Origin of the sequence: Lentisphaera araneosa HTCC2155, from assembly GCF_000170755.1 — a bacterium.
In the GTDB taxonomy this organism is placed as follows: Bacteria; Verrucomicrobiota; Lentisphaeria; order Lentisphaerales; family Lentisphaeraceae; genus Lentisphaera; species Lentisphaera araneosa.
The window spans coordinates 57,672-164,689 of sequence record NZ_ABCK01000014.1 but is presented as its reverse complement, the minus strand read 5'-3'; the positions used below and the strand labels follow the sequence as shown (position 1 = coordinate 164,689).

At 41.5% G+C, this 107,018-nt stretch carries 88 protein-coding genes and 1 tRNA gene (1 of these 89 only partly in view); 42 read left to right on the top strand and 47 right to left on the bottom strand.

Going from position 1 to position 107,018, the window contains the following annotated elements:
* Positions 1–380 precede the first annotated feature (380 nt).
* Positions 381–1,658 carry an integron integrase gene (locus LNTAR_RS14955; RefSeq protein WP_007279566.1) on the top strand — a complete coding sequence of 426 codons (1,278 nt, stop codon included), beginning with the start codon at positions 381–383 and terminating at the stop codon, positions 1,656–1,658.
* Positions 1,659–2,122: 464 nt separating this feature from the next.
* On the opposite strand, the gene LNTAR_RS14950 is transcribed toward LNTAR_RS14955, so the two are convergent.
* The 4 genes from LNTAR_RS14950 to LNTAR_RS27235 form a co-directional block, all read right to left on the bottom strand.
* Positions 2,123–2,196, bottom strand: a tRNA-Pro gene (locus LNTAR_RS14950).
* 242 nt (positions 2,197–2,438) lie between these two features.
* On the bottom strand, positions 2,439–3,524 hold the full coding sequence (locus LNTAR_RS14945; protein ID WP_007279564.1) for a glycoside hydrolase family protein: 1,086 nt from the start codon (positions 3,522–3,524) through the stop codon (positions 2,439–2,441).
* Between the two features lie 318 nt (positions 3,525–3,842).
* Positions 3,843–4,010 carry a hypothetical protein gene (locus LNTAR_RS27240; RefSeq protein WP_007279563.1) on the bottom strand — a complete coding sequence of 56 codons (168 nt, stop codon included), beginning with the start codon at positions 4,008–4,010 and terminating at the stop codon, positions 3,843–3,845.
* Positions 4,011–4,041: 31 nt separating this feature from the next.
* Positions 4,042–4,200 (bottom strand): hypothetical protein, encoded by a 159-nt coding sequence (locus LNTAR_RS27235; RefSeq protein WP_007279562.1) that lies wholly within the window; start codon positions 4,198–4,200, stop codon positions 4,042–4,044.
* A gap of 263 nt (positions 4,201–4,463) precedes the next feature.
* Here LNTAR_RS27235 and LNTAR_RS14940 point away from each other — a divergent pair, with 263 nt between their 5' ends.
* The 3 genes from LNTAR_RS14940 to LNTAR_RS14930 are packed head-to-tail and all read left to right on the top strand — an operon-like array spanning position 4,464 to position 6,008.
* The gene (locus tag LNTAR_RS14940) at positions 4,464–5,051 is read left to right on the top strand and encodes an IMPACT family protein (RefSeq protein WP_007279561.1); all 588 of its coding nucleotides are present in this window, start codon (positions 4,464–4,466) and stop codon (positions 5,049–5,051) included.
* Complete coding sequence (locus LNTAR_RS14935) at positions 5,048–5,713, top strand: Mpv17/PMP22 family protein (protein WP_007279560.1); 666 nt, start codon at positions 5,048–5,050, stop codon at positions 5,711–5,713. The genes LNTAR_RS14940 and LNTAR_RS14935 overlap by 4 nt, the downstream gene beginning before the upstream one ends.
* Positions 5,679–6,008 (top strand): hypothetical protein, encoded by a 330-nt coding sequence (locus LNTAR_RS14930; RefSeq protein ID WP_157473609.1) that lies wholly within the window; start codon positions 5,679–5,681, stop codon positions 6,006–6,008. Before LNTAR_RS14935 ends, LNTAR_RS14930 begins: the two co-directional genes overlap by 35 nt.
* Before the next feature lie 146 nt (positions 6,009–6,154).
* Here the strand turns inward: LNTAR_RS14930 and LNTAR_RS14925 are convergent, their stop codons facing one another.
* The 11 genes from LNTAR_RS14925 to LNTAR_RS25860 form a co-directional block, all read right to left on the bottom strand.
* Positions 6,155–6,502, bottom strand: coding sequence for a four helix bundle protein (locus LNTAR_RS14925; RefSeq protein ID WP_007279558.1), 348 nt, complete (start codon positions 6,500–6,502; stop codon positions 6,155–6,157).
* 78 nt (positions 6,503–6,580) lie between these two features.
* Positions 6,581–7,438 (bottom strand): DUF1670 domain-containing protein, encoded by an 858-nt coding sequence (locus tag LNTAR_RS14920; RefSeq protein WP_007276583.1) that lies wholly within the window; start codon positions 7,436–7,438, stop codon positions 6,581–6,583.
* The gene (locus LNTAR_RS14915; protein ID WP_007276582.1) at positions 7,435–8,313 is read right to left on the bottom strand and encodes a DUF1670 domain-containing protein; all 879 of its coding nucleotides are present in this window, start codon (positions 8,311–8,313) and stop codon (positions 7,435–7,437) included. The genes LNTAR_RS14920 and LNTAR_RS14915 overlap by 4 nt, the downstream gene beginning before the upstream one ends.
* Positions 8,314–8,632: 319 nt before the next feature.
* Positions 8,633–10,348 carry a SulP family inorganic anion transporter gene (locus LNTAR_RS14910; RefSeq protein ID WP_007279557.1) on the bottom strand — a complete coding sequence of 572 codons (1,716 nt, stop codon included), beginning with the start codon at positions 10,346–10,348 and terminating at the stop codon, positions 8,633–8,635.
* A gap of 138 nt (positions 10,349–10,486) precedes the next feature.
* Positions 10,487–12,187, bottom strand: a complete 1,701-nt coding sequence (locus tag LNTAR_RS14905) for a WD40 domain-containing protein (RefSeq protein WP_007279556.1) — start codon at positions 12,185–12,187, stop codon at positions 10,487–10,489.
* The gene (locus LNTAR_RS14900) at positions 12,177–14,582 is read right to left on the bottom strand and encodes a DUF1549 domain-containing protein (protein WP_007279555.1); all 2,406 of its coding nucleotides are present in this window, start codon (positions 14,580–14,582) and stop codon (positions 12,177–12,179) included. Before LNTAR_RS14900 ends, LNTAR_RS14905 begins: the two co-directional genes overlap by 11 nt.
* Positions 14,579–16,846 carry a hypothetical protein gene (locus LNTAR_RS14895; protein ID WP_007279554.1) on the bottom strand — a complete coding sequence of 756 codons (2,268 nt, stop codon included), beginning with the start codon at positions 16,844–16,846 and terminating at the stop codon, positions 14,579–14,581. The genes LNTAR_RS14900 and LNTAR_RS14895 overlap by 4 nt, the downstream gene beginning before the upstream one ends.
* The gene (locus tag LNTAR_RS14890; RefSeq protein WP_007279553.1) at positions 16,830–18,086 is read right to left on the bottom strand and encodes a DUF1501 domain-containing protein; all 1,257 of its coding nucleotides are present in this window, start codon (positions 18,084–18,086) and stop codon (positions 16,830–16,832) included. The genes LNTAR_RS14895 and LNTAR_RS14890 overlap by 17 nt, the downstream gene beginning before the upstream one ends.
* A gap of 108 nt (positions 18,087–18,194) precedes the next feature.
* Positions 18,195–19,904 (bottom strand): arylsulfatase, encoded by a 1,710-nt coding sequence (locus tag LNTAR_RS14885; protein WP_007279552.1) that lies wholly within the window; start codon positions 19,902–19,904, stop codon positions 18,195–18,197.
* Between the two features lie 118 nt (positions 19,905–20,022).
* Entirely contained in the window at positions 20,023–21,387 is a 1,365-nt protein-coding gene (locus LNTAR_RS14880) for a DUF1501 domain-containing protein (RefSeq protein ID WP_007279551.1), read from the bottom strand.
* Between the two features lie 9 nt (positions 21,388–21,396).
* Positions 21,397–24,258: a PSD1 and planctomycete cytochrome C domain-containing protein gene (locus tag LNTAR_RS25860; protein ID WP_007279550.1), complete on the bottom strand. Its 2,862-nt coding sequence runs from the start codon at positions 24,256–24,258 to the stop codon at positions 21,397–21,399.
* Positions 24,259–24,426: 168 nt separating this feature from the next.
* Between LNTAR_RS25860 and LNTAR_RS14865 the strand changes: the two genes are divergently transcribed.
* From LNTAR_RS14865 to LNTAR_RS14855, 3 genes are all read left to right on the top strand, one after another.
* A complete protein-coding gene (locus LNTAR_RS14865; RefSeq protein WP_007279549.1) occupies positions 24,427–24,939 on the top strand; it encodes a sigma-70 family RNA polymerase sigma factor in 513 nt (170 codons plus the stop codon).
* Positions 24,936–26,363: a FecR domain-containing protein gene (locus tag LNTAR_RS14860; RefSeq protein WP_007279548.1), complete on the top strand. Its 1,428-nt coding sequence runs from the start codon at positions 24,936–24,938 to the stop codon at positions 26,361–26,363. The genes LNTAR_RS14865 and LNTAR_RS14860 overlap by 4 nt, the downstream gene beginning before the upstream one ends.
* Positions 26,364–26,554: 191 nt before the next feature.
* Positions 26,555–26,764 (top strand): LamG-like jellyroll fold domain-containing protein, encoded by a 210-nt coding sequence (locus tag LNTAR_RS14855; RefSeq protein ID WP_007279547.1) that lies wholly within the window; start codon positions 26,555–26,557, stop codon positions 26,762–26,764.
* Between the two features lie 515 nt (positions 26,765–27,279).
* Here LNTAR_RS14855 and LNTAR_RS14845 read toward each other — a convergent pair.
* Positions 27,280–28,800: a hypothetical protein gene (locus LNTAR_RS14845; protein WP_007279546.1), complete on the bottom strand. Its 1,521-nt coding sequence runs from the start codon at positions 28,798–28,800 to the stop codon at positions 27,280–27,282.
* A 175-nt stretch (positions 28,801–28,975) separates the two neighbouring features.
* Between LNTAR_RS14845 and LNTAR_RS14840 the strand changes: the two genes are divergently transcribed.
* Both LNTAR_RS14840 and LNTAR_RS14835 read left to right on the top strand, forming a co-directional pair.
* The gene (locus LNTAR_RS14840) at positions 28,976–29,398 is read left to right on the top strand and encodes a helix-turn-helix domain-containing protein (RefSeq protein WP_007279545.1); all 423 of its coding nucleotides are present in this window, start codon (positions 28,976–28,978) and stop codon (positions 29,396–29,398) included.
* A gap of 324 nt (positions 29,399–29,722) precedes the next feature.
* A complete protein-coding gene (locus LNTAR_RS14835) occupies positions 29,723–30,790 on the top strand; it encodes a tetratricopeptide repeat protein (protein WP_007279544.1) in 1,068 nt (355 codons plus the stop codon).
* Positions 30,791–31,554: 764 nt separating this feature from the next.
* On the opposite strand, the gene LNTAR_RS14830 is transcribed toward LNTAR_RS14835, so the two are convergent.
* The 6 genes from LNTAR_RS14830 to LNTAR_RS25845 form a co-directional block, all read right to left on the bottom strand.
* Positions 31,555–33,120: an outer membrane protein assembly factor BamB family protein gene (locus tag LNTAR_RS14830; protein ID WP_007279543.1), complete on the bottom strand. Its 1,566-nt coding sequence runs from the start codon at positions 33,118–33,120 to the stop codon at positions 31,555–31,557.
* Between the two features lie 91 nt (positions 33,121–33,211).
* Positions 33,212–34,540, bottom strand: a complete 1,329-nt coding sequence (locus LNTAR_RS14825) for a DUF1552 domain-containing protein (protein WP_007279542.1) — start codon at positions 34,538–34,540, stop codon at positions 33,212–33,214.
* Positions 34,541–34,552: 12 nt separating this feature from the next.
* Positions 34,553–38,002, bottom strand: a complete 3,450-nt coding sequence (locus LNTAR_RS25855; protein ID WP_007279541.1) for a DUF1592 domain-containing protein — start codon at positions 38,000–38,002, stop codon at positions 34,553–34,555.
* An 81-nt stretch (positions 38,003–38,083) separates the two neighbouring features.
* The gene (locus tag LNTAR_RS25850) at positions 38,084–40,153 is read right to left on the bottom strand and encodes a serine/threonine-protein kinase (RefSeq protein ID WP_007279540.1); all 2,070 of its coding nucleotides are present in this window, start codon (positions 40,151–40,153) and stop codon (positions 38,084–38,086) included.
* Complete coding sequence (locus LNTAR_RS14810) at positions 40,150–40,737, bottom strand: RNA polymerase sigma factor (protein ID WP_007279539.1); 588 nt, start codon at positions 40,735–40,737, stop codon at positions 40,150–40,152. The genes LNTAR_RS25850 and LNTAR_RS14810 overlap by 4 nt, the downstream gene beginning before the upstream one ends.
* Before the next feature lie 113 nt (positions 40,738–40,850).
* Positions 40,851–41,525 (bottom strand): DUF2314 domain-containing protein, encoded by a 675-nt coding sequence (locus LNTAR_RS25845; RefSeq protein WP_007279538.1) that lies wholly within the window; start codon positions 41,523–41,525, stop codon positions 40,851–40,853.
* A 323-nt stretch (positions 41,526–41,848) separates the two neighbouring features.
* On the opposite strand from LNTAR_RS25845, the gene map reads away from it, so the two are divergent.
* The 9 genes from map (at position 41,849) to LNTAR_RS14760 (ending at position 50,650) form a co-directional block, all read left to right on the top strand.
* On the top strand, positions 41,849–42,619 hold the full coding sequence (gene map, locus LNTAR_RS14800) for a type I methionyl aminopeptidase (protein ID WP_007279536.1): 771 nt from the start codon (positions 41,849–41,851) through the stop codon (positions 42,617–42,619).
* 20 nt (positions 42,620–42,639) lie between these two features.
* A complete protein-coding gene (gene ffh, locus LNTAR_RS14795; RefSeq protein ID WP_007279535.1) occupies positions 42,640–44,049 on the top strand; it encodes a signal recognition particle protein in 1,410 nt (469 codons plus the stop codon).
* 2 nt (positions 44,050–44,051) lie between these two features.
* Positions 44,052–44,735, top strand: a complete 684-nt coding sequence (locus LNTAR_RS14790; RefSeq protein ID WP_007279534.1) for a cell division cycle protein 123 family protein — start codon at positions 44,052–44,054, stop codon at positions 44,733–44,735.
* Entirely contained in the window at positions 44,735–46,423 is a 1,689-nt protein-coding gene (locus tag LNTAR_RS14785) for an AMP-dependent synthetase/ligase (protein ID WP_007279533.1), read from the top strand. Before LNTAR_RS14790 ends, LNTAR_RS14785 begins: the two co-directional genes overlap by 1 nt.
* A 12-nt stretch (positions 46,424–46,435) precedes the next feature.
* Positions 46,436–47,152: a pyridoxine 5'-phosphate synthase gene (locus tag LNTAR_RS14780; RefSeq protein ID WP_007279532.1), complete on the top strand. Its 717-nt coding sequence runs from the start codon at positions 46,436–46,438 to the stop codon at positions 47,150–47,152.
* Between the two features lie 17 nt (positions 47,153–47,169).
* Positions 47,170–47,604, top strand: a complete 435-nt coding sequence (locus tag LNTAR_RS14775; RefSeq protein WP_007279531.1) for a hypothetical protein — start codon at positions 47,170–47,172, stop codon at positions 47,602–47,604.
* Positions 47,605–47,677: 73 nt separating this feature from the next.
* Positions 47,678–48,331 carry a TFIIB-type zinc ribbon-containing protein gene (locus tag LNTAR_RS14770; RefSeq protein ID WP_007279530.1) on the top strand — a complete coding sequence of 218 codons (654 nt, stop codon included), beginning with the start codon at positions 47,678–47,680 and terminating at the stop codon, positions 48,329–48,331.
* 61 nt (positions 48,332–48,392) lie between these two features.
* Positions 48,393–49,661 (top strand): DUF2851 family protein, encoded by a 1,269-nt coding sequence (locus LNTAR_RS14765; protein WP_007279529.1) that lies wholly within the window; start codon positions 48,393–48,395, stop codon positions 49,659–49,661.
* A 77-nt stretch (positions 49,662–49,738) separates the two neighbouring features.
* Positions 49,739–50,650: a bifunctional methionine sulfoxide reductase B/A protein gene (locus LNTAR_RS14760; protein ID WP_083800048.1), complete on the top strand. Its 912-nt coding sequence runs from the start codon at positions 49,739–49,741 to the stop codon at positions 50,648–50,650.
* Between the two features lie 13 nt (positions 50,651–50,663).
* On the opposite strand, the gene LNTAR_RS14755 is transcribed toward LNTAR_RS14760, so the two are convergent.
* From LNTAR_RS14755 to LNTAR_RS14745, 3 genes are read right to left on the bottom strand one after another with little or no spacing between them, the layout of a single operon-like run.
* Complete coding sequence (locus tag LNTAR_RS14755) at positions 50,664–51,305, bottom strand: MBL fold metallo-hydrolase (protein ID WP_007279526.1); 642 nt, start codon at positions 51,303–51,305, stop codon at positions 50,664–50,666.
* 1 nt (position 51,306) lies between these two features.
* Positions 51,307–52,176, bottom strand: coding sequence for an LD-carboxypeptidase (locus tag LNTAR_RS14750; protein WP_007279525.1), 870 nt, complete (start codon positions 52,174–52,176; stop codon positions 51,307–51,309).
* On the bottom strand, positions 52,173–52,541 hold the full coding sequence (locus LNTAR_RS14745; protein ID WP_007279524.1) for a DUF2237 family protein: 369 nt from the start codon (positions 52,539–52,541) through the stop codon (positions 52,173–52,175). The genes LNTAR_RS14750 and LNTAR_RS14745 overlap by 4 nt, the downstream gene beginning before the upstream one ends.
* A gap of 258 nt (positions 52,542–52,799) precedes the next feature.
* Between LNTAR_RS14745 and LNTAR_RS14735 the strand changes: the two genes are divergently transcribed.
* From LNTAR_RS14735 to LNTAR_RS14725, 3 genes are read left to right on the top strand one after another with little or no spacing between them, the layout of a single operon-like run.
* The gene (locus LNTAR_RS14735) at positions 52,800–53,333 is read left to right on the top strand and encodes a shikimate kinase (protein ID WP_007279522.1); all 534 of its coding nucleotides are present in this window, start codon (positions 52,800–52,802) and stop codon (positions 53,331–53,333) included.
* 40 nt (positions 53,334–53,373) lie between these two features.
* Positions 53,374–54,249: a hypothetical protein gene (locus LNTAR_RS14730; protein WP_007279521.1), complete on the top strand. Its 876-nt coding sequence runs from the start codon at positions 53,374–53,376 to the stop codon at positions 54,247–54,249.
* Between the two features lie 10 nt (positions 54,250–54,259).
* The gene (locus tag LNTAR_RS14725) at positions 54,260–54,556 is read left to right on the top strand and encodes a hypothetical protein (RefSeq protein WP_007279520.1); all 297 of its coding nucleotides are present in this window, start codon (positions 54,260–54,262) and stop codon (positions 54,554–54,556) included.
* A gap of 784 nt (positions 54,557–55,340) precedes the next feature.
* Here LNTAR_RS14725 and LNTAR_RS14720 read toward each other — a convergent pair.
* The 3 genes from LNTAR_RS14720 to LNTAR_RS14710 form a co-directional block, all read right to left on the bottom strand.
* Positions 55,341–56,294 carry a transposase gene (locus LNTAR_RS14720; protein ID WP_007279519.1) on the bottom strand — a complete coding sequence of 318 codons (954 nt, stop codon included), beginning with the start codon at positions 56,292–56,294 and terminating at the stop codon, positions 55,341–55,343.
* A 146-nt stretch (positions 56,295–56,440) separates the two neighbouring features.
* Positions 56,441–57,229, bottom strand: coding sequence for a DUF2071 domain-containing protein (locus LNTAR_RS14715; protein ID WP_007279518.1), 789 nt, complete (start codon positions 57,227–57,229; stop codon positions 56,441–56,443).
* A 9-nt stretch (positions 57,230–57,238) separates the two neighbouring features.
* Complete coding sequence (locus tag LNTAR_RS14710; protein WP_007279517.1) at positions 57,239–57,778, bottom strand: hypothetical protein; 540 nt, start codon at positions 57,776–57,778, stop codon at positions 57,239–57,241.
* A gap of 153 nt (positions 57,779–57,931) precedes the next feature.
* Here LNTAR_RS14710 and LNTAR_RS14705 point away from each other — a divergent pair, with 153 nt between their 5' ends.
* From LNTAR_RS14705 to LNTAR_RS27660, 4 genes are all read left to right on the top strand, one after another.
* Positions 57,932–59,746, top strand: coding sequence for a UbiD family decarboxylase (locus LNTAR_RS14705; protein ID WP_007279516.1), 1,815 nt, complete (start codon positions 57,932–57,934; stop codon positions 59,744–59,746).
* A 147-nt stretch (positions 59,747–59,893) separates the two neighbouring features.
* Positions 59,894–61,171 carry a serine--tRNA ligase gene (gene serS, locus LNTAR_RS14700; protein ID WP_007279515.1) on the top strand — a complete coding sequence of 426 codons (1,278 nt, stop codon included), beginning with the start codon at positions 59,894–59,896 and terminating at the stop codon, positions 61,169–61,171.
* 3 nt (positions 61,172–61,174) lie between these two features.
* Entirely contained in the window at positions 61,175–61,780 is a 606-nt protein-coding gene (locus LNTAR_RS14695) for an RNA polymerase sigma factor (RefSeq protein ID WP_007279514.1), read from the top strand.
* 124 nt (positions 61,781–61,904) lie between these two features.
* Positions 61,905–62,078 (top strand): hypothetical protein, encoded by a 174-nt coding sequence (locus tag LNTAR_RS27660; protein ID WP_007279513.1) that lies wholly within the window; start codon positions 61,905–61,907, stop codon positions 62,076–62,078.
* A 55-nt stretch (positions 62,079–62,133) separates the two neighbouring features.
* On the opposite strand, the gene LNTAR_RS14690 is transcribed toward LNTAR_RS27660, so the two are convergent.
* Entirely contained in the window at positions 62,134–64,086 is a 1,953-nt protein-coding gene (locus tag LNTAR_RS14690) for a DUF455 family protein (protein WP_007279512.1), read from the bottom strand.
* 79 nt (positions 64,087–64,165) lie between these two features.
* Between LNTAR_RS14690 and clpS the strand changes: the two genes are divergently transcribed.
* Genes clpS through LNTAR_RS14675 form a run of 3 tightly spaced genes read left to right on the top strand, consistent with a single transcriptional unit; the run spans position 64,166 to position 68,089 of the window.
* Positions 64,166–64,477, top strand: coding sequence for an ATP-dependent Clp protease adapter ClpS (clpS, locus tag LNTAR_RS14685; RefSeq protein ID WP_007279511.1), 312 nt, complete (start codon positions 64,166–64,168; stop codon positions 64,475–64,477).
* 57 nt (positions 64,478–64,534) lie between these two features.
* Positions 64,535–66,799 (top strand): ATP-dependent Clp protease ATP-binding subunit ClpA, encoded by a 2,265-nt coding sequence (gene clpA / locus LNTAR_RS14680; RefSeq protein ID WP_007279510.1) that lies wholly within the window; start codon positions 64,535–64,537, stop codon positions 66,797–66,799.
* Positions 66,800–66,802: 3 nt separating this feature from the next.
* Positions 66,803–68,089, top strand: coding sequence for an MATE family efflux transporter (locus LNTAR_RS14675; RefSeq protein ID WP_007279509.1), 1,287 nt, complete (start codon positions 66,803–66,805; stop codon positions 68,087–68,089).
* On the opposite strand, the gene LNTAR_RS14670 is transcribed toward LNTAR_RS14675, so the two are convergent.
* The 9 genes from LNTAR_RS14670 to proB form a co-directional block, all read right to left on the bottom strand.
* Positions 68,086–68,520 carry a 6-pyruvoyl trahydropterin synthase family protein gene (locus tag LNTAR_RS14670; RefSeq protein WP_007279508.1) on the bottom strand — a complete coding sequence of 145 codons (435 nt, stop codon included), beginning with the start codon at positions 68,518–68,520 and terminating at the stop codon, positions 68,086–68,088. The genes LNTAR_RS14675 and LNTAR_RS14670 overlap by 4 nt on opposite strands.
* A gap of 2 nt (positions 68,521–68,522) precedes the next feature.
* Positions 68,523–69,194, bottom strand: a complete 672-nt coding sequence (gene folE / locus LNTAR_RS14665; protein WP_007279507.1) for a GTP cyclohydrolase I FolE — start codon at positions 69,192–69,194, stop codon at positions 68,523–68,525.
* A 95-nt stretch (positions 69,195–69,289) separates the two neighbouring features.
* Positions 69,290–70,048: a TatD family hydrolase gene (locus tag LNTAR_RS14660; RefSeq protein ID WP_007279506.1), complete on the bottom strand. Its 759-nt coding sequence runs from the start codon at positions 70,046–70,048 to the stop codon at positions 69,290–69,292.
* The gene (locus tag LNTAR_RS14655) at positions 70,048–70,623 is read right to left on the bottom strand and encodes a nitroreductase family protein (protein ID WP_007279505.1); all 576 of its coding nucleotides are present in this window, start codon (positions 70,621–70,623) and stop codon (positions 70,048–70,050) included. Before LNTAR_RS14655 ends, LNTAR_RS14660 begins: the two co-directional genes overlap by 1 nt.
* Positions 70,624–71,544 (bottom strand): CdaR family protein, encoded by a 921-nt coding sequence (locus LNTAR_RS14650; protein ID WP_007279504.1) that lies wholly within the window; start codon positions 71,542–71,544, stop codon positions 70,624–70,626.
* On the bottom strand, positions 71,534–72,388 hold the full coding sequence (gene cdaA / locus LNTAR_RS14645; RefSeq protein WP_007279503.1) for a diadenylate cyclase CdaA: 855 nt from the start codon (positions 72,386–72,388) through the stop codon (positions 71,534–71,536). Before cdaA ends, LNTAR_RS14650 begins: the two co-directional genes overlap by 11 nt.
* 148 nt (positions 72,389–72,536) lie before the next feature.
* Positions 72,537–73,280: a TlyA family RNA methyltransferase gene (locus LNTAR_RS14640; protein ID WP_007279502.1), complete on the bottom strand. Its 744-nt coding sequence runs from the start codon at positions 73,278–73,280 to the stop codon at positions 72,537–72,539.
* Positions 73,280–74,536, bottom strand: a complete 1,257-nt coding sequence (locus tag LNTAR_RS14635; RefSeq protein ID WP_007279501.1) for a glutamate-5-semialdehyde dehydrogenase — start codon at positions 74,534–74,536, stop codon at positions 73,280–73,282. The genes LNTAR_RS14640 and LNTAR_RS14635 overlap by 1 nt, the downstream gene beginning before the upstream one ends.
* Complete coding sequence (gene proB / locus LNTAR_RS14630) at positions 74,536–75,681, bottom strand: glutamate 5-kinase (protein WP_007279500.1); 1,146 nt, start codon at positions 75,679–75,681, stop codon at positions 74,536–74,538. The genes LNTAR_RS14635 and proB overlap by 1 nt, the downstream gene beginning before the upstream one ends.
* Before the next feature lie 85 nt (positions 75,682–75,766).
* On the opposite strand from proB, the gene murD reads away from it, so the two are divergent.
* The 3 genes from murD to LNTAR_RS14615 all read left to right on the top strand — a co-directional run bounded on the left by murD (position 75,767) and on the right by LNTAR_RS14615 (position 79,290).
* Positions 75,767–77,080: a UDP-N-acetylmuramoyl-L-alanine--D-glutamate ligase gene (murD, locus tag LNTAR_RS14625; RefSeq protein WP_007279499.1), complete on the top strand. Its 1,314-nt coding sequence runs from the start codon at positions 75,767–75,769 to the stop codon at positions 77,078–77,080.
* Positions 77,077–78,399, top strand: coding sequence for a LysM peptidoglycan-binding domain-containing protein (locus tag LNTAR_RS14620; RefSeq protein WP_007279498.1), 1,323 nt, complete (start codon positions 77,077–77,079; stop codon positions 78,397–78,399). Before murD ends, LNTAR_RS14620 begins: the two co-directional genes overlap by 4 nt.
* Positions 78,400–78,471: 72 nt before the next feature.
* On the top strand, positions 78,472–79,290 hold the full coding sequence (locus LNTAR_RS14615; RefSeq protein ID WP_007279497.1) for a 3-keto-disaccharide hydrolase: 819 nt from the start codon (positions 78,472–78,474) through the stop codon (positions 79,288–79,290).
* 79 nt (positions 79,291–79,369) lie between these two features.
* On the opposite strand, the gene LNTAR_RS14610 is transcribed toward LNTAR_RS14615, so the two are convergent.
* From LNTAR_RS14610 to LNTAR_RS14595, 4 genes are all read right to left on the bottom strand, one after another.
* Complete coding sequence (locus LNTAR_RS14610) at positions 79,370–79,771, bottom strand: DOPA 4,5-dioxygenase family protein (RefSeq protein WP_202944953.1); 402 nt, start codon at positions 79,769–79,771, stop codon at positions 79,370–79,372.
* A gap of 212 nt (positions 79,772–79,983) precedes the next feature.
* Positions 79,984–81,456: a glutamate synthase subunit beta gene (locus LNTAR_RS14605; RefSeq protein ID WP_007279495.1), complete on the bottom strand. Its 1,473-nt coding sequence runs from the start codon at positions 81,454–81,456 to the stop codon at positions 79,984–79,986.
* Positions 81,457–81,465: 9 nt separating this feature from the next.
* Positions 81,466–86,007: a glutamate synthase large subunit gene (gene gltB / locus LNTAR_RS14600; protein ID WP_007279494.1), complete on the bottom strand. Its 4,542-nt coding sequence runs from the start codon at positions 86,005–86,007 to the stop codon at positions 81,466–81,468.
* A gap of 206 nt (positions 86,008–86,213) precedes the next feature.
* The gene (locus tag LNTAR_RS14595; protein ID WP_007279493.1) at positions 86,214–88,151 is read right to left on the bottom strand and encodes an ATP-dependent helicase; all 1,938 of its coding nucleotides are present in this window, start codon (positions 88,149–88,151) and stop codon (positions 86,214–86,216) included.
* 200 nt (positions 88,152–88,351) lie between these two features.
* On the opposite strand from LNTAR_RS14595, the gene LNTAR_RS25840 reads away from it, so the two are divergent.
* On the top strand, positions 88,352–88,900 hold the full coding sequence (locus LNTAR_RS25840) for a thioredoxin-like domain-containing protein (RefSeq protein WP_007279492.1): 549 nt from the start codon (positions 88,352–88,354) through the stop codon (positions 88,898–88,900).
* On the opposite strand, the gene LNTAR_RS14585 is transcribed toward LNTAR_RS25840, so the two are convergent.
* A complete protein-coding gene (locus LNTAR_RS14585) occupies positions 88,897–89,553 on the bottom strand; it encodes a hypothetical protein (protein ID WP_007279491.1) in 657 nt (218 codons plus the stop codon). The genes LNTAR_RS25840 and LNTAR_RS14585 overlap by 4 nt on opposite strands.
* A gap of 68 nt (positions 89,554–89,621) precedes the next feature.
* Between LNTAR_RS14585 and pepN the strand changes: the two genes are divergently transcribed.
* From pepN to LNTAR_RS14550, 8 genes are all read left to right on the top strand, one after another.
* Positions 89,622–92,231, top strand: coding sequence for an aminopeptidase N (gene pepN, locus LNTAR_RS14580; protein ID WP_007279490.1), 2,610 nt, complete (start codon positions 89,622–89,624; stop codon positions 92,229–92,231).
* A 66-nt stretch (positions 92,232–92,297) separates the two neighbouring features.
* Positions 92,298–93,239, top strand: a complete 942-nt coding sequence (locus tag LNTAR_RS14575) for an aldo/keto reductase (RefSeq protein WP_007279489.1) — start codon at positions 92,298–92,300, stop codon at positions 93,237–93,239.
* Positions 93,240–93,544: 305 nt separating this feature from the next.
* On the top strand, positions 93,545–94,648 hold the full coding sequence (locus tag LNTAR_RS14570; RefSeq protein WP_007279487.1) for a GSU2086 family protein: 1,104 nt from the start codon (positions 93,545–93,547) through the stop codon (positions 94,646–94,648).
* 33 nt (positions 94,649–94,681) lie between these two features.
* Positions 94,682–95,269: a D-sedoheptulose 7-phosphate isomerase gene (gmhA, locus tag LNTAR_RS14565; protein ID WP_007279486.1), complete on the top strand. Its 588-nt coding sequence runs from the start codon at positions 94,682–94,684 to the stop codon at positions 95,267–95,269.
* A 3-nt stretch (positions 95,270–95,272) separates the two neighbouring features.
* Entirely contained in the window at positions 95,273–95,407 is a 135-nt protein-coding gene (locus LNTAR_RS28245) for a hypothetical protein (protein WP_007279485.1), read from the top strand.
* A gap of 88 nt (positions 95,408–95,495) precedes the next feature.
* The gene (locus tag LNTAR_RS14560; protein ID WP_040915008.1) at positions 95,496–97,484 is read left to right on the top strand and encodes an ABC transporter permease subunit/CPBP intramembrane protease; all 1,989 of its coding nucleotides are present in this window, start codon (positions 95,496–95,498) and stop codon (positions 97,482–97,484) included.
* Positions 97,477–98,175, top strand: a complete 699-nt coding sequence (locus tag LNTAR_RS14555; RefSeq protein ID WP_007279483.1) for an RsmE family RNA methyltransferase — start codon at positions 97,477–97,479, stop codon at positions 98,173–98,175. Before LNTAR_RS14560 ends, LNTAR_RS14555 begins: the two co-directional genes overlap by 8 nt.
* A complete protein-coding gene (locus tag LNTAR_RS14550) occupies positions 98,175–98,924 on the top strand; it encodes a hypothetical protein (RefSeq protein WP_007279482.1) in 750 nt (249 codons plus the stop codon). The genes LNTAR_RS14555 and LNTAR_RS14550 overlap by 1 nt, the downstream gene beginning before the upstream one ends.
* A gap of 256 nt (positions 98,925–99,180) precedes the next feature.
* Here LNTAR_RS14550 and LNTAR_RS14545 read toward each other — a convergent pair whose 3' ends face one another.
* Positions 99,181–100,452: an ISL3 family transposase gene (locus tag LNTAR_RS14545; protein WP_238527699.1), complete on the bottom strand. Its 1,272-nt coding sequence runs from the start codon at positions 100,450–100,452 to the stop codon at positions 99,181–99,183.
* 128 nt (positions 100,453–100,580) lie between these two features.
* On the opposite strand from LNTAR_RS14545, the gene LNTAR_RS14540 reads away from it, so the two are divergent.
* Positions 100,581–102,053 (top strand): IS5 family transposase, encoded by a 1,473-nt coding sequence (locus tag LNTAR_RS14540; RefSeq protein ID WP_007279481.1) that lies wholly within the window; start codon positions 100,581–100,583, stop codon positions 102,051–102,053.
* A gap of 939 nt (positions 102,054–102,992) precedes the next feature.
* Here LNTAR_RS14540 and LNTAR_RS14530 read toward each other — a convergent pair.
* Positions 102,993–103,523, bottom strand: coding sequence for a transposase (locus tag LNTAR_RS14530; protein WP_007279479.1), 531 nt, complete (start codon positions 103,521–103,523; stop codon positions 102,993–102,995).
* Between the two features lie 347 nt (positions 103,524–103,870).
* On the bottom strand, positions 103,871–104,698 hold the full coding sequence (locus LNTAR_RS14525; protein ID WP_007279478.1) for a transposase: 828 nt from the start codon (positions 104,696–104,698) through the stop codon (positions 103,871–103,873).
* 165 nt (positions 104,699–104,863) lie between these two features.
* On the opposite strand from LNTAR_RS14525, the gene LNTAR_RS27570 reads away from it, so the two are divergent.
* Entirely contained in the window at positions 104,864–105,217 is a 354-nt protein-coding gene (locus tag LNTAR_RS27570) for a hypothetical protein (protein WP_007279477.1), read from the top strand.
* A 9-nt stretch (positions 105,218–105,226) separates the two neighbouring features.
* On the opposite strand, the gene LNTAR_RS14515 is transcribed toward LNTAR_RS27570, so the two are convergent.
* Positions 105,227–107,018, bottom strand: the 3' portion of a protein-coding gene (locus LNTAR_RS14515; protein WP_007279476.1) for a tetratricopeptide repeat protein. 338 nt of this gene lie beyond the right edge of the window; 1,792 of the gene's 2,130 nt are visible here — the last part of the coding sequence; its start codon lies beyond the right edge, outside the window; it ends in the stop codon at positions 105,227–105,229.

The following is a 107,018-nucleotide window of genomic DNA, read 5'->3' as shown; positions in this document are numbered from 1 at the left end:
TATCGCTAAGTACAATCGTAAGAAAGGTTCACATCGCTTTATAGATAACAGGAAATATACCAAGAAATACTTTGCAGAGCTAGGGTTCTTTTCACTGGAAGAGGCTTGGCTATTGGAATCTCAGTCTCTTCGGAGTAAGCATTGACCGGAGAGCCGTATGCGGGAGATCCGCACGTACGGTTCGGAAGGAGGGGAGGCTCCGCAAGGAGCTTTCCCTACCCTTATCCAGGGTAAAGGTAAAGGGGGTGTTAGGACAAAGAGAGTAGAGCTTTGGAGTGGCTTGCGGCGGCCATCGTAGGCAGAGTGCTTGTCACTGTGGACAGATGGGTGAATACAGGAGTTAGGAGAAGTTTTTAATATTAAGGTATGGAGTATAAGTGATGGCTAAAATGAAAGATTTTGAGGTATACCTAAAGTCTCAGCACGTGGTGGAAAAGGAATTAAAGTTTTATTTAATTTGGGTAAATCAGTTTGCGAGTTTTTGCGAAAGGAAGGGGTGTTCTCCTTGGGATGGTTCTTCTTTGTTGGCATTTGAGACGTATTTGAGAAGTTCGCATGAGGATTGGCAGGTAGATCAAGCAGGTAAGGCGGTACGCCATTATGTTTATTGGCGTCGCAAGTCAGATGCATCAGTGCCTCAAGTTGTAAGTAAAGTAAAGGCGACGGAAGAGAGTCAAGTTACTAAGGAGTACTTGGCTAAGTTGGTGGAAGTTATGCGTCTGCAGCGCAAGAGTTACAAAACGGAACAGGCCTATGGCAGTTGGGTTGTACGCTACTTGGCTTTTGTTAAGGGGGAGGGCTTGAATGGCGAAAACGTGACCCGGTTTATAAGTTATTTGGCAGTGGATAAGGATGTGGCGGCCTCGACTCAGAATCAGGCTTTTAATGCCTTGGTATACTTTTTTCGTTATGTCTTGGAGAAAGAGTTAGGAGATTTGTCGCAATCATTAAGGGCCGTTAGAAAAGCAAAGCTTCCAGTAGTTTTTACACGCGATGAGGTCATGGCTTTGATGTCGGTGATGGAAGGTGTTCCCTTGTTGATGGTTCGCTTGATTTATGGTGGTGGCCTACGTCATAGCGAGGCGTACCGTTTGCGTATCAAGGATGTGGATACGGCTCGCATGTGTTTGACGATACGTAGTGGCAAAGGGGATAAGGATAGGGAAGTTCCTTTGGGTGATAGTTTGTTGGAAGATTTAAAAAATCACCTAGCTCAGATTCGCAAATTGTATGATGTAGATAGAGCTGAAGAGGTGGCGGGCTGTTATTTGCCAAATGCTTTGGAACGTAAGTCAGTGAATAAGGGTAAGGAATGGGCGTGGTTTTGGTTATTCCCAGCAAGTACGTTATCAATAGACCCTCGTGCAGATGTTCTGAGACGTCATCATGTTGCCCCTGGGTACTTATCGAATCATTATAAGAATGCCATTGAAAAGGCGGGGATAAGTAAGTCTGCGACGGTTCATACGCTGAGGCATAGTTTTGCAACGCATGTTTTGGAGGATGGGTATGATATACGTACTCTGCAGGAGATTATGGGGCATAATGATGTGAATACTACTCAGATTTACACGCATGTTATGGGCAAGCATAAATCGAATGTGACGAGCCCTTTGGATAAATTGCGGTTGCCACCGCGGGCGAATGGAGGGAAATAGATAGGAAAAAGGAGTCGCTTAACAGCGGGTTGCAGCTGTCACCGCGGGCGGATAAAGGCGGAGAGGAGAGAGTAAGGGGAAGTTGGGTAGAACTGATGCGGATGAGCCATCCGCGATCCCAGGGGAGAGGTAAAGGGTGGGGGCGAAAAAGGAATTATAGAAAAAAGGGGGCATTAGGAAAAGGAATTAGGGGTAAGGCCGCTTAACAGCGGGCGGATGGATGAGCGAAACAGGTGAAAAGTGTTTGGAAATCGGAAATTTCTGACAGAAAGCATTACGCATAGGAGTGCCTTAAATGGTGTCTATCTTGTTAAATCCTTTTTTGAGATAAGTCTTACTATTACGCTAGTTTGTTAGCAAATGAAGTAGACTCGAACTTTGATTAAATCGTCATATTTAGTTTTGCAAGCTTTTTTTGAGCAAAAAAAAGCACTTACATTTCTGTAAGTGCTTGATTTGCAAAGTCGGAACGACAGGATTTGAACCTGCGACACCATGTCCCCCAGACATGTGCGCTACCAGACTGCGCTACGTTCCGTTGGTGCATAGAGAATAACGTCATTTTAGCCTGCGTCAATCATAGATTTTGAGTTTTTAGAGGATTTTGCCAGAGAGGATACTTTTTTGTCTATTTGAGTCTATTTCTAAGGATTTAAACACGAAGTTTTTAGGGGATTAATTGGCAAAATTGGATAAGTCAAGTCTTTCAAACGCTGCAATTATTGAATCAGCAATATTTTTTTTGTAAATATACATTTATACTGTTGAGAAAATTTTGTTTTACATATCCTCAAGTGGAATAAACAATGAATAGGAGCGCCCACTTCTTTCAAGAATTGCAACTGAAAGAACTTTGGGAACACCATCCTCTATAAATATAAAAGGACGTTCCATTCGCGCAGCATCAACTGCTTTACCATCATGCCTATCATAAGAAAGTTTTGTTACTTTGTAATGTTTGGCTTTTTTCCAATTTATACCATCTTCAGAAGTTATCATAGCCATGTAACCAAAAGCGTGATAAACAGCATAATAACGCATTCTCTTTTGATCATACCATACAAAAGGGTCTTCTGAATTTAAGTTGCCTACTGCGGGTTTTGGTAAGATTTTCCAAGGGCCAGTAGGGCTATCTGCGAGTGCGACTGCTTGGCTTCGGACTAGTTTTTTTTGATTCGGTTTATCGCCACGAACAAACATAAGGTATCCACCATCAGGTCGTTTAGTGATTGCCGGATTACAGGTGATGTTTACAATGGGAAGGCTAGGTTCTATAAGTGGTTTATCAAAGCGTTTCCAAGGGCCATTAATACTATCAGAAACCGCTACACCAATACGTTGATTTTCTCTCACGAGATTTCTGAATTCATCACCTAACTTACCGTGTCTAGCTTGGTTCATTTGATCTTTGCTTAATACACGGTCACCAGTATTTGTCGATATATAGTAAAGGTAATATTTTCCATCATAAAACTTAATTCTTGGGTTATGAGCCGTGTACGCATCCCAGTGTCCCAAACCTCGGCCTTTAAGTACAACTTCTTTATGCTTATATGGGCCAGCGGGTGAGTCAGATACAGCATGTGATATTACCCCGTCAGTAAGCCATGAACTAAAGCTGAATTCGTCGAGCATTTGAGCGTAAAAAATATGGTACTTGCCATCCTCTCCTTTTATTATTGAAGAGCCCCAATTACAGGCATTGGCATCACGAAAAATATTGTCATCGGTAACTTTTTGGATTTTGCTTTTTAGATCGAGAGTATCCGTTTGCTTGTGATTAAACACGGATTTTTGTTCAGCTAAAGCGAGACTAGATGTTAGTAAGCTCAATAAAATAAAAGTGAGTATCTTTAAATTTTTCATAATCATTTCCCTAAATTATTTATTCTGTACGTTTATCTTTTCTTATGTAGTATCATAAGTTTATTTTATATGCTGATTTAAATAAAGGCAATTTTATGGGATGTTTTAGAGTATCGTCGAACAGGTTTTGATAAGTAATTACTTAGGATTTTCGATATATCTAAGTATAGAATTTATAGTGTTTAGCTCTGGGGCCTTAGAATGGGAACTGAGTAAAAAACACTAAAAATATTGGGATGATTTAAAGTAAGATAAAAGGCTTTTCTGATAATCTATTAGATGAAACCGAATAACCGAAAAGATGTGTATAAATATGTGCTAGCAGCCTTGAATAAAGATGATGGTTAAACCAATCATGAAGATGCCGCCGATGACGGATTTTAAACCATCGTGTTTTTTGAAGGCTCTGGGGTCGTGTTTTTCGGAAGGCTTCTTGAGGTTGAAGAGGTGCAATACAATTGCAATAATGATTAGGATCCAGCCCAATGTTTTGTCCTTGGATTAAGTTGGTTGAAATTTAAGCTTTTTTATCTGAGTTTAATTCTTTTTTACTGGCGTCTTTCTTAGCTTGACTCAAGCAACGACCACATATGTTTTGATTGGGAAGAGCTAAATGAGTGCATTCTTTTTCTTCACCGGATTTGGTGACTTTTATGTTTTGGCAGTATTTAGACATTTATGTATCTTCCTTAGTTAAGAACTAAATTGGTTTGAGCGAGTATGAATTAATAAAAATGACTTATAAGTATTCTACTTTATCGTGATTCTGCGAATCGAGCAAATACTTATTTTCTTAATTTATCTATGATAAGCACTACTTTATACATTTCATTTCGGGGCTTTTCTATTCGCAAGCTTGAACGAAGCTTACTGAATTGCCTAGTTCAAATGTCTTGAATTCAGGCGAAGGACTTTTAAAGTGCAAAAAAGAGAAAGAATTTGTATACCTTAAAATCTCCCTGTGAATTTCAATTAGAAGTCAAGAAGAGTCGTTTTCTGGCTCATGCCGTGCCGATTGCGGATGTTCAGCAAGCGCTGGACTTTTTTGCGGAGAAAAGCATTGCTTCGGCGCGACATAATTGTTGGGCGTTCAAGGTGGGAAATGATTATCGTTTTAATGATGATGGTGAACCCTCGGGGACAGCGGGCAAACCGATTTTGTCGGCAATTGAATATGCGGATCTAACGAATGTGGCGGTCTTAGTTATTCGTTGGTTCGGGGGGATCAAGTTAGGGACGGGCGGGCTTTGTCGAGCTTATGGAGGAAGTGCCTCAGATTGCTTAAAGTCAGGGGAGTTCATTGAGCTGCGTTCTTTCCGTTCTTTTGAGTTTAAAACGAATTTTGATTTAGCAGCGCAAGTTCATCATGTCTTTAAACTGCATCCGCCAGAAGCTATTGAAGAAGATTATCAAGCCGATGGTGTTTTGTGGAAAGTAAAACTTGATGAAGCTTTGATCAAAGCTTTTCAAGATGAGCTCAAGCAAGTGAGTCGAGGTCAGGTTACTCTGCAGGAGCTCAAGTTATGAAAGCTTTATTACGCGAAGTTAAACAGGCTTTAAAGCTCAATTTAAAACCTGGCTTAGTCCTGCAAGCAGTGGCGATTACGCTTTTGCTTTCTTATTATAATTCCTCTACGGTTCAGCAAAAGCTTGTGGCTTTGACCGATTTAAAGGCTGAGAACCCTTACTTATTTTCAGGCTTATCAACGGCACTTTTTGCAGGTGCTTTACCCTATATAATTTTGGCCTTGAGTAAGCGCGTCGTTTTTAATATCAATCTTTTACTCTTTATGTTTCTTTTTTGGTTTTGGAAGGGAACGGAAATCGAATTGTTCTACTCCTTCCAAGCGGATCTCTTTGGTTCATCAAGTGAGGTCAGTGTGATTATCAAGAAGGTGTTGTTTGATCAGTTTGTGTTTAGTACCTTTTACGCCGTGCCCTGCATTGTCATTATTTATCAATGGAAGGACGTGAACTTCTCTTTTCGTCATTGGAAAGAGAAGTTGAATAAAGGTCTTTTTATCGTGCGTATCCCTACCGTGATGGTTTCCAATTGGCTCGTTTGGATTCCCGCTTGCGCGGTGATTTACGCAATGCCCGATGCCCTACAGGTGCCTTTATCCAATATCATTGGTTGCTTTTACGTCCTCATGATTGAGGTGCTTTGTAAGCCGTCGCCTTCGGCGTAGGAAGCGGCAACAAGTTGCCTTGGGTAGCGTTCGCTGTGCTCACTTAGGTAGCGTTCGCTGTGCTCACTTAGGTAGCGTTCGCTGTGCTCACTTAGGTAGCGTTCGCTGTGCTCACTTAGGTAGCGTTCGCTGTGCTCACTTAGGTAGCGTTCGCTGTGCTCACTTAGGTAGCGTTCGCTGTGCTCACTTAGGTAGCGTTCGCTGTGCTCACTTAGGTAGCGTTCGCTGTGCTCACTTAGGTAGCGTTCGCTGTGCTCACTTAGGTTGCGCTTCGCTTAGGTTGCGCTTCGCTTAGGTAGCGTTCGCTGTGCTCACTTAGGTAGCGTTCGCTGTGCTCACTTAGGTAGCGCTTCGCTTAGGTTGCGCTTCGCTTAGGTAGCGTTCGCTGTGCTCACTTAGGTAGCGTTCGCTGTGCTCACTTAGGTTGCGCTTCGCTGGGGATTAATTGAAAGATCTTCGGGATCTTATAAGAGCTTTGAGCATAGTTGTGATTTTGAGAGTTTCGTTTTTTGCGTATTCAGAAAATTCATTGTTTAAGAATGGAACTTTTTCTCCAATAATAATTTGTGTGCGAAGCTCAGCGCATGATGCTTTAGCTACAGATAAAAAATATAATGTTTCTTTATTTGATTCACGATCAAAGCCTTCCGCTATGTTACTCGGTATAGACAAAGCTGAACGTGTTATTTGATCTTTAAAGCCGTAATCTGTGAGCGTTTTAGTTTGCTTATAAACTAAAATGCTAAGTTCAACAGATGTTTTCCATACTTCCAAATCTTCAAATTTCATAACAATTCTCCAAATCCATTTCAACTTAAATAAGGTCATTTGTCCGTGAGGTGTAATTGTCCCCTTACGTACAGATATTTAGTTTTTCTGAGAGTTCAAGTCATTGATGATGGTTTCGTATTGTGAGTCCACCTTTGCGTCCGTATTGATGATTTGCTCTAAGACAAACCCGCGGTCCTTGTACTCTAAAATAATGGCTTCGTATTCTTTTATCAGTCGTGGCGTGTTTCCAACAACTTTGGCGATTTCATTGATATTCATATCCTTTTTGTAACAGATAAGAACCTGTTTAAATTTGCTGATATAACGCTGGATAGCCTGGAATGAATGATAAGTCTCACGACTTACTTGTTGAACGCTGAGTTTCTTTATGAAAAGTTTTTCTATTATGATTTTTTTGTGCGTGAGAGTTGGCCCCATATCATGTATTGAACCTCTTCTAGGTAAAACCTCATTGTGTTCCAGTTCCCATTCTTTAATATACTTACCCACAGTTGGTGGAGAGATCTTTAAAAGAATGGCTAATTCAACCGAGGTCATACAGCCACCTTGCTCATAACTTTGTTTAAGCATCCTTGCAACAGCTTCCTTTTTCATGTCTCTGAGCTTCTTACCGTCTTTGCGCTCTTGAATATCTTCTGCTCGTACTAAATCTAGGATAATACTCACTAAAGGTGTTTGACTGATCTTTTTTCCGTATGATTTAGTCGCATTTTTATCAGTGGTCACCCATGGCGTCTGACCCGGTTTTAAATGAGAAGTTTCAGGGTAGTATTTATTGACCATAGAGATAATAGCTGAGCTCAAAACTTGCCGAGTCCTCATTCCTCCCAGTTGCGGACACTCCTCAGAGAAAAAAGCTGTTAAAGCTCCAGCAAAAGTTTTATATTGTTGTGGTCCGTAAGTTGCTTCATTCGCTGAAATATGCGTCTTCATGCTCTGCTCCATACGGGATTTGATAGATTCGACAGTAGTGAGTCTTTTTTTTCGCCAACTTCCTTATAGTATTCATCTCCTGTAAGCAGGATTTCATCCAGACGATGTTTGAACATATCTTTATTCTTAAACTCGTCGTAAATCTTAAGGAATGTCTTCACGCCGCGTTGTGAGATTCCTGCAACTACCGCGATTTCATGGTCAGTGAAGCTCTTCCCTACCCGTAAGTAAACCGCAACTTTAAACTTTTGAAGGTAACTCTCAACGGCGCCCATCGAATGTTTTGTAGCACTCGCAACTTCAACTTCTTCTTTGCCTTCCACCCAATGACGAATGACCAATTCACGGTGTGTAACTCCAGGACCAATATCTTTTTGTTGGCCACGCGTCGGAATGACAATACCTTCCTCTTGTAAGTGTTTGACATCACGTCGGATCGTTTTTGTATCACACATCAACAGCTTGGCCAAATCCTCCTGGCTTAATAGACCTCCTTGATCGCGGGCCTCTTCGCTCAAACGTATTAATCTGCGCTGACGGCGAACAACTTGCCGTTGTTTATTTTTTCTATTGGGCAACTCTTCTTCGTCAAAATCACTGAATACACTTAGAGTGACGCTTATCATTTCACAGTCTTTGAGTGCCTTACCTGCACCTTCCTTGGCCGAGACGCAGTTGTACTTGAGTTGACCTTCTTTCAGTTCCTTTTGGCTGTAGGAAAAATAGACCTCATCTATCATGCGAACCAGTTCTTTGGCTTCCCAAGGACTTAGGCCCGCTCCATGAACCGCCAAGTGACTCATTTGCTGATTCATTGTTTTTAAAGACAGGCGACGACTTTGATTTTCTTGAGAGTTCGCTATTTGTATACTCATGGTGTAGTGCTCCTTATTTTTTGCTTTTGGTAGAACAATTTATAAGGGGACACTACACTTTTTTAGTATCTAGTGATACTTACCGGACAAATGACTGAATCGTAAATAAGTTAAGCTTTAAGAGAGATAAAACCAAAGAAAAATATATAAAACCCAAGCGAAGCGCTACCCAAGGCAACTTGTTGCCGCCACCTAAGTGCGAAGCACGCAACCCAAGCGTCAGCGCAAACTAAGGCAACTTGTTGCCGTCACCTAAGCGAAGCGCAACCTAAGCGAAGCGCAAGCCAAGCGAAGCGCAAGCCAAGCTCGAAACGAGCTTCTAAATCATATACTCGAGGTTGTTGCCGTTGATGCGTTCGTGGAGGGCGTTGATGGCGGCTTCTGAATTAGGATAGAAGTTGTTGAGGCCGATGAGTTCGTCGAGCTGAGTTTTCTGGATCATTTCGCAAGCTTCGGGCGGCAGACCCGCAAAGACTAATTCGACTTTATTCTTTTTTAAGTCTTTAACTAAGTTTCTTAGGCCCCATTCGCCAGAGGCATCAATTCGATTAATGGACTGAGCTTCAATGAGCATGTAGCGCGTATTTTTATTCTTGGCTAAGCAAGTAATAATCGATTCTTCGAAGGCTTCGACACTGGCAAAAAAGATGGCACAGCGAAAGCGTAGAGCAGAAATATGGTGTGAGCGCGTACGTAAATGAAGGGGGCATTTTTCGCTCCAGTCAAAGACATCGATGCGCGGTTTCATGGTGCGGTAGAGGTAGGCGGCAATCGAGATTCCAGCTCCCCATAAAAATCCATCCATAATTGATGGAGCAAAACAGAGTGTGGCCACAAAAGTAAAAATAGCGACTATGCCCTCGCGGCGCATGACCCGCCAGGAGACGCGAATGGGTTCAAAATCAATCAGGCCAAAAGTTGAGCTGATAATCATCGCGGATAGGGTGGCCTTGGGTAAGTAATAAAGTGCAGGAGTCAAAAAGAGCAGCACAAGAATCACGGTGATGACGGCAAAAATATTACTCATTCCCGTACGAGCGCCACTGGCAAGGTTGAGTGCTGAACGAGTGAAAGATGAACCCACGGGATAAGCTTGAGCAAAGGAACCTGCAATGGAGCCCACACCTTGACCAATGAGTTCTTGGTCGAGATTCATCGGTTGACGAGTTTTGAGACTGATAGCTTTGGAAATGGAGACAGTTTCAACAAATCCAATAAGAGTAATCATGATAGAGGCAGGGATAAGTGTGATGAGAGTATCGAGCCATTGACCATGGCTATTTTGCGGAAAGCGCAAAGCGGGGAATGAGCTGGGGATCTCACCTACAATGAGGCTTTCGTTGACCACGTCACATTTCCAAAAGACAAAGCAGGAACAAGCGACAATGACTAGAGGCCAAGGGATTTTACGGTAGATTTTTTTGAGGTAAACGAGGCCAATTAAAGAAAGGGTTCCAGTAATAGCGCTGAGGGGATGGATTTGATCTATTTTATCGGAAAAGTGAGCAAAGCTTTTGATGAGGCCCATGAATTCTTGCTCAATATAAACTTCTGTGACGCCGAGCAATTTAGGCAATTGGGAAAGGGCTATAACGATTGCCGCAGCATTGGTGAAACCCGCAATGACTGGATGAGAAATTAAATTAACTAAACTCGATAATTTAAATACCCCCATGAGCAAACGACAGATCCCTACAGTGAGGGATAATAAAATGGCGAGCTCTATGTAGCGGGCATCGCGAAATTCAGGGGGGATATCTTGGACTAAGGGGAATAAGACAGAAGCGGTAATAATCCCTGTCATTGCTGTCGGGCCTCCAGAGATTTGTGCCATGCTACCAAATAAAGCCATGAGCGCGACAGGGATAATAGCCGCATATAAGCCGTAGCGAACGGGTAAGCCTGCGAGTTCCGCATAAGCCATTGATTGAGGGACGAGGAGCAAAGCCACCGTGATGCCGGCAATGAGGTCATCTTTAAGATTGATTGATTTCATGGGAAACCAATTAACAAAGGGGAAGAGCTTCTTAGTCATCTGATTACTACTTCATCTAGAAATTCATTTGTAAGATTAGATATGGCTAATCTACAAGTTCAAATGTGATTTATTAAACTTTTGACTAAAGTAGAAGTAGGCCGAGGAAAATCAAACTCTTTGCATGCAATAAACTGGTTATTGGGATGCATTTAATGTCTTTCCGTCGTAATCGCTCATGCGTTGGCTAAGCTGATTTTGTTTTGTGAGTGATTTATGGGCGAGTTTTTTGAGGCGATAGGCCTTGTGGAAGTGTTGGGCGTTTTGAGTGTAAAGTCGGTTGAGGCTGATGTGGTCACGTTTCTCGGCTAAGGCGGATTTGATTTCATCAATCGTATAGAGCTGTTCGAGCTTGAGTGCCTGAACTTGTTCTTTGAAATTAAACTCTTTATACATTTCCATGTGGCGCTGACGATTGAGCCGTTCTTTTTCGATGTTGACTTGCTCCTCTTGCTTAAGCTGACTATTAACTTGCACTAGGTTTTGAGGTCGCAAGCTAATGAATTGAGCTTCTTTGCTTTGCTTATCCTTGACTAGCATGCGACCGCTATAGTTACTGGCTATAATTTTGTCATTGTGGTAAAGGGCCGTGAGCAAGGGGGCTCGCTGTTTACAGTCGTAGTTGGCAATTTGCTTGTAATTGGCATCGTGAACACGGATGAAGCGGTCGTGACCAGTACTGCAGATCTCACCTTTTTGGTTAAAACTCACACTATTGATGTAGCCTTTGTGGGGTTTTAATGTTTTGAGTGAACTCGCTTTTTGAGGATCAAAAAACATGATGCTCGAATCTTCACTTGACGAGGCAAACACTTTTGAGTCTGGTCGCCAAGAAATTGCGCTAATGCGACCCTTGTGTTTATAGAGCGTATGGAGCTTTGATAATTCTTGGGCATCCCAAATAATGATTTGCCCATTGCGATCACCGCTAGCAAGGTATTTGCCATTGGGACTAAAACGCAGTGCTGAAACCCATTCGGAATGGGCTTTCTCTTCTATCAGCAACTCTTTGTTTTCCAAGCTATAAATTTTGATTTTTTTGTCATTGGAACCAATGGCGAGGAGTTTCATGTCGGGACTTATATGAGCCACGTGCACATCCATTGGATCGTGCTTTAAAGTGAAGATTCGGCATCCACTGTTCACATGCCAAATCACACAGAAACCTTCATTGCCAATATGACCACCAGCGGCTAATAAATACTGACCATCAGCACTGAAACTCAAATCATTAATATTACCCTCGGGGAAATCTAAATAACCCAAGAGCTTCTGTGTGTCGCTGTGGTAGAGTGAAACTTGTTTGTAGAGACCAAAGGCAATAAGAGGGGAGAAAGGACTCGCTGCCATGCTCCTGGCAGGTCCATGGTGCTGATGAAAATGCCAGGGAATGAGGTTGAGTTGCTGGGGCATGATGACTTGCCCTTTTTTGCTTTCGCTGGCTTTAAAGGCATCATTTTTCACAAAGATCTTCTTTTTACTACTGCGGTTCTCAAGCCCCCCACCGAGAATCCATCGTTTGATCATTTCCACATCATTTTTATTCATGTGAGCACCTTTGGGAGGCATGCGAATATCGCTATCATTTGTAGTGATACACTCAAATAGGACCGAGCTCTCGGGGTCGCCAGCTTCAATAATGCTCCCGGCAGATGAACCTGCCATCGTTTGGGCATAGGAAGTCAGGTCGAGTCCACCTTTGGCTTTATTGGCATTATGGCATTCACTACAATCTGCTTTAAAAATTTGGCGGACGTGGTCGTCGTAGGTGACCTTCTGGGCTTGAAGAGAGCCACAGAAAAGTAGAGTGATAAGTATGCTGTGAAATTTAGCGAACAAAAATAAACTCCTTTGAGTTTAAGATGGCCCAAAAAACATCTTGGTGAAGGTCGCGGGGGTTTTCTGGATTGGTATAGAGTGCTTTAAGCTTTTCCATCTCCTGTGCAGTGGGAGGACGAGATAGCGCTCGAATATAGAGTGTGTTGATGAATTTTTCCGGATCCCATTTTTCATTCATGGCTCGTTGAACAAAAGGGCTGCCGTTAATTTTATCATTAATAGTTTTACCATTAAGTAATTCGAGTGATTGAGCGAGATTCGGTTCAGTCATAGATTCGCAGGCAATAGTGGGGCTCTTGCGGTTGACGCGGCCGAAGGTGTTGAGGAAAGAGCTGCCAGAGTTGCTGACGAGTAATTGAGTGGCTTTGGCATCCATATAGCTATTGCTAAAGTAATTTTTGGTTTCGGTGATTTGAGTGATGGCATTGAGCAAGACCTCAGCGCGTATACGGCGTATGGGTGCCGTGGCAAAGTATTTATCTAAGTTTCCTTTCGAGTCTAAACTTGAACTGGCAAGGCTATAAGTATTTGACTTACAGATATCTTTGGCAAGGCGAATGAGGTCGAAGTCGTACTCGATAAACTTTTTGCTGAGTGCGTCCAGTAACTCGGGATTGGCAGGGGGATTACTCAGACGGCGATCATCAACAGGATGAATAATGCCGCGGCCAAAGAAATGTTCCCACATGCGATTGGCAAGGGTCGAGGCGAAGTAGGGGTTTTGTTTATCAGTTAGCCAATCAGCCAAAAGCTTGCGACGATCGATTTTTTTATCTGTGGGAGTCTCTCCACCAAGGAATTTTGGATCGAGAGCTTTTTTGTAGACGGGGTGTTTGATATCGCCAGAATTTTTATTGTAGACGATTTGAGCACGGGGGTCTTCCGCGTTCTTACGACCAACATGCGCAAAGAAAGAGGAGTAAGAGTAGTAGTCGTCCATAGTCCAGCGATCAAAAGGGTGGTTGTGGCATTGCGAGCATTGCAAACGGATACCCATAAAGACTTGAGCGACGTTTTCACTGATGATTTTATTATCATTTTGAATTTGATAAAAGTTGGCTGCGGGATTCGCAAAACTATTGCCTGAAGCAGTGATCAGTTGGTGAGTGATCTCGTTAAACTTCTTGCCTTGGTGAAACTGGTCGCGAACCCAAGATGAGTACAAAATCACGTTTTTGAGGTCGTAATTGTTGTCAGTACGGATTTGTAAGAGTTCGCTAAACTTCATAGCCCAAAGATCCATGAAATCAGGACTTTGAACAAGTTTGTCCACTAAGAGGTCTCGTTTGTTTGTCGTTTTATCATTGATAAAAGCATGATACTCATCTTCATTTGGTAAGCGCCCACAGAGATCGATATAGAGGCGGCGGATAAAGACTTGATCACTACAAAGTTTATTGGGCTGCATGCGCAGGCGTTGCCATTTATTATTGTTGGCTTTGTCGATATAATTTTTCTCGGCGATTGCAGTGAAAGTTTCAGCTTTTTCGGGGATAACAATGCAAGTGCTGAGGGCATTTAGCGTGCCGTAACGTACCATGAGGTGGGCTTCACCAGGAATTTTTGAACTAATAAAAGATTTGTCTTCTACTTCTGCAGAACTCGAGTCACTAGTGAAGAAGGCGCAGAGGTCGGTGACGTCGCGGTCAGTACCATCGGAATAAGTAACGCGAACAGAAATTTTTTGCTTGGCCTTGCCGAACATCACTGAACGCTTTGGGAAGACTTCTAGTTTGACGGCTTTTTTAATATCTTTTTGATCGACGGGGGCGCCACTTTCGAGCCAAGAAAGAATTGTTTTATAGTGTTTTGAATCCTTTTCGAAGAGCTTACCTCCCGTGTGTGGAACCGTTTTGACAGCTTTTTGGAGGAGTAGGCTATCTGCAGGAACGGCTAAGTTAATACGACGTCCAGATAGATCGAATTTAATACGTCGAAAATCACCCATGGGGTCGTAACCAAAGAGGGAGAGATGAAATTTTTCTTGTCCACGAGATGCCCCGTGACAGCCACCGCTATTACATCCCGCTCCAGTAAGTACGGGAACCACGTCGAGGGCAAAGCTAGCCTTTTCTTTCTCTTCAATTTTTTTAACTTCAATGGAAAGAGTTTCAACTTTGTCTTGATAGGAGACTTTTACCGAAGTCTTCCCCTTTTTGAGAGGAATAAAGCTGGCATTCTGATATTTAACGAGAGTCGGATCTTGGATTTCAATCTTAACTTTTGAACTTAAGTCAACGGTACTTAGGTCTGCAAGGGTGCCTTGGGCCACAAAAGCTTGAGAATCAGATTTGTGATCGAGGTAGAGAGTCTTTGGAGAGATTTGGAGCTCTTCGATGGGAAGTGCCCAAAGGCTCGAAGTCCATAGGATTAAAAAGCTGATGAGATATTTCACGATGACTTCTTCTTTTTAGGTTTAGGAACGTAGATCGTGCCATTGCAACGCAAGTTTTGATTGAGCTGATGACCATTGTGAGTGAAGTCGAAACGTATGTAGCCGTTGCGGTGGTAACCGATGTTGGCACTTTCGCTAGCAGAAATTTTAAAAGTGAGGGTTTTGTCGATCTTATTAATTTCAATGGGTTCAGCCTTTATGCCATTAGGTAGGCCTAGAAGAGTCGCCTTAATTGGAAATTGTGGCGTTTTGCGAGCCGTGATATCAACTGTGATTTCTCGTTCTTGTCCGCGTTGAAGCGAGTACTGTTTCATTTTTAAATCGAAGTAATGCTCTTGGATGTCGATTTCTTGGGAATTGGAACTGAGGTTAAAATCTTTGCCCTCGTGTTTACTTATGGCATCGAAAACGAATGGCCACTTCCCCAAAGGGGTGCTTGATGAGGCTTGGATTGAGTAGTCAATTTCGTTTTTATCAGCAGGGATTTTAATTTGATCCCGCATGGAAAGGCCAGGTAAGACCGATTTGGCCTTGATGGTGACTTCGCCTTTAAAACCTTCTTTGCGATGAACGCGAATTTTACTTATGTGATTGCCAAAGCGAGGCATGGGGCTGGTGTTATTTACGATCTCGACACTGTAGGGGGCAGCAACTGTGCTCGCAGTTGCAAGTGTTTCACCACGGTAATGACGGTATTCTTTATTGTTGGGTCCCATGAGCATGATTAAGCTTTCTTTATAATGAGCCTCTTTTACTTCGGCATTTTTGACTTGTGCGGATAAGTGAGTGCTCCATAATTTTGAATCCTTTTTAAGAGAAAAAAGAACGGGGATTTTATTGCTCTTCTCGGGGTGTGCCAAAACTTTGTAGGTGAGTGTTTGAGGTAAATTGGAAAAGCTGTAATCAATTGCGGATTTCGCATTTTCGCGGTTTAAATCAAAAATAACCAAGCGATTGGATTCTGGGCTGATGTTGATCAACTGCCCTTTATGAGTTCTTTGTTGGGAGGGGTTCAAGGTGAACTTTAATTGTGGCTTTTGGTAGTCAACGAGGATGCGATAAATAAAACGAGGCGAATAGTTCTTGTTGAAGTCGCGAATTTTGACAAAGTAAGTTTCGTCTTTTTTAACTTTGCTGATCACTTTTGGGTCAAGTGAACCACTATCATCTTGTCGTTTGATGAGCTTGCCATCTTTATTATAAAACTCCAAGAGCGCATCCAATGGGGAACGCAATTGACGGGCGAGGACTTGGATCTCAAGTTGACCATCTTTGGGTGCTTTGAAACTGAACCAGTCCACATCCTGTTTTTGATCGAGTCTGCCATTGAGTGCGAGGGGGAAATCGGGGCAATGAGTCGCCTTATCTTTTTCATAGCCCTTTTCTTGGTCAAAGAAATTCTTGTGATGCGAGACGTGAAAGGGGACGTGGTGAACCGAATTTTGATCAAGTAAAATTTGCTTCATGCCTTCTTTCACGGTGATCGTTTTCTCTGTAGTGATTTCATCCCCATAGAAACAAAGTAGCTTTTCACTCTTCTTGGCTTCTGAGCCCGCAGGAAAAACTTGAATTGCATTCAGTACGGGGGCGAGGTGTAAGCGATATTCACCACCTCCGAAACGATAATCGTGAACTTGTAGGTAATAATCACCTTCATAGGTCGCAGTGAAGTTAATCATGGGGTCCTGTTTAAGTAGGAGAGAATCATCATTAAAAGCAATTTGCTTTTGATCTTTATCAAAGATTTTAATCTGACAATCATAAAAGCCAATGGCGAGGTTCAGGCATTTTAAGGAGGCCGTAATTTGCTGTCCTTTCTTTAGTTTGAAGCGGTAGTGATCGATGAAACGGTTCGTGAGCCGAGCATTAACGCTACAAGGAACAGTGAGTTCGTAGGCTTTGTCAAAGCTGAGGTTTTTGCTAGTTTTGATGATTTCAGGGTAGGGGGCAATATGGATATAACGCATATTGCTTAAGCCATCTTCACCAAGAACTCGAAAGGGGTGAAGCCCGGTTTCAGCATCAGCACTTACAGTGATTTTGACTTTTAATTTATTTTTCTCTAATTCCATTTTGTCCAATTTAATGCCCTCTTTGTAAAAAAGGATATCTTTTGCAAACTTGAAGTTACTTCCCTCGAAGACGAGCTCAGTTTGAGAGCCTTTTTGAGCTCCCATAGGGAAAAGTTTTTTGACTTCAACTAAAGCGTGGCTTGGGAGTTGAATGGAGACAAAAAGATGGAGGAACTTAAGCCAAGATGTCATTAACTACCTGACCTCCATAAACAAGGCGAACGGGTCTCTCTCCTGGAGACATAATAGCTTTATCAGGGTCAATGCCCATGAGTGTGTAGACAGTTCTTGCGTAATCCGCAACTTCTACGGGGCTATCTTCAACTGTACTTGAAGTGGTATCTGATTTTCCGTGTATATAACCGCGTTTAATGCCTCCGCCTGCCATTACCATGCTGAAAACTTTTGGGTAATGATCGCGGCCAGCGGTTTTATTGATTTTCGGAGTTCGTCCAAATTCTGAATTTAAAATGACTAAAGTGGAATCGAGTAAGCCACGTTGATCCAAGTCCTTGATGAGTGCGGCAAAAGCTTGGTCGAGTGGAGGTAGATGTTTGCGGATGCCATCGCGGATCTTGTCGTGATGATCCCAGCCACCGGCAGTGAGGGCCACGTAACGTGAACCGGCTTCCACTAAACGGCGTGCTAAAAGCAAACGTTGACCCGTTTGATTACGCCCGTACCAATCTTTGGTAGAATTCTTTTCTTTACTCAAATCAAAAGCTGCCACGGCAGTCGGGGAATTCATGAGTTTATAAGATTCTTCATTGAAGGCGTTCATGGCCGATACGATCTCGGCTTCGTGATTAATAGCTGAAAGGCTATTCATATCCGCTAAAATATTTTTACGGCGATTAAAGCGCTCTTCCGTGAGCTTGTCATGACGTTGCAAGTTTTGGACTTTGAATTTGCTACTCGAAGGGTCGCCTCCAGTAGAAAAAGGTGAGTAAGCACTACTTAAAAAGCCTCGGCCTGAGTATTCGTTAAAGGCTTTTGGAATGCAGACGTAGGGAGGGATGTCATTGCGCGTGCCCAGTTGTTGGGCGGTGATAGAACCTAAGCTCGGGTAGACAACGGCGGGGTTGGGACGGTAGCCCGTGAGCATGTTGTGGGTGCCGCGCTCGTGAGCGGCCTCACCATGAGTCATACTGCGAATAACGCAAATTTTATCGGCGACTTGAGCTGTTTTGCGCAAATTTTCGCTGAAACGTTCGCCAGTGATTTTTGTGGAGATAGAAGAAAAAGGCCCGCGGTATTCCGATGGATTATAGGGTTTGGGGTCAAAACTCTCTTGGGCAGATAAGCCACCAGGTAGGTAGATGTGAATGACTGACTTGGCGCGAATATTACCTTTGTCGGCGGCCAAGCCGGGCATGGAGAGCGCACCGCCAAAAGCGGCGCCCGCTTTGAAGAAGTTCCTGCGATTTAACATAATTTATCACCTTTATCATTCACACTATATAAATATATACGAAAAAATTATGTTATTCTTACTCCCAAATTGATTTTTGTTAAAGTTTTATTAAATATTAAAGCCAAGTTATTTAGTTGGGTTTTTCTTTGGCTTCTTTTTTGTCTTTTTATTCTTGCTTTTGGGCCAGGGCGTAACGAGAGTTCTTTCCGCTTGTTCGGTCCAAAATTTCACCATAGACTCGAGTTTTTCGGGATGTGTTTTGGCGAGGTTTTGAGTCTCACTGCGATCTTTTGAAAGGTCATAGAGTTCCCATTCAACTTCATCTTGACCATGGCGGCCTTTTGCCACAACTTTCCAATCGTCGATGCGAACGGCACGGTTGCCTTCGTGCTCCCAAAATAAATAGGGGCGTTGCTGACCTTGGCCATCAAAAATAGGGATTAAACTGATGCCTTCCATTGGAGTGATTTCTTCGTCATTAAACTCCCTGGGGTAGGAAGCTTTGCCGATTTCTACACAGGTGGCCATGATGTCAATGAGGTGGCTTGGCTGATGGCGCAGTTGATTTTTTACAGTGATTCTCTTGGGCCAGTGAGCAATGAGAGGTGTGGAGATACCACCTTCGTGAACATAATGCTTGTACATGCGAAAGGGAGTGTTGGAGACATTTGCCCAGTTGAGGCCATAACCAATTGCGGTGTCCGCAGGGCCAGGCATCACATGACCGCGACGCATGGGGAAGCCTTCACGACTCTTTTTGGGAGTCATGTCGTATTGATGTTCATCTTTGCCCATGGGACCGATATTCGCTTTTCTTTCTACTCGCGCTCCTTTAGTGTCGCGTCCATAGGCTTCCTGGCAACCACCGTTATCCTGCATGTATAAAATAAGCGTATTGTCTAATTCGCCTTTGAGTTTGAGCGTGTCGACAATTTTGCCAATGCCTTGGTCCATGCGATCAACCATCGCTGCATAAACTTCCATTTGGGCCGATTCCCATTCTTTGTCGGCGACTTGAGCCCAGTTGCCAATGGTCTCAGTATATTGGGCATTTGGAATAACACCTAGTTCTTGCGCTTTGGCAAAACGTGCTTTTCGAATGGGTTCATAACCCTGATCATACTTACCTTCATATTTTTTGATGTCTTCAGGCAAGGCGTGCAAGGGCCAATGGGCGGCCGTGTAGGCAACATACATAAAGAAGGGCTTTTGAGAATCGTGCTCATTGATGTATTTAATAGCGTTATCAGAAATGGCATCGGTGTAGTAGTAGGTCTCGGGTTGGTACTCTGGGTCGTTCTCTGGAGTGATGTATTTGTCGTCTCTTGTTAAGGAATTGGGGTCAAAAAAACTTCCTGCCCCGTGAATTGTGCCATAAAAATGATCGAAACCACGATTGAGAGGCCAGTTGTATTGTGACTCTTTATCATCATTTAGGAGGTTTTTGGTAACATGCCATTTGCCCACCATATATGTGCTGTAAGCTGCAGGTTTGAGAACTTCGGCAATGGTCACACTTGTTTTGTTTAGATCACCGCGATAGCCATCGGTTCCCCTATCACTCATCATGTGGCCTATGCCAGCTTGGTGTGGGTAGAGTCCCGTGAGGAGAGAGGCGCGAGTCGGGCAACACCGACCCGTATTATAGAATTGCGTAAATCGCAAACCTTCTTTGGCTAAACCATCGAGATTTGGGGTATCAATTTCGCCACCATAAGATCCAATATCAGTGTAGCCCATGTCATCGGAGAGGATGACGATGATATTGGGACGTTCGTCAGCAGATAAAAAACTCGTAAAAAGTAAAGCAGAAGTGGTCAGGAATTGTTTAAGCATCTCGGTTCCATAAATTATAAATTAACATCTATAATGATACACCACGAAATCTCAAAAATATCTTTTGAAGAATATTTTTTCTATGAAGGGCTTCTAAAATGAAGCCCAAATTAAAGCTTTAGGCGAGGATTTCTTTTATTACTTTGGCTTTATGGACACCAGTGAGCTTGGAGTCGAGTCCTTGGAATTTAACCGAGAGACGATGGTGATCAATACCAAAGAGATGGAGGATAGTGGCGTGCATATCGCGAACATGAACGGGATTTTCGGCAATCTCGTAACCAAATTCATCAGTTTTACCATAGTTTATGCCGCCCTTAATGCCGCCGCCGAGAACGACGTGAGTGAAGGCCGACATATGGTGATCACGGCCAGTTCCTTGAGCCATCGGTGTACGACCAAATTCACCACCAAAAACAATCAAGGTTTCATCGAGCATTCCGCGTTGTTCAAGGTCCGAGATTAAAGCAGCTGTCGCTTGGTCCGTAAGTTTAGCCGCATTGGGGAAGGCACCTTTGAGGTTGCCATGATGATCCCAGCCACGGTGGTAAAGTTGAATAAAACGTACGCCATTTTCGGCGAGCTTACGAGCCATAAGGCAGTTTGATGCGTAGGAACCATCGCCGGGTTTACAGCCATACATACCTAAAGTGGCTTTACTTTCCTTTGAGTAATCAGTGAGTGCCGGAACTGAAGTCTGCATTTTGAGGGCGAGTTCGTATTGAGCAATACGCGTTTCAATCGCGGGATCATTTTGCTTAGTTCGCAAATGTTTATTGAGTTTAGCAATATTCTCAATAAGACGTGATTGGTGATCGAGAGTGACGCCTTTTGGGGAGTTGACGTAGTGAACGGCGTCGCCCTTCGAGTTAAATTGAACCCCTTGCGTTTTACCTGGCAAGAAGCCATTGCTCCACTGACGAGAAGAAATCGGTTGTCCTTGGCCGCCACCTTGAGAAACAAGGACCACATAACCGGGTAGGTCATTGGTTTCTGCGCCAATCGCATAATTAATCCAAGAACCCATACTCGGGCGACCAGGAAGGATGGTTCCCGTATTAAATACGGTGTGCGCAGGGTCGTGATTGATTTGATCCGTATGCATCGAATTAATGACGCAGAGTTTGTCAGCATGCTTGGCTATATGAGGGAATTTATCGCTGATTTCCAAACCTGATTGACCATGTTTATGGAAATCAAAACGCCCGCCGAAACATTTGAGTTGTTTTCCCTGCAACTGAGCCAATTGCTTGCCTTTTGTCATGGATTCAGGCATGACTTTACCATCCATTTCTCGGAGGAGGGGCTTGTTATCAAAACTTTCGAGTTGAGACATGCCACCTGCCATACAGAGGTGGATGACGCGTTTGATTTTTGGATTGTAATTGGGGAAGCCAGGTGTGATCGCTTCATGAGCATTAACGGGAAGTCCCGCACTTAAACCAAGAGCACCACTTGTTTTTAAAAATGTTCTTCTATTCATAATGATCTCCTAGTATACCGTAATTGTTTCGTGAAGGTTAAGCATGATTCGAGCCACTGAAGTCCAGGCGGCTAATTCCTTTGGATCAAGCTTTGGATCAACAACTTTTAATCCTATTTTCAAGAGCTCAGTCGCTTCTTTAGGCTTATCGCTGTAGTACTTGAGCTCGGTATCGGCGATTTTTTGGAGTTGCGCCAGTTCTGTGGCATCAGGTGTACGCCCAGTTGATTTTTCGAACATCCAATGCAAGCGTTTGTTCTTGTTTTCAAAAAGTGTGAGAGTACTTTGAGCGAAGTTTTTGGCCGCTTCCACAAAACTTGGATCATTGAGTAAATTGAGGGCCTGGAGTGGGGTGTTAGATACAGATCTTGCCGCTACACACTGTTCACGACTCGGAGCATCGAAAGCTTTTAGCATGGGGTGGAGGTACGTACGTTGGCGGTGCATATAAACGCCTCTGCGGTACTGCTGATCATTATTATCAGCTTTGTAAACTCTTCTTGGAAAGTTGAGATCTTTGTAATAGCCTTCGGGTTGATAGGGCTTAACAGCAGAGCCACCTTGATTGTGGATGAGAAGTGAAGAGATTTCCAATAAGTTATCACGGAGGAGCTCAGCCTCTAAGCGCCTAGAATTTTGGCGTGCCAAATAATCGTTAAAAGGATCGTATTTTTTTAGGGTCTCTTGAGCATTACTACTTTGACGGTAAGCGCGAGAGCTCACAATAGTTTTTACTAAAGCTTTGATATCCCAGTTACTTTTCAGTTCTGTGGCAAGGAGATCGAGTAGCTCGGGATTCTCCGGTGCTTGACCTTGTGCACCGAGATCCGTAACGTCAGCAGCAAGACCACGCCCGAAGAACTGCTTCCACAAGCGATTTGCAAGGGTCCGTGAAGTGAGTGGGTTGTCCTGCGACGTGAGCCATTCTGCTAAATCGAGGCGAGTGGCGCGACCCTCTTTATTAATTTTTCCGAGGAAAGCGGGAACAGCTGGCTGAACGATTTCGCCGCTATTATCTTGCCAATTGCCTTTTGGGAGGAGGCGCACGAGACGAGGCTTAACTGCGACAGTGATTTGACAGAGTTCTCTGGTGTTCTTCTCGGTGTTTTTAAGCTTGTTTTTTAATTGAGCAATTTTTCCGTCGTGAGTACGGTATTCAGCATTGCTTAAGTAGACGAGTAATTTTTTCTTTTGAGCTCTGTTTCCTGTATGAAGGGTCTGCAAATGTTTTCCGGTGTAGAAACAGCCAGTATAAGAAGAAATTTTCAGTTTGATCCTAGGTGATTTTTCAAACTCAAGATCGACTCGGTAGTCACCTTCCATGTTGTGGTGCGGAGTCATGACAAGCGCCTGCATTTTCTTGTGATCAGCTTTCCAGCCTTGAGGATTTTTATGAATCAGGAAATGAGGATGGTAGCCACCATGGGAATGGCTCGCATCTGCATTTTTATAAGTGATAGCTTTGCCATCTTTACTAATGCTCAAACCCTTAAGTGCGGGCAGGGGCTTATCGGACTTCGGGAATTCAAAGGCAATTTGACCAGTAGCTTTATCAATTTTGATTGGTATGGAGACTTTTGCCGTGTCGATTTGTGTCTCGGCATGCACAGTGAAAAGCGAGTTGAGTTGTTTTACTTTGGCCTCTCCAAAAGTAGCCCCAGCTAAAGAAGCTTTTACAATTTCTTCTGATTTAGCTAAGTCAGCTTTGATAGGATTGATAGCAGCATATATCTCGGGCTGATTAAGTGTGATATAAGGAGGAAAGGGGTCTTCATTTCTTAATCCTCCTTTGCCAGAAGGATTGCGGTTATAAACGCCAACCTGTTGGATATCGGAAAAGAAGGCCGCAAAGGCATAAAAGTCTTTGGCCGTGAAGGGGTCGTATTTGTGATCGTGACATTCGGCACAGGCAAGTGTGCTGCCCATCCAAGCAATGGAAGTTGTGGCAACGCGGTCTTGTGCGTACTTCGCAAGGTATTCGTTTTCCTGTGCGCCACCCTCACGACTCATCATATTGAGACGATTGTATGCCGACGCAATGAGCTGATCTTGAGTCGGATTGGGGAGTAAGTCGCCAGCGAGTTGTTCCTTGGTGAATTGATCGAAAGGCATATTTTTGTTGAAGGCTTTAATGACGTAATCTCGGTAAGCTTCCACGTGCTGGATTTGATCGCCGTGGTAGCCAACCGTATCGGCGTAACGCACCAAGTCGAGCCACATCACAGCCATTTTTTCGCCAAAAGCTGGTGAAGCTAAAAATTTGTCAATCAATTTTGACCAAGCGTCAGGGGAGCTATCCTTTAGGAAGATTTGAATTTCCTGAGGGCTCGCAGGAAGTCCGCGCAGATCAAAGCTTAAACGGCGAACGAGAGTTCTTTTATCGGCTTCTTCACTAAAATCGAGCTTGTGTTCTTTGAGTTTTTTGCTAGCCAGTTGATCTACATTGCCTTGAGGTTTTTTGATGCTTGTGTACGCCCAATGAGGTTCATATTCTGCACCAGATTCTATCCACTGACGGATCGTCTCTTTCTCTTTTTGACTGAGTGGCTTGTGGTGTTTGAGGGGAGGCATGACGTCGTCTTCGTCATAAGTCATGATGCGTTCCCAAACGAGACTTTCATCGGGCTTGCCAGGAACAATAGCTGGGTCGAGAATTTTTTTCTTCCCATTCTTACTTGTGTAGTGACGCTCTTTTGCGGCCTTGTCAAAAGTGTGGAGTTGTAGCTTACCTTTTATATCATGGGCATCTGGACCATGGCAGGCATAACATTTATCTGAAAGGATGGGTAAGACGTCTTTATTAAAGTTGATATCTTTTCCCTGACTCGCTAGGGAGGAAAGTATCAATGAACCAAGTAAAATTTTCTTCATGTAAACTCCGTTGTTAAAAAACTTGTTATGCTCTATTTCCCTATCAAACCATTTTGTTACGCCAATATTTCAAAAAAAATAAAAATTTATAAAAATTAGAAATTAATTAGCTTTTTTGGTAACAAAAATGAAGTAGTGGGAAATAGTAGGTAAAGAAGAGTTGAGTTTATGAAAGAAAATACAGATTTTATACGCGAGTTTGCGCCGGTGCAGCATCACTTACATATGTACATCAGGTCACTCGTGCCTAATTTTAGTGATGCCGATGACCTGCTTCAAGAAGTGGCGGCTACAGCCTGGAAAAAGTATGAGAGCTTTGATTCAGAAAAGTCTGAGTTTAAATCCTGGCTTTTTGGCATTGCTCGCAATAAAGCCTTGCACTCAAAGCGACGTTATTTACGAACGCAAAATCTCCTCAACGAAGTTCAAATGATTAATGCAGAACAATTTTTTCTAAGAGAGGGTTTTACAGCCAGTGATGAACGTCAAGATGCGCTCAGCGAATGTATGAATCAACTCTCTGATGATCAAAGAAAGCTTTTGCTTGGCCGTTATCGCGACAAGAAAAAGAGTTATGAACTCGCAGATTTATTTAAACGCAGCGCCGAACAGGTTCGTATTCAGTTATTTCGTTTGCGTAAGGTTTTGAAGGTTTGTGTGATGGAGAAAGTGGAATTATGAAAGAGCTCGAATTACTCATAGATAAATGCCTACATGGTGAAGCATCGGAACAAGAAGAGAAACAATTGCAAGAATTGATCTCTGAGTCCGAGGAAGCTTTTGAGTTTTATTTAAAATCCATTCAGCAGCACAGTGACTTAAAAGAATGGGCAGATGCTCAAGAAATTGAAGAAAATAAGCCTATAAGCTTTCCCTTTTTACGCTGGGGTATGGCTTTAGCTGCCATTTTGGTGACGGCTTTTGTCTTGATGACACCAAGTACAGTTCAACCAAATATCCTTCTCAATATTCACTCAGTGAGTCACAATTATAAAGTGATTCGCGCTGGAGAAATGATCAAAGGGGTAAGCCAAGTTCAACAAGGCGATCAGATTTTAGTGGGTGATGGCGGGCAGGTGCGTTTAGATGTCAAAGACCAAGAGAGTCATATTTTTTTGATGAGCAATAGTAGTGTCAATTTTATGAACCGCGACTGTAACAAGATCAATCTTCAACAAGGTGAGATTCGTGCCAAGCTCGAAAAACAAAAAACGCCTTTTATCATCAAGACCAATGAAGGTGAAGCCGAAATTATCGGTACGGAATTTTCACTGACGGACAAAGGGGAAACTCAACTTTGGGTTACGAGTGGTCAAGTCAGATTAAATCGTGGTGAAAAAGACTCCGTACTCGTTGGCGCAGGTCAAAGAATTGACACAGAATCCTTTCGAGTAGAAGATAAGAGCGGTGATCAGCTTATCCCCAACCTCTATCAAGGGGTAGAATACTTCTATTATCGCAACCTTCGTCAAAGTTTGACTCTGGATACCGATATGGTACTTATCGATCATGGGGTGAGAACAGACTTTACTTATTACACGGGTGCTTATGATGGCTATGTGCGAGCGGCGCCAACGCATAAAAGTTTTGTGAGTACAGAGCCTTTTTTAATGGTTCTTAAAGCGCATTACAAATCATCACAAACGGGATTGCATACATTGCAGCTAAAGAGTCTGCGAGAGGTCAATTTACGCGTCAATGAAAAATTATATAAATTAGATGGACGGGGACAAACTCAAGTTCATTTTAAAGAGGGCTTTAACCTGATTGAACTTAGAACGATAGGGGGTAAGGAAGCCGACACGGGGGAAATACTGGTGGATTTACAAGTCAGTTCGCAAGAAGGTGAATTAGTTGGATTATCTAGTGAGCAGCTTTTCTACACCACAACAAGTGAGCTCCCTGACTTAAGTCAAGACGAAATGCAAGAGGCTTTGACTTGTGATTTGCCTCTGCGCGAAGATTTTGCGGATCGTGCAAATGGTGTTTTAGCGAAAGTAAAAGGAGAACCTGTATTCGTCAATGATCCAGTAATGGGACCGGTTTTACAACTCAATGGCAAGTCAGACTTTCTTCACATCGCAGAGCAGATGAACTCGGCCTGAATGGTTCGTATACAGTAGCTTGCCGAGTTATTTACTGAGCTAGAAATGGCGGAAGACAGATGATGGCATTTTAGTACTGATATGACCCCTCGCCTGTGAAGTAATCAACATAGTTTACTCATCAGAAGACGTCACCCTACATGCACACTTTGCTAACGATACCGTTTCCAGTCAAGTCTCGAAGAGAAGCGTTGTACGACTTAGCTTTCCGTTTCGATAATGGCGTTCAGTCCATTTTTGTTGATGGTGAATTAGTCACGAGTTCTCAAGGTCACGCCAACCTCTACTCAAGAGAAGAGTTTCAAATCGGCACCTGGGGAGGCAATTTCATGAAAGGTCGCATTTGTGATGTGAAAATTTTCAATCGCGCCCTCTCAATCAAAAACATCTCCGAGCTATAATTTTAAACTTTAGGTATTTTAGCGTTCCCAAAAAGATTCTTCTTGTTGTTAAATTAAGAATGCCGAAGGTGTGAAATAACTTAACCCAATGGCGTAAGCCTTGGGGCAAACTCACTCATTGTTTTTGAATACTGTAGGTATGGCATAGAGCACTTTTCGATCTCAATAATAAATATGTATCATAAGGCATGTAAGAACTACGCTTAACCATGATACAGCAGGGATCAACCATAATAAGTAGAGGTTTTTTTTAAGTTTTTTCTTTTTTAAAGATCTAAGGATGAAGTGACTTAAAATAATTAGTATCAGTGAAACACTAAACCAGAAATAGCGATCATCAATAAAGTGTCTATAGCGACGATGCACAAAATATTCTTCTGGTTTAGCGATGTAAAACGACCACCAAATAATTATTTCATAAGTCCAATAAATGAGCATGGTAGCAAATGTTATTATTGAAATAAATGAAAGAGTTTTGAGTCTATTCTTCATAGGAAAAAAATTTAGTCTCATATTTAAACTTGAGTCTTTAATCGCTCTTGTTTAGGGCCAGTGCCTTTCTTCGCTTTGCGTAAATTGAGCCAAGTACCCACGCTTAGTAAAATGAAACTAAAGGCCACGTAATGCCAGCCAGTCATATTTTGCACAAAGGTGATTAAGTGCTTGCTGAGTGGCGTTAGGATAATGAGTCCCGCAACCTTGTTGTTGAGAGTTTTAATGTAGCAAAAAGCTAAGCTCAAACAAAAAATACTTCCACTTAAGGCGAGATTAGCAGGTAAGAAAAATAAAGCACCAGCAAGCATGATCATAATGACTTGGTCGGCGAGCTTATCTTTGTGGCTGAGGCGATTAAGGATCAGTAAAATAATCGCAAAAAAAGTGAAGAAACTGGAACCCGTATCCCAATTGACTTGGCGCAGTATTTCACGCAAGGGGACCTTATCCACGAGGTGAAAACTCACAGTAAAAGCAAAGAAAATGAGACCTAGCAGATGTTTACGGTAGCATGACCAAGCCAAAATTGTTGCGTAAGCCGCAAAAATAAAAATGGCTGAGCTACGGTAATGATGAGCTTTGAAAATATCCATATAAATCATGATAGTGGAATAAAAAATAGCTCCATAGGCAAGGCTATCATAACGATACTTTTTCCAAAGAAACAGACAGCCTGCAGTACACAGTGCTAATAAGCCCGGAACCTGTAGTAGCTCCATGTTAAACTTCCAATAAAATTCTGAGATAAATAGAATCACTGCGGGGCAGAGGGCGAGAGCAAATCGTACTTCTTTAAGCTTAATACAGTAGGCATCAATGAAATAGAAAAAGCCAATAAATATCAGCGGGAAAAAATCTCGGAGAGTGTAAGTAACAGAAAAAATGTAATCGAGCGCTAAGAAATTGAGTAAGTTGACAAAACTGATGATTAAAAGGAAAAGTTTCTCAAGAGTGAAGTTATTCCGAATGAGCGGGTCGAGGCGCGGCTTAAAGTTAATCACGAGGCAAACAAAGGCTCCAAGAAGTGAATAACGCCAAAGAGAATGTGAGCTGAGGTTATTTTCTAGTCGCAAAGCTAAGTAGCCAGGAAGCATGAAGTTGATGATCGATAGGGTGATAATACCAAGCAATTCTAATCTAGGAAAATTAAGTTGCCCATGTTTTTTGAGAAGCCAGAGTTTAAGCAGAGAAAAGGCACTTAAAGCAGCCCCTAAATAGAGGCTGAGCATCGCATCATCACCGGCTAAAGAATTGAGAATGATGCCACTCGACATATAGAAAATCGCCAAAATAATGATTAGGGAAGCCGTTCGGAGGCGCTCTCGAATTAAAAGAAAAATAAAACAGCCGATGAGGGCTATCTCGTATAAGTACAAACTGCCAATGCTTAAAACTTTCTCGAGGATTTGTTCTGTGAGTAAAACGGGTGACATGATTTGGTAGATCCCCCAAATAATCGAAAGGGCACTGAGGCAATAAATGCTACTGCCTCCATTTTGGAAGAGGTAGTTTTTAGCTTTAGTAAGAATATCATCACTCATTTTATTTCTCCTAGTTTATTTAACTTTCATATACTATCATAAACTATCTTATTTATTCTTCGCAAGCTTTTTAAGTGATTTTTTCTAGGAAAATGTCTCATTTTGCTTTATTAATCTGGGTTTTTGGTCAAAAAGTGATAGAGTCAATGAAAGTAAATGATAGTTGGAGAGTTTTATGTCTGGTCCTCGTTGGTACACAATTAAACAAGCTGCTGAATACCTAAGTATTGGTGAACCCACCCTCTACCGCTGGATGCGCGATGGTAAAATTACAGTGAGAAAAATCGGTGATAATACCCGTTTTTTACAAGAGGACTTAGATTCCTGTATTCAGGTTATCCCTAGTAAAAAAGATGTGGCCTTGGTCACAAAAATTTGTCCAGCCTGCCATAGTGATAAAATGTGTAAGGGCTCGTATCGTGGAACGGGTAAGCTTTATTTTTACCCTGAAAAATCAAAGTTTTGGACTTTGAAAGACTCCAATATCCCCAATACTTCATATATGTGTGAGAATTGTGGTCACATTAGTTTCTTTGGCGATACAGAAAAACTAAAAGCCCTTAAGCCAAAAGCTAATGAGCCAGAAGGCGAAGAATAAATTTACCCGCCTGGTTAAGCAATGGCACCTTTTGCTTGTTTCTAAAGGTTTTTCATCCGCCTGGTCAAGGAATGGCAATTCCTTGCTGGGGGAGTTCGAGGGGGACAGCGTCCACCTCGTGTGCGAAGCACTATGTTTTTATTATTAGTAAAATTTACGATCACCAATAAATAGATACATAACTTCTTCAAGATAAGAAAAAGCGCATTTCATGAGATGCGCTTTTTTTGTTTTTATTAAAATAATACTTGCGGATCAAATAAATACTTATTATAGTTTTTGATATCATATGATAGTATATGATAAAATAATAAGGAGTTCAGTATGAGAAAGTTTATTTGTTTACTAATCATTGGAGCTTATCAGCTCTCTGCTTGTGTTAATTCAACTTATTCGCGTTTAGATGAAAAGCGGGTGACCAACGAATTGGCTTACATAGTCATGGGTCAGTTTGCTCATCGTAGTACGGAGTTCTATCGCTTCCAAGAGAAGAAAGCTCAAGCAAGTTTATCGGAAGATGAAAACAACTTTTCGGCTCACAATGATTTAGCTGTGGCTTACATCAAGCTCGGACGTTATCAAGATGCGGAAAAGGAACTGCAAAAAAATGAAGATCTCTATCCTGGAAAATATGAAACAGCAGCCAATCTAGGGGTGCTCTACAAAAAGAAAGAGAATTTTGTCCAAGCCGCAAAATATATTGAAAAATCATTACAGATCAAAGCAGGGGGACATATGGGCCTTGGAGATTACTACCTCAAGATGTGTGAATCGCTCGCTAAAGAAGATCTTACAATCAACTTTTTAGGTGTCGCGTATGATGCCGAGCCACAAGTGAATGCTGATGTGGCCAATAAGGAGTATCTCATTAGTCTCATTAAAAACGATTATATGTTTGCCGATGCCTACCTCATTTTGGGTGATGTTTTTTTTGTGGAAGGTGAATATCAATTAGCTGCCTTGGCTTATGGAAGGGCTTATGACCTTGGTGTCCCTATCAGTATTTTCTCTAAAATAAATTTGTTAAGAGATAAATGGCATGCTAATAAAAAAGCTGGCGAGGTTGTTGAAGATAAAATACGTATAAGTCGTTCAATTAGAAAACCGCTGGGTCAAGCAGATGCGTGGGTGAGTGAGTTTAAACGAGTGGATGCCGAGTTAATTAAAAAGATGGGAGAAGCTCAAAGTATCGATGCCGTCCTTCAGGAAATGGAGAAGCAGGGAATAAAACGAGAACTTCCTTTAACGGTTGGGGTGTTTAAAGGTTACCGAGTCGATCCAGGAGCCATTTTCTTTTGGGTTTGGATAAGTGTTATCGCAATAATCGTTTTCTTAATTATCAGAAAACGAATTAAGAAAAACAAGAAAGAAGCCGCGGTCAATGAGCAGTAAACGCATTAGCTCTGCTAACTTTTATCTTTTTTGTCTTGGCGCCTTCGCGAGATAAGCTTAAGAGCATCTCGATACGCTAACGTAATACAAAATAGATATAATATTTCACGCCAAGACGCTAAGTCGCCAAGAAAGGCATTAAGGGCAAAATTGAATGGTGAACTATAATTTTAAATGATAATGAGTGGGAATAACTAAAACTATTCCTTACTCTGCACCGCAGCGACTCTGCGTGATAAAACTAAAGTAATTTATAAAGAATAATTGCGGAACAAAAACTTCGTGTCTTGGCGTCTTCGCGAGAGATCTAGGCGCAATTCCATGTGCTAATCCGACTACAAAATAGATATGTTTTCACGCCAAGACGCTAAGTCGCCAAGAAAGGCATTAAGGGCAAAATTGAATGGTGAACTATAATTTTAAATGATAATGAGTGGGAATAACTAAAACTATTCCTTACTCTGCACCGCAGCGACTCTGCGTGATAAAACTAAAGTAATTTATAAAGAATAATTGCGGAACAAAAACTTCGTGTCTTGGCGTCTTCGCGAGAGATCTAGGCGCAATTCCATGTGCTAATCCGACTACAAAATAGATATGTTTTCACGCCAAGACGCTAAGTCGCCAAGGAATAGGAATCAATTATAGATTTTGAATTGAGCGATCTTTAAATTACTCTAAAACCGCATTGAGTTCAATCAAGAAAAGAAAAGCCTTTGCGATGGTCGCAAAGGCTTTTGGTGAGCAGTTGTTATCGAGAAGTTTTATTTATTCTCGATGCAAATGAGTTGCTTGAGGGTACGGTGGTAGAGCTTACCATTGGCGAAACTTGGTGTATTGAGTGACCAAGCTTTGCCTGCAGCGCCTAAGTCACTGATGCTGAGTAGGGCAGATTGATCAAAGGTCTCTGCATTGGAATCAAAAACGTAAACGCGACCATTCTGAAGCGTGAAGTAAATTTTATTATTAACGGCAATGGGATTACCGTTGAAGACCCAGCTCCAGCCATTGCGCTTGGAGCGCTTATCGCCGGCAGTATCGAGACCGAGATTATTGATAGTGTTCGCTTTGATGTCTTCGAACCATACTTTGTTACCATTTTTGATCGAGGTGGGGCACTGAAGGTATTCAACTTTACCCGTTTTAATATCGACACGTGCAAATGAATTGATGGGGCCAGCTTTTTTAACTGGGCCATAGCGTTCTGGACCAAAGCACATGAAGTAGAGTTTATCTCCTACTAAAATATTGCTGAACCAGCCTGGGAATACGTTAACACCCGTCTTTTCCACAAGATTGATGTCTTTATGTGCAATGACTTTTTTAGTTTTTTCATCGTAAAGATGAGCATCCACTTTTTTGACGAGGTCAAGCTTTTTAACTAGCTCACCATTAATGGAGTTTAAGATGTGAATTTCATGGTCGTAAGTCATCCAAATGGCGAGTTCTGAATTCCAAAGGGATTGATACAAGCACATGCCTTTGTCAGTTTTATACTGCCAAAGTGATTTGCCTGTTTGAGCATCTACTAAGCTGTAGCCTCGGGGATCTTCTGGTACTTTGTGGTGACCGCCGCGTCCAATGAGGATAGCATCTTTGCCATCGGCAGTTTTTGACATATAGGGAGTGTTGTAGTGGGTGAGGGCATCTTCGGAAATCCAAGCGAGTTTTCCAGTACTCTTATCATAAGCAAAAATATAATGCCAGCCATAGGTTCTCTTGTCGTCTTTTTTGTAGTAGGGTTCGACATTAAAAACGAAATCGCCTGACATGAGTGGTTCGTATTGCTTGTTAAAAGGAAACTTAACTTTATCGAGTTTTGCAATCGGTTCCCAGTCATGTTGCCAGATGACTTTGCCACTATGATCTAAGCATACAATAGAACCAGAAGCGTTGTAGAACCAAACGTGTTCATCATCGGCGAGAGGTGTTGGCGTTGAGCTATCACTAAAACCATAGAGTGAGGGTCCACCAAAGCTGCCTTTGATGAGGTGCTGCCAAAGGATTTTTTGGCTTTTCGAGTCGATACAAAGTGCGAGTATATGGGTACTGTTTTTATTGATTTTTTCTTTTGTGGAAGGTTCCAAAACTGTGAGGAATATTTTTTCTCCCACAATGGTAATTCCACTTTGGCCACCCTCGGGTAAATCCATTTTCCAAGCAATATTCTTGCCAGATTCTACTGAGAACTGTGCGGGTGCTTGAGTTGGTGATACGACCTGATAGGTGTTGTCAGGGCCTCCAGCAGAAGGCCATGCCTGATTTGTATTACTTACTGAAATGCAAGAGAAGCAAAAAGCAGGTATTAGAGATAAAGATAAAAGTTTCATGAGCACTCCCATTTAATTGTGCGTATCAATAAAGAAGCTCAGGCTCTGAAAACAAAGTTTCAGAGCCTGAGTGAATAAAAATAAATTAAGTTTAACTAAAGATGTCGCCGGGAAGTTTGCCCGTGGAGTCAGAGAATTTACTTCTATGAACACCTGCTGCATTCAACATACTGACAAAGAGGTTGGTCATTGGCGTCTTATCTTCAAATCGTTGGTAAGATCCGTGATTAACACCCATGTTCTTGCCACCCGCTAATACGAGAGGTAAGTTGCGCGCATTGTGAGTGTGAGCTTGAGAACTACCCCAAAGTACTTGTGTGTTGTCGAGAAGTGAGCCATGCTCATCTTTTACTTCTTTCATTCGACCTAGGAAATAAGCTTGCTGTTTCGCTAACCAGTTATCGTAAGTCGACCAAAGCATAGGGTCGTTTGAATGAGAGATACCGTGATGACCTTTCTTAGATCCAATGACAAGTTTTGGGTAATTTTCACCGAAGCCCATGCCATCTTCACGAGCGACTTGGAAGGTGATGGCTCGAGTGAGGTCCATTTCATAGGCTAAAACCATGAGGTCGTACATAGAGCGAACATAAGTTTCAGCATTTTTTGCTGGGTCAAGATCAAAGTTGAGTTTACTGTAATCAGCCTTTTTAAGAGGGATGTCTAACCACTCTTCATTCTTTTGAATCTGTTTTTCTACAGAGTCAAGTGAGGTGAGGTACTGATCCATTTTTTCCTGGTCACTTTTACCAAGATTGCGTTTAAGGTCTTTACTATTACCAAAAACAAGGTCGACAATTTTACGGCCACGTTGAAGTTCTTTACGGCGTGCTTCAGTCGAGCCATTGCCATTTGGATTGAAGTAACGCTCGAAGATTTGTCTATGCTGATGTTCAGTAGGAATTGCATTTCCGAGAGGATCAAATGAGAGTGAAGTTACGCGAGATTTATAACCTACACCACCATCTGCTGAAAAAGCAAAGGAGCGATAACGCGTTTCCTTGCCTACATGGCCAGCGAAAACTTGATCAACTGAAATATTGTTTTTATAAGTATTGCGAACATCGCCGCCCGTTAGCCATGTATCACCAGCAATGTGTCCTAAGAGCTGACGTGAACGCGGGTGAGAGAGACCTCCGAGAATAGTCATGTCATCTCTGAAACGGTTGAAGGGTTCTAGAGAGAAATTATTTTTATAATCACGCCCTTCTTGGTCAGGGAAGAAACGGTAACGTTTAGTTTCCTCTTTAGGTTTACCAGGTTCACAAGCGCCGTTTGGAAAGTAAACAAAACAGATACGTTTTGGTGCCTTATTTTTAGCTGCAGAGGCTCCCATGGCTTCCAAGTAAGGAAGCGCACAGGCAACACCAGTGCCACGGAGAAATGTACGTCTATCTAAATGCCAGGATTTTTTGCTCATTTTTCAGTTTCCTTATCTTCTAGTAAAAATATCGTGAGAAATAATGTTTTTAACAAGGTCTTTAAAGCCATATTTTTGCTCCGTTGTCTTGTTGACGATTTGGTCGATGTCTTCGTTGTCCATGTAGGAGAGGTCACGACCGAGAGAGTAGGCGAGGAGGTGTTTAGTCACAGAACGTGTTACATTCTCCTGTTTGTTTTCTTTGATGTAGGACTTGAGTTCATTGATGCCATTGAGTTCAGTTCCATCAATGAGTTCTGTCTTGGCGTCGGCTTTGGCCTGGAATTTACCCACGGCGTCGTAGTTTTCGAATACAACACCCCAAGGGTCAATTTTCAAGTGACAGTCAATGCACGAAGATTTTTCACGGTGAAGTTCGAGCTGTTGCTTAATTGTTAGACCTTTAAAACTAGGTTCTTCTGAATCAAGTGCAGGAACATTTGGTGGTGGGGGGGGTGGCTCGTCGTCGAGAAGTTTCTCCATAAGCCAAACGCCACGTTTGATGGGGTGAGCCTGTAGACCATCAGAGTGACCAGTGAGGAAACTACCTTGAGTAATAAGGCCACCACGATTGTCTTCAGGTTTTAGTTTTACAGGGCGGAAGTTAGTGCCTTGTACACCTTTGATACCGTAGAATTCTGCGAGATTTTGGTTAAGCAGGGCAAAATCAGAGTCAATGAAGTTTTGGATACTCATATTGTTCTTCAGAATGTATGCGAGGAAGGCTCTCGTTTCTTTCGCCATATCAGCTTTAACAAAACGGTTGTAGTTTTGGTATTTATTAAAGTCCGTACTAATGCTTTCCAAACGATCCATACGTAACCATTCGCTTGCAAAGGTTTCGATGAAATAGTTACTTTTAGGGTCTTGGACCATACGGTCAATTTCTTTATCTAAATTGCTGGATAATCTAAAAGAATAAGCAAGATCAAGGAGTCTTTTATCTGGTGGCTGATTCCAAAGGAAGTAGGAGAGACGATTAGCCAATTGGAACTCATTAACTTTAGGAGTGCCTTGTTGCTTGACTCCTGGTTCGGCAATGAAGAGGAATTCAGGTGAGCAGAGAACCGCAACTAGCGCTTCTTTAACACCATCTTCATAGCGTGGAAATTCACCTTTGATAGACTTCCAGAAGTTGTAGTAGATATTGACTGTCTGTTCATTAACTTTTTTACGGAAGGCATCGTTGATAAACTTCGTTAAAATTTCTTTTGTATAGATCTCTTTATTAGCTTTGTTTTTGGAGTCAAAGAAGATGTTCTTGTATGAAGCTGTTGGCCATTGTGGAATATAAGGTGCTTCAAATTCCATGCGTTCAATTTTCAATGGTGGCCCAGATAGGTTTTTATCTTTAACGAGGTGGTCATTGTAAACACCAACAATCATAATATTTGCTAGAGGGTTCTTCGTGTTTGGATTGATTACCGGTACTGGAAGATTTTCTAAACGACCTTTAAATACCTTAGTTTCCGATTTGCCAAGAGGTGAATCATAAAGTTGTGAGCCTCCAAAAAGTTTATGGTCCATGCCATCATCAGCACGAGTTCCGAGGAAAGCTTGTAAAGAACCAGGAGTTTTTAAATATTCTTTCTTACTAATAAGGTATCTATTATAAGTGTTGTCTTTTGCTCGAATGTCGCCTGTTTTATCGCTAGCGGGGATAATACTTAATCCGTGAAATTCTACAAAGTCATTGGCTTTAAGGTTAAGGGTGTAAGTGCCTGCTTTAAGTTTACCGAAAGCTACAGTTGAATTGACGAGTGCAGGTTTATGTTTATCGTCCATTAATCCTTGTTTGGCGACAATGCGTTCACCTTGAGCATATGAGAATTCAGCACCATCAAGACGTTCTTCGAAGCCTATGCGGTTATATACCCTTAGAGACTTGATTACTTGGGGCTGCTTGAACTCTATTTTAATCCAAGGGTTATCTTCGAACTTTGTATGTGTCAAATTGTTTTTCTTACCATCCATTAGGGTTTGAGGTCCCATACTTTTGTCGAACTTAGAACTCATAGTAACGATGGCATTTTTGATTTTTTTGTTATTGGCACCAAAAATTTCTAGCTCCATTAAGTTAATGGTCCGCTTTTTACCTGGGATTTGAATCAAGAGTGAATTAACTTTTTTATTCTCTGAGCCCTTGATGGTGATCACAGGGTCAAGAGTTTTTTCATTTTTATGATGAAAGTGTTGGAGGATATAGTAACTGTTGAGGGTAAAAGCAAAGTTGCTTTTTTTCTCTTTGTCACTAACGGCCTTCCGAGTGATATTAAAGTGGTAGTAACCGTCTTTAGGGATTTTGACTTGTACGTTAGCAGTAGAGACGGATCCGCGGTCATCAGCAACTAACTTATTACCGTCAAATTTGAAGTTTTTAATCATTCCAAAGTCTTTGGCTTTGAATGTTTGAATTCCATTGATCGTAGTCGAGAGAGTACTGTTTGTACGTTTAGTTTTATTGAGGTAGAATTCGCTGACTGGGATAGGTAGAGAATTGCTAGCAGTCACACGGAAGACAAAATCACCTTCAGAAGGAAAATCCTTACGGATAAGCATTTTCATATTGGGATTAGCGCCTTGCCAAGATTTAGGTGCTTTTTCTACATGAGGTACCGAGCCATGAAGAATCATACCGTCCTCGGCCATGCCCCAGCGGCTACGGTCATCGGAACCACGGAAACCGACCATGATATTTTTCTTGATATCTTCTACTTTTAAGCCATTTGGAGCAATCTCGTTGTCCGCGAGTTCGTTGTTGTTTTCATCTAAGATGGAAATCTTGTAGTTTTTACCATCGAGGTTGATGGATTGATAACCGCCAATTTTAGCATAGACTTTTTTGCTTGCTTTTTGCGCAAAGTCCAAACGGTATTTACTAACGGGAGGCTTCTCTTTGGGGCCTATAGCTTTGTTGAGGGCTTCTCGTGCAATTTCTTGGTAGTACTCAATATGAAGTGGTGAAATAGTCATGTTTTCACCTGCATTGGTGAAACCCATGTGAGATTTAGCTTCGGGTGGAAGTGTCTTAGCAAAGTCGAGGTCTGAGCCAAGTAACTTTTGTAATGAGTTACTGTATTGATCACGCGTGAGACGGCGAACAACTGTCTTGGCTTCACCACGTTTTTTCTCTTTGGCAAGTTTTAAATTGAGAGTCATCCAGTCGACGATTTTTCTACGCTCATCATCTTTTGGTTGTTTAGAATCCTCTGGGGGCATGTCAGCCGTGTTGATGACATCGAGTGCCGCATGCCACTTTTCCGCATCTTTACCATTGATGATGTCTGGATCAAGTTCATCGAGGCGAACTTCGCCCTTTTGTTTGCGGTCGCCATGACAGCGAATACAATACTTTTCGAGGAGGGGTTTGACTTCTTTTTCAAAGTCTTGAGGGGCTTCGGCAGCAGACAAGCTAGGAATTGAAAGCATAGCTGCAAAGAGGCTGTAGAATTGTTTCTTCATTAAAACTTCCATAATTTAATAATTGAATGTATTAAGGTTATGGAGTGAGAAGGTCTGGGTTAACAGAGTTTTTTGAAAAAATTAAAAATTATTTATGGATATTTGTAATCCGGGAGGGATTTTCAGTTTTTTTGTCTCTTTAAACTGTTTTTCAGAGAGGATAAGATTTTTTAATTTATTCATTCCTAAGATTTCTTGAGTCACTTTTACGGGAGAAAGACTGAGGTCCAAATTGGGGACATCTAATGATGTAAAAAACGCAGGAAAAGAGCGTAGATCAGCCACTTTTAAGTAACGGATGTTCAGGAAGTGAAAATAAGTTTGAGTAACTTTCTTACGTGTTTGAGGGTTGTTAAAAGTATAGCCAATTCTGTTTAGGTGTTCCCCATTTATTTCTAAAGCTTTCACTTCAGGATGATATTTAAAACTTTCCGATTCCCATTTATGATTACCAGCTGCCATGAGAGATTTTATAAAAAGGATTTTTTCGTCAAGGCTTGGCTTCTTGGTTAAAAAGCAATTGAGAACTTTGTATTTAACATAATGATCTTGAAGATCTACGAGATCTTGAGCATACTCAGGTATCATTACTGGAGGCATCTTTTCACCTTCATCAATAAGCTTACTAAATTTGTTACTTAGGATTTCCATTTCAGTGTTTTTTGTACTTTTAGCTTGAGCTATATCAAAGTCACGTTTTGAGGCGTGGAAGTTTTGCATCATGAAATTAGCGCGGCCACGCTTGGCGTAGAGTTCTTTATTATTGGGGTCCGCCTCAATTAACCTATCTAAATAAAGGAAGGTTCTTTTCATGTGTTCGCCAGGGTCTTTGTCAAGCGAAGAATGGTAGAGGTAAGTGAGGACGTCGCTTTCGAGTCGATTGGAGTGGTCTTGGATAACGCTATTGCGCCATTCGCGTTCTTTTTTCAATAAGCTTAAGGCTTTATCGGTTCGCTCTTTTTCAGCCTGAATCTGTTCTTGTTTACTTTGTGCGAGATCACGTGCTGCTTCGGCTTCTTTTCGGCGTTCTTCAATTTTGAAAAAATAGACTGTTGTTAAGACGGCAATTATAATGATAAAAGCGAGGGCAATGTGGCATTTGGCTTTGTTGCGTTTGTACAATAATTTACTCTGGCGCCAGAAGCTCGGGTTATCAGCTGAGGGAGAAAAGCCCAAAAGGTATTTTTGGATATCTTGACGGATGAGATCCACACTTTGATAACGTTCATAAGAATTGGGTTTCATCGCTTTATTGATGATGGATTTTAGGCCGTTTGAGACCAAAGAGCTATTTGGGAAACTAAAGTTGCTCTCAAGGTTGTTTTTCAGGGTGTCATCACTGCTGCTTGAGTCAAAAGGCGATGCGTAAAAGAGTAGGGCATACAGCAAGCATCCTAGGGAGTAGATATCTGCGGCTTCCGCAATTTCGTCATTTTTGTGGATTTGCTCAGGAGCCATAAAGCCGGGAGTGCCTTTGACTTCTCCCCCTTGAGTGACGTTATTCAAAAAGTCGGGGTTAAAGAGTAATCCATCGAAACTATCGTAATCTTTTGTGCCGACGATTTTCCCGAGACCCCAATCGCAGACTAAAACTTCGCCAAAGCTACCGACTTGGATATTGTCAGGTTTTAAGTCGAGATGAATGACTTTATGAGAATGGGAATAGGCAATGGCATCGCATACTTTTAAAAAGATGTTTAGCAGAACTTCTTGTGAAAAAGCTTGAGTGTATTTTTTATTGCCCGATTTCAGTTCATAGATGATTTTCTTGAGTGAGTCACCATCTTTTAATTCCATAGTAAAGAAAGGAGCTCCCATGGGGCCGATACCCACGTCGTAAACGGGGATGATGTTGGGGTGGGTAAGTAGTGCAGTTAGGTGGGCTTCGCGGATGAAGGGGTCGTAGAGTTCTTGTGAAGCTCGCTTTATAAGGCGAGCCATGGCCACGTGTCTTTTGGTGAGATGGTCGTAGACTTGAGAAATGCGCTTCATGCCTCCTTCGGCGACAAACTTCTCATCAGAGTAACGTTGATTATTCTCAAGTAGTTCCTGATAGAGTGGAGGTAGTTCACCATCAATGACTTCATCTTCATTATCCTCAAAGAGGTCAATGAGTTTGCGGGCACGGTGGGCGACTTGATCGGAGCTCATCTTCTTTCCATGTTTCGAGTGAGTTTGCGCATTTCGCTAATAAAGCAGGATTTGACTCGCGCTTTTAAAACTTTAACAGAAGGGAGGGCGATGTCGAGTTTTTCTGCGATGTCCGCATTGCTAAAGCCATCTAAGCCCATGAGGAAAGCCTCGACTGCTTTGCCAGAGAAAACTTCTTTTACATGCTTAATAGCTTCTTCGGTAAGGTGATTTTCCCATTCGTTTTGAATCATTTGGTCGATGTCGTTTTCGACACTGATTTGATTTTCTTCACCCTCGAAAAAAGCGTTTTCTTTACGACGATTTTCTTTGCGGTAATGTTCGTTAACGGAGTTGCGAATGACGGTGCTCAGCCAAGGGCGGAAACTGCCTTTTGAGCTGTCGTAAGTATTGATTTTCTTCCAAAGTTTAATGACGATTTGCTGGGCGACGTCATCTGAAGTTGAGCTGCTGATGCCCATTTTTAAAATGATGTGATAAATGAATCTTCCATAATAATCCACAAATTCTTCCCACGCAGATTCGTCGTCTGGATTGAGTGTCCGAAGTAGAAGTGTTTTTCTAGTGATCCATTGATCGGTCATTTTTTACCTTGCGATTGTGAGATAAAGACGTACCTAATACAAAGCGCAATGAAGTCTTTTTTCAAATGATCGTGAGGCTGAAATAAGAAAAAAGAAGCTAAGTTAAGAAAAACTCAGTCCATATACTGAAGTACCCCAAGGCGTTTGTCGAAGTCCTCTTTTTCCTTTTCGTTCATGGCATGACGCAGTTCTTTGAGTGAGTAAGCTCCATAAATATAGCCTTCTAAATTAACCATCCAGTCGAGAACTTCAGAATCACGTAAACAGATGATTTCACCAATTTTATGATCGTGGAAGCCTGCGGGTAAATTGATGACCTGAGCACGGAAACTCGTGTCCGTGGAGTCGAGTAGAGAGAGCCAAGTGTGAGCTTTCGATTCGTGGTCACTCAATGTGTATTTCAGAATGGCTTTGGCCTTGGGCTCAGTTTTGACGAGTTCGCGGAGTTCATAGAGGTTTTTTTGAGCGGTATGAATAGTGGCTTGCATGTGCAGGTCTTCGTAACTCAAGTTGAATGAATTGTTGAAGTCGGGGTCGAGGTTAGGTTTGCGCCCTAATGAACGGCGTAAGACTTGCCAGTCATGCCAACAGTTTTCGGGGTCGATATCGTGTTCATCTTGGTCGCCAGGTAGCTCTTGTTGAAGACCTTTTTTGATGATGATAACCACGGCGCTATTTTTGATAGAAAGCACTTCGTTGAGGCTCAGTGGGTGCCCCTTTTTGTTTTCAGCATTGATAAGAACTTGTGAGAGGGGGGGCATAAATACAGATTTAAATTTGTCAGTCATGGTAGAGCTCGCATTTATAATTAAAGATCTCGTTAAGAGAATTTATATTTTAAGCTCTTGCAAAACAATGTTTTAGCCGTGAGTAAGCTCGTTTCCCCTAGAGAATTAATTATTTTTTTATTTATCTGCGGATAAAGGGCTTAAGGTGCTTTTTGGGGCTTGGGTAAAAGCAAAAGTGCAAAGTTTGTTAAAAAAAGTACATAAAAAGGGCGTGATTTTTACTGGGATTAGGCAGTGCTTGAATGGAAAAAAAGCACGAGTGGGTATAATCTACCAAGCTTTTATAAAATATTTTAAATCATAGAATACCAGGAGTTTTTCTTTTGAGTAGAAAACCCAAGAAAATGACATTGGACGAAATCAAAAAGATGGAAGCTGTTTGTCGTTTAGCTGCGGAGGCCTTACAACTGGCGGGTAAAATGGTTAAGCCGGGTGTGACGAGTCAAGAAATTAATGATGCAGTCCATGAGTTCACCCTATCAAAAGGCTGCCTTAGTGCCCCTCTCAATTATCACGGTTTCCCGAAATCTGTTTGCACGAGTATCAACGATGTCGTTTGTCACGGCGTCCCCCAAGAAGGCGAAGTTCTTAATGACGGCGATATCATCAATGTCGATGTTACACTGATCAAAGAGGGCTTCTACGGCGATACCTCAAGAACTTTTTTTGTTGGTGACGTAAGCGATGAAGCCAAACGCATTACGCAGGCGGCCCAAGAATCCATGTATGCGGGCATCGACCAAGTTAAAGCTAAAGCGCGAACACACGATATCGGCTTTGCTTCAGAAAAAGTAGCCAAGAAATATGGTTATTTCCCCGTTAGAGATATTGGCGGTCACGGTATTGGTAAAGCCTTCCACTTGGATCCATTTGTTCCAGCTGTCGGCCCCAAAGGCACAGGTCCACGCATTATGGAAAATACCTGCTTAACAGTTGAGCCCATGATCAACGCTACGAGCCACCGTTACGAAACTTTCCAAATTCCGAATTCTAATATCACCTATTTTAGAACTTTAGATGGAAGTCTTTCAGCTCAATTTGAACACACAATTTTAGTCACCTCAGATGGACGCCACGTCCTCACCGAGTGGTAAGTTAATTTTAAGGAGATTCGATGTTTAATAATCTTAGTGATGCCCTCTCAAATACGTTTAAAACGATTACGGGCAAGTCTGTATTATCAGAAAATAATATTAAAGAGGCAATGGAGCAAGTTCGCTTAGCACTTCTCTCTGCCGACGTCCATTACGACACAGTTAACGAATTTGTTGGTGAAGTCAGTCGCCAGTGCTTAGGCGAAAAAGTTCTCAAGAGTGTCAAACCAAGCGAACAAGTTGTCAAAGTCGTTCACGAAGAGTTGACTCGTTTGATGGGTACAGAAGAAGCCGAAGTTAATACTTCTGGTAATCCAGCCGTCATCATGATGGTGGGTCTTCACGGTGCGGGTAAAACCACAACTTGTGCGAAGCTCGCACATTTCTACAAGAACCAAAAGAAGAAAGTTCTCTTAGCAGCCTGTGACGTTTACCGCCCTGCAGCGATTGATCAGTTAGAAGCCCTCGGTAAAGATATTCAAGTTCCCGTTTTCTCTGATCGTAGCACGCCAGACGTGGTTCAAATTGCTCAGAATGCAATGAACACCGCAAAGTCAGAAGGTCACGATCTCGTTATTCTGGATATGGCGGGTCGTCTTCAAATTGACGAAGACATGGTTCAAGAACTCATTCGCGTTAAAGAACGTTTTAATCCTGGTGAAATCCTCTTAACCGCGGACTCAGCCTTAGGTCAAGAAGCCGTTTCTGTAGCAACACACTTTGACCAAGCTTTAAATATCTCGGGTATTGTTCTTACGAAGCTCGATGGTGATGCACGTGGTGGTGCGGCCCTTTCAATGAGAAAGGTTACTGGAAAGCCAATCAAATTTATTACTTCTGGTGAGAAAGTTTCTGACTTAGAAAAATTCCGTCCAGAAGGTATGGCTTCACGTATCCTCGGTATGGGTGATATTGTTCAGCTCGTTCGCGAAGCTGAAATGCATATTGAGGAAGAAGAGTCAGCACGTATCGAAGAGAAGATGCGTAAAAACACTTTTGACTTGGACGATTTTGTCGGTCAGTTAAGCATGCTCAAAAAAATGGGTGGCTTCGGTCGTATTCTCGACTTTATCCCTGGTGGTAAAGCGATGAAAGATATGGTGAACTTTGACGAGAAACAGGTTGGAAAAATCGAAGCGATGATTTCTTCGATGACGGCGAAAGAAAAACAAGAGCCCGAAATTATCAACATGTCTCGCCGCAATCGTATTGCTAAGGGTGCGGGTGCTGAAGCAGCTGATGTTTCACAGCTACTCAAACGTTTCCAGATGGCGCGTGAAATGATGGGTAAAGTGACTCGTGGTGAACAAGCCTTTGTTCCAGGAGTTCCCGGTATGAGTGCGACTCGTGCTAAAGCACCAACAAAAGACGATAAAAAGAAAAAGAAAAAGCAGCAGAAAGCAGCTCGAAAGAAGAATAGACGCAAATAAAAATGAACAAAATTTCCGAGTGGTACCCTTTTTTAGGGCATTTAACTTTCCCCACGGTATTTTTGGCGCTGAGCTCAGAAGAATGTGACATTGTCGCCCAAGGGAAAAGCTTGGCAAGTCTTGAAGAGCGCATCACGCGTGCGATTGCTTCTCTTCCAGGTTCGTGTGTTGTGGGCTTGGATAGTTGCATGCCTACGGACTCGGTAAGTTTTCAAAAGAGCAAATCACTAAAAAATGGGAAGTTAGCCTTAAAAATACTCAATGAGAGTGAGAAGGTGAAGTCCGCTGTATCATCAGGTGATAAAACGATTACAGTTCGTCCTTACCGTCGCATGGATAAGACCAGAGAGTTCCGTCTTTTCGTAAAAGACGGAGAACTCAAGGCAATGACCCAACGCAACCTAGAAAGACATTTTAAGCGCTTAGAAGCTCGCCGCGAACTCTATTGGCAGAAGGGTGTAAGCTTTGTTGACGAAATTAAAAAGTACATCAATGAAAAAGACTACGTTGTCGATATCTATTTTACATCTACGGCGGACATCATGATTGTTGACTTCAATTCTTGGGGTGAACCAACTTTGCCCTTATTAATGAAATCATGGGAGCGCGATTGGTCTTCTGTAGATGGTTTAAAACTAATGGCCGAGCCTATTCAGCTTGGAGGAGATATTAAGGTTTCTTTCTAATGAACAATCTTTACGACATACTTAAATTTTCAGCATCAGAAGCAGGTGCAAATACATTTCTCGATATTCCCAAAGGAGAAGACGAGAGAGCAACGCTGACTTATCAGCAAACTTTAGATAAGGTCAATCAACAAGCTCAGACGCTTAATTTAGACTTTGATATCAAAGCGGGAGATCGCATTGCGATTATCGCACCAAAATGCTACGAACAGATTGTTATGTATTACGCTATATGGCAACTGGGGGCAGTTATTGTCCCAGTGAGTGAAGGCCTTGGTAGCGATGAGATTTCTTTTATACTCGCAGACGCTGAAGCTAAAGTCATTTTTGTTCATGAGAGCTTTATCGAAAAAGTTTCAAATTGCACGGCATCAGAAGTTCAAAGTTTTGCTAGTTTAAATAAAGATTTAGGACAATACACTGAAGAAGCCCCCCAAAACTATGATGAAACGGCGGCACTCATTTATACTTCAGGATCAACAGGTCGCCCAAAAGGCGTGATGCTGAGTCACCGTAACCTCATTGTTAATGGTATTTCATCAGCGGATAAATTACCTGTTACTCCAGAAGATCGCGTTGCATCACTTCTACCTTATTGGCATAGTTTTGCTCTATCTACAGAAGTTGTGATGACTTGTTTCTTACATGGGACATTAGTCTTTGCTCGCGATATGAGAGACTTCTCCAAAAATCTCGCGACTTGGAAGCCGAGTATTGTGATGGCAGTACCACGCATGTTGGCAATGTATAGAGAACAAATTTTTAAAGGAATCGAAAGTAAAGGCGAAGCCATTGCGGCAGTCTTTGCGGATTGCTTAGTTACTGGAGAAACATACTTCAATTCTAATGGTTTAAAGAACCCTGATCCACGCCTTCGTTTAAAGCGCTTGAAACAAGAACAAACAATTTTGAAACAAATTGGCTTGATGATGGGTGGTAATTTACGTTTCTTCGTTTCTGGTGGAGCGCCTATTGCTCCAGATCTCCAAGACTTTTTCCGCGATATTAATATTCCCGTTTACCAAGGTTACGGTTTGAGTGAGTCCTCGCCAGTTATTTCTTGTAATACTCCCGGTTTTTCAAGAACGGGCAGCTCAGGCACCATGCTCTCGTGGCTTGATCCTACTTATGGCGGTGATTGGACCTTCCTCACTGCGTCTGGTGAAAAAGGCAAGCATCTCGAAGGTGAGTTGTTAGTTAAAGGCGATTGCGTCATGCAGGGCTACTGGAAGTATTCTGATACGAGTGCCAAAACTCTAGAGAATGGATGGCTGCACACCGGTGATATGGGCAGAGTCGAAGAAGGCTTTCTTTACTTGAATGGTCGCGCATCGAATTTGATTGTTCTGCGTGGTGGAGAAAAAGTTCATCCCGAACATATTGAAGACATGATACGAGAATTAGATGAAGTGGCCGAAGTGATGGTGATTGGCGATGATTGCAAAAATATTTATGCTTTGATCAATAAAATCGATGAAGGAATCGATGATAAATTGATTTCAAAAAAGATCTCCGAAGTTTGTAGGGACCTCGCTATTTTTCAAAAGCCAAAAGGTATTTTAGCGCTAGCACCATTTAATCCTGATGATGGCACTTTGACGCCGACACTAAAGATTCGCCGAAAGAATATTTGGGAACGATCAGGAAACGAAATCAATGCCTTTTTAAAAGCGCATAAAGAAATATAATTTAAGGAAGATATGACTGCTCTAAGCGTGAATATTAATAAAGTTGCCTTGTTGCGAAACTCGCGCGGCTGTGATGAGCCCAACGTTCTACAATTTAGTCAGGACTTGATTAAGTTGGGGGCGGAAGGAATTACTCTACATCCTCGACCCGATGGTCGTCACGCTTTATATAGCGATGTTTACGAACTCAAGAAAAATATTGATGTCGAACTCAATGTCGAGGGCTACCCTTCAGAAGATTTCTTGGAGATGGTTTGTGAAGTTAAGCCAGATCAATGCACTTTAGTGCCAGACCCTCCAGGTGCATTGACTTCTGACTCGGGCTGGGACTGCGAAAAGAATATGGATTTCCTCCAGAAAGTTGTAGCTCGTCTTCAAGCCGAAGGCGTACGTGTGAGTATTTTCTTAGATCCCGACCCTGTACAAGTGAACTTCGCCATGAAAACGGGAACGGATCGCATTGAACTTTATACGCAGTCTTATGCCGAATCCTATGGTACGGACTCTTTTGAAAAAGTATTTGCAGGCTATTTTGCGACGGCCGCAAGAGCCGTTGAGCTCGGTGTGGGAGTGAATGCAGGTCATGACTTAAATCAAGAGAATCTGACTTACTTAAAGCAGAACCTACCTGGTTTAGCTGAAGTTTCGATTGGTCATGCTTTAATTAGTGAAATGCTTTACCAAGGAATGGAAACGACCATCAAAAATTACCTTGATTGTTTGAAGTAATCAGCTTATAGATATTTATGAAGAATTTTTTTAAGAAAAAGAACGCCAATCCAATTACGGTGGATATACCTATTCGTCCTTTGACGATAGCCATTGATTTTGATGGGACTTGTGTGGAGCATAAATATCCTGATATAGGCAAAGAAATGCCTGGAGCTAGTCAAACTTTGCGCTCCTTAGCCTTGCGTGAGCATCGCTTAATTTTATGGACTTGTCGCGAAGATTTTCCCGATAATCCAGAAGCTCAATACCTTAGCGAAGCTATTCAATGGTTTAAAGAAAGAGAAATACCTCTGGCAGGAATTAATAAAGTTCCCGTAGAATTCGATTTTCGTGGAGAAGTCGGTGGAAGAAAACCCGTCTTCGATATGGTGATAGACGATACTAATTTTGGGGGTTTCCCAGGGTGGCCCACGATTCATTACACTTTGACGGGTATGCCTTTAATTTAGTTACTTGTCCTTTAAAATTGCTAAAGTTTATCTATAATTAGTAATGTAGTGTAAATCAAGGAAGGGAGTTTCTATGTCAAATTGTCAAAACTGCGGCGCGCCATTACCCGCCAATAACACAGTCTGTGAATATTGCGGTACTCGCAACTTTGTTGACTTTAATACTTATTCACATTCAGGTCAGAGTAATCGTAAATGTTCAATGTGTGGCACAATTATGGATACGATAGATGTGGGTTCAGAAGATAAGCCTTTGGCGATAGAGAAATGTGGCAAATGTCATAGTCTCTTTTTTGATAATGGAGAGCTTGAACAGATGCTTAGTATGTATAGTCATGACTCCGCTTCAATTAATCGTCAGCGACTTCAAAATTTATGTGAGTTAGCTATTGAGAGCCCTAAGAGGAAGACTTACATCCCTTGCCCGGTATGTGGTCAAATAATGAACCGACAACTCTTTGGTGCAAAAAGCTCAGTTGTTGTCGATCTCTGTCACGATCATGGACTTTTTTTTGAGCCAGGCGAAATACGTCATCTTATTGAATGGAAACGAGCAGGGGGACAAATCCTCGATCAAAATTTAAAAGCGAGTGCGCCCAAAAAAAGACATAGAACAACGAGCTCGAGTCGCGAATTTGAAAGTTTTGATGACGGAGCTTTTTCAAATGTAAGTCGAGGAGGCTTCTTGGGTATGGCACTAGAAATGTTTTTTGATATTTTAGACTAAAAAATTTGCACGAGCATTTTTCGGCTCTTACTTTTTACCAAGCAGGTAAAAGGAGCAGGAAATGGAATTTCATGAAGTCGAAATCAAGGAAATATATTTACAGGCGCTGTGGAATGAACAAGAATTTTCACGCCAACTATTAAGTGAACAAGGCCAAGAGCTAGAAATACTCTTTCCTGGTAAGTGGAATACGGGTGCAGGTCCGGATTTTCTCGATGCGCACTTGATTATTAATGGACAAGAAATTTCAGGAGATGTGGAAATTCACTTTTCACCAAGTGATTGGAAGCATCACGGGCACCAAGGTGACCCGAGGTATGAGAACGTGGTTCTCCATGCCGTTTGGCAAAGCGATAATAAACTTGATCCCAGTGGAAAGAGTCTACTACTCATGAGTGAGGTCTGTGCCATGAGTTTGAATGAACTTGAAGAGCATTACCGCAATTATTCCCAGCAGGCCAAGTTTAAACCGATTGAAGGCATACTTGAATTTGCCTCTTTGTCAGATAAAGCCATGAGTGATTTTTTGGAACAAATGGCATTTTTGCGCTTGTCGCAAAAATGCGTTCAACTCGATCAGCAAATCACCAAGTATGGACTCGAGCAAGCGATCTATCAAAAGCTTATGGAAGCCTTTGGTTATAGTCGCAATCGCCAGGCCTTTCTTACTTTAGCGAAGGCCGCAAAAATTGAAGTGCTGAAAAGTTCAAGTGATCCCGAAGCTTTGCTGTGGGGAGAATCGGGTTTGCTGCAGGATCAGAGTCAAAATGAGGTTCATGAAGAACTTAAAGTTTGGCATCAAGAGAAGTGGCATGCCTGGGCGAATATGCGTGCTACGTTTAATCCAGAAATCATTTGGGATCGAAAGAATCGTCCTCAAAACACTCCAGAGCGACGTCTTGCAGGACTTATTTTATTTATGAAAAATATCAACTGGGATTTACAGTGCTTTTTACAGCACTTAGCTTCAGAAGTTCAAGACTTACACAGTTATTTTGAAGGGCAGTCAGTGATGACGAGTTTTTGTCATTTATCTAAAAAATTTCCCAAGAAAATTACTTTAGTAGGTGAGTCGAGGCAAAGAGAGCTTCGACTCAATATTTTTTACCCTTATTTATTTTTAAGAACTCATCAAGGAGGAGCGAAAGAGGCGATTAAAAAAAGTTATTTAAACGAAAGAAAAAGTGATGATACAGGCTTGTTGCGCGAGGCGGCCTGTCGCTTTTTTATTCCGCCTTCAAGAATGAAAGTGGTGACTAAAAAGTTTGTTCATCAGCAGGGCTTATATTATTTGTTACAAAACCCCGAATGGCTCAAAGAGTGTACTTAGCTTTGAATGTTAGAAACTTGCCTTGACCATTGAGAGGAATACAGTAAGAGAGAATTACTAGGAGCCTTTTTTGAGATATTTTTTACTGTTCGCCTTCATACTCTTTTCATGTAACGAGGACTTCAAAGCCAAGTCACTTAACTTACAACAAGCTATCGAGTCAAGAGGCAGCGATTCTTTTACATAATGGAACAGAAAAGCCCTTTTCAGGCGAATACAATAAGCATTATAAAAAGGGCAGTTACGCCTGCCGGCAATGCAATACTTTACTTTTTTCATCCAGCGCTAAATTCGATTCCAATACAGGTTGGCCAAGTTTTGACGATGCCTATCCCGAAGCTTTGGAAGTAAAGGCTGATTTTAGTCGAGAAGAAATCGTTTGCGCCACCTGCAAAGGTCATTTAGGTCATGTTTTCAAAGGTGAAGGCTTTACGCCAAAGAATGTACGTCATTGCGTCAATTCATTGGCAATCAAATTTATCCCTCAGCAAGTACAGAAAAAAGCTATTTTTGCATCGGGGTGTTTTTGGGGGACAGATTATTGGCTGAGAACTGTTCCAGGTGTTTTGGATACCAAGAGTGGCTACATAGGTGGTTCGGAGAGTAATTCAACTTATGAGGATGTTTGTACGGGAACTACAGGGCATTACGAAGCCGTAGAAGTAACTTACGATGAAACTTTAGTAGATTATGAAACTCTAGCGAGGATGTATTTCAATACTCATAATCCTGAGCAAGCTAATGGCCAAGGCAATGATATCGGCTCGCAGTATTTACCTGCTATCTTTTGCCTTGATGAAGAGCAAAAACGCATTTCAGAAAAACTGCTTTCGGAACTAAGAGCTTTGGGATATAAGCCTGCAACTGAATTGATAAAGGCCCCACGTTTTTGGTCGGCGGAGAATTATCATCAGGATTACTATATTAAAAACGGTAAGAAACCATATTGTCATTTTTATAAAACAAAGTTCAATAAAGCAAAGCCTTAATTATTCTTATAAATCAAGCTTTTATATAGGGGTTTTGTCTTTTTTCCTCACCAATGACGGTGTTGGGGCCATGGCCTGGAATAACTGTGGTGTCGATGTCGAGCTTATAAAGCTTCTCTTTGATTGACTTAGCAATTTCTCGAGAATCCCCCGAGGGCAAATCAGTACGACCCACGCCACGTCTAAAGAGGGTGTCGCCACTAAAGAGCAGTTGTTCATCAGAATTTTCGATTTTAAAACAGGTACTTCCCGCCGAGTGGCCTGGAGTGTGAATGGCCTCCAATTTAAATTCGCCAAATTCAAAACTTTGGGAATCTTCGATGAAGTGATCCACATTGGCATGAGGGCATTTTGGGAGCCCGAGCATTTCGGCCTGTAAGTCCGCTATATTCCATAGTGGCATATCATCTTTGTGAAGGTGAACACTCGCGTCTGTACTCTCACTGACTTCATGTGTGGCGCCAAAGTGGTCCAAGTGGGCGTGAGTATGAATAATCGCTTTAATCTTTAAGCCTTGGTAGTTAATTTTCTTGAGTATTGTTTCCGCTTCGGAACCTGGATCAATCAAAATGGCTTCTTTACTTTCTGGGCAATACACGATACTGCAATTGCATTGATAGAGTCCAACGGGGAAAGTGATGACTTTTGCTTTCATATTAGTACCTTATAATTTTAAGAGTTGCGGTAGAGTGGAAATTGAGTTCGACTTCAGCTCCCACAGGCAAGTTGAGTCTGGGCAGGCAATGACCAAAAGGCAGGCCATTAATGATAGGCGCTTTAGTAGATTTTGCAAAATCGATAAAAATGCGATTGAGTTCTTGCTCTGAACCGCAGTTATTAAAGTCGCCCATAATAATAGCTGCACACAACTGAGGAATATTAGCAAGCTTTAACTGCGTAAGCATACGGTCAACTTTATAAGGGACTTCATTGATGTCCTCTAGAATGAGTATAGACTCTGAAAAATCGGGTAGGTGTTGACTTCCGACCATTGAGCAAAGAACAGAAAGGGTAACGGGGATGAGTTTTCCGCTAACTTTATAGTTAATACTAGAATAAAAACTAGGTACCCATTCATATTGAAAAGATTCTTGTTGAACACCGTGCTCAAAACTCGATAAGGTGAGTGCTTGGTCAGGTAGACGAGTGAATTCTGCTGCGGCCATGATACCAGAAATTGTTCGGCTGAGGCCATGTTTCAGAAAGGCCAAATGTAATGCACTAATATCACTATGACCAATAAGAAGATTTGATGTCTTTCGCAATTGCTCCCAGTCGAGTAAGTCGAGTAAGCGTGTACATCCATAGCCTCCACGAAGGCAGATCACGGCTTCGCCAGATGACCAGGCTTCACTGAGTGATCTCGCACGTTCCTCATCACTCGCAGCTAAGTAGGGCAGTGGTTTGTAAGAAAAGTAATCTTTCTTTAATTCGTAGCCCAAGGCTTTCATAGAGGGGGTGGCTAGCTCTAGATTTTCGTCAGAAGCTTTACCTGCTGGTGCTACGAGTTGAAAGCTTTTTATCATCCTCTATGAACATAGAGTTTGAGTGTTTCTAAGGGAACGATTTCGAGACAACGCGCATTGCAGGCTTCAAGTATGACCGGTGGTGCTTTCTCTTTTTCTTCGGCCTGTAACCAGCGGCTCGCACAAACACACCACTTATCACCAGGATTTAAACCAGGGAAATTATATTCGGGCACGGGGGTTGAGAGGTCGTTGCCTGCACGTTTGGAGAATTCTAGAAATTCTTGTGTGATAAAACAGCACACAGTATGGGAGCCCATGTCCATTGGACCAGTGTGACAAAAGCCATCGCGATAAAATCCTGTTTGTGTTTTTGAACAGCATACTTCGAGGGTAGTTCCTAAGACGTTTAATTGTTTACTCATAATGATCCTTATTTGTTTTATAAAAACTAAGCAAAACTAAGAGAAAGTCAAAGGGATATGAAGATTGAAAAAGCATGGTGTGGATTTACTTTGTAAAAAAGTTAAGATTAACCATAATGAGGGGCGAAGTCCAGTCGCTTGGTCAAGGATTGAGAAATCCTTGCTAGGAGAGCTCGAGGCGAAGGTGTCCTCTCGAAGGAATTGCATTAAGCTATTTATTTTGCTTGATTATCAAAAAAATTACTCAAAGGCTGAAAAATGAAAGTTTGTCCCAATAAATTTCCAGAAAAATCAAATGTTGTTATGGTGGGTATGCCAGGCGCTGGAAAAAGTACCATCGGCGTTTTGTTAGCCAAAGAAACAAGCTTTGATTTTTTGGATGTGGATGTCTATATCCAGGGACAAGAGCACCGACGTTTACAAGAGATTATTGATTTGGAAGGTATTGAGGTTTTTAAAGAACTCGAAGAAAAATACCTCTGCCAAATCGATGTGGATGGTATCGTTGTATCTACGGGGGGAAGTGCGGTTTACTCAAAAAAGGGTATGCAATCACTAGCACAAAAAGGCTTAGTAATTTTTCTTAAAATCAATATGCAGACTCTCGAGGAGCGTCTCGGTGACTTCAGTACCCGTGGAGTGGTGATTGCTCCCGGGCAAACTTTTGAAGATCTTTTTGCCGAACGCAATAAACTGTACAGTGAAGCAGCCGACATCGTCATTGAATGCGATGGCAAAACTCAAGATGAACTCGTCGTCGAGATCGTTGAGAAAGTCTTCACGGGTAAATAAAAGACTTTTGAAATTTATTTGACCCAGAGGATTAAAAAAAATGTATAAATTACATACTTTCCTTTTATGCATATCAGCATTTTTCTTTGTCCATGCTAAGTCATATGCAGCTCATTTGTCACCATCGAGCCCCAGCAATTACGAGCGGAACTATAACTACAATTCAAACTCTGATAATGACTGCACACAAAATTTAATTAGCGAGGGGCAAAGCAACTACGACTATGATGGACTCGAACACACTCGCCTTCAAGCCAATTCATTAGTTCCAAATCAAAGTCAAAACGATGTTACACAACTGAGTGTCGACTCTCCCTTCAAAGCCTTTCTAGTCATTCGATTGACTTACGATGATCAAGATCATTTGCACACTTCGCAAACCATTTCCCACATCTTCGATACCTCTGGTGCTTCCCTTCAAATATATTTATCTTCAACTCGCCCAGGCAGTGGAAGACCCTCATTCAATGACTGGTTAAGAGCAGGAAAAAAAGGAGGGCTAAGACGTAATGTCCTTGCTATGAAGCAGAGGCACTTCAAAAATAACTCAGTTGTATTATATCGTGGAGATCAACCCGGAACGACTGAAATACAGTCTTATGTTGCGCGAAAACATGGTTTAAAAGAATCTCAAAAAGTGATTGATAGCAATGGGATTAATGAGCTTTTCAGATTACATGCCATAGATAGTACGCACCCATTAAGTCCTTTTATATCTCTAACAACAGATAAAAGAGTTGCTCAATTTTTTGCAGGTAAAAAAGGTGTAGTAAACACTTTCAGGATCCATAAGAATAGAGCGAAGTTCAATCCTTATAACAAGTTACATGTTCCAGGCGGGCCAAAAGGTCAACTTATACATGAAGCAGAGTGGCTTGTTCCAAATCAAGTTTTACCTAGTGAATTTGTAAAATAAAAAGGTTGCCATGCTAAATATAATAAAAACAAGTGATTTAAAGCTCGAAAATCTACCCGACCTTAGTGCTAGTTGGCGTATAGTCTCAAGGTTTGCATTAACATTTGATCCTACTGAGATAGGTGATTACGGTGAGAAATCAGGAGACTTAGATAATGTTTCTGAAGAATCCAATATTGTTGAACTCCGTTCTCATCTATATGTAGAGCAAAGAAGATGGAATCACTTTGGTGATGATCCTGATGAAGAAACTATGAATGCCATTAAAACAATAATGAAGATGCTACATGAAAAAGTAATTTCATAACATCGGTCGTCGCGGCCGTTTGTCGGCACTCGGTATATGCTATACAGAAGTGCGGCATCATTATGCGACGGGGCGTGTTCTTACCCACGCCTCGTTCCTCGGCGGTGCTCGCCCACTGCCGTTTCGGCTTCGCCCGCATAATATGACTTCGGTATAGCAACCCTCGGCACACAGCGGCTTGCACGCAGGTCGTGGGAACCCTGGCTTACAGCTGGCAGTCATTCTTCCTTTAGCTGCAGCCATCCCACTTGCACACCTGCGCGGCAGCCTTGTTCTCCAAACCGCCGCTCCTCCTTGTCAACTTCCGTGCAAACCTGCTGGCCGGCTGACGCAGTGGCAAACGTAATCTCCAGCCCACCCGGGCTTCACTCCACACCATGTGCTCACAGCCTTTTTTCATTAGCTGCTAAGCAGAGGTGGCGGCTGTTCACACACCGTGTTCCATTCGCCCCACCGCCGAAAAACCGTTTCCAGTAGCCCACCTCCACGCGGCTCCTCAAGCAGAGTCTCACTTCATTCGACCACGACAAAAAAAAATTGAAGGACAGGCCTTTAAAAAAGGCTGAGTGAAAAGAGTCTCAAATCGGGGCTCTTTTTCTGTATTTAGGGGGGCAAAATGGTGTAAAAACTCAACTTTTTCTTTTTGCCGATTAAAAGCGCAGAGATTCAAGCCAAAACTTAGCCGAAGACGTACATTTACAGCTAAAAGAAAAACGACTCAATCAAGACGATTTTGAGGTCGTCCTGACTAAGTCGAATTTATAGGAGTAAGTTGAGGGTTAATTTAGCCCGATCGCCTACGAGGTTTGAGTGAATAAATATCATTCCATTCATCTTCAGTATAAGGCTCATGAATCCGCTTCCATTTCATTTTTTGGGAGTACTTGGCCAACTTCTCCCGAACAAAAGCCTCAGACCCTATGACTAGGCATTTGGTGAAGAATCGACACTTGTGAATGAAGAGATCATCCCAGGCTAATTCCTCAGATAAATTCACCTCCCGAAAGAATTCAGCCAAGGTTTGCGAATCAGCATTCTTATGACGTCGCAAGCCAAGCATATAAGCTCTAAAAACCTCCCTAAAATGCGTTCGCTTATCTCTGATGTCATGAGCTTCAATTTCACGACAAAAGATGTCAAAAAAGTCATTATCACAATCTCCAACACTTCCACCAGCGAGGCGATCAGCATATCCACAGAAAAAGAAATCTTTTGGATCAGTGACAATTCCAGCACGAACTGGATTCAAACTGATGTAAGCCATAACCCGAAGCAAAGAATCTGATTGAGGGGAAACTTCAATCATTTCTGAATCAAACCTCTGACCAAATAAACGACCCCAAGATGAATGTTCCTTATTAAACCACTGAACGAACCTTTGCTCAAAATTGCCAATTATGAATGAAATATCGTGAATTTGTTCTCTGAAATCATCCTTCTGCTCAGAACTAATAAACTCGACTTCTTCGTTTTGCTTATGAAGTCGATAGCGATTTAAAAGCTCCACATCATCCATATTCGAAGTAGGGGGAATCTTAACCAAAAGATGAAAATGATTATCCATAAAAACATAATCAATCACCTGATAACTAAGTCTTGCGCAACCCGCAAAAAGTAGTTCCTTGAATTTATGTTTTTCAAAATCTTTGAACAACATGCGACCACCAGCAATGCGGTTTGTTACAAGATAATAAACGGCCTGATCTTCACAAATTTCCTTAATACGATTATGCGCCATAACTTTCTCCTTTCCAAAGTACAGAGAATATAAAACACCACATTATTAAAAGCAAAAAATGACCCTGATATCTGAGTCTAATTCTGGTCGTTAATAAGGGTGTCGGCTACTCGTTTTTGAGGTTAAACTTTGGAGTCTAATGAGTCTTAATTATTAAGTCCAAGTGACGACTTGGTGGCTTTCCGAGCACTTTTTTGATTCATGGCAAAAGATGAGCTAATGACTTCTTTTTCTTCGCCCACGGAACCGCACCAACTAGGTTCGAGTTTTTGCATCATAACCGCATGATCCACTTCGATGTCTTTGGGGTCGAAGTTGGCTTCAAAAAATTGCGAGCTAAATTCACGGATATCCAAAGCTTGGCATGTCCATTGACCTTCAGCTAGGGATTGGAAGAAGCGACCATTTTTTTGATTAAGTGAATGTTGGTGGATGAGAGATTCCTGAAAGAAGTTTCCTGCTTCGCGTGCAGAGGAGAAAAAAGATTCTTCGGCAAAGTGGGGTTCCATGCCGGCATGTAAGTAGACGTCGTGTTGCTTGGTGTGAGCTTTAAACAAATAAGATGAAAAGTGTTCCTCAGCCTCAAATTGAACATAGTTGCATTTGACAGGGTAAAGTTTTTTGGATAAAAAAGCCGACATGCGAGAGGAGTTGTGTAGAGCTAAAATGAGCAAGCCATGCTTTATTTCTTTGCCTTCATCCCATTCAATTGCGACACTATGTAAGATGATTTCGTAGGGAAAACCCATGAGATAAGCGGCGATATCGTATTTTTGACAATTATAGTTTTTAATTGTGACTCCACCAAATGCGCGACCATTGTGGATGCGGGCACGAGTTCCTTGGGGAAGAAGGTGATCGAGTGCCTCAGGCTTTATGCGATAATTGCATAAAGTTAAACGTTCGGCCTGCTTGGTAAGTTTCCAAAGAGGCATAGTTAGACCTTAATTAGCACCTAAAATAAATATGATGAGGATAATTATAAAAGCTAAAACAATTCCTCCAATGAGCAGGTAGCGATTGAAGTTGCTAACTTCTGTTCTGGCATGCTTAGCATTTTCGATGGCTTGATTGAGACTCATTTTTTTTTTGCTTGCATTCTTTTTTGCAGTGTATTCATCGAGAACTTTCGTGGGATCAAAACTCAAGTTAATCACTTGTGTATGAGAAGACTTACCATCAATATCATCGATATTGCCAAAACTAGGTTCAACGTCCTCTTCTTGAACTTCTTCTTCTATCATTTCGTGAAAAGTTAGGCTTAGACCCTCTTTGCGTGTACCATCGACAAATTCACTTACAGAATTTTCAATGACTTCGAGGTCTTTGAATTTGCCACTTGAGTAGCCTTCTAATAGGTTGTGCGAGTCATTTATAAAAATCTTGAAATGACAACGTGAACATTCGTAATCAGTCTTTTTATGTTGAATCCTTACTACGGTGTCGCAGCGGGGACAAGAGAGGTTAAATAGCAGTTTAGACATAGACTTACAATTAATTATTAGTATTTAATTAAAATTAAGCATTTTGTAAGGGGATACAATATGAAAATTTACTAATTTTCGAGGTTTTTTGTCTTTAAAAATTTATACGGTAGGAAAATGGACTATTGTTTGCGAAAACAATAGGGATAAAAGTTGTATACAAGTACCAAGGAATTAGTAGAAGGCCTCGATCGCGAAGGGCGCTTGATTCGCATCAAAGAAGAAGTTGACCCAAACCTTGAAATGGCTTACATTCAACGACGTGTTTACGAACGCGGTGGTGGGGCAGTGTTATTTGAAAAAGTTAAAGGGACGCCATTCGCTTGCGTCTCAAATTTGTTCGCCAGTGTGGAGCAGACAGAGTCTATTTTTCAGGGGCGTTGTGCAACAGTGAAAGAATTGCTTTCCTACAAAGCGGATAAAGAAAAAGTAAATGCTTTAAAAAAGCGTCCATGGAAAGTTTTTCCCCTTTTAAAAGAGTTGATTCATACCTTACCTAAAAAAGTTAAATCGGCTCCTGTAATGGAGTGCGAAACAAAAATTAGTGATTTGCCAAAAATTGTTTGCTGGGAGAAAGATGGTGGTTCCTTTGTGACTCTCCCACAAGTTTATAGCGAAGAGGTTGAGAAGCCGGGGCCGATGAACTCGAACTTAGGCATGTACCGTATTCAACTTACAGGAAATGACTATAAAAAAGACGAAGAGATCGGCCTGCATTACCAGATTCATCGCGGCATAGGCGTTCATCACGAAGCTCACAGGAAAGCTAAAAAACCTTTTCGAGTGGCAATTTTTGTCGGTGGTCCACCTTCAATGACTTTTTCAGCTGTGATGCCCTTGCCGGAAGGCTTGCCCGAAGTTGTATTCTCTGGCTTATTACAAGGACGCCGCTGGCGCTATTCCAAGTACAAAGATTGGACAGTTGCTGCTGAAGCAGACTTTTGTATTTTAGGTACCGTCGACGAAGATGACTTGAAGCCAGAAGGCCCATTTGGTGATCACTTGGGTTACTACAGCTTAACTCATAATTTGCCTTACATGAAGATTGAAAAAGTCTTTCACCGCAAAGACGCAATTTGGCCCTTTACAGTTGTGGGACGTCCCCCACAGGAAGACACCTCTTTTGGAGATGTCATTCACCATCTGACGGGAGAAGTCTTACCATCTGAATTGCCAGGCTTGCGCGAGCTCAATGCGGTGGATGAGGCAGGAGTTCATCCTTTGCTATTAGCTACAGCGGAAGATCGTTATTTACCTTATTGTGATGATGGGGAGCCCTATGAGTTGCATACAATTGCCCATGCTATTTTAGGCAAAGGTCAGCTTTCATTAGCTAAATACCTTTTTCTTTTAGGAGATGGAGATGAAGTGGCACCTCACGTTCATAACTATGAAAAGTTTTTTAAGTACGCACTCGAACGCTTAGATTTCTCTCGAGATCTACATTTCCATACATGCACGACCATGGATACTCTAGATTACTCAAGTACTGAACTTAATAAGGGGTCAAAATTAGTTGCTATTGCTTGCGGTAATCGTAAACGTACTTTATCCACAACAATCCCTTCCGATTTTAAGAGTCCCTTTGAAGGACAAGCTCATTTAGTGATGGATGGAGTTGTGGCTTTAGATATCGGTAAATGGCAGAGTCGTGAACAAGCTCGAGAAGAGGGCGAAAGACTTTCGCGTGAGTTAATAGCAGGGGAAGGAATCGCAATGGTGATCCTTACAGAAGAAGCTGAATTTTGTGCTGAATCAATCAGCAATTTCCTATGGCTAACTTTTACGCGTTCTGATCCAGCCGCAGATATTTATGGCTTAAACTCAGACGTAGTGGATAAGCACTGGGCTTGTGAGGCTCCGATGATTATTGACGCTCGAATTAAAAGGCACCATGCACCCGTTTTGGAAGAGGATCCTGATGTGGCAAAACGAGCTGATGAAATCCTAGGGAAGTATTTCAAATAGGCATTTGTATTGAGTAGGTTTAGAGTCTGATTCTTTTCTGCTCAAGTCTCCCTATAAAATTCACTTAAAAAGAGCGAAAACTGATAGGTTTTTGTATAGAGCGGTTTATTTTAGTGAGATTTTACAAAATATACGAGACCTAATGGCATGATTGATATCAAGAAATTTAGAGAAGATGCAGATTTCTTTAAGAAAAAATGGGCTGATCGCGGCCTAGAAGTAGATGTTAACGAAATCCTTGCGTGGGATACTGAGTGGCGTGAAAGCACAGTGAAAGTTGAAGAGCTCAAATCTCAGCGCAATACAGCATCTAAGCAAATCGGTATCATGAAAAAGAATGGCGAAGATGCGAGTTCCGCAATGGAAGCCGTTCGCAGCTTAGGTGATCAAATCAAAGAGCTCGATGCCAAAGCAGCCGAACTCTCTAGCCAAGTTAATGCCAAACTTTTATCACTTCCGAATCCACCATCAGAATTTACTCCTGTTGGTTTGACTGAAGAAGATAACCCTGAAGTTCGTCGCTGGGGAACAAAACCTGAATTTGATTTTGCTCCACAAGCTCACTGGGACTTGGGGCAAAATTTAGATATTTTAGATTTACCTCGTGCTGCAAAAATTTCAGGTTCTGGTTTCTACCTTTGGAAAGGAGCAGGCGCTCGTTTAGAACGTGCCCTCATTAACTTTTTCTTAGATCAAAATACAGAGAATGGCTATAAAGAGGCTTGGGTACCTTTCGTAGTAAATCCTAAAGCGATGACGGGTACGGGACAATTGCCTAAGTTTGCGGAAGAAATTTATCACGCACCAGAAGACAACCTCTATCTAGTTCCGACGGCTGAAGTTCCCGTTACAAATATTCATGCAGACGAAATTCTCGATGCGAAAGAGCTACCGATTGCCTACACAGCTTACACGCCTTGTTTCCGTAGAGAAGCTGGTGCAGCAGGTAAAGATTCAAGAGGTATTTTACGAGTCCACCAATTCTCAAAAGTAGAGATGGTAAAGTTTGTTGAACCTTCAACGTCTTACACTGAATTAGAAATGTTATTAGCTGATGCGGAGCACTTGCTTCAGCAACTCGGTCTTCACTATAGAGTAATTGAGCTTTGCTCTGGTGATTTAGGTTTTTCTGCGGCACGATGCTACGATATCGAAGTATGGGCACCAGGAACCGAGCGTTACTTAGAGGTTTCTTCTTGCTCGAACTTTGAAGACTTCCAATCACGTCGTTGTAAGATTCGCTACAAAGAAGAGACAGAGAAAAAAGCTAAGCTTCTCCACACACTCAATGGTTCTGGTTTAGCACTTCCTCGCTGTATTGTCGCGCTCATGGAAACTTACCAAAGAGCTGATGGTTCAATCGAAGTTCCAGATGTTCTCGTACCCTATATGGGCGGCTTGACAGAGATTAGCGCAGAGGGCTAGGTTGTGAATAAGCATTCTGGAAATGACCCTTATAAAACGAGGGAAAGTTTAATTGAAAGAATTCAGAATGATAATACGACAGCAAGCAGTTGGGAAGATTTTTCAGATGCTTACAGGCGCTTCATTTACATAGCGCTTCGCAATAATGGTCTCAATCACCATGATTGCGAAGAAGTTGTACAGCGTGTAATGATTAAAGTTTGGGAGAAAATTGCCCGCTTTAAGTACAATCCTGGTCGAGGTAAGTTTCGTTACTGGCTTTATCGCGTTTCTCGCAATGAAATGATTGATTTTGTCCGTGCTCAACAAGCCTATGAAAAGCGTAATGCAGCTCTTCTTGAACTCAGTCCAGAGATTGAAGAATCAGAGCTTAGAAAAGCAGTGGATGGCGAATGGAGAAACTACATTGCCAATATGGCTTTGGAACGTATTAAGGGAGAGTTTAAAGCTCATACAATCGAAAGTTTCTTAATGCATAGTAAAGGTGTTGCTCCTGATGAAATTGCTAAGAAATTAGGGATGACAGTTAATAGTGTTTACTTATCCAAACGTCGTATTTTAGATCGCCTCAAAGAAGAGGTTCGTCGATTAGAACACGAGCTCGGTTAAGCTCAAGTAAACAAAATCTAACAAAACAATCTATTTAAGTTAAAAAAAGCCTTATTTAATATAGAAAAATTACTAAAACTTAGTAAAATACTAAACCTAACATAGATAAAACAAGGAAAACACTATGAACGTTGACCAACACCTTAAAGTTGCCCAGTGGCACATGGAACAAGCAAGACTTCACGCTACACAAGATCACGCATGTGGTTGCCCAATCTCTGACGAGTACCAAAGAATCATCGACATCATCGAAGACGGTGTTGAGATTAAAGAAGAAGTTACTTGCGATCTTAAGTAAGTTTTAAACTTATTGAGATACAAAAAGCTCGGTTTATACCGGGCTTTTTTTGTGTCTAGAGGATTTGGAAACGCGCGAAGAATTGTTGAGCATCGGGGTTGAGGACGAGGTCAGCGGAGGTGATTTTCCCTTGTTTATTCAAACTAAATCCTCCGCTAGCTTCTTGCAAAGAATCTTTCCCGCCAATACTCAGTTTGGTCAATGATCCTGATTGGCAGGGACGGTTGAGTTCTAGAGCAATTCGTCCCATGCTTAAACGAGGATTGAGTTCACAAATGGGACGAAAGTAAAATTGATCCTTGTCTTGCCAGATGAAGCCATCGAGAGCAAATGGTCCCGTGAACTTGATCTCTAACATGATCTGAGCCCATTTTTGTGCGACGAGTTCAAATCCCTCCTTGATGATATTTTTACCTTGCTGAAAAACAAATTTTTTGATGTCTGGGGGCCATTTTGAATGAAAGGGACCACAAGTATTTGCGCTATTCGCAAAAGCTTTGGTTTCAATTTCTGTGAGGCCGTGAAATTTAAGTTTGCCCTCTCGAGTGATTTCGTATTGAGCTGAAAAATCGTATATTCTCTCGCGGTGGGTTTCCGCTAAAATTTTTCCTTGGCGTTTAATGGCCCCTTGGATCCATCTTAGGTCGTCTTCTTCAAGTTTATTGAGGTGCACTCGTCGGCAACCTCGGCCCGTACTTGCTAAAGGACTTTTGAGCATAAGGTCATTACGCTTCATACTTGAAAGCAGTTCATCTAGGCTTGAGAAAACTTGTGCTTCCTGTAGATCAAGAGCAGTGGATTCTGATTTGAGTTTTGAGTGCACTGCAGCTTGATAAGCTTTTGAATAGAGTTGTTTCCATTGCTCATCCCAGTTTTTAGTTTTAAAACTCTGAGATTGTTTTTTTCTAATAGCTTGCGTCTGCCTTTCAATTACAGGGCTTTTACCCCAAGCTTTAATTTGTCCTGGCTTATGTCTATCTAAGAGTTTTACCGTATCAGCATGAGTGTAATTTTCGGGCAAAGAAAAGGTCAAGTTATAAAAAGTATCAAGAGTCTTTAAGTCAATGGGGTGTGAGGTGAGGAGGATGTCATCTTTCTTACAGAGAGGGATGAGCAGGGGGGCTAAGTCCTGTTGTATGGTGGAGTAACTTTTTGGTGCGGAGATTTTGTGAGATTCGAGTTCTGCGGCAGGATTAAAAAGCCAGATGTTAGGGCTTCTGCCACGGCTACTGCTATGGAGTTTGAACTGTAAAATGGTGTCTTGATCCATCTTGGCGGCTAGTCGACCTTTCATGTCAAAGTAGACAGTAGATTTTGCACGATTGGGATCCAGTGATGCAGGAAGGTGGTGAAGATAATAATCCCAAAAACTAGAGTCATGATTCCATTTGTTCATCCAATCGACACCGAATTGGACGTGACGGATTTCGTCTTCGTAAACCACTTTCAAAATATCGGCAGTCTTTTGATCGCCAACAGCAGCAAACACATCGCGGTAATGATGGGTGAAGTCGAGGTTGGCTTGCTCCAGGGTTAAACTCATGCCGGCCAAATAAGCTTGAGGAGATTCAACTTGCGAGAGACAATCCCAGAAAAAACTACTTAGAGGCAAATCACCCGCTTGGCAATTGAGTTCTTGGAGGCGTTTGAGGTAAAGCCGGCAATGTTTTTGTTCATCAATGATCGTTTGTACGAGCCCACGAAGAAAAGCTTCGGGTACTGAGTGGTGAAATTTGAGAATGGCTTGAGCCATAAGTTCAATGGCGAGCAGTTCGTGATTCATGAACATGAGTAGTAGTAAGCCACGGTCGCGCTCTGAGTTCAGTTCTCCTAATTGCAGTTTTTTACTTTCTTTCTTGCCAAAAGCATAAGCAGAGGAGCGTTGTGGGCTCAATTGCAGAGTAAAAACTTCTGTGCTAGGAGAATAATCAATTTTGCCAGGATGACGAAGTTTTTCTTCGATATCTGGTGATTCGAGAATGTTCTGAGCAAAATGATATAAATTCATGTTTTTTGTCGGCTTAAAAAATTAGTCAAAAGGGTATTAAGCTCCATATTATATTGAATGTAAAAATTGTGAAGTGGATATGTCAGAAAAGATTTCAATTGAAGGGGACGCGGCTTTATTAGAAAAGCGCAAAGTTAAGCGCCCAAGCCGGTTTAAAGTGATTTTGCACAACGACGATTATACTCCGATGGATTTTGTCGTTTACCTCATTATGTCTGTATTTCATAAAACGGAAGATGAGGCAGCTCAATTGATGCTGACAGTGCATGTCAAAGGAAAAGCAATTTGTGGGATTTATCCCAAGGAAATTGCCGAAAATAAAGTCGATAAAGCCATGAGCATGGCCAAACAAGAGGGCCATCCCTTATTGTGTACCATGCAAAAAGAATAAAAACTACGTTTTCTTAAATTTTGGAAGATATTTTAGCGTAAGAACAAAGAGAGAATTATGTATAGTAAAGAATTTCAAATCACCTTCATGCTAGCCTTTAAAACAGCTCAGCAATATCGCCACGAATTTGTGCTGCCTGAACATATCCTTTTTGCGCTAGTTCACGATCCGGAATCTCGCAATGTCTTAGAAGTTTGTGGCGCAGATATTAATCGTTTAAGAGCCGACCTCCTAGAGTACTTTGAAAATGAATTACCGGATCTTCCGGGAGATGATGATTATCTTCCCGATGAATCCCTTGCTTTACAAAGAGTGATTAAGCGAGCTTCAGATCACGCAATTTCATCTGAGATTGAGACTATTAGTGGTATTCACATTTTAGTGGCACTCTTTAGTGAAGAGGATTCCCACGCAGTCTTTTTCTTACAAAACCAAGATATTGATCGTTTTGATATTGTTACCTACCTTTCTCATGGTGGCGATTCAGAAGAAGAGGGGGACCTCCTCTATGAAGATGAAGATGAGGATGATGATTTTGAAGATATTTTTGGTGAAACGGAACCTGCTAAAGGCAGTATGCTCGATCGCTATACAGTAAACTTAACTGAGCGAGCCAAGAATGGTGAGCTCGATTCAATCATTGGACGAAAAACTGAACTCAAGCGCGTGGTGCAAACTCTTTGTCGTCGTCGTAAAAACAATCCCATTTTAGTGGGTGAACCAGGTGTGGGCAAAACCGCTGTTGTCGAAGGCTTGGCTCAGTTGATTTGTTCAGGAAAAATTCCTGAGCGTTTGCGCAATGCGCAAATTTTTGCTTTAGATCTTGGATCTCTTGTGGCGGGCACCAAGTTTCGCGGTGATTTTGAAGAGCGTTTAAAAAACCTTGTCAGTGACTTAAAAGCCCGTGATGGAGCTATTTTATTCATTGATGAATTGCATACAATTGTAGGTGCGGGTTCAACGAGCGGTGGAACGATGGATGCCTCCAATCTCCTTAAGCCAGCCTTGTCCAGTGGTGAAATTCGCTGTATTGGTGCCACGACTTATGGTGAATTCAAAAATCATATATTAAAAGATCGTGCCCTCGCTCGTCGTTTCCAAAAAATTGATGTGAAAGAACCGAGTGTTAGTGAAACAGTCTCTATCCTCAAAGGGATAAAATCTTACTACGAAAAACACCACGAAGTTCAGTACCCCATTAGTGCTTTACAATCGGCAGCTGAGCTCGCCAATCGTTTTATTAATGACCGTTTTTTACCTGATAAAGCGATTGATGTACTGGATGAAGCAGGAGCTTCTTTGGCTTTGCGTCCGGCCTCACAAAAGAGAAAGACGGTGAATAAGACTGTTATTGAAGAAGTGATTGCTGCTATGGCGATGATTCCTTCAGCTAAGATTAATAGTAATGATAAGCAAAAACTAATTAGTTTAGCGGATGATTTGAAAAAGCTTGTGTATGGCCAAGATAAAGCCGTTGAAGCCGTGGTTAAAGCTGTAAAAACAGCACGTTCAGGTTTGGGTGATGAAGATAAACCTTATGGTTCCTTCTTGTTTACCGGACCTACGGGTGTGGGTAAAACGGAATTGGCCAAGCAATTGTCGAGCCTTTTAGGTGTGAAATTCTTACGTTTTGATATGAGTGAATACAGTGAAAAACATAGTATATCGCGACTCATTGGTTCGCCTCCCGGTTACGTTGGCTTTGAGCAAGGTGGTTTACTTACTGATGCAGTGACTAAAAATCCTTATAGCTTAGTTTTACTCGATGAAATCGAGAAAGCTCACCAAGAAATCTATAATATCCTATTACAGGTTATGGATCACGGCAAGCTAACTGATAACAATGGTCACGAAGCCGATTTCCGCAATGTGATTATTATTATGACGTCTAATGTAGGAGCTCGCGAGTCCTCTGCGAAAGTGATTGGTTTTGAGAATCTTGAAAATCTCAATGCGAGTGATGCGGCCGTTGAAAAATACTTCACGCCAGAATTTAGAAACCGCTTAGATGGTATTGTTCGTTTCAATCCATTAACGCAAGAACTCATGCTCAAGGTTGTCGATAAATTCCTTGCAACTCTCGAACAAAAATTGAAAGCGAAAAAGATTCGTATGAAAGTGAGTAATCGCGCTAAAAAATGGTTAGCCCAGAAAGGCTTTGATCCAGTGATGGGAGCACGTCCTTTGACGAGATTAATTGATAATAAAATTAAGCACCAGCTCACCGATTTGATTCTTGAAGAAAAACTTTCTGAAGGACATGAAGTTTTGGTCGATAGTGAAGAGGGGAAAATTACTCTGAAGGTTCGCGCTCTCGCCTAATAAATGCCATTAAATAAAGATTTTTTACGCTTAGCCATACCCAATGTGCTGAGCAATTTAGCTGTTCCTGCACTCAGTTTGACTGATACGGCCTTGATGGGGCATATGCCAGATCCCGTCATGTTAGGTGCAGTTGCCATCTCGGGGCAAATCTTCACCTGTCTCTATTGGAGCTTTGGTTTTTTACGCATGGGAACCACGGGCCTTACCGCTCAAGCTCATGGTCGTGGAGAAGGCGAAGAGCTGGTGTTTTTACGAGCTTTGGTGAGTGCCTTAGCATTATCATTTCTAATTCTCATACTGCAGTATCCTCTAGCTCAGTTCGCCTTCCACCTCCTCGACTTAGATTTCGAACTTGCGAAGTACGCAAAGACATATTTTGATATCAGGATTTTTGCGGCTCCCGCAACTTTAACGCTCTACGTATTTCACGGCTGGTTTTTAGGTAAGCAGAATTCTTGGTACCCCTTAGTTTTAACTTATCTCGGGAACTTAATCAATATTGCCATAAGTATTTACTTGGTGCGTTATAAAAACATGGATGTGGCAGGTGTTGCTTGGGGAACCTTGATTGCGCAATACTTAACCTTGATTTTGAGCTTGGTTTTAGCTAAGAAATACTTTAAAGCATGGCCGAAAATTAATTGGTCCGAAGTCTTTCGTTGGAATGAAATGAAGGCTTTTTTGAGTCTGAACCGAGACTTATTTATTCGCACCGGCTTTTTACTAGCAGTCGTTTCGTCTTTTACATTTATCAGCGAAAGATTTGGAACTGTTACTTTAGGCGCCAATGCCATTTTATTAAGTTTGGCCGCTTGTTTGGCATATGTAGTGGATGGTTATGCTTTTGCAACAGAGAGCTTGTGTGGGAAGTTTTATGGTAAGAAAGATTTTAGTGGGCTTAAGTCACTATATAAATTGTCTTTCAACTGGGGACTGGGGAGTGGATTGGTTTTTCTGCTTGTCTTATTCTTATTTGGAAAAGTCATTCTTTCGGTTTTTACGTCTCAAGAATCCGTATTAGATGAAGCGATAAAATACATGCCTTGGCTGATGTTGGCGTGCCTGCTTAATCCAGTCGCCTTTATTATTGATGGAATCTTTATTGGTTTGGCCAAAGCCAAAGAAATGAGGAAGATTATGATTCGCTGTTCGCTATTCATCTATCTTCCTTGTCTCTTTATTTTTTGGACTTGGAATAATCATGGCTTATGGCTGAGTATGAGTCTTTTTATGTTGATGAGAAGTGCCTATATGGCTTATGAGCTCAAGCAAGTTCGAGTTGATTAATCTCGGTAATAGATGGCGGAGTTCTTTTCGTTTTCACGGCATTCCACCGAGAAAACTCTAACGCGACCATCAGTCTGTTCTTGTACCCAAGGATCCACATAATCAAAAATGTATTTAGCTGAACCTTCCATACCAATATTGGGGAGGACGCGTAAACGACAAAGACCTTTGCGATCCATTTCTTCAAAGAAAGCCATTTCAGGATCATCTTCATTAATGAGAAGAGTGTGGTCAAACTTATCTTCAAGCCAGGCTTTGATGTGTTTGAGTCCACCAAAGTCCATGACCCAGCATTTGTCATCGAGTCCATCGGACTCAAAAGTAAAGTGAATAGATCTATCATAGCCGTGTACGAGTTGGCAGTCGCCATCGTCACGCCACTGTCTATGGGCACAGGGTAGGTAAAAGAAGCTCTTAGTTGAACGATACATAATTACTTGTTATTTATTTGTGAGAAAAATTCGGCACGAGTCGCAGGGTTGCGCTTGAACTGACCACCAATTTTTGAAGTCGAGGTTCTAGAGCTCGCATCTTGTATGCCACGAGATTTTACACAGTAGTGGGTTGCATCGATAACTACTGCTACATCTTGGGTGTCGAGGATGTAGCAAAGAGTGTGGAAAATTTGATGAGTTAAACGTTCTTGAACTTGAGGTCTACGGCTAAAATAATCTACAATACGATTGATTTTGCTAAGACCAATAACTTTTTTGTTAGGTATATAGGAAACATGTGCGAATCCATCGATCACCACAAAGTGGTGCTCACAGTTGGACATGACTTTAATGTCAGAAACCGTAACCATTTCGTCGTAGGCCATTTTGTTTTCAATTGCCGTACACTTGGGGAAATTATCGGGGTTGAGTCCCCAAAATATTTCATTTACATACATTTTAGCAACGCGACTAGGGCTATCCATGAGGCTGTCGTCTTTTAGGTCTAAGCCGAGAGTCTCCATGATTTCTCCGAAGAGAGATTCGATTTTCTGAATTTTTTGTTTAGCACCGAGGTCACTCTTAACTAGTGGCGTTGATTGTCCCTTGCTAGCTAAGTAGGCTTCTACTTCATGGCCAAGGGTAATATCAGTTTTGCTCGTGTCTAACATCAGTCATTTCCTTAATATTTTTAATAACTAAGTCTAATATGTGGTAAAAGTCAGTGATTTCAAAAAATAAGTCAAAATTTAACTTATTACTTTATTTAGCTTAACTTGAAAACTCTTTTAGCATTTTGAGTGGTTAATTTGGTCAATTCCTCAAGATCCATAGAAAGTAGTTGAGCGATTTTATCTCTAACATGAACGACGTAAGCAGGTTGGTTTCTCTTGCCTCTCATGGGTACAGGAGCGAGGTAGGGGGAGTCAGTTTCGATAAGGATACGATCGAGTGGAACTTTCTCTAAGCTTTTCCTCAATGAGTCTGCATTTTTAAAGGTCACAATCCCCGAATAAGATATGTAGCCACCTGCGTCAAGAAATCCACTTACCCAATTTTCATCGCCTGTATAGCAGTGTAAGATAAAATCTTGTTTACCCTCAAGGGTGTTGTTTATACATGAAAGAGTTTCGGGAAAAGCTTCGCGGCTATGGATAATAGCGGGTTTCTGTAATTCACGCGATTTATTGAGGAAGCTTTCAAAAATAGTGATCTGTCTTTTTTGAATGGCTTCATCTTTATCATAATAAAAATCTAAGCCGATCTCACCAACTGCGACGTTGTTCTCATTCTTGTAATAATGATCAAAATCTGAGGTTTCACCCTGGAAGTCTTTTACATATAAAGGGTGTACGCCTGCGGAAAAAAACATGTTTTCAAATTTGGCAGCGGTGTTGATTGCACGGTCGCAGGATTCGGGGTCACAACCAATCAGGGTCATATATTCTACTCCTGCAGAACGAGCATTTTTATAAATCTCTTCTGCATTATCCTCGGGGTCGAGGTGGAAGTGTGTATCAAACATTATTCAATCCAAGTCGTTATTTGTGAAGCTCTTAGTTTTGGAATTTGAATGATACGTGAATCTGATGCGTTTTCAATGTGCTCAGGAAGACTTTCTGCGTTGTAGGCAACTGAACTCTCTGCGGCAGTACCTATGGCAAATATGGCGAGGATCTTAAAACCTGGGGGGAGTTCAAATTCTTTAGTGATTTGTGCTGAATCAAATTCAGTGACAAAGCACATGGAGAGTTTTTCTGTCATGGCAGCTAAGGACATGTTTTGAAAAGCAGTTCCCACATCGGCGTAAAGGTTGGGGCTCTCGCCCTCTGGACCCGCACAAATGATGTAGGCTGGCGCAGAAGTATTTTCTTCATTTTCGTGAAGGTTTTGATGGGTTGTATTCAAATTAACAAAATCACTAATGCGAAGGCTTTTAGCTTTGTTGAGACAAACCATGTAGCGAAGAACCTGACGATTAGCTATTGAGTGAGCAAACCTAGCCGCTTCCATTATAGGAAGAATTTGATCCTTTTCAGGGGAGCGGGGGAGGAATTTGCGTGCGCTTCGACGGCGATTGATGGCGTTAATTAAATCCATTTACTTTATCCAGGGGTTTGAGATGTATTCTGGCATCACTGATTGAAGGTAGACTTCATCGTACGGGCACCAGAAGTGAACTTTAAGTTTATCATCGTCACTTTTTTCAATGAAAAATTTAACTTCGTTAGCTTTAAGTTTATCGATAGTTGTCGGTGGCCCACTAATGACTGCGTCCACAAAAGGCAAATCAACTTGAATGGTTTGGCCGGGGCTCATAACAGAGAGCTTTTGACGACGCATGGGTAAGAGTTTTGAGGCACTTTCAATATCAACAATTACTTTGACCTTATCAAAATCGGCTTTAATTCCAGAAGGTAAGCTGAGTGAAACTGAGCTGACAAAACTTTTGTCCCTTGAGCTATCGATGAGGAAGGGTTTAGTAGTTAAGTAGTTGATTGAATCGAGACGTTGACTTGGACCATTGATCAGCTTTGTTTTAGGCTCAATAGTGGGCGTATTGATGAGTCTGTATTTATCAGAGATAGCATTGTTGAAGAGGAGGCGGACGGGAACTTCTTTTTCGCGCATTTCATCGACTTCCACAATGATTGTCTGACTGATAATATTTTCAATCTGCGTCATGTGAGGGATGGTGATATCATCTTCGGTGAGCAAAAGTTTTAAGGTGCCCGGGCGTACGCCTTCAGGTATAGTTAACCGAACAGTGATGTCTTTACTCTCAAGTGACTGAAGGATTTTATTGGGGCCACGCAAAATGATGTTGGCAGTTGGTTGGTTCGTTTTTGAGAGAATGATATTACTATTTGGATTCACCAAAGTAATGGGTATACCGGAAAAAGTTTGAACTTTACTAATTCTTTCGTTAACTATAAACCAAATGAGTAAAGCAAAGAAAATAGCAATAAGCTTACGCTGAAAGTCATTGGTGAATAAATTGACGATGAGTTTAGACTTCATTTTCATTTTCCTCGGCTTGGGTCACAGCTTTCTTAAAGCGTTCAACATTATCGGAAACACTGAAGTTTTTGTTGTCGCTTGAATTGAGTAAGAAATTGTTGAGGTGACGTAAGAGCCTTTGTTCATCAACACCACGAGCCAAACGTCCTCGATAGGCAATCGAGATACCGCCAGTCTCTTCTGAAACAATAATGCAAACACAATCCGTTTCTTCCGTAACACCTACACCTGCGCGGTGACGACTGCCTAAACTCTTAATGATGCCATCATCTTGAGAGAGAGGGAAGAAACAAGCCGATGCTTTAATTTTATCTCCAGAAATAACAACGCCACCATCGTGAAGGGGAGTGTTGGGATAGAAAATTGTACAGAGAAGTTCTTTCGTTAAGTCTGCTTCGACTTGTACGCCAGATTCCATTAAAAAACGCATGCCAATATTTCTTTCGATGGCAATGAGGGCGCCAATTTTTCTTTCTGCGAGGTAGTGAGCACTCTCATTAATCATTTGGATGATTTCTTTTGTGCGAGCCTGATTACTGCTTTTTAGGCGACCTTTGCCTAATTCGGCAAAGGCGCGACGGATTTCTGGTTGAAAAATGATGATGGCTAAAAAGGCAACTAAAGTTGAGATTTGAGCTGTGATCCAGCCTAATACAGCTAGGTCTAAAACAGCAGAGATCAACCATGAGATTAGAAAGATGAAAGCTGCACCGGCAAGGATGGGTGCTGCTCGCGTGCCTTTAATAAAAAGTAAAACGGTATAAATGACAATGGAAAGCAAGGCTATTTCAAAGCCCATTTTTAAGCTAACTATCCATAAGGTTCTATCAAAAAGAAAGTCCATCCACCACTCTGCAAGTCAATTATAATCACTTCTTTCCTTATTAGTGGGGAGCTAGTGAGATAAGCCCATCAATGCCTCGAATAGAAAAGAATTTTAAAAATTAATCAAACTTAGCTCATCTTAGATAGAAAAGCTATCTAGTTTATACTTAGGGGGCTTGAAAAACGGCTAAAAATTCAACATTTCCTTTGGGGCCAGCTAAGGGGGAGTCGATTTGGTCGATAAGCTCCCAACTAAGTTCATCTTTGCAGAAGTCGCAAACTTTGCTTAGTGCCTGTTGACGTAAAGCATTATCGCGTACAACTCCGTCTCCCACTAAGTCTTTGCTTAATTCAAATTGTGGTTTGACCAAAATGAAGGCGAGGGCCTGTGATTTCAAGCAGCTAGCTGCGGCGTGAAGGATTCTAGTGACTGATATAAAAGACACATCACAAGTCATGAGATCTACTTCTTCAGGAATCTCTTTTTCGCTAATGTTTTTGGCGTTGAAGTTCTCGCGGCATATGACGCGCTCATCACTGCGCAATTTATAGTGCAGTTGATTGGTTCCCGAGTCAATTGTGTAGACGCGTTTTGCACCAAAGCTCAACATCAAGTCAGTAAAGCCTCCGGTTGAAGCACCTACATCCATGCCGACTTTTTCAGTGAGGTCAGGGGCGAATTTCTTGAGTGATGTTTTAAGTTTGAAGGCTCCGCGACTCACATAGGGAGAAGGACGATCGACACTCATTTCAGAGTCTACAGGGTAGGTCTCTGTGGTCTTGCGGACAATGTGATCGGCACGCGAGCGGACAAGACCAAGGAGAATCAGTTTTTTTGCTTCTTCAGCTGATTCTACTAAGCCTTGTTCAATCAATAATTGATCGGCACGCTTTTTTTTGATCTTGGGCATTAGCCTTTGAGCTGTCCAGTACCATTAATGATGTATTTATAAGTCGTGAGTTCTTCTAAGCCCATGGGGCCACGAGCGTGAAGTTTATCAGTACTAATTCCGATTTCAGCGCCCATGCCAAATTCAGCACCATCAGTGAAACGAGTCGAGGAATTTGAGTATACGGCTGCAGAGTCAATTTCCATTTGGAAACGACGGCAAGATTCTTTGTTTGTACTTACAATGGACTCACTGTGACCTGAGCTATATTCATTGATGTAGTCAATCGCTTCGTCGAGTGACTCAACGACTGTGCCGGCAATGATGTAATCCAAGAACTCTTCACCACGATCACTCTGTTGGATAGCGGTAGCTTCTGGAGCTAGTTGACGAAATGCTTCATCTGCGCGAACTTCGCAATTGGCGTCATTGAGAGCAGCGTAAACTTTGGGGATAAATTCTTTTGCGATATCCGCATGAACAATGACGCCTTCAGCAGAGTTACAGACGCTTGGTCTCTGGCATTTTGAATTCACAACAATATCAACCGCAAGGTCGAGGTCAGCTTCTTTATCTACGTAGACGTGACAAACGCCTTTGTAGTTCTTGATGACTGGAATCGTGCTTTCGCGCATAACGGCTTCAATAAGGCCTTCACCACCGCGAGGGATGATGAGGTGAATGTATTTATTAAGCTTAAGCATAATGTTGACCGCTTCGCGATCCGTCCAAGGAATAACTTGCATGAAGTATTCTGGTAAACCGCTTTCAACACCTGCATCATAAAGAACTTTAACGATAGCCTTGCTTGAACTGAGAGCTTCGCGGCCACCGCGTAAGATTGAGGCATTGCCAGATTTTAAACAGAGGCCTGCTGCGTCTGCCGTTACATTGGGGCGCGCTTCGTAAATGATACCGATAACGCCGATGGGTACTTTGATCTTTTCGATCACTAAACCATTGGGGCGGTGAAAAGTCGATTCGATTCTTCCGACAGGGTCAGTCAGAGAGGCAACGCCAATGAGACCTTTGGCAATATCTTGCACGCGTTCTGGTGTGAGTTTAAGGCGATCGAGTAAAGATTCACTCATGCCTGCGTCACGGCCATTTTGTAAGTCGATTTCGTTAGCTTTTAAAATTTCTTCTGTGTGTTCTTCAAGAGCTGCGCCCATAGCTTCGAGGGCACGGTTTTTAACACGACAACTTAAGATGGAGAGTGCGAGAGAGGCTTTTTTAGCTCTCTTGCCCATGATTTCTAATTCTTCTGCATAATTCATTATTGAGTTTCCTCTTTTAAAATCACTAAATTATCTCGGTGAATTGCGGATGCATAATTAGCACTGCCACCAAGGATTTGGTCGATATCTGACGATTGACAACCTTTAATTTTGTTAAGTTCGCTGTTGTTATAATTACTTTGTCCGCGAGCGATGACGGTTCCTTGTGTATTGAGAATGTCGACGATATCGCCTTTGATAAAGTCACCGCAGATACTGATAAGTCCACCAGGTAATAAGCTTTTTCCTCTGTAGCATAAGGCCTCTTCAGCACCAGAGTCGACAACAATACTGCCTTGAGTTTCTGGGAAGAAACCGAGCCAACGTTTAGAAGCCGACATTTTGTCTTGGCTCGCCGGGAATAGGGTGCCGATATCTTTGCCTTCGGCTAAGTCTTCAAGAGAACTGAAGTCTTGGCCATCGATAATCCACAAGCTTTCACCCACTTGGTTGAGCATGGTGGCGGCATTGAGTTTTGTGTGCATACCACCAGTAGAAAGTTGATTGCCATCAGTTCCTCCAGCAAGTTCGCGAATCTCATCATTCATTTCTTCGACTATCGAGATGCGTTTGTCAGGCTTGCCATCTTTGTCTAAAGTGTGTAAGCCGTTGATAGAGGTCATTAAAACAGTGAGTTCCGATTTTGACATAATACCGACTAAGGCGGCTAATTCATCATTCTCACCAAAGCGAATTTCTTTGACGGTCAAAGAGTCGTTTTCGTTTATGATTGGCATGACGCCTTTTCGTAGCATGGCATTGAGGCAATTGCTGAGGTTCAAATGACGGTGCCTATTGCGCACGTCATCGGCCATGAGTAAAAGTTGAGCACAATGAAAATCGCGCTTAGCGCAAGCCTGTTCATAAAAACTCATGAGTCGGCTTTGTCCTGCTGCAGCACAAAGCTGTAATTCGGGGAGGTGTTTGGGTCGCTGGGTCATGCCCAATAAACTCATTCCAGAAGCAATGGCGCCTGAGCTGACTAAAATGACTTCTTTTCCCAGCTCGCGAAGTTTATGCAAAGCTTCTACGAGATCATCGATCCTCTGAGCAGAAGGCACTCCGTTTTCATCTACGAGTAGGCGGCTACCGACTTTGACGACAATTCTCTGTGCTGAATTAAATATTTTTTCTCTTGGTGTCATTTGATTATATACTATAATTTAAACTGGAACTTATAAACGGCGCAAATATAGTGGACTTCTAAAAAAAAACGAGTGAAAGTAAGCCTTGACTAAATTAGCACGAGAAAAACACCAAGAAATCTTAATTTGCGGGCTCGGTAAAAGTGGCGTTGCTTCAGCTAGGTTAGCCTTGAAACAAGGCTATAAATGTTACTTGAGTGATAGTTCGCTACAGAGTCTTGAGCGTAAAGAAATTCAGCAATTGATTGAAGAGGGTGCTGTGTTCTGTAGTTTACCCTACACACAGGCTTTTGAAAATTGCGTCATGAGCCCTGGTATTAACCCCAAGAGTGAGTTGTACCAAGCAGCAAAAAAGGCCTCGGTCAACTTTATGGGGGAATTGGATTTTGCGGCGAAATTCATGCCTCAGACAAAGTTCTTAGCCATTACGGGGACCAATGGTAAGACAACTTGCACAGAAATGACTCAGCACACACTGAAAAATTTGGATTATGAGGCCGTCGCTTGTGGCAATATAGGTTTGCCTTTAGCGGAAGTCGCCCTTCGAGACAATCAGCCTGACTTTGCAGTAGTCGAGATTAGTTCCTACCAGATTGATCTTCTTAGTTCTTTAAAATTTGATGCCGCAATCATTCTTAATGTGAGTGAAGATCATATGGATCGCTATGGCACCTTTGATAAATACTTAGATTCAAAGTTAATGATACGGAAATTTTGCCACTTTTTAGCGGTTCAGCAGGATGTTGAATGTGCTCAAGCGGATATGGTTTTTTCGATAGGTGACGAAAAAGCAGATTTAATGATCGGGGAAGAATTATTTCAGTACAGAGATCAAAAAATTCCACTCCCAAAGTTTTCGTTTTACGGCAAGCACAATTTAGAAAATGCTCTAGGAGTATTAGCTTTACTCAATTCGCAAAAAATAGATCTTCAAAAATCATTGCTAGCGATGAGTGATTTTACTTGCTCCGAGCACCGCTTAGAAGATTTTGCGACTTATCAAAATGTGCTTTACGTCAATGATTCAAAGTCCACTAACCCGGCGTCATTAATGGTGGCACTAGAGACTTTTGCAGATAAAAATAAAAAAATTGTTTTAATAGCTGGCGGAAGGGACAAAAATATGGATTTATCAGTTGTTAATCCACTGATTTCTAAGTATGTTAAAGAAGTTTTTTCCTATGGTGAATGTAAAGAGAACTTAAAAGCTCTATGGCATACCTTATGCCTCACAAATTTATGTGCGGATTTTGAGGGGGCAGTTCTTGAAGCAATTTCTTGTGCAAAAGAGGGCGACGTCGTTTTACTTTCACCTGGGTGTTCAAGTCTTGATCTCTTTAAATCCTTTGAGGAAAGAGGGAAAAAGTTTAAAAGTTTAGTTCAAAAGGTTAATGAATGAATTTTAAAAAGTTTTTTGTCACAGGCGGATCCGTATTGGGCCTAGTCGTATTGAGTGGTTGTCAGTCCAGTAACTATAGCAACAGTCAAAATCCCTATTTGCTTAGACCTCACGAGGATTTACCTCCTGTTGCCGTTGAGCCACAAGAAGCAGCTCCAGAAGTTGATACGAACGTTGTGGTTGAAGAGCCCGTTGATGAAGTTCAAGGTATTGGAATTGGTGACGTAGAAGTGAATGAAGTTGCTAATGAAGAACCACTCCTTGAAGAACCGGACGTAATTGAAGAGCCTGTTGAGCCGGACACTGCCATTGCAGAAGCTCCTGCGGAAGATCAGTACTACACAGTGGTTCGTGGTGATAGCATTTGGAAAATAGCCACAAAATATGGCGTTTCTCAAAAATCATTAGTTAATGAAAATGGCATCGATATTAAGAAACCACTTCTCATTGGTCAAAAACTCAAGCTCCCAGCAGGTGCTCTTTCTGAGCCAGATCCAATGCTCATTGAAGAAGCTAGGAGAAAGCAAGGAAAAAAGTCCTCCAAGAAAGGCGTCGCCAAGACCTCCAACGGCGGCACATACACCGTAAAGAAAGGCGATAACCTCTGGACGATCCCAGGTAAATTCGATGTTAAACGTAGCACTTTTATGGAAGCTAATGGCTTTAGTAAAGATACAGTGATCTATGTTGGTCAAAAAGTAGTTATCCCAGGGAAGTCAGGTAACCTTGATTCATCTTTCTCTTCTAGTTCATCATCTTCAAGCTCAAGTTCTTACTCGAGTGATGCTGTAGCCTCTGGCGATACTTACGCAGTTCAAAAAGGTGATAATCTTTGGACGATCCCCAAGAAACTCAATGTAAATCGCGCTGACTTCATGGCAGTGAACAACTTTGATTCATCGACTGTTTTACAGATTGGTCAGAAAGTGAAAATTCCTGGTAAAGGAAATAACACTGTGTCAGAAACGGCTGTGGCTGATAATAACTCAAGTGATGCAGGATTATTTGATACGGCTCCAACTACAGAGTCTTTAGCTGAACCGACAACAGAAGCAAGTCCAGAAGCGACAGAAACTGATGCTGTAACAGGTGAAACTCCTGCAACAGATCCAACAGCTACAGAAACGGCTCCTGCAGTGGCTCCAGCTGAACTCAGTCATAATACTTACACTCTAGAAGTGAGTGATGGCGAAACTCTTGAAAGTATTTCTTTGATTTACTCAACTAGCCCTGAAGAGATTAAGAAGTATAACAAATCTATTCAGTCAAATGCGGATCTTAAACCTGGAATGAAGCTCACGCTTCCTTTTAAGGAATAGTTCACGTACATACCACTTTGAGGCAAGCTTCGGCTTGCCTTTTTTTGTCATTAAGTTAACAGGATATATAACATGAAAAAAATGCTTTTACTCAGCCTCTTTGCCCTATGTGCTAACGCAGCGGAATATGAAATCTTAGATGAAAACATTCGCAATCCCAAGCAAACAAATCTCAATGGTTTTAAAAATACACCCCTGCAACCGGCGCCTAATGAAAAATGGCATGTACATGACCCCGATAGAACACAACCACCAGTAGCCGAGCCAAAATATGATGGAAAACCCGTCCCCGCACCTGCCGATGCTACCGTGTTATTTGATGGTTCAAACTTAGACAATTTTAAAAACAAGAAATGGAAGCTTGTTGATGGAGCAATGCAGGTTGTTCCCAAGGCCCGTGATCAATTTACTAATGATAAGTTTGGTGATATTCACCTTCATGTGGAATGGATGGTTCCAGCTGGAATGAAAGGTTGGCATCAACAACAAGGAAATAGTGGAGTTTTCCTTATGGGCCGTTATGAGGTTCAAGTACTCAATTGCTGGGCCAATAGAACTTACCCTGATGGTATGACGGGAGCCATTTATGGTCAGCAGCCACCAGCCTTTAATGTTTGCCGTAAGCCGGGTGAATGGAATTCTTATGATATTCATTTTAAGGCACCTGTTTTTGAAGGTAAAAAACTCGTAACTCCAGCGTATATCACAGTTATTTTTAATGGTGTGAAAATTCACGATAACTACGAGATTAAAGGTGGAACTCATTACCGTCGAGTTGCTTCTTATTCAGCGCATGGCCCCAAAGATCATATCCGTCTTCAAGACCATGGTAATCCCAATATGTTTCGCAATATCTGGGTAGCCCCACTCAAGATGAAGTTGGGTAAGTAAGAGTACTTAACTCAATATTAGATCGACAAAAAGTCTTTGCGGAAAACGCAAGGGCTTTTTTGTTTTTTAGAGGGAATTGCTAATGCTCAAAAATTTTCAAATCGAGCTCTAGTTTCTGCCCGAGCCATTGGGCGTGTTCGCTATGGTCTTGGTAGTTATCTCCGGAGAGGGGATGAATTAAGATAGATAAATCTTGGCGATTTGATTCGAGCCAGTTGATGAAGGTCTCAAAGTCATTTGCGGTAAACGCAACTTGGAACATCCATTGAGTATGGGGCCCAACGGGTTTAAGGTGAATTCTTCCCAAATCAAAATTAAATTCTTTATCAATACTCGTATAAATCTGCTGAGCTAAGCTTTCCGTACTATCGTTAAAATAGACGTGAGCGTGATAACTTTCGTAGTTGTTAATGGGACGTGGAGAAGAGTTCATTGTTGACCTATGAATGTAATTACATTTAATATAGAGATGTTTTTTCATTTTGAAATTTAGTCATTGTCTAGAATGATGAAAGGCTGGCTGGAAGCCCGCGATCCCAGGGGGCTTGATAAAAGAGCGAGCTAGAAGCCCGCGATGGCAACCGCTAGCCTCTGTTAAGCGATAAAAAGTCTTACTTGTTTTACTTATATCCTAAACACAAAAAAGCCTTTGCGGAATCCGCAAAGGCTTTTTTTAGAATGACTTAGTGAGTATTATACGCGAGGTAAATCCCATTCAGCATCTTTTTGTGGTAACTCTGAGTGACCCATGAGGAAGCGATCTACTTGGTGAGCCGCTTCGCGACCCTCAGAGATTGCCCATACAATGAGTGACTGGCCACGACGAACATCACCTGCAGCGAAAACGCCAGGTACGCTTGTCATATAAGTCTTTTCGTCAGCTTTTACATTGCCACGAGGATCGAGGTCGAGCTTGAGGTCGCTGACCATTGTGTTGGTCTCAGGACCCGTGAAACCGAGTGCAAGAAGGGCGAGTTCACAAGGCCATTCTTTTTCAGTGTTAGGAACTTCTTCGATTTTGAAACCACCATTTTCGCGGTTTACAGTCACTTCAGTAGTTACGAGACCCTTGAGTTTACCGTTCTCGTCACCGACGAATTTCTTTGTAGAAATACTCCAAAAACGCTCGACACCCTCTTCGTGAGAAGTAGAAGTACGTAAACGCATTGGCCAGAAAGGCCAAGGTTGACCAGCAGGACGATCAGTCGTTGCTTTGCCCATGAGTTCGAAGTTAGAAACGCTTTCAGCACCGTGACGGATAGAAGTACCGATACAGTCAGAACCTGTATCACCACCACCGATCACGATAACGTTTTTATCTTTAGCTGTGAGGTTAGTTCCGAGTTTATCTTCGCTATCACCCGCGTTTCTGCGGTTTTGCTGAGGAAGGAAATCCATAGCTTGGTGAACGCCTTCTAGATCAGCGCCTTCAATAGGAAGTGCACGTCGAACTGTTGCACCAGCACAGATGATAACAGCGTCGTATCTCTTAAGGTCTTCCGTTGGGAAGTTAACGCCAACTTCAGTATTGATGTTGAAGTCAACACCTTCTTCTTCCATGATTTTAACGCGACGGTCAATAACCCATTTTTCCATTTTGAAATCAGGAATACCGTAGCGAAGAAGTCCACCGATGCGATCATCACGCTCAAAGACTGAAACGAGGTGACCCGCACGATTGAGTTGTTGTGCAGCTGCTAGACCTGAGGGGCCAGAACCAATCACGGCAATTTTCTTGCCAGTACGTTCTGTTGGTGGCTCAGCTTTAATCCAGCCTTCAGAGAAACCTTTTTCAACGATATTCTTTTCGATATTTTCAATGGTGATCGCCGGTTGGTTAATAGTCATGACACAAGCTTCTTCACAAGGAGCTGGGCAGAGACGACCAGTGAACTCAGGGAAGTTATTTGTGCTATGGAGACGCGCGAGGGCGTCTTTCCACTGACCCGTGTAAACGAGGTCATTGAAGTCGGGGATCAAGTTGCCTAAAGGACAGCCTGAGTGACAGAAGGGAATACCGCAATCCATGCAGCGTGCACCTTGAGTTTCGAGCTCTTCTTTTTTCATTGGCTCAGTGAATTCGTTGTAGTGTTCAATACGTTCTGCTGGAGGACGCTTCGCTTCTACTTGACGATCAAATTCTTTAAATCCAGTTTTTTTACCCATGATAATCTCCTATACCTGCGCCGCTTCTTCTTGTTCACGAGCAATTCGTTCGAGTGCGCGTTTGTAATCGTGAGGCATCACTTTAACAAATTGTCCGACTTTAGCATCCCAGTTATTGAGGATGTCTTCGGCTACGGGACTATTTGTGTAGTTGAAGTGATTTGTAATTAATTGTTTAAGTTCAGTTACGTCTGCTTCGACTTCGACTTTTTCGAAACCAATCATTTCCATGTTGCAGTTGAGTTCTTTGAACTTGTTAGTGGGGTCGAGTACGTAAGCTACACCGCCACTCATACCAGCTGCGAAGTTACGTCCAGTTTCACCGAGGATAACGGCAACGCCACCAGTCATGTATTCACAACCGTGGTCACCAACGCCTTCAACGACGGCTTTTGCGCCAGAGTTACGAACGCAGAAACGTTCACCAGCAATACCGTTGATGTATGCTTCACCAGTTACCGCACCGTAGAGAGTTACGTTACCCGTGATGATGTTATCTTTAGCAACGTAAGTTGCTGTCTTAGCGGGCTTAATAATGAGTTTAGCACCTGATAAACCTTTACCGAGGTAATCGTTTGTTTCACCTTCAACTCTCATGGTGAGACCTTTTGTTGAGAAAGCACCGAATGATTGTCCCGCAGAACCGTGAAAAGTCATATCGATGGTATCTTCAGGGAGACCTTCTTTACCGTAGATTTTTGAGATTTCATTTGAAAGGATGGCACCTACAGAACGGTCAGTGTTGCAAGTATTAATCTCGAAACTTACTTTTTCTTGCTTCTCAATCGCCGCTTTGGTTTTCTCTAAAAGAGTGAAGTCAATCACTTCGTCGAGTTCGTGATCTTGTACTTCAGTATTGAAGAGTTTAGTTCCTTCAGCAACTTCTGGTTTATAGAGAATCTTGCTGTAGTCAAGGCCTTGAGCCTTGTAGTGATCGATAGCTTTACGCATTTCGAGTTTCTCTGATTGACCGACCATTTCAGAAATAGTGCGGAAACCGAGCTCAGCCATGATTTGACGGAGTTCTTCAGCAACAAAACGCATGTAGTTGACAACGTGCTCAGGTTTACCTTTGAAACGCTTACGCAATTCGGGATCCTGAGTTGCAATACCTACTGGGCAAGTATTGAGATGACAAACACGCATCATGATACAGCCAGAAGCAACGAGTGGAGCCGTAGCAAAACCAAACTCTTCTGCACCGAGAAGTGCGGCAATCGCAACGTCGCGACCTGTTTTGAGCTGACCATCGCATTCGAGTACGATTCGGTTACGGAGGTCATTCATAACGAGTGTTTGTTGAGCTTCAGCAATACCGAGTTCCCAAGGAAGACCACAGTGTTTGAGTGAAGTAAGTGGAGATGCACCCGTACCGCCATCGAAACCTGAAACGAGGATGACGTCAGCTTTTGCTTTGGCAACACCAGCAGCAATTGTACCTACGCCAACTTCAGATACGAGCTTAACGTTGACGCGAGCTGTGCGGTTAGCATTTTTGAGGTCGTAGATAAGTTGAGCCAAGTCCTCAATCGAGTAGATATCGTGGTGAGGAGGAGGAGAAATAAGACCTACGTAAGGAGTTGAGTTACGGCATTCAGCAATCCATGGGAAAACTTTTTCACCAGGAAGTTGACCACCTTCACCAGGCTTAGCGCCCTGAGCCATTTTAATCTGAATCTCATCAGCATTTGTGAGGTAGTGAGAAGTTACACCGAAACGGCCAGAAGCAACCTGCTTAATAGCCGAACGACGCCAGTCGCCATTTTCGTCTTTTTCGAAACGAGCTGGATTTTCTCCGCCTTCACCTGAGTTTGACTTGCCGCCGATGCGGTTCATGGCAATTGCGAGGTTCTCGTGAGCTTCAGAAGAGATCGAACCGTAAGACATCGCACCTGTTTTGAAACGTTTAACGATTTCAGTCCAAGGCTCAACTTCTTCAAGTGGGATTGGATTTTGATCTCTGAATACCATGAGGCCACGAATTGTCATGAGACGCTCAGATTGATCGTTGATCATTTTGGCGAATTGCTCATAAGATTGTGGAAGATTGTCGCGTACAGCTAACTGAAGGCGAGAGACTGTGTGCGGGTTGAACATGTGACGTTCACCATTACGGCGCCACTGATAATCACCACCGACGTTGACTTCGATTTTACCTGCAGTTTCCTCAGTTGGGAAAGCTTGTTTGTGGCGTTTTACAGTATCTTTATGGATTTCACTCAAATCAGCACCCTCAATACGAGTCGCTGTGTGAGTGAAGAAACGATCAACAAAATCTTTTTTGAGACCGAGGATTTCGAAAATTTGTGCACCGCGGTAAGAGTGAAGGGTAGAGATACCAATTTTCGTCATCACTTTTACGAGACCAGTACCAGCAGCTTTGATGTAGTTAGCCACGGCTTTGTCGTGATCTACAGTGAGCATACCTTTGTCGATCATTTCGTCGAGAACTTCGTAAGCCATGTAAGGGTTGATGGCACTTACGCCATAACCGAAGAGGGTAGCGAAGTGGTGAATCTCACGCGCTTCAGCAGTTTCGACAATGATGCCGCATCTAGAGCGACGTCCAAATTTTGTGAGAGCGTGGTGAATGAAAGAAGCTGCAAGAAGAACTGGGATAGCTGCATTCTTTTTATTGACACCGCGATCTGAAAGGATGATGAGTGTTTTACCTGCATCAACAGCATTAATCGCTTTAAGAATGATTTCGTTGAGTGCTTGATCTAATCCATTGACACCGGTATTAGCTTTGAAAAGAATTGGAATCGTAACGGCACGTAAATCTTCTTGATCGAGTGAGCGAAGTTTTTCTAATTCGCCATTCGTTAAGAAAGGAGTTTCAACAGAAAGCTTTTTGCAGTGGAGGCCACCTTGCTCGAATACGTTGTGAGCTGAACCAATCGTAAGTTTGAGAGAAGTAACGACTTCTTCACGAATACCATCGAGTGGCGGGTTAGTGACCTGAGCAAAAAGTTGTTTGAAGTAATCAAAGATTAGACGCGGCTTGTCAGAGAGGACAGCTAAAGGGGTATCTGTACCCATTGAGCCGATCGCTTCTTTGCCCGTCTCGCCCATGGCAGAGAGGATGATTTTTTCGTCTTCTAGGCTGTAGCCGAAAATTTTCTTACGATCCGTGAGAGAAGTTTCTTCCACTTTGTTTTCGAATTCAACTGCTGGGATTTGACCAAAGTGAATGAGGTTGTCTTTAACCCAGTCACCATAAGGCTGAGACTTAACAACGCGGTTTTTGATTTCTGCGTCATCGACAATGCGACCTTCTTCCATGTCTACGAGGAACATACGTCCTGGCTCGAGGCGGCCGTGGTATTCAACATTAGCAGGATCCACATCGACAACACCGATCTCTGAAGACATGATAACGAGACCATCTTTAGTTACTGTGTAACGTGAAGGGCGGAGGCCGTTACGGTCGAGGATAGCACCAATGCAGTGACCATCTGTGAAAGGAATTGAAGCAGGACCATCCCATGGTTCCATGATGCAAGAAGCATATTCGTAGAAGGCTTTTTTCTCATCGGACATGTCTTGGTGTTTTTCCCAAGCTTCGGGAACGAGAGTCATCATCACTTCTGGAAGTGAGCGGCCTGTGTTGACCATGAGTTCTACTGCGTTATCGAGTGAAGCTGAGTCAGAACGACCTTCAATGACAACTGGCTTGATTTTTTCAACGCGATCACCAAAGAGTTCGCTCTCGAAAAGTTCTTGACGAGCACGCATACGGTTGACGTTACCACGGAGAGTATTAATCTCACCATTGTGGCACATGTAGCGGAAAGGCTGAGCGAGGTCCCAAGTTGGGAAAGTGTTTGTAGAGAAACGCTGGTGAACTAAGGCTAAATTAGTCACGAATTCTTCGTTAACTAAGTCAGGGTAGTACTCAGACATATCTTCAGGTTTAATGAGGCCTTTATAGATAATAGTAGTTGTAGAGAAAGATGGGATGTAGAAGAAGTTTTTCTCACACATATCCGATTCGCGGATTTCGTTCTCAACAGCTTTGCGCGAGATGTAGAGGCGGATGCCGAATTCTTCTTCGCTAAGCTCTTCTTCGCCACGGCCAACAAATACTTGCATAACCTTGGGTTCAGTTTCTTTAGCAATTCTACCGAGTGCGTCCGTGTTAACTGGAACTTCACGCCAGCCGAGGAGATTGAGGCCTTCTTCAGTTACAGAGCGTTTGAAAGCGCCCATGCATTTGCGTCTTTGCTCATTATCCTGTGGAAGGAAGACCATACCAACAGCATAGCGACCTTCTTCAGGAAGGAAAATTTCGTTTTTACGACAATCTTTTACGAAGAAGTCATGTGGAATCTTCATTAAGATACCAGCACCGTCACCTGTTTTACCATCGGCACTTACGGCACCACGGTGAGTGAGGCGTACTAAGATCTCTAAAGCATTGTGAATAATTTTGTTGGATTTACGGCCATTCAGGTCGCAAATAAAACCGGCACCACAGTTGTCCTTCTCCATGCTAGGAGAGTACAAACCGAGGTCTTGAGTATTAAAACCAAGTTGTTTTTTGTCCATAGTTATAATTTATCCATGATGTGTTATATAATATAAATAGCTCGCTAAAATAAAGGTTTGCTCTTTTTTTGCAATAGCTGTTAAAAAATTAACAGCCTAAAACCATGTCATGTTTTAAAAAATGTTAGTTGTCAACAGCTTGTGTAAGTTATTAGCTAGTTAAATGTATGCTGATTTTACGAAATTCACTTATGGAAAAGGGAAAATTAGTCATAAAAAGGAATGTAGGTCAATTCGTCCATATCAGACTGTGCTAAAGCAGTGCCAGGACGATCTTCACTGACGTAAGTAAGTTCTTGGAAGTCATTGTTTGATTTAGGTTCGATAACAATAGTGTTTTGTGTGTGCTTTGTTTTGTGTGTGCTTTGCTTGAGTGTCACTAGGTTTTCAAGGAATCGAGAGCTTTCACGAAGTTCTTTTGAGTTTTCTACGTAGAGTTTGAGTTGTTTTTTTGCTCGGGTTATAGCGACGTAGAGTAGGCGTCTTTCCTCTTCAATATTCTGCGAACTTTGGAGTGGTATGGCACCTTCGTTTACGGCCAGGATATGAACGCTTTGCCATTCCTTGCCTTTTGCTGAGTGAATAGTAGAGAGAGTGAGGAGTTCGTCGTGATCTGTGTGATCGACTTCCATATTGAGGATGATGTCGGTATAGAAGTCATCCCAATTTTGCGCTTTACGCAATTCTTCCGATATGGTGTAGATGTCTTTGAGTTTTTTGCGGTTATCTTCCTTGAGGTTGAAGATCAGTGGAGTGGTGAAGTCGATCAATTCTTCAAGGTTGTTTTTGTTAATAGCCATTTTTTGAAAGCTTATTAACTCATGTACTGCATCATGAGATTTTGTTGGAAGTTTAATATCTTTCAGTTGTTTTCCATTGGAGATTTCTAGGAGGATTTTTTCGACTGTTTTTGGGCCTAGGCCTGGTATGATTTCGAGGCATTGGTTAAGAGCTAATTGATGGACTTCTGAGCTGAAAACGAAGGAAAGTGCAGCGGCAAATTTTTTGATGTGGCTTTTGTCAGTAATTTTTTTACTGCCAAATTTTTTGTAGGGTATACCCTGTCGGGTGAGTTCCATTTCGAGTCTTAGGCAGTGCAGAGTTGAGCGATAGAGGATGGCCTGTTGATCAAATTTTATGCCTTGTGAACGTTTGAGATAAACATCTTTGCAAATTTCTTTTTCACTCGTTTTGTGATAGGAACTGAAAAGAATGTCGGGGTCTTGTCCTTGGCTATCGAGTCCGGAACGGAGTTTCTTTTGGATGACGCCTTTTGCCATAAGCATGGATTTGTTGGCGAAATCGAGAATTTGTTGCGTGCTGCGATAGTTTTCTTCTAGAGTCAGGGATTGGGCTCCAGTGAAGTCTAGGCTGAATTGCGATATTTGTTCAGGTAGAGCACCGCGAAAGGAGTAGATGCTTTGGCAGTCGTCGCCGACGGCCATGATGTTGTCGTGTTGCTTGCAGAGTTTTTTGAGGATGTCGATTTGCAGTTTGGAGGTGTCTTGGTACTCGTCAACCAAAATGTATTCGCACTGTTGAGCTAAGCTGAGGTTTGGCCCTTCAAGGGCTTTGGACCAAGTACAAAGGATATCGTCGTAATCGTAGGCTTTGAGTTTGTTTTTGTGTTGGCAGTAATTGGCCTTGAGTTTATGTATGAGTTCTGAGTGACTGAGCCAAGACGGGAAGTGGGCAGCGATAATTTTAATTTCTTCTTCCATGGTATTTGTACAGAGGGAGAAGAATCGCATAAACTCGCGTGGTGAGTATGAGCTGATAGCCTCGAAACATTTCTTTTTTAGTTCTTTGCGAATGAATTTGGCTTGTGATGTATCGTCAAAGATTCCCGATAAATTGTTGAGTATGCCGAGGTTCTTTAAATCATTGAAAGCAATAGAATGAAAAGTGCCTGCCAGTACAGGGCAATCTTGATCCATAAGCCGGTCGATGCGCTGTTTCATTTCTTCAGCCGCTTTGCGAGTGAAGGTAAGCATGAGGATTTTATGGGCGGGAACTCCAGACTGAATTAGTTTGGCAACACGGCAGCATAGGGTGTGGGTTTTTCCTGTTCCTGCTCCAGCTAATAAGAGCAGTGGGCCCGTTTTGTGTTGAACGGCTTTTTCTTGTTGGGGATTTAAATCCATTGACGACTCACCTTAGATAATCTTTTATAAGCTAATATAAGTATGCTAAAATAGTAGCTGATAGTAAAGTTTTTCTAGGCTTTGTGGCTTAAGTTTAAGTGAATTACTTGTTATTTCGCATATTTCAGACAAAATGATAAAAGTTAGGTACACGGATTTTGTTCGTGTGAAGGATTTAGTTACAAATAAGAGGAAGGTTTATGAATAAAGTACTTATAATTTTAGCTGTGGTTTGCGGCTTTATGTTTTTTAGTAGTCAATCCAAAAAGAAAACGGATTCATCCGTGTCGAATGGTGGAGGAGATAAGTATCCCATCTCCAAGCTGTACACTAGCGTTGTGGATAAAAGTGGTAAGGCGGTGGCTAATCATGGTTTACAGGATCGTGGTTATGTGCTCGTTTATTATTCAGCCTCTTGGTGTCCGCCTTGTCGTCAGTTCACACCGATTTTAGATAAATATTACCAAGAAAACAAGAACAAACAGAATTTTGAAATCTTGCTCGTTTGCGCGGATCGCTCAGAAAAAGAGATGCTTTCATACATGAAAAAAATGTCTTTTAATGCGGTAGATTTTGACAAAATCAGATCGTCTGGATTAGCTCAATTTGCAGGTAGGGGGATTCCCAATTTAACTGTGTTCGACAATTCGGGAAAAGTGCTTTTAGATGGTCGTAAAATGCGTGCAATGGAAGCTTTGGAAGCCTTTAAGAAGTTACCGCGTAAATCAGGTAAAGTTGCCGTCCGTTAAGCAAGGCTAAGAGTGAATTGAAGTCCATCGGGTGAAAAGCATAGAAAACTACCGTTAGAGTTTTTCATAAGAGGTGTGCCCAGCTTTTTGAGCTTTTGGATAGCTTCTTTTTTGATGGATATAATAAGTCCTTGGCCTTTATATTTCGAATTGTCGTGAAGGCCTAGTAGCAAAGGTTTATTGCGCAAAAGTGTCCTTGGATAATCCGAACGCATCGCGTCACAAGTGGCTCCGAGTTGAACCCAGAAATTAATGGAATCGACGTAGTGTTTTGTAGATTGACTGAGTTCTAAAATTGTACAGCTACTTTGATTGGGGAGCTCATGTCTTGCAGTTTTTTCACCTAGAAAAATACTGAGGCCATTGGGGTCAGTAAAAAAGAGCTCAGTATCTCCGTTTTCAGTACTGGAGCAATCAAAGATAATTCCGAGGTCTTGATAATGATTGAAAACATCTTGGTCATTGTGAGCCTCAATGTAAATGCTTGGGATGTTTTGGCAATGATCACGTAACTCTATGCAGGCGGAGCCATCAGAGAATATTTTATCATTAACTTGGACTAAACCAAGAGCGAGATAGAACTGAGTGCTCTCATTTAGCTCTTTTGACTGAGAAAGTATGTGAAATTTATCTAAGCTGAGGTCAGGTTTCATTGTGTACAAAGAATTTTTTGTTGTATTCTATAGACATTAAATTTTATATCAATCAATAAGGCGAAGAAATGAGTCAAGCAAATACAATTTACCTCAAAGACTACCAAGAACCTGATTACCTCATTCCCAAGACACAGTTAACCGTAGAGATTTTTGATGACTGTGCCCGCGTCAGTTCTCGCTTAAGTATTAAAAAAAATCACTCAGGTGAGAGAAGGGAGTTAAAACTCAATGGTGAGAATTTAAGTTTTATTTCAGTGAAATATGTGGGTGAAGAAAGTATTGCTTACGACCTCTGTGATAAGTATTTAACGATTGTTCCTAAGAGTGATGATTTTATCTTGGAAATTGTCAATGAAATAGACCCAAAGAATAATAAAGCCTTAGAAGGCCTCTATCAATCTGGTGATATTTACTGCACACAGAATGAGCCTGAGGGCTTTAGGAAAATATGTTATTACCTCGATCGTTCGGATGTGATGTCCAGTTTTACTACCCGTATCGAAGCTGATAAAGTTGACTTCCCACGTTTGCTCTCCAATGGGAATTTGATTGATAGCGGTGAAATGACGGGAGATCGTCACTATGCAGTATGGGAAGATCCATTCCCTAAACCTTGTTACCTCTTTGCTTTAGTGGCAGGTGACTTAGCGAAAGTTGATGATAATTTTACAACAAAGAGTGGACGTGAAATCGCTCTAGAGATCTTTGTGGATCATGGTAATGAAGATCGCTGCGAACACGCTTTGGAGTCATTGAAAAAGTCAATGAAATGGGATGAAGATCGCTTTGATCTTGAGTATGACTTAGACCTTTACATGATTGTTGCGGTTGATGCATTCAATATGGGAGCCATGGAGAATAAGGGTCTCAATATATTTAACTCAACCTGTGCCTTGGCAAATCCCGACACGGCTACGGATGCTAACTTTTTTCGAATCGAAAGTATAATTGCTCACGAGTACTTCCATAACTGGACGGGTAATCGCGTCACTTGCCGCGATTGGTTTCAATTGACTTTAAAGGAAGGTTTAACTGTTTTTCGCGATCAAGAATTTTCAGCTGATTTAAATTCTCGCGCAGTTTGCCGTATTGAAGATGTACGAGCTTTGCGCGATTCGCAATTTGTGGAAGATGCGGGGCCTAATGCTCACCCAATTAAGCCAGCGTCCTATATGGAGATAAATAACTTTTACACGCCGACCGTTTATGAGAAGGGCGCCGAAGTGATTCGTATGATTCACACAATGATTGGTGAAAGTAATTTTCAGCTGGGCATGAAAAAGTATTTTGATCTCTTTGATGGTAAAGCTGTGACGACTGAAGATTTTGTTCACTCCATGGAAGTTGCTTCGGGTCGAGATTTCAAGCAATTTAAGCGTTGGTATAGTCAGTCAGGAACACCTACAGTTCAAGTGACTTCAAAATTCGATGAAGGTGCAGATACCTTTACATTAACTTTCACTCAGAAACTCAAGAACAAATCTGATCAAGTTTACCATCTGCCAGTTAAGCTTGGCTTGCTCGATAGCAATGGAGAAGAGCTCGAGTTGATTATGCAGGGTAAAAGTTTTGGGACTGAGACAGTACTTGAATTACATACGGATTCTCAGAGTTTTGTTTTTGAGGGCTTAAAAGAAAAGCCTGTACCTTCTTTGTTCAGAGCTTTCTCTGCACCAATTATTCTTGAGATGGAAACAAAAAGAGAAGATTTAGCTTTCTTGCTTTCCTATGATTCTGATAGCTTCAATCGTTATGAGGCAGGTCAGCGCCTCGCCAAGTTAGAAATCGAAAGCCTTTGTGAAGCCTTACGAGATAACAAAGTACCACAAGTCGATCACTTGGTCTTAGATGCCTTTAGTAAACTCTTGCGCTCAGCGAATGCTGATGAGGCTTTTAAAGCCTTAGCTTTCGCCGTTCCATCACTCGTGAGTATTACGGAACAACAAAAAGAGTTCTCTCCAGTGATTGCCCAAAAAGCACGCGAAATTTTATCTCATGCACTGGCTGAGGCCAACGAGGATTATTTAGCGGAGCACTTTAATCGCTACAATGCGAAAGAAAATTACGTGTTTAATGCGGAAAACATGGGATTGAGAAGCTTCAAAAACATGTGCCTTCACTACCTCTTAAAATTACCAAAGGCCGATTATATCTCCTTAGCACAAGATCAGTATGATACGGCGAATAATTTAACGGATCGTTTTGCGGCTTTACAGGCACTATTGCAAACTCAGTCTACGGCTCGTGATGAAGCCCTTGAGCATTTCTATGATTTGTGGAAAGATGACGCCATCGTCATTAATAAATGGTTTGCTGCTCAAGCCGGTGCACCAGTTGGTTCAAGTGATCAATTGATTAAGAAGCTCGAGAACGTGGAAGCTTTTGATATTCAAAACCCCAATAAGGTTCGTTGTCTCTATGGGGCATTTGCCGCGAATTTACCTCAGTTCCACAAAGAAGATGGCTCGGGTTATCATTTGATTGCGGATAAGATTATTGAACTCAATTCTTTTAACCCGCAAATCGCTGCGGGGCTTTCTAAAGCTTTCAAGAAATTTGGTGCCCTCAAAGGGCAGCAGAAAGACTTTATGAAAAAGGCTTTGGAAAAAATCATTGCGGTCGATGACTTATCACCAGATGTTTATGAGATTGTGAGTAAGACTTTAAAAGCCTAAAAACTTGCCTTTTGTGAGCTGGTGGCATTTTGTTCTATCTGGTAGTTAAACTTTAGGTGAAAGATTATGAAATATAGGAACTTAGGCAAGACAGATATATCGGTTTCATCCATTGGGATCGGCGCTTGGCAATTAGGTGGACCTTTGGTCTTGGATGGTGTTCACGATGGACACCCTGACCCAGGAAAAGCCAATGTGATCAAACTCATTAGGGATTTAGGTGAGCTCGGCGTTAATTTTATTGATACCGCAGAACAATACAGTCATGGTGAGAGTGAACGACGTGTTGGAGCGGCAATAAAAGCCGATCGAGATAAATGGGTCGTCTCCACGAAATTTGGTCACAAAGTGGGGGAGGGCAATCGTCGCCATATCGACACGTCACCACAATCAATTATGCCGGCTTTAGAGGATTCTTTAAAGCGTCTGCAAACTGATTATGTGGATGTCTATAATTATCATACCATACCCGACATTGCTCATCTTGAAGAATCCGCTAAGATTTTGCAAAAAGCCAAAGATAAGGGGATGATTCGCGCCTTGGGGATATCGACGACGGATACAGCAATAGTGCGAGAATTGATCAAAAGGGATATGTTGGACGTGGTTCAGTATGTTTCCTCAATCCTTTCTCCTGCAAAAGAAATGCAAGGCTTGATAGAAACTAATAATTTAGGTGGAGTTAGCCGGGGAGTGATGGCAGGAGGCTGCTTGAGTGGACGTTACTTCCACACTAAACTCGAGTGCAAAACAGGAGATCGTCGTTCTTGGGGCGATGAAGATTATTCTCGTTTTAATGTGTTTGAACAATTGATTCCAGAAGGAATGACAATGGCACAGTTGGCTTGTCGTTTTGTTTTAGATCAAAAAGCGAGTCACACAATTATTTTGGGAGCCAAAAATTTGAAAGATTACAAATCGGCAATTGATGCGGTTCATTTAGAATCATTGGATGAAAAACTGAAAGCTGAGCTTAGAACGGCTGCCCATGACTTAGGTTTTGATTAAGGCTTTACACAAAGGTAATTTTGATGAAAGAGTTAGATGATAAGGATTGGGGCAAATACATTCGCTCTGGTTATAGAATATTTTTCGGTTCGGGCGCCGCTTGTCCCCATTAATTAATGAAAGGGGGATACTCACTAGAAGTACTTTCACGCATAATCCTGGCCTCAATTGAACTCTTGGCAGATTTGCATTCAAGAGAGGCTTAATCTTTAGTTTTTCTCTGGAGCAGTCCTGTTAGCGGGGCTTGATTAATAGAAGCCGAATTCTATCTTTTTATTTGAATTAATTAACAGGATATGATCCGCATGAAGTACCCAGAGTTGAACAGGGAAAAACTTCGTATTCTTCCTTTGTCAGAAAGAAAGAATAAAGTAATAATAGCCGAAAGTTACGTTGCCAAAGATGCTGATGCCAATCAGCTTGGTGAACACGGTTCAAAAGTCATGAATAATCTTTTGGCGCGCATTTCTGAAGCGAAAAAAAATGATAAGCCCGTGATCTTGGCCTTTGGGGCGCATTCTATCAAAAATGGTTTAGGACCTGTGCTAATAGATCTAATGGAACGCGGTTATTTGAATCACTTAGCCACAAATGGCGCGGGTGTGATTCACGACTGGGAATTTGCATTTCAGGGCCAGTCGAGTGAAGATGTCAAAGAGTATGTGGACAAGGGGCAGTTTGGGATTTGGCAAGAAACAGGTTATTACATCAATTTAGCGATTAACGTTGGCGCTTACGAAGGCAAGGGTTACGGCGAGTCGGTTGGAGCTATGATCGAGAATGAAGGTTTACAGATTCCTTCTGCCGATGAATTGAAGTCGCGCATTATCGTCTTATCCGAGCAAAATGCTGAAGCAGTTGCGGCCGCCGCAGACTTGTTGAGTATTATTCAAAAATTTGATTTAGAGCCAGGTTTTTTATCTATTCCTCATCCCTACAAAGAGTACAGCGCTCAAGCGGCCGCTTATCGTTTAGGTGTTCCATTTACGAGTCACCCGATGATTGGCCATGATATTATCTACAATCACCCCATGAATCACGGTGCGGCAATTGGTCGTAGTGCTCAAACCGACTTTTTGCGATATGCGCACAATGTTTCCTGTTTGGATGGTGGTGTTTATATGTCTATTGGCTCAGCGGTAATGAGCCCAATGGTTTTTGAGAAATCACTGTCCATGTCACAGAATTTACACATTCAAAATGGCGAGCATATGGATAAACATTATATGGTCATTGTTGACTTGGCAGAGAGCCAATGGGACTGGGCAATTGATGGGGAACCACCGATGGACAACCCTGCTTATTATTTGCGTTACTGTAAGAGTTTTAGTCGTATGGGCGGCACAATGGAATATGTTTGTGCAGATAACAGGGACTTCCTGTTGCATTTATCCCAAGGACTTCTTTAATAAAATAAACAATTTTTAATTCTGGAATCTAATATGTTAAATCACGTTCGTCAGGCATTTGATGACCTCAATACATGCCTAAATCAATTCATTAATGATGAAGAGAATTTTAAACGAATTTGCGATCTTGGCGAAGCTATGGCAGATGCTTTTTCAAATGGAAAAAAAGTTTTGATTGCGGGCAATGGCGGCAGTCACTGTGATGCACTGCATTTTGCCGAAGAATTCACGGGGCGTTTTCGCAAAGAAAGAAAAGCTCTTCCTGCTATTGCATTAGGTGATGGTGCGCACATTACTTGTACGGCGAATGACTATGGTTTTGAGTACATTTTTTCACGCATGGTAGAAGCCTATGGTCAAGAAGGCGATATTTTTATCGGCCTCAGTACCAGCGGTAACTCTGAGAATATCATTAAAGCAATGGAATCCTCTGAAGCGTCTAAAGTCACCACAGTTGGTTTACTTGGTAAAAATGGTGGTAAACTCAAAGGTCGTTGTGACTATGAGTGGATTGTACCTGGTCAAACTTCTGACCGCATCCAAGAAATTCATATGGCAATACTTCACATTTTGATTGAAGTCGTCGAGCGCAAACTGTTTCCAGAAAATTACGAAGGATAAAATATGACGAATCAATTACTTGCCCACGAATCTTTTATGAGCCACAATCACGCTTTTGATAATGCTCAGGCACTTGCAGTCATCGTTTTACTTGCATTAGGTCTTGTGGCCTACTTTTGTAAAAAGCAGTCAATTTAATATTTTTTAAATATTCTTACTCGAATAATCACTTTCCACTCATGTGCGAAGTGATTATTTAGTTTAGTAATAAAGGGATGAAGTTTTTGTGAATTGGAAGTTAGTTCAGCTGATTTTTACTAAGGAGTTACGTGAGTTCGTTCGCGATACACGAACTCTTTTGCTGATGATTTTCATCCCGGCTTTTTTATACCCCGGCTTACTTTTAGTGACGGCGCAAATGCGTTCCGTACAAGAAAGTAAACTTCAGTCTCAGACCTACACGGTTTTTGTGAAAGGGGATGATTTAAATTTATTGTCTAAAGTGGAAAGCGAGAATTTAGTATTCAGTCGAGATGCTGAGCAAGAAGAAACGACTTTACTCAGTATCGAGTTTTCCGAAAATGAATTTTCCGATACAATTCCCAAAATTGCTATTTCTTATGATAGCACAAATAGTCAGTCCCTTTACATTTTGGATATGGTGCAAATTGAGTTCGATCGCATTAATCGAGAGCTCAGGGACGAGAATTTAGAAAAGTTAGGCTTAGAAAAAAGTTTTTTGCGGCCATTGCAAATTGACCTCATTAAAACAAATTCAGAGAAACAAGAAGGGCGCTTCCTTGCAGGGAAAATTCTCCCAGGTTTAATCTTAGTCATGCTAACTGTTGCGGCCGGTTTAATGGCGCAAGAGACCACGGCGGGGGAACGCGAGTCGGGAACTCTAGAAACACTTTTATGTACTCCCGCAAAATACGCCGAAATTGTCGCTGCGAAACTTTTGACTGTAACCACAATAGGTTTTTTGTCGGGCTTACTCAACGTTATTTTTATGGGCATCACTTTTAGTAATATTGGCTACTTGCTCGCAAAAAGTACGACGGGAACAGAGATGGTTTTACCCGAAACTTTTTTGCCTGACTTTGTTTCCTTTCCCATCATACTCGCAGTCCTCGTGGCTTCAGCCTTAACTTTGAGTGCGCTGATAGTCTTTATTACTTCATCGGCCTCAACACGTCAAGAAGCTTCTCACTACCTGAGCCCCATACTCATTCTAATGCTGCTTCCCGTGATGTTTAGTACTCAGCCTGGTGTGGAGAGCTCTTGGCAATTCTCTTTAGTCCCCGGCCTCAACTTTTGCTTGATCTTACAGGACCTCTTTCTCGGGAAATATTACTGGGATCAACTCTGGCTGTTTTTCATCAGTAACTTTATCCTCTTGGCCTTTTTTATTCGCATGACCATTAACCTCTTGCAGAGTGAGTCTTATTGGAATAAAGGTGGAGGCATTGCTGCTGCCTTCAAATTAAAAGACAAGCAGGGTAATCAGCAAATCATTCCTGAAGAAGGCGCGATGATATTTCTCACTTGCGCCGCTTTATTTTTGCTTTTAGGAACGCGCTTACAAACATGGAATGTGGCGCTAGGCTTGCCCTTGTCGCAGTTTTTAATCTTCGTCTTTTTGCCGCTTTATTACCTCAAGAAAACTCGAACAAAATTTACGGATATTTTGAGCCTACGCCCCGGCTCAGTTAAGTTAGCTGTCATTCTCGCTTTCTCCGTTCCCGCAATCATTGTTTTAGCGCAAGGTTTGAAACGCCTATTAACGAAAGCGGGCTTCCCTTCCGACGGCGAAGAGTCAGCTCAAGTTGTGGTCGACATCGTTCAAAATAATGGCCTTGTCGTGGCGCTCTTTATTGTGGCTTTAACACCAGCTATTTGCGAAGAGTTTCTCTTTCGAGGAGTTTTACTCAATGCGAGCAAGGGTTGGAAGACCGCTTCTGCTATCACCCTCAATGGCTTATTATTTGGCGCCTTGCACATGTCAGTGGCTAATATGCCTGCTTTGACTCTCATGGGTGCGTATATGGCTTATATCGTTTGGAAAAGCGGTTCGATTTATCAATCAGCCCTGGTGCATTTTATCAACAACGCTTTAGCAGTGTTATTGATTTATTACTCGACAGAAAAGCTCATTGATGAGGAAAAGTTTACGGCCATCATTGAGCATCCCCTTTGTTTAGGTATTGCTTTTGTCTACATCATTTTTTCACTTATCTCGATTAAAAATTGTAAGCGTGAGTCAGTTGATGCGTAAGTTTTTTTGTGATGAATTGTTCGAGGTGGGTCAATTAGTAAAAATTGATAAAACTGAGTCTCGTCACATTTTGCAAACCCTCAGAATGAAAGAGGGCGATGAATTACTTTTAATGAATGGAGAAGGGCTCTTAGCTGATGCGAAGATCGCAAAAATTGAAGGACGAAACAATTTGTTTTGTGAACTCCTGCAAGTCACGCATGCGCCTCGCCCCAAACTGAAAATCAGCTTATTTGTTGCTCCCCCATCTAACGGAACTCTCGCCTTGATTTTAAAACAAGCGGTAGAGCTTGGCGTTCATAGTGTTTATCTCATGGCCTGTCAATATTCAGTGAGTAAGTCCAAAAAAGAAAAGAATGTCCAAGCCGAACTTATTTCTGCAGCCAAGCAGAGCGGTAATCCCTATTTACCTAAAGTGCTCTCTGGCCTGACTTTTAAAGAAGCTTTAGCCCTAGCTCCTGCTAATAATTTTTATGGAGCGGTACCCAGTGATGATTTCAGTGCTCCCGAAAATAGTATAGGTGAAGCTGGTGTCTGGATTGGTCCCGAAGGTGGTTTTTCTGATAGCGAGCTCCAGGAAATACAAAAACTTCCAGCCTGTCCTTTAGCCATTGGTCCTTATATTTTACGTGTCGAGACAGCAGTGAATTCGGTCTGCTCGGTTTTAATGTCAAAGTATGGTCAAGCATAATGGCAGTTTTTAGTTTAAATACGCCTCAGCTCGACCTCGATCAGTGGTTCAGTAAAAATGAGATTGATCATGCCTGGCCTTTCTCTTTTGAACTCAGTGGAGATCTCTGGGAAGAGCATAAAGAGCAATTAGAGAATTTTTCACGAAAAGATCTCTTACATGGCATCGTCAACCCTTTAGAGGAAGCAAGTTTATCTTCACTGGCGCAGTTAAATGAAGAGCAATTTAATGAGTTTGTTCAACATTCCTTAGCTTATTTTAACTACCTAGCTGACCAGGGCGTTCAATATTTAGTTTTGAAGGCCTGTTTTAATGAAGAAAAAACTCATGTGCACCAAGATGTCCAATCGCGAGTCGTACGCTTTTTCAATGCGATTTTAGAGCAAGAGACCCGCTTAACTTATTATCTTCCCGTCTCAATTAGCACCTTGGAAAATTCACCTCAATTATGCCAGGATGTTCAGTATCTTTATCGATTGATTTCGAGCCCACGTTTAAAGTTCAGGCTCACCATTCCCTTTCCTTATGACTTGAGCCAGTTCAGCAAGTTGAATCGCCTCTTTGCCTTTGAGATCAAGCAATTGCGTTTGCTCTTGCCCGTGGGCTTCAATTCTAAGCTACTTTTTGAAATGATTCGTCAATTAAAATCATTGAACTACGCGGGAAAAATGATCTTCAGTGCGGACGAACCTAAGATGAGCCAAATTGAGTATCTCATCGAAGAGGTCGAAAACCTCTATAAACATTAGTTGAACAATATGACAATTAAACGGTGTAATTACCTTTAATTAGGGCGACTCTATCAAAATGAACATTCAAACTTTACACTAAATATTCCCTAGTGTTTACGAGAACTTTACATAAGCTACCAAACAACTCTCATGTCACACCTATATGTTTTTATTGCTGACTACTTGTAAAAAACATCTTAATCACTTAGCGCCCACTGAGTAATATATATCTTATTGATTATAAGATACATAACACAAAAAAGTGGGTTCTTTCTCACTTTGAGGGGATGAGGTTTGGTATCCCAGTTAAATTTCCTTTAGTGAAATAGAGCATCATTTTTAGATATTCTTTAGATCTAAACCCTCTGGCCCGTCTTTTAACTGCTGAGAAAACGGAATTAATTCCTTCCAATACAGCATTACTTGTTCCGTGCCTCCATCGAGCAATAATTCCATCAAAATGTTTTGTAAGAGATTCGGCAAATTTCTTTAGAGGGTTTAAAAAGTATTTCCACATTTCTTTTTCAGCTTCATTATGAACCCAAGATATCCATGCTTTTAACCCTAACAAAGCTTTGATTTCGGACTTCGTTTTAAAAATATCTTGGAGACTTAAGCGCATTTGGTATGCCATGGCTGTTGCAGTGTTCAGCTCTTTTAATTTTTCTATAGTTTGCTGATCTTTTTCCTTGAGTTTGTCTCTGTTCTTTTGAAATAAACGAGGCTTTTTTAGGAGGTTTCGAATATCACCTTTTGTACGGCGCTCTCTGGAACAAACTTTGCCAATTGCTTTGTTTAAGTTTTGTGCAATATGGAAGTAGTCAAATACTTTACGAGCATTGCGCATATTTGAATCAACGCCACTTTTATAAGAGGGACTCATATCCATGCTAACTTCAGTAATTGCATGAGGGTGACCGTCTTTCAGGTAAAGTTCCTCGGTGAATTGTTCAAAAACTTGTGCATCTTTGCCGTCTGCAGCGAATAGAACACTATGGTTTTCCATATCCACAAAAACACTTACATAACGATGACCTTTTGCGATACTCAACTCATCTACTCCAATTCTCGTGAGTTCACTCCAGTCAAGTTTGGCCCGTTCTTTATCAATATATACTCTTAGAATCCTCCATAATTTTTGATCATCAACTTTCATTAATTTACCTACTTTTGACACGGGCATATGACGCATGAGGGTCAAGGCTAATGCCTCAAAGTCTTTACTGGAATGTTTATTGACACCTTCCCAAGGAGCTCGAATTGTCCACGTTTTTTTACAGGATTTACAAAGGGCACGAGGCAATCGGCATTTTAATACAGTTTTATAAGTCCACATTTGTAGATGATCCCATAGCCTTTCATTTGCATGATCTTTTATAATTAAATCGGTTCTCTTACAACAAGGGCATTCCATACCTTCTAAAAGTTTAGCTGTATCTTTAATTGTCACTTCAATACATGATTGCTCTGCCAAAACTTCTAGTTTACTAACTTCCCATTTATCCCCGAGATTTAACATTTCTGCAAAAAGTTGTTCGGTCATCATTAGCTCCTATTTTGATAAGCTTAACAATACTCCTTGGAGCATCTATCCACAAAAAATGAGAAAGAACCAAAAAGTGCTATATTATCTGTAATCAAAACACCTCAAAATAGTCATTAGGTTTGCAGAAGATGTACAAAAACACGAGTTTAGAGCCGAAAATGGCCAACCTCCCTTATTTCCTGGATACGACACTCAATGTAGATAACCGTTGGGTGAAATTATCCACTCTAATTCCTTGGTCAGATGTAGAAGAGATCTACGCTTTAAACTTCACTAGTCAGAAAGGCCCTAAGGCAATATCTGCTCGTGCAGCATTTGGTTCGCTTATCATTCAGGTGAAGCTAAGTTTAACCGATGAAGAAACGGTTGAGACGATTGCCGAAAATCCCTATATGCAATACTTCATAGGTCTTGAGCGATATGAACAAAAAGCTCCATTTGATTCAAGTATGATGACTCACTTCAGAAAACGATTCAACGCCCAAGGTATCAAGGATATTGACGAACTCTTACATTCCGCTACTAGAGAAAAGTCAGATGTTTCTGACGATGACTCTGATGATGATCAGCCACCGAGCAATAAAGGCTCGATAATTGTTGATGCCAGTTGTGTTCCCGCCGACATTCATTACCCAACTGACTTAGGTTTATTAAACAAAGCTCGTGAGAAAACAGAAGACATTATTGATATACTTTGGCGCAATCGATCTAATGTGGATGAGAAAGTAAAACCTCGAACTTACCGTGAGATCGGAAGGAAAAGCTTCTTGAGTATCGTACTACAAAAGCGTGCTTCGAAAAAGAAAAGACGTCAAGCTCTCGAGAAGCAGTTGAATTCAGTAAGAAGAAACCTTTCCAGTATAAATGAGCTCAAAAAGTACGCAGACCTATCCTTGTTGAAGTCAAATTTATACCGTGATTTATTAGTGATCGATACACTTTACCAGCAACAGCAATATATGTATGATAATAATGTAAAGAGTGTGAATGATCGAATTGTAAGCATTCATCAACCGCACGTACGCCCTATTGTGCGAGGCAAAGCAGGTGCTCATACCGAGTTTGGTGCAAAGATATCTATTAGTGTTGTCGACGGCTGGAGTTTTCTCGATACAATAAATTTCGACGCATACAACGAAGGTTCGGAACTTATCTCTCAAATTGAACAATATAAAGATCGTTTTGGTTACTACCCCGAATCAGCGCACGCTGATAAGATATACCGTAACAAAGTCAATCGAGCCTACTGTAAAAAACACGGAATACGAATAAGCGGACCCTGTTTAGGAAGACCCCCAAAAGATCTGAAACTTCGTAAAGAACAAAAAGAAATTCAACGACAAGATGAGGCAGTGAGAAATACGGTTGAAGGATGCTTTGGAGTTGCGAAAAGACGATACAAATTAGATAGAATATTTACAAAAATCAAAGGCTCTTCGAAGAGCCTTATCGCTCTTATATTCATGGTGATGAATTTGGAGAAGGCAATGGCCTTTATAGCCGTTGTTTACTTTTCCATTATTAATACATTCCGCCGAATCATTAGGCAGGTTCAAGGAAGTTCTCAAGTTATCTTATTCAAAACACTTATTATTCAGTAGCCCCTAAATACTCCTCAAATTAACCAACTACAGCTTTTTGAGGTAGTTCACAAATCCTTGTCACGGATTCAGGAATTAGATCCAAGATAATGATAAGATGGGATTTTTATATTTAATTGAAATAATTAGCACACTTATTTTACTAAAACAACAAAATCACTCAAATGTTTATCGGGAAAAATATCAATCCCTAAATAACATTTAAATTTATAAATTAATGCAAAGGCTAGTATGCACATAAAAGATGTGATTAAAACCAAAACAAAAGTGAGTGATATTTTACAGACATTATTTTCCATAGCTTTGCTATATATAATTGTTTTCTTCATATTTATTTAAGTACTTTATATTAAATTATTTAATAGTTTTGTTTGTAAGGGAATACCGCTGAAACAAAGAAGATGTGACAGTTCTTTGTATAAATCGACTATTTATTTAGGGGCTAATGAAGAAAACGGAGAAAACGGGGGAGAAAACGGGGACATCCATTTAGCCAAATTTGTCAAGTAGACAATAAATCTTTGTATCCGTTTTTTTGTTTTTTAAAACGACTTGTGCTTAAAAATGTTTAGTTCAGCTCATCTTTGTTTCTTCTTTTCGGGTACGGGTCTTTCACTTAATGTGAAGTCCCTCCAGACATCCATATAAGGTCAAAGGCTTTAAAGGAGCCCTGTCGATCTATTCAGCTTCTCTTTTTAGCTGCTAATCGACGCCTTAGAAACTACTTGTGGTCAATCCCTCGCTGTCCTATTCAGGTGTAAATCAAGGCTCAATTCTATCATGTGGAATCGTCCAGTACATATCGGGCTCAGTAAGGAGTGAGTCATCATCTAAACTTCTTTTGATTTAAAGAAACCTTTTACAGCGATCTAATCAGGTGATAGAGGCTCAAAGTCCAAGTCCCCATTGACGGCTTCACTGCAAAAGATTCCAGATTTTTTAATTATTTAGTCTTTGTAAACGTTCATATTTTTGTCTTCCAAAAAAATCAATGGGATCAAATTTTTGTTTTCTCTGGAGCATGAAATAAATTGATCGACAAATCTTATGAGTGTAAATAGCTCTAGCTTTTCGTTCTCCGTGTTGCCTTATTAGGTCATTTGAAAAAGCTTTCATCAAAGGGTTTCTTTTTGATAGTACTGCAGCCTGGCTATAGGCCCACTTCAAAAATGGATTGCCGATTTTTGCTCCACTATAGCCATAGCTTTTTCCAGCACTTTCTTTTTTACATTTAATCACTCGACAATAACTCGAATACTTACCTGGGCTTTTAAACCTTTTGATGTCGTGAGTTTCATAGATAATGACCATACCAAGGGTATCGCCTACTCCAGGCATTGACTTTACTATTTCAAATTCTTCATTGTAGGCACTATTTAAAGTGAATTCTTTGAGATCTTTATCCACTGCGATCAACTCTTTTGTATAAGCCATCAATAGATTTGTGTTGAGCTGATAGTTCCGTTCCATCGCGATGCCACCTATCCCAGAAAAGTCCTGATGTTCTACTAGACTTTCTAGTTTATCTGGTTTTGACCTCATGTATAAAGGGGGGACAAAGGGAGGGGGACAAAGGGACGGGGGGGGACAAAGGGACGGGTGATTTTAAGGGAGAAATATTACGTTTGTAGAATTTGTTGCTTATATTTTTGAGGATGTGGTGGTGGTAGTCAAGGAAAGGCCTTTGAATGACGCTTAGTTTTCTTAGCTTAGGTCTCGAGCTTGAATTTCATGTTATTTTTGACGTTTTTTGTGTACAAATGACTGAATTCAAATAAAGCAGTAGCTAGGGTTTAAAATCTTGTTTATTAATTGTTTTAGATGAAGCAAATATCACTTGTGCTTTTTATGTCTGGAGAAAGCTGATAATGCTTTTTAATGAGCTTAGTAATGAAGTTTTTACTGCCAATAATTTTACTATGCGTCCAAATGGGTTGACGTTTACTAAATTCCTTTGTTGATGCATCACAGATTATGGTTTCAATAGTTTGATAAAAGCACCTTATTGTTTCTTTTGATTTTGATCCTAATGCAGTGGGTAGATGTTTAAGCAAATTCACTTCTAATGGATGTTTTTTACTTGTCATATAAATACCATAAGATGAATAAATATAATTGTTGTTTTCATCTAAGATATTAGCTCGGAGCGGATTTAGCTCTACATATTTAATACAGCGAAGTAATGAATTTCCGCCTTCTAAAATCACACTTTTAAAACGATCAGCCCAGAAATAGCCACGTCTATTATGAGTTCGATTATACCAAGCAGTGAATGATTGCTGAAGGACTTTCATAAAGTCAGATACATCGCTTAAACGTTGACGCCATTGTTCGATTGTTTCATATGACTCCCATAGAGGTTCAGGGTGGAAATGCCCTTTTGAATGACCATAGAAGTCCTGCCAGCGTGTTTTTATTTCTTCAGTAGATATTTTTCCTGGGCTGAAGAGAACCAAATGATAATGATTGGACATAATGCAGTAGGATAAAAGCTCAATTTTATAGAGCTTCAAATACTTGTTCATTATTGTAATAAACATCTGTTTTTCTTCATGACCAAATGGGTAAGAACTCTTTGTCCCCGCAATGCGATTCATCACATGGTAGTAGGTTCCACTATCTGATTTTAGTCTAGCTGATCTCATACTAAGTCCTCACATAATATACTAATAAATATATGTTATATGCTGACTTGATAAAAGGCAATTTTATTTCTTTTCAAAATCACCCGTCCCCCAAAAAACCGCCAATATCTGATTTTAGTCTAGCTGATCTCATACTAAGTCCTCACATAATATACTAATAAATATATGTTATATGCTGACTTGATAAAAGGCAATTTTATTTCTTTTCAAAATCACCCGTACCCAAAAAACCGTGATAAAAGGCAATTTTATTTCTTTTCAAAATCACCCGTCCCCCAAAAACCCCCCTTTCCTTATGACTTGAGTCAGTTCAATAAATTGAATCGTCTCTTTGCCTTTGAGATCAAGCAATTGCGTTTGCTCTTGCCCGTGGGCTTCAATTCTAAGCTACTTTTTGAAATGATTCGTCAATTAAAATCATTGAACTACGCGGGAAAAATGATCTTCAGTGCGGACGAACCTAAGATGAGCCAAATTGAGTATCTCATCGAAGAGGTCGAAAACCTCTATAAACATTAGGCAAAAACTTTAGTCATCTCTTAATTGATTTAAAATACTATTGATTATAGATATATCACCAATAATGGCTCCCGTTGACTTACGCGTAAAATCATTAATGCTTTTAGATGTATGGTGAAAAAAACGATCTGTTTTTTCTTTTTTGTTAAGTCTCGTTAAACTTGCATTAAGTGGGTAGAGTTTGTTTGGGGGGACATAATTGATGTATGTCTTGATTTCGGATGTTTTGTTCCATAATATTTTGTAATTTTTTATACCATTTAAATCATAACCACTCGAATGATCATACGGAGATAATTCCAATAAGTTTAGAATGATAATTTCTAACTCAGAGTCGTCTATTTTAGTTCGATCTGCCAAGCTATGTATTTTTTTCCATGAATTTATATACTTAGGATCAATTTTGACAGCTTCTCTGTAATAACTTACTGCATCATCAAACTTTCCTTGTTCTTCTTTTAAGTATCCTAGTAGATAGTGTAACTGAGGGTTTTGAGGGTCATTACTTAACATTTTAGAGAAAGTATTTTCTGCAATTCCCTGTGCCTTTTTACCATCAAAAATACCTTCGCATCCAAAACAATGACTTTCGACCCTCCCAAAACTAGAAGGCATTAATTCATAAGCTTTTTTATAGTGTTTTTCAGCTTTTTTAAGTTCGCCTATCGATGCATATCTAATGGCTAAGCGTGATTGAATGCAGTAAGCGTCAGTGAAAAACTCAAGTGACTTTTCATAGATGGCAATAGCTTTCTTTTTCATGCCCATTTCAAAATACTGATCCGCTTCTTCGGCTAACCTTATAGCTTTCATCACATCTCGAAATAGGGTGGCAGTATCATTATCTCCTAATTTCTCCTTTATGTCAGCCATGATGCTGTAGACTCTCATGCGGTCACCTCGGCCAGTTTCACCATCGGAAGGATCAATATTAATAGCCTGTTGTGCAATGATTTCTGCTTCTTCATATTTTTTAAGATTGTAAAGAACTTTTGCTTTCCAAATTAACGGGCGCTCTTCAAAACGGTTGATCTTATAGATTGAATCTAAGTACTTTAGACTTTCTTTCGGTTTTGAAATAGATAATAAAGCTGAATAAAGTCGATCAGAGGTAAATCTTGTTTTTAAGCAAAAAAGAATAATTTCTTTTGCAGTTTTGTGATCGCCTAATTTAATAAAAGTATCTGCAATCATATACGCAAATGCGTCATTTTCATTAATCAAAAAATCTTTTAAATCCTTATGTCCCCAATAGGAGACTGAATCAAGAAGAAGTTTCACATCCTCATGTTTTTTTAATTTATAGTAGATTTCCGTTACTAGCATCCAATAATCACGGCCTTCATAACTGCTGTAAATGTTTTTTTGACGCAATTCCCTTTTAATTTGCTTAAGACAGATTTTCTCTGCTGCAACAAATTTATTATTATCAATTAAAACTGAAATTAAATCCCTTAAATAATAACTATCTACCTCTGTAAAATCGTATGTAAGTAACATATCTATTAGTGCAAGTTTAATAGTTTCCTTTGTTGATTTGTCTGCAATTTTTACTAATGAAATAATATTTTTAATTATTTGACCTGTAATTCGCTTTTTTAATTCTTTATCAAATCCTTTAAGTGAAACTTTATGTACTTCTTGTACTTGTTTAAAAGCTTTGTCGAGTTTACTCTCAGCTATTAAAAACTCGATTCTTTCAATTTTGAGATTAAGAGCTTGATCAGGATTCAATTCCCTGTTCAGCAGGATTTCGTCAATATAAGATAAAGACTCTTGAGTTTTACCAGCAATTTTTGCA

Bases quoted from the DNA above. Each gene is read 5' to 3' on its own strand.
- LNTAR_RS14955 (WP_007279566.1), top strand. From the start codon at position 381: ATGGCTAAAATGAAAGATTTTGAGGTATACCTAAAGTCTCAGCACGTG.
- LNTAR_RS14945 (WP_007279564.1), bottom strand. From the start codon at position 3,524: ATGAAAAATTTAAAGATACTCACTTTTATTTTATTGAGCTTACTAACA.
- LNTAR_RS27235 (WP_007279562.1), bottom strand. From the start codon at position 4,200: ATGTCTAAATACTGCCAAAACATAAAAGTCACCAAATCCGGTGAAGAA.
- LNTAR_RS14935 (WP_007279560.1), top strand. From the start codon at position 5,048: ATGAAAGCTTTATTACGCGAAGTTAAACAGGCTTTAAAGCTCAATTTA.
- LNTAR_RS14925 (WP_007279558.1), bottom strand. From the start codon at position 6,502: ATGAAATTTGAAGATTTGGAAGTATGGAAAACATCTGTTGAACTTAGC.
- LNTAR_RS14920 (WP_007276583.1), bottom strand. From the start codon at position 7,438: ATGAAGACGCATATTTCAGCGAATGAAGCAACTTACGGACCACAACAA.
- LNTAR_RS14915 (WP_007276582.1), bottom strand. From the start codon at position 8,313: ATGAGTATACAAATAGCGAACTCTCAAGAAAATCAAAGTCGTCGCCTG.
- LNTAR_RS14910 (WP_007279557.1), bottom strand. From the start codon at position 10,348: ATGACTAAGAAGCTCTTCCCCTTTGTTAATTGGTTTCCCATGAAATCA.
- LNTAR_RS14895 (WP_007279554.1), bottom strand. From the start codon at position 16,846: ATGACATCTTGGCTTAAGTTCCTCCATCTTTTTGTCTCCATTCAACTC.
- LNTAR_RS14890 (WP_007279553.1), bottom strand. From the start codon at position 18,086: ATGTTAAATCGCAGGAACTTCTTCAAAGCGGGCGCCGCTTTTGGCGGT.
- LNTAR_RS14885 (WP_007279552.1), bottom strand. From the start codon at position 19,904: ATGCTTAAACAATTCCTGACCACTTCTGCTTTACTTTTTACGAGTTTT.
- LNTAR_RS14880 (WP_007279551.1), bottom strand. From the start codon at position 21,387: ATGAATAGAAGAACATTTTTAAAAACAAGTGGTGCTCTTGGTTTAAGT.
- LNTAR_RS25860 (WP_007279550.1), bottom strand. From the start codon at position 24,258: ATGAAGAAAATTTTACTTGGTTCATTGATACTTTCCTCCCTAGCGAGT.
- LNTAR_RS14865 (WP_007279549.1), top strand. From the start codon at position 24,427: ATGAAAGAAAATACAGATTTTATACGCGAGTTTGCGCCGGTGCAGCAT.
- LNTAR_RS14860 (WP_007279548.1), top strand. From the start codon at position 24,936: ATGAAAGAGCTCGAATTACTCATAGATAAATGCCTACATGGTGAAGCA.
- LNTAR_RS14845 (WP_007279546.1), bottom strand. From the start codon at position 28,800: ATGAGTGATGATATTCTTACTAAAGCTAAAAACTACCTCTTCCAAAAT.
- LNTAR_RS14840 (WP_007279545.1), top strand. From the start codon at position 28,976: ATGTCTGGTCCTCGTTGGTACACAATTAAACAAGCTGCTGAATACCTA.
- LNTAR_RS14835 (WP_007279544.1), top strand. From the start codon at position 29,723: ATGAGAAAGTTTATTTGTTTACTAATCATTGGAGCTTATCAGCTCTCT.
- LNTAR_RS14830 (WP_007279543.1), bottom strand. From the start codon at position 33,120: ATGAAACTTTTATCTTTATCTCTAATACCTGCTTTTTGCTTCTCTTGC.
- LNTAR_RS14825 (WP_007279542.1), bottom strand. From the start codon at position 34,540: ATGAGCAAAAAATCCTGGCATTTAGATAGACGTACATTTCTCCGTGGC.
- LNTAR_RS25855 (WP_007279541.1), bottom strand. From the start codon at position 38,002: ATGAAGAAACAATTCTACAGCCTCTTTGCAGCTATGCTTTCAATTCCT.
- LNTAR_RS25850 (WP_007279540.1), bottom strand. From the start codon at position 40,153: ATGAGCTCCGATCAAGTCGCCCACCGTGCCCGCAAACTCATTGACCTC.
- LNTAR_RS14810 (WP_007279539.1), bottom strand. From the start codon at position 40,737: ATGACCGATCAATGGATCACTAGAAAAACACTTCTACTTCGGACACTC.
- LNTAR_RS25845 (WP_007279538.1), bottom strand. From the start codon at position 41,525: ATGACTGACAAATTTAAATCTGTATTTATGCCCCCCCTCTCACAAGTT.
- ffh (WP_007279535.1), top strand. From the start codon at position 42,640: ATGTTTAATAATCTTAGTGATGCCCTCTCAAATACGTTTAAAACGATT.
- LNTAR_RS14790 (WP_007279534.1), top strand. From the start codon at position 44,052: ATGAACAAAATTTCCGAGTGGTACCCTTTTTTAGGGCATTTAACTTTC.
- LNTAR_RS14785 (WP_007279533.1), top strand. From the start codon at position 44,735: ATGAACAATCTTTACGACATACTTAAATTTTCAGCATCAGAAGCAGGT.
- LNTAR_RS14780 (WP_007279532.1), top strand. From the start codon at position 46,436: ATGACTGCTCTAAGCGTGAATATTAATAAAGTTGCCTTGTTGCGAAAC.
- LNTAR_RS14775 (WP_007279531.1), top strand. From the start codon at position 47,170: ATGAAGAATTTTTTTAAGAAAAAGAACGCCAATCCAATTACGGTGGAT.
- LNTAR_RS14770 (WP_007279530.1), top strand. From the start codon at position 47,678: ATGTCAAATTGTCAAAACTGCGGCGCGCCATTACCCGCCAATAACACA.
- LNTAR_RS14765 (WP_007279529.1), top strand. From the start codon at position 48,393: ATGGAATTTCATGAAGTCGAAATCAAGGAAATATATTTACAGGCGCTG.
- LNTAR_RS14755 (WP_007279526.1), bottom strand. From the start codon at position 51,305: ATGAAAGCAAAAGTCATCACTTTCCCCGTTGGACTCTATCAATGCAAT.
- LNTAR_RS14750 (WP_007279525.1), bottom strand. From the start codon at position 52,176: ATGATAAAAAGCTTTCAACTCGTAGCACCAGCAGGTAAAGCTTCTGAC.
- LNTAR_RS14745 (WP_007279524.1), bottom strand. From the start codon at position 52,541: ATGAGTAAACAATTAAACGTCTTAGGAACTACCCTCGAAGTATGCTGT.
- LNTAR_RS14735 (WP_007279522.1), top strand. From the start codon at position 52,800: ATGAAAGTTTGTCCCAATAAATTTCCAGAAAAATCAAATGTTGTTATG.
- LNTAR_RS14730 (WP_007279521.1), top strand. From the start codon at position 53,374: ATGTATAAATTACATACTTTCCTTTTATGCATATCAGCATTTTTCTTT.
- LNTAR_RS14725 (WP_007279520.1), top strand. From the start codon at position 54,260: ATGCTAAATATAATAAAAACAAGTGATTTAAAGCTCGAAAATCTACCC.
- LNTAR_RS14720 (WP_007279519.1), bottom strand. From the start codon at position 56,294: ATGGCGCATAATCGTATTAAGGAAATTTGTGAAGATCAGGCCGTTTAT.
- LNTAR_RS14715 (WP_007279518.1), bottom strand. From the start codon at position 57,229: ATGCCTCTTTGGAAACTTACCAAGCAGGCCGAACGTTTAACTTTATGC.
- LNTAR_RS14710 (WP_007279517.1), bottom strand. From the start codon at position 57,778: ATGTCTAAACTGCTATTTAACCTCTCTTGTCCCCGCTGCGACACCGTA.
- serS (WP_007279515.1), top strand. From the start codon at position 59,894: ATGATTGATATCAAGAAATTTAGAGAAGATGCAGATTTCTTTAAGAAA.
- LNTAR_RS27660 (WP_007279513.1), top strand. From the start codon at position 61,905: ATGAACGTTGACCAACACCTTAAAGTTGCCCAGTGGCACATGGAACAA.
- LNTAR_RS14690 (WP_007279512.1), bottom strand. From the start codon at position 64,086: ATGAATTTATATCATTTTGCTCAGAACATTCTCGAATCACCAGATATC.
- clpS (WP_007279511.1), top strand. From the start codon at position 64,166: ATGTCAGAAAAGATTTCAATTGAAGGGGACGCGGCTTTATTAGAAAAG.
- clpA (WP_007279510.1), top strand. From the start codon at position 64,535: ATGTATAGTAAAGAATTTCAAATCACCTTCATGCTAGCCTTTAAAACA.
- LNTAR_RS14675 (WP_007279509.1), top strand. From the start codon at position 66,803: ATGCCATTAAATAAAGATTTTTTACGCTTAGCCATACCCAATGTGCTG.
- LNTAR_RS14670 (WP_007279508.1), bottom strand. From the start codon at position 68,520: ATGTATCGTTCAACTAAGAGCTTCTTTTACCTACCCTGTGCCCATAGA.
- folE (WP_007279507.1), bottom strand. From the start codon at position 69,194: ATGTTAGACACGAGCAAAACTGATATTACCCTTGGCCATGAAGTAGAA.
- LNTAR_RS14660 (WP_007279506.1), bottom strand. From the start codon at position 70,048: ATGTTTGATACACACTTCCACCTCGACCCCGAGGATAATGCAGAAGAG.
- LNTAR_RS14655 (WP_007279505.1), bottom strand. From the start codon at position 70,623: ATGGATTTAATTAACGCCATCAATCGCCGTCGAAGCGCACGCAAATTC.
- LNTAR_RS14650 (WP_007279504.1), bottom strand. From the start codon at position 71,544: ATGAAGTCTAAACTCATCGTCAATTTATTCACCAATGACTTTCAGCGT.
- cdaA (WP_007279503.1), bottom strand. From the start codon at position 72,388: ATGGACTTTCTTTTTGATAGAACCTTATGGATAGTTAGCTTAAAAATG.
- LNTAR_RS14640 (WP_007279502.1), bottom strand. From the start codon at position 73,280: ATGCCCAAGATCAAAAAAAAGCGTGCCGATCAATTATTGATTGAACAA.
- LNTAR_RS14635 (WP_007279501.1), bottom strand. From the start codon at position 74,536: ATGAATTATGCAGAAGAATTAGAAATCATGGGCAAGAGAGCTAAAAAA.
- proB (WP_007279500.1), bottom strand. From the start codon at position 75,681: ATGACACCAAGAGAAAAAATATTTAATTCAGCACAGAGAATTGTCGTC.
- LNTAR_RS14620 (WP_007279498.1), top strand. From the start codon at position 77,077: ATGAATTTTAAAAAGTTTTTTGTCACAGGCGGATCCGTATTGGGCCTA.
- LNTAR_RS14615 (WP_007279497.1), top strand. From the start codon at position 78,472: ATGAAAAAAATGCTTTTACTCAGCCTCTTTGCCCTATGTGCTAACGCA.
- LNTAR_RS14610 (WP_202944953.1), bottom strand. From the start codon at position 79,771: ATGAAAAAACATCTCTATATTAAATGTAATTACATTCATAGGTCAACA.
- LNTAR_RS14605 (WP_007279495.1), bottom strand. From the start codon at position 81,456: ATGGGTAAAAAAACTGGATTTAAAGAATTTGATCGTCAAGTAGAAGCG.
- gltB (WP_007279494.1), bottom strand. From the start codon at position 86,007: ATGGACAAAAAACAACTTGGTTTTAATACTCAAGACCTCGGTTTGTAC.
- LNTAR_RS14595 (WP_007279493.1), bottom strand. From the start codon at position 88,151: ATGGATTTAAATCCCCAACAAGAAAAAGCCGTTCAACACAAAACGGGC.
- LNTAR_RS25840 (WP_007279492.1), top strand. From the start codon at position 88,352: ATGAATAAAGTACTTATAATTTTAGCTGTGGTTTGCGGCTTTATGTTT.
- LNTAR_RS14585 (WP_007279491.1), bottom strand. From the start codon at position 89,553: ATGAAACCTGACCTCAGCTTAGATAAATTTCACATACTTTCTCAGTCA.
- pepN (WP_007279490.1), top strand. From the start codon at position 89,622: ATGAGTCAAGCAAATACAATTTACCTCAAAGACTACCAAGAACCTGAT.
- LNTAR_RS14575 (WP_007279489.1), top strand. From the start codon at position 92,298: ATGAAATATAGGAACTTAGGCAAGACAGATATATCGGTTTCATCCATT.
- LNTAR_RS14570 (WP_007279487.1), top strand. From the start codon at position 93,545: ATGAAGTACCCAGAGTTGAACAGGGAAAAACTTCGTATTCTTCCTTTG.
- gmhA (WP_007279486.1), top strand. From the start codon at position 94,682: ATGTTAAATCACGTTCGTCAGGCATTTGATGACCTCAATACATGCCTA.
- LNTAR_RS28245 (WP_007279485.1), top strand. From the start codon at position 95,273: ATGACGAATCAATTACTTGCCCACGAATCTTTTATGAGCCACAATCAC.
- LNTAR_RS14555 (WP_007279483.1), top strand. From the start codon at position 97,477: ATGCGTAAGTTTTTTTGTGATGAATTGTTCGAGGTGGGTCAATTAGTA.
- LNTAR_RS14550 (WP_007279482.1), top strand. From the start codon at position 98,175: ATGGCAGTTTTTAGTTTAAATACGCCTCAGCTCGACCTCGATCAGTGG.
- LNTAR_RS14545 (WP_238527699.1), bottom strand. From the start codon at position 100,452: ATGATGACCGAACAACTTTTTGCAGAAATGTTAAATCTCGGGGATAAA.
- LNTAR_RS14540 (WP_007279481.1), top strand. From the start codon at position 100,581: ATGTACAAAAACACGAGTTTAGAGCCGAAAATGGCCAACCTCCCTTAT.
- LNTAR_RS14530 (WP_007279479.1), bottom strand. From the start codon at position 103,523: ATGGAACGGAACTATCAGCTCAACACAAATCTATTGATGGCTTATACA.
- LNTAR_RS14525 (WP_007279478.1), bottom strand. From the start codon at position 104,698: ATGAGATCAGCTAGACTAAAATCAGATAGTGGAACCTACTACCATGTG.
- LNTAR_RS27570 (WP_007279477.1), top strand. From the start codon at position 104,864: ATGTTATATGCTGACTTGATAAAAGGCAATTTTATTTCTTTTCAAAAT.